General features: G+C 58.9%; 101 protein-coding genes, 1 other RNA gene and 3 pseudogenes (1 of these 105 only partly in view). 52 read left to right on the forward strand and 53 right to left on the reverse strand.

Going from position 1 to position 115,343, the window contains the following annotated elements; translation table 11 throughout:
* Positions 1-438: 438 nt before the first annotated feature.
* From C2U40_RS12480 to C2U40_RS12490, 3 genes are all read right to left on the reverse strand, one after another.
* Positions 439-1,674 carry an FAD-dependent 2-octaprenylphenol hydroxylase gene (locus C2U40_RS12480; RefSeq protein ID WP_181014734.1) on the reverse strand — a complete coding sequence of 412 codons (1,236 nt, stop codon included), beginning with the start codon at positions 1,672-1,674 and terminating at the stop codon, positions 439-441.
* 89 nt (positions 1,675-1,763) lie between these two features.
* Entirely contained in the window at positions 1,764-2,981 is a 1,218-nt protein-coding gene (ubiH, locus tag C2U40_RS12485) for a 2-octaprenyl-6-methoxyphenyl hydroxylase (protein ID WP_103827202.1), read from the reverse strand.
* A gap of 183 nt (positions 2,982-3,164) precedes the next feature.
* The gene (locus C2U40_RS12490; protein ID WP_011705605.1) at positions 3,165-3,734 is read right to left on the reverse strand and encodes a UPF0149 family protein; all 570 of its coding nucleotides are present in this window, start codon (positions 3,732-3,734) and stop codon (positions 3,165-3,167) included.
* A gap of 173 nt (positions 3,735-3,907) precedes the next feature.
* On the opposite strand from C2U40_RS12490, the gene zapA reads away from it, so the two are divergent.
* Complete coding sequence (gene zapA / locus C2U40_RS12495; RefSeq protein ID WP_146054349.1) at positions 3,908-4,240, forward strand: cell division protein ZapA; 333 nt, start codon at positions 3,908-3,910, stop codon at positions 4,238-4,240.
* A gap of 16 nt (positions 4,241-4,256) precedes the next feature.
* Positions 4,257-4,439: non-coding RNA, 6S RNA (gene ssrS / locus C2U40_RS12500), on the forward strand.
* 166 nt (positions 4,440-4,605) lie between these two features.
* Here ssrS and emrD read toward each other — a convergent pair.
* The 5 genes and pseudogenes from emrD to C2U40_RS26065 form a co-directional block, all read right to left on the reverse strand.
* On the reverse strand, positions 4,606-5,805 hold the full coding sequence (gene emrD / locus C2U40_RS12505) for a multidrug efflux MFS transporter EmrD (RefSeq protein ID WP_044799770.1): 1,200 nt from the start codon (positions 5,803-5,805) through the stop codon (positions 4,606-4,608).
* Between the two features lie 250 nt (positions 5,806-6,055).
* Entirely contained in the window at positions 6,056-6,718 is a 663-nt protein-coding gene (locus C2U40_RS12510) for a glutathione S-transferase family protein (RefSeq protein ID WP_029301260.1), read from the reverse strand.
* A 191-nt stretch (positions 6,719-6,909) separates the two neighbouring features.
* Positions 6,910-8,036: pseudogene (locus C2U40_RS12515) on the reverse strand (IS3 family transposase).
* Between the two features lie 716 nt (positions 8,037-8,752).
* Positions 8,753-9,217: a hypothetical protein gene (locus tag C2U40_RS26060; RefSeq protein ID WP_219812534.1), complete on the reverse strand. Its 465-nt coding sequence runs from the start codon at positions 9,215-9,217 to the stop codon at positions 8,753-8,755.
* Between the two features lie 60 nt (positions 9,218-9,277).
* Positions 9,278-10,042 (reverse strand): HEPN/Toprim-associated domain-containing protein, encoded by a 765-nt coding sequence (locus C2U40_RS26065; RefSeq protein ID WP_146054351.1) that lies wholly within the window; start codon positions 10,040-10,042, stop codon positions 9,278-9,280.
* A gap of 92 nt (positions 10,043-10,134) precedes the next feature.
* On the opposite strand from C2U40_RS26065, the gene C2U40_RS12520 reads away from it, so the two are divergent.
* Positions 10,135-10,413 carry a hypothetical protein gene (locus tag C2U40_RS12520; protein ID WP_103827204.1) on the forward strand — a complete coding sequence of 93 codons (279 nt, stop codon included), beginning with the start codon at positions 10,135-10,137 and terminating at the stop codon, positions 10,411-10,413.
* Positions 10,414-10,606: 193 nt separating this feature from the next.
* Here the strand turns inward: C2U40_RS12520 and C2U40_RS27000 are convergent, their stop codons facing one another.
* The gene (locus C2U40_RS27000) at positions 10,607-10,786 is read right to left on the reverse strand and encodes a hypothetical protein (RefSeq protein WP_219812535.1); all 180 of its coding nucleotides are present in this window, start codon (positions 10,784-10,786) and stop codon (positions 10,607-10,609) included.
* Between the two features lie 53 nt (positions 10,787-10,839).
* Between C2U40_RS27000 and C2U40_RS12525 the strand changes: the two genes are divergently transcribed.
* Positions 10,840-11,346, forward strand: a complete 507-nt coding sequence (locus tag C2U40_RS12525; protein ID WP_103827205.1) for a glycoside hydrolase family protein — start codon at positions 10,840-10,842, stop codon at positions 11,344-11,346.
* Between the two features lie 515 nt (positions 11,347-11,861).
* Here the strand turns inward: C2U40_RS12525 and C2U40_RS26070 are convergent.
* The 4 genes and pseudogenes from C2U40_RS26070 to C2U40_RS12545 all read right to left on the reverse strand — a co-directional run bounded on the left by C2U40_RS26070 (position 11,862) and on the right by C2U40_RS12545 (position 14,153).
* The gene (locus C2U40_RS26070) at positions 11,862-12,236 is read right to left on the reverse strand and encodes a hypothetical protein (RefSeq protein ID WP_146054352.1); all 375 of its coding nucleotides are present in this window, start codon (positions 12,234-12,236) and stop codon (positions 11,862-11,864) included.
* Positions 12,233-12,862: a hypothetical protein gene (locus C2U40_RS26525; RefSeq protein WP_181014735.1), complete on the reverse strand. Its 630-nt coding sequence runs from the start codon at positions 12,860-12,862 to the stop codon at positions 12,233-12,235. Before C2U40_RS26525 ends, C2U40_RS26070 begins: the two co-directional genes overlap by 4 nt.
* 260 nt (positions 12,863-13,122) lie before the next feature.
* Positions 13,123-13,395: pseudogene (locus tag C2U40_RS26900) on the reverse strand (type VI secretion system PAAR protein); the annotation flags it as partial.
* Between the two features lie 302 nt (positions 13,396-13,697).
* A complete protein-coding gene (locus C2U40_RS12545; RefSeq protein ID WP_011705601.1) occupies positions 13,698-14,153 on the reverse strand; it encodes a hypothetical protein in 456 nt (151 codons plus the stop codon).
* 201 nt (positions 14,154-14,354) lie between these two features.
* On the opposite strand from C2U40_RS12545, the gene suhB reads away from it, so the two are divergent.
* Positions 14,355-15,158 (forward strand): inositol-1-monophosphatase, encoded by an 804-nt coding sequence (suhB, locus tag C2U40_RS12550; protein ID WP_016350372.1) that lies wholly within the window; start codon positions 14,355-14,357, stop codon positions 15,156-15,158.
* A 458-nt stretch (positions 15,159-15,616) separates the two neighbouring features.
* Here suhB and C2U40_RS12555 read toward each other — a convergent pair whose 3' ends face one another.
* On the reverse strand, positions 15,617-17,248 hold the full coding sequence (locus tag C2U40_RS12555; RefSeq protein ID WP_045790137.1) for a methyl-accepting chemotaxis protein: 1,632 nt from the start codon (positions 17,246-17,248) through the stop codon (positions 15,617-15,619).
* Positions 17,249-17,625: 377 nt separating this feature from the next.
* On the opposite strand from C2U40_RS12555, the gene C2U40_RS12560 reads away from it, so the two are divergent.
* The 5 genes from C2U40_RS12560 (at position 17,626) to C2U40_RS12580 (ending at position 21,972) form a co-directional block, all read left to right on the forward strand.
* Positions 17,626-18,558 carry a ZIP family metal transporter gene (locus C2U40_RS12560; RefSeq protein WP_103827226.1) on the forward strand — a complete coding sequence of 311 codons (933 nt, stop codon included), beginning with the start codon at positions 17,626-17,628 and terminating at the stop codon, positions 18,556-18,558.
* Positions 18,559-18,652: 94 nt separating this feature from the next.
* Positions 18,653-19,411, forward strand: coding sequence for a substrate-binding periplasmic protein (locus C2U40_RS12565; protein WP_103827209.1), 759 nt, complete (start codon positions 18,653-18,655; stop codon positions 19,409-19,411).
* A 107-nt stretch (positions 19,412-19,518) separates the two neighbouring features.
* Positions 19,519-20,211: a 5'-methylthioadenosine/S-adenosylhomocysteine nucleosidase gene (gene mtnN / locus C2U40_RS12570; RefSeq protein ID WP_103827210.1), complete on the forward strand. Its 693-nt coding sequence runs from the start codon at positions 19,519-19,521 to the stop codon at positions 20,209-20,211.
* Positions 20,208-21,158: a cobalamin biosynthesis protein gene (locus tag C2U40_RS12575; protein WP_181014736.1), complete on the forward strand. Its 951-nt coding sequence runs from the start codon at positions 20,208-20,210 to the stop codon at positions 21,156-21,158. Before mtnN ends, C2U40_RS12575 begins: the two co-directional genes overlap by 4 nt.
* The gene (locus tag C2U40_RS12580) at positions 21,151-21,972 is read left to right on the forward strand and encodes a cobalamin-binding protein (protein ID WP_103827211.1); all 822 of its coding nucleotides are present in this window, start codon (positions 21,151-21,153) and stop codon (positions 21,970-21,972) included. Before C2U40_RS12575 ends, C2U40_RS12580 begins: the two co-directional genes overlap by 8 nt.
* Before the next feature lie 87 nt (positions 21,973-22,059).
* On the opposite strand, the gene C2U40_RS12585 is transcribed toward C2U40_RS12580, so the two are convergent.
* The 7 genes from C2U40_RS12585 to flaA form a co-directional block, all read right to left on the reverse strand.
* The gene (locus C2U40_RS12585; RefSeq protein ID WP_181014737.1) at positions 22,060-24,147 is read right to left on the reverse strand and encodes a motility associated factor glycosyltransferase family protein; all 2,088 of its coding nucleotides are present in this window, start codon (positions 24,145-24,147) and stop codon (positions 22,060-22,062) included.
* A gap of 7 nt (positions 24,148-24,154) precedes the next feature.
* Positions 24,155-24,454: a hypothetical protein gene (locus C2U40_RS12590; protein ID WP_103827213.1), complete on the reverse strand. Its 300-nt coding sequence runs from the start codon at positions 24,452-24,454 to the stop codon at positions 24,155-24,157.
* Positions 24,451-24,873 (reverse strand): flagellar export chaperone FliS, encoded by a 423-nt coding sequence (gene fliS / locus C2U40_RS12595; RefSeq protein WP_077096643.1) that lies wholly within the window; start codon positions 24,871-24,873, stop codon positions 24,451-24,453. Before fliS ends, C2U40_RS12590 begins: the two co-directional genes overlap by 4 nt.
* Before the next feature lie 25 nt (positions 24,874-24,898).
* Positions 24,899-26,308: a flagellar filament capping protein FliD gene (fliD, locus tag C2U40_RS12600; RefSeq protein WP_103827214.1), complete on the reverse strand. Its 1,410-nt coding sequence runs from the start codon at positions 26,306-26,308 to the stop codon at positions 24,899-24,901.
* Between the two features lie 26 nt (positions 26,309-26,334).
* On the reverse strand, positions 26,335-26,775 hold the full coding sequence (locus tag C2U40_RS12605) for a flagellar protein FlaG (protein ID WP_103827215.1): 441 nt from the start codon (positions 26,773-26,775) through the stop codon (positions 26,335-26,337).
* A 38-nt stretch (positions 26,776-26,813) separates the two neighbouring features.
* Complete coding sequence (flaB, locus tag C2U40_RS12610; protein WP_017410252.1) at positions 26,814-27,719, reverse strand: flagellin B; 906 nt, start codon at positions 27,717-27,719, stop codon at positions 26,814-26,816.
* 578 nt (positions 27,720-28,297) lie between these two features.
* Positions 28,298-29,209 carry a flagellin A gene (flaA, locus tag C2U40_RS12615; RefSeq protein WP_042065609.1) on the reverse strand — a complete coding sequence of 304 codons (912 nt, stop codon included), beginning with the start codon at positions 29,207-29,209 and terminating at the stop codon, positions 28,298-28,300.
* A 416-nt stretch (positions 29,210-29,625) separates the two neighbouring features.
* Here flaA and C2U40_RS12625 point away from each other — a divergent pair, with 416 nt between their 5' ends.
* Both C2U40_RS12625 and C2U40_RS12630 read left to right on the forward strand, forming a co-directional pair.
* A complete protein-coding gene (locus C2U40_RS12625; protein ID WP_011705587.1) occupies positions 29,626-30,258 on the forward strand; it encodes a trimeric intracellular cation channel family protein in 633 nt (210 codons plus the stop codon).
* 101 nt (positions 30,259-30,359) lie between these two features.
* Positions 30,360-30,752, forward strand: a complete 393-nt coding sequence (locus C2U40_RS12630; RefSeq protein WP_039214967.1) for a hypothetical protein — start codon at positions 30,360-30,362, stop codon at positions 30,750-30,752.
* 77 nt (positions 30,753-30,829) lie between these two features.
* Here C2U40_RS12630 and thiI read toward each other — a convergent pair whose 3' ends face one another.
* Positions 30,830-32,278 carry a tRNA uracil 4-sulfurtransferase ThiI gene (gene thiI, locus C2U40_RS12635; protein ID WP_017410255.1) on the reverse strand — a complete coding sequence of 483 codons (1,449 nt, stop codon included), beginning with the start codon at positions 32,276-32,278 and terminating at the stop codon, positions 30,830-30,832.
* A 46-nt stretch (positions 32,279-32,324) separates the two neighbouring features.
* On the opposite strand from thiI, the gene C2U40_RS12640 reads away from it, so the two are divergent.
* Positions 32,325-32,906 (forward strand): helix-turn-helix domain-containing protein, encoded by a 582-nt coding sequence (locus C2U40_RS12640; protein WP_272499872.1) that lies wholly within the window; start codon positions 32,325-32,327, stop codon positions 32,904-32,906.
* A gap of 290 nt (positions 32,907-33,196) precedes the next feature.
* Here C2U40_RS12640 and C2U40_RS12650 read toward each other — a convergent pair whose 3' ends face one another.
* Both C2U40_RS12650 and C2U40_RS12655 read right to left on the reverse strand, forming a co-directional pair.
* Complete coding sequence (locus C2U40_RS12650) at positions 33,197-33,715, reverse strand: toll/interleukin-1 receptor domain-containing protein (RefSeq protein WP_233768771.1); 519 nt, start codon at positions 33,713-33,715, stop codon at positions 33,197-33,199.
* Between the two features lie 451 nt (positions 33,716-34,166).
* Positions 34,167-34,544, reverse strand: coding sequence for a DUF2513 domain-containing protein (locus C2U40_RS12655; RefSeq protein ID WP_103827221.1), 378 nt, complete (start codon positions 34,542-34,544; stop codon positions 34,167-34,169).
* A 374-nt stretch (positions 34,545-34,918) separates the two neighbouring features.
* Between C2U40_RS12655 and C2U40_RS12660 the strand changes: the two are divergent.
* The 8 genes and pseudogenes from C2U40_RS12660 to C2U40_RS12705 all read left to right on the forward strand — a co-directional run.
* Positions 34,919-36,117, forward strand: a pseudogene (locus tag C2U40_RS12660) (IS3 family transposase); the annotation flags it as partial.
* 623 nt (positions 36,118-36,740) lie between these two features.
* Entirely contained in the window at positions 36,741-36,953 is a 213-nt protein-coding gene (locus tag C2U40_RS12665; RefSeq protein ID WP_010673871.1) for an Hha/YmoA family nucleoid-associated regulatory protein, read from the forward strand.
* Between the two features lie 13 nt (positions 36,954-36,966).
* The gene (locus tag C2U40_RS12670) at positions 36,967-37,539 is read left to right on the forward strand and encodes a recombinase family protein (RefSeq protein ID WP_017779893.1); all 573 of its coding nucleotides are present in this window, start codon (positions 36,967-36,969) and stop codon (positions 37,537-37,539) included.
* 1,246 nt (positions 37,540-38,785) lie between these two features.
* The gene (locus C2U40_RS26530) at positions 38,786-39,871 is read left to right on the forward strand and encodes a hypothetical protein (RefSeq protein WP_103829273.1); all 1,086 of its coding nucleotides are present in this window, start codon (positions 38,786-38,788) and stop codon (positions 39,869-39,871) included.
* Positions 39,872-40,042: 171 nt separating this feature from the next.
* The gene (locus C2U40_RS12680) at positions 40,043-41,047 is read left to right on the forward strand and encodes a tyrosine-type recombinase/integrase (protein ID WP_233768845.1); all 1,005 of its coding nucleotides are present in this window, start codon (positions 40,043-40,045) and stop codon (positions 41,045-41,047) included.
* 665 nt (positions 41,048-41,712) lie between these two features.
* Entirely contained in the window at positions 41,713-41,808 is a 96-nt protein-coding gene (locus tag C2U40_RS26730; RefSeq protein WP_233768772.1) for an RNase H family protein, read from the forward strand.
* Positions 41,809-41,919: 111 nt separating this feature from the next.
* Positions 41,920-43,683, forward strand: coding sequence for a hypothetical protein (locus tag C2U40_RS12700; protein WP_103829271.1), 1,764 nt, complete (start codon positions 41,920-41,922; stop codon positions 43,681-43,683).
* Positions 43,684-43,882: 199 nt separating this feature from the next.
* Positions 43,883-44,608: a KilA-N domain-containing protein gene (locus C2U40_RS12705; RefSeq protein ID WP_103829270.1), complete on the forward strand. Its 726-nt coding sequence runs from the start codon at positions 43,883-43,885 to the stop codon at positions 44,606-44,608.
* Between the two features lie 584 nt (positions 44,609-45,192).
* Here the strand turns inward: C2U40_RS12705 and C2U40_RS12710 are convergent.
* Both C2U40_RS12710 and C2U40_RS12715 read right to left on the reverse strand, forming a co-directional pair.
* Positions 45,193-45,642 (reverse strand): hypothetical protein, encoded by a 450-nt coding sequence (locus C2U40_RS12710; RefSeq protein WP_075115341.1) that lies wholly within the window; start codon positions 45,640-45,642, stop codon positions 45,193-45,195.
* A 733-nt stretch (positions 45,643-46,375) separates the two neighbouring features.
* Entirely contained in the window at positions 46,376-47,734 is a 1,359-nt protein-coding gene (locus C2U40_RS12715; protein WP_104467487.1) for a tyrosine-type recombinase/integrase, read from the reverse strand.
* Between the two features lie 305 nt (positions 47,735-48,039).
* Between C2U40_RS12715 and C2U40_RS12720 the strand changes: the two genes are divergently transcribed.
* Positions 48,040-48,999 (forward strand): hypothetical protein, encoded by a 960-nt coding sequence (locus C2U40_RS12720; RefSeq protein ID WP_103827731.1) that lies wholly within the window; start codon positions 48,040-48,042, stop codon positions 48,997-48,999.
* 101 nt (positions 49,000-49,100) lie between these two features.
* Here the strand turns inward: C2U40_RS12720 and pbpC are convergent, their stop codons facing one another.
* The 3 genes from pbpC to C2U40_RS12735 form a co-directional block, all read right to left on the reverse strand.
* Entirely contained in the window at positions 49,101-51,500 is a 2,400-nt protein-coding gene (gene pbpC, locus C2U40_RS12725; protein ID WP_103827730.1) for a penicillin-binding protein 1C, read from the reverse strand.
* A 10-nt stretch (positions 51,501-51,510) separates the two neighbouring features.
* Positions 51,511-56,400 carry an alpha-2-macroglobulin family protein gene (locus C2U40_RS12730; RefSeq protein WP_103827729.1) on the reverse strand — a complete coding sequence of 1,630 codons (4,890 nt, stop codon included), beginning with the start codon at positions 56,398-56,400 and terminating at the stop codon, positions 51,511-51,513.
* 166 nt (positions 56,401-56,566) lie between these two features.
* Positions 56,567-58,255 carry an FAD-dependent oxidoreductase gene (locus C2U40_RS12735; RefSeq protein WP_103827728.1) on the reverse strand — a complete coding sequence of 563 codons (1,689 nt, stop codon included), beginning with the start codon at positions 58,253-58,255 and terminating at the stop codon, positions 56,567-56,569.
* A gap of 134 nt (positions 58,256-58,389) precedes the next feature.
* On the opposite strand from C2U40_RS12735, the gene C2U40_RS12740 reads away from it, so the two are divergent.
* From C2U40_RS12740 to C2U40_RS12750, 3 genes are all read left to right on the forward strand, one after another.
* Entirely contained in the window at positions 58,390-61,329 is a 2,940-nt protein-coding gene (locus tag C2U40_RS12740; protein ID WP_181014793.1) for a sensor domain-containing phosphodiesterase, read from the forward strand.
* A gap of 65 nt (positions 61,330-61,394) precedes the next feature.
* Positions 61,395-62,213: a pyruvate formate lyase 1-activating protein gene (gene pflA / locus C2U40_RS12745; RefSeq protein WP_011705579.1), complete on the forward strand. Its 819-nt coding sequence runs from the start codon at positions 61,395-61,397 to the stop codon at positions 62,211-62,213.
* Positions 62,214-62,299: 86 nt separating this feature from the next.
* A complete protein-coding gene (locus C2U40_RS12750; protein ID WP_077096628.1) occupies positions 62,300-62,941 on the forward strand; it encodes an energy-coupling factor ABC transporter permease in 642 nt (213 codons plus the stop codon).
* A 51-nt stretch (positions 62,942-62,992) separates the two neighbouring features.
* Here the strand turns inward: C2U40_RS12750 and C2U40_RS12755 are convergent, their stop codons facing one another.
* The 4 genes from C2U40_RS12755 to C2U40_RS12770 form a co-directional block, all read right to left on the reverse strand.
* On the reverse strand, positions 62,993-63,685 hold the full coding sequence (locus C2U40_RS12755) for an ABC transporter permease (protein ID WP_011705577.1): 693 nt from the start codon (positions 63,683-63,685) through the stop codon (positions 62,993-62,995).
* Between the two features lie 3 nt (positions 63,686-63,688).
* A complete protein-coding gene (locus tag C2U40_RS12760) occupies positions 63,689-64,429 on the reverse strand; it encodes an ABC transporter permease (RefSeq protein WP_011705576.1) in 741 nt (246 codons plus the stop codon).
* Positions 64,430-64,633: 204 nt separating this feature from the next.
* Positions 64,634-65,407 carry an ABC transporter substrate-binding protein gene (locus C2U40_RS12765; RefSeq protein ID WP_011705575.1) on the reverse strand — a complete coding sequence of 258 codons (774 nt, stop codon included), beginning with the start codon at positions 65,405-65,407 and terminating at the stop codon, positions 64,634-64,636.
* 65 nt (positions 65,408-65,472) lie between these two features.
* Entirely contained in the window at positions 65,473-66,243 is a 771-nt protein-coding gene (locus C2U40_RS12770; RefSeq protein ID WP_011705574.1) for an ABC transporter ATP-binding protein, read from the reverse strand.
* Positions 66,244-66,776: 533 nt separating this feature from the next.
* Between C2U40_RS12770 and C2U40_RS12775 the strand changes: the two genes are divergently transcribed.
* A complete protein-coding gene (locus C2U40_RS12775) occupies positions 66,777-67,679 on the forward strand; it encodes a lysine exporter LysO family protein (RefSeq protein WP_043119622.1) in 903 nt (300 codons plus the stop codon).
* A 109-nt stretch (positions 67,680-67,788) separates the two neighbouring features.
* Here the strand turns inward: C2U40_RS12775 and iadA are convergent, their stop codons facing one another.
* On the reverse strand, positions 67,789-68,919 hold the full coding sequence (gene iadA, locus C2U40_RS12780) for a beta-aspartyl-peptidase (protein WP_103827726.1): 1,131 nt from the start codon (positions 68,917-68,919) through the stop codon (positions 67,789-67,791).
* 207 nt (positions 68,920-69,126) lie between these two features.
* Here iadA and C2U40_RS12785 point away from each other — a divergent pair, with 207 nt between their 5' ends.
* Positions 69,127-69,747, forward strand: a complete 621-nt coding sequence (locus C2U40_RS12785) for an acyl carrier protein phosphodiesterase (RefSeq protein WP_103827725.1) — start codon at positions 69,127-69,129, stop codon at positions 69,745-69,747.
* A 36-nt stretch (positions 69,748-69,783) separates the two neighbouring features.
* On the opposite strand, the gene C2U40_RS12790 is transcribed toward C2U40_RS12785, so the two are convergent.
* From C2U40_RS12790 to arsC, 3 genes are all read right to left on the reverse strand, one after another.
* Entirely contained in the window at positions 69,784-70,854 is a 1,071-nt protein-coding gene (locus tag C2U40_RS12790) for a linear amide C-N hydrolase (RefSeq protein ID WP_103827724.1), read from the reverse strand.
* A gap of 295 nt (positions 70,855-71,149) precedes the next feature.
* On the reverse strand, positions 71,150-71,545 hold the full coding sequence (locus C2U40_RS12795) for a DUF2069 domain-containing protein (protein ID WP_016350325.1): 396 nt from the start codon (positions 71,543-71,545) through the stop codon (positions 71,150-71,152).
* On the reverse strand, positions 71,542-71,892 hold the full coding sequence (gene arsC / locus C2U40_RS12800) for an arsenate reductase (glutaredoxin) (protein WP_103827723.1): 351 nt from the start codon (positions 71,890-71,892) through the stop codon (positions 71,542-71,544). Before arsC ends, C2U40_RS12795 begins: the two co-directional genes overlap by 4 nt.
* Positions 71,893-71,952: 60 nt before the next feature.
* Here arsC and C2U40_RS12805 point away from each other — a divergent pair, with 60 nt between their 5' ends.
* Complete coding sequence (locus tag C2U40_RS12805) at positions 71,953-72,423, forward strand: TlpA family protein disulfide reductase (RefSeq protein WP_103827722.1); 471 nt, start codon at positions 71,953-71,955, stop codon at positions 72,421-72,423.
* A gap of 131 nt (positions 72,424-72,554) precedes the next feature.
* On the opposite strand, the gene C2U40_RS12810 is transcribed toward C2U40_RS12805, so the two are convergent.
* Positions 72,555-74,009, reverse strand: a complete 1,455-nt coding sequence (locus C2U40_RS12810; protein ID WP_346814697.1) for a beta-barrel assembly-enhancing protease — start codon at positions 74,007-74,009, stop codon at positions 72,555-72,557.
* A 128-nt stretch (positions 74,010-74,137) separates the two neighbouring features.
* On the opposite strand from C2U40_RS12810, the gene C2U40_RS12815 reads away from it, so the two are divergent.
* The 3 genes from C2U40_RS12815 to C2U40_RS12825 are packed head-to-tail and all read left to right on the forward strand — an operon-like array spanning position 74,138 to position 76,305.
* Positions 74,138-74,380 (forward strand): sulfurtransferase TusA family protein, encoded by a 243-nt coding sequence (locus tag C2U40_RS12815; RefSeq protein ID WP_011705565.1) that lies wholly within the window; start codon positions 74,138-74,140, stop codon positions 74,378-74,380.
* Between the two features lie 15 nt (positions 74,381-74,395).
* Positions 74,396-75,463 carry an AI-2E family transporter gene (locus C2U40_RS12820; protein WP_039215776.1) on the forward strand — a complete coding sequence of 356 codons (1,068 nt, stop codon included), beginning with the start codon at positions 74,396-74,398 and terminating at the stop codon, positions 75,461-75,463.
* A 35-nt stretch (positions 75,464-75,498) separates the two neighbouring features.
* Positions 75,499-76,305, forward strand: a complete 807-nt coding sequence (locus C2U40_RS12825) for a MipA/OmpV family protein (protein ID WP_103827721.1) — start codon at positions 75,499-75,501, stop codon at positions 76,303-76,305.
* Between the two features lie 107 nt (positions 76,306-76,412).
* On the opposite strand, the gene C2U40_RS12830 is transcribed toward C2U40_RS12825, so the two are convergent.
* On the reverse strand, positions 76,413-77,213 hold the full coding sequence (locus C2U40_RS12830) for an alpha/beta fold hydrolase (protein WP_103827720.1): 801 nt from the start codon (positions 77,211-77,213) through the stop codon (positions 76,413-76,415).
* 112 nt (positions 77,214-77,325) lie between these two features.
* Here C2U40_RS12830 and ppk2 point away from each other — a divergent pair, with 112 nt between their 5' ends.
* A complete protein-coding gene (gene ppk2, locus C2U40_RS12835; RefSeq protein WP_103827719.1) occupies positions 77,326-78,141 on the forward strand; it encodes a polyphosphate kinase 2 in 816 nt (271 codons plus the stop codon).
* Between the two features lie 115 nt (positions 78,142-78,256).
* Here the strand turns inward: ppk2 and C2U40_RS12840 are convergent, their stop codons facing one another.
* The 5 genes from C2U40_RS12840 to yejK all read right to left on the reverse strand — a co-directional run bounded on the left by C2U40_RS12840 (position 78,257) and on the right by yejK (position 84,719).
* Complete coding sequence (locus C2U40_RS12840; RefSeq protein WP_103827718.1) at positions 78,257-79,393, reverse strand: ABC transporter ATP-binding protein; 1,137 nt, start codon at positions 79,391-79,393, stop codon at positions 78,257-78,259.
* 68 nt (positions 79,394-79,461) lie between these two features.
* Complete coding sequence (gene malG / locus C2U40_RS12845; RefSeq protein WP_005333868.1) at positions 79,462-80,352, reverse strand: maltose ABC transporter permease MalG; 891 nt, start codon at positions 80,350-80,352, stop codon at positions 79,462-79,464.
* A gap of 12 nt (positions 80,353-80,364) precedes the next feature.
* Positions 80,365-82,017, reverse strand: coding sequence for a maltose ABC transporter permease MalF (malF, locus tag C2U40_RS12850; RefSeq protein WP_103827717.1), 1,653 nt, complete (start codon positions 82,015-82,017; stop codon positions 80,365-80,367).
* Between the two features lie 75 nt (positions 82,018-82,092).
* The gene (gene malE / locus C2U40_RS12855) at positions 82,093-83,274 is read right to left on the reverse strand and encodes a maltose/maltodextrin ABC transporter substrate-binding protein MalE (RefSeq protein ID WP_103827716.1); all 1,182 of its coding nucleotides are present in this window, start codon (positions 83,272-83,274) and stop codon (positions 82,093-82,095) included.
* A 395-nt stretch (positions 83,275-83,669) separates the two neighbouring features.
* On the reverse strand, positions 83,670-84,719 hold the full coding sequence (gene yejK, locus C2U40_RS12860; protein WP_016350315.1) for a nucleoid-associated protein YejK: 1,050 nt from the start codon (positions 84,717-84,719) through the stop codon (positions 83,670-83,672).
* Positions 84,720-84,792: 73 nt separating this feature from the next.
* On the opposite strand from yejK, the gene C2U40_RS12865 reads away from it, so the two are divergent.
* From C2U40_RS12865 to hdfR, 10 genes are all read left to right on the forward strand, one after another.
* Positions 84,793-85,020 carry a DUF1414 domain-containing protein gene (locus C2U40_RS12865; RefSeq protein WP_011705556.1) on the forward strand — a complete coding sequence of 76 codons (228 nt, stop codon included), beginning with the start codon at positions 84,793-84,795 and terminating at the stop codon, positions 85,018-85,020.
* A gap of 43 nt (positions 85,021-85,063) precedes the next feature.
* On the forward strand, positions 85,064-86,914 hold the full coding sequence (locus tag C2U40_RS12870) for a DUF3413 domain-containing protein (protein ID WP_017409929.1): 1,851 nt from the start codon (positions 85,064-85,066) through the stop codon (positions 86,912-86,914).
* A gap of 306 nt (positions 86,915-87,220) precedes the next feature.
* Complete coding sequence (locus C2U40_RS12875) at positions 87,221-89,383, forward strand: TonB-dependent hemoglobin/transferrin/lactoferrin family receptor (protein ID WP_065478122.1); 2,163 nt, start codon at positions 87,221-87,223, stop codon at positions 89,381-89,383.
* A complete protein-coding gene (locus C2U40_RS12880) occupies positions 89,383-91,461 on the forward strand; it encodes a prolyl oligopeptidase family serine peptidase (RefSeq protein WP_103827715.1) in 2,079 nt (692 codons plus the stop codon). Before C2U40_RS12875 ends, C2U40_RS12880 begins: the two co-directional genes overlap by 1 nt.
* A gap of 32 nt (positions 91,462-91,493) precedes the next feature.
* Entirely contained in the window at positions 91,494-93,908 is a 2,415-nt protein-coding gene (locus C2U40_RS12885; protein ID WP_103827714.1) for a proprotein convertase P-domain-containing protein, read from the forward strand.
* A gap of 60 nt (positions 93,909-93,968) precedes the next feature.
* Complete coding sequence (locus C2U40_RS12890; RefSeq protein ID WP_024943715.1) at positions 93,969-95,342, forward strand: Lcl C-terminal domain-containing protein; 1,374 nt, start codon at positions 93,969-93,971, stop codon at positions 95,340-95,342.
* Positions 95,339-95,896, forward strand: a complete 558-nt coding sequence (locus tag C2U40_RS12895; protein WP_103827713.1) for an Lcl C-terminal domain-containing protein — start codon at positions 95,339-95,341, stop codon at positions 95,894-95,896. The genes C2U40_RS12890 and C2U40_RS12895 overlap by 4 nt, the downstream gene beginning before the upstream one ends.
* Before the next feature lie 219 nt (positions 95,897-96,115).
* Entirely contained in the window at positions 96,116-96,598 is a 483-nt protein-coding gene (gene eco, locus C2U40_RS12900; protein ID WP_005299572.1) for a serine protease inhibitor ecotin, read from the forward strand.
* Between the two features lie 302 nt (positions 96,599-96,900).
* Complete coding sequence (gene maoP / locus C2U40_RS12905; protein ID WP_016350309.1) at positions 96,901-97,263, forward strand: DUF413 domain-containing protein; 363 nt, start codon at positions 96,901-96,903, stop codon at positions 97,261-97,263.
* Positions 97,263-98,138 carry an HTH-type transcriptional regulator HdfR gene (gene hdfR, locus C2U40_RS12910; RefSeq protein ID WP_005299567.1) on the forward strand — a complete coding sequence of 292 codons (876 nt, stop codon included), beginning with the start codon at positions 97,263-97,265 and terminating at the stop codon, positions 98,136-98,138. Before maoP ends, hdfR begins: the two co-directional genes overlap by 1 nt.
* Before the next feature lie 72 nt (positions 98,139-98,210).
* On the opposite strand, the gene tyrA is transcribed toward hdfR, so the two are convergent.
* The 4 genes from tyrA to glpD all read right to left on the reverse strand — a co-directional run bounded on the left by tyrA (position 98,211) and on the right by glpD (position 103,531).
* The gene (tyrA, locus tag C2U40_RS12915; protein ID WP_103827712.1) at positions 98,211-99,350 is read right to left on the reverse strand and encodes a bifunctional chorismate mutase/prephenate dehydrogenase; all 1,140 of its coding nucleotides are present in this window, start codon (positions 99,348-99,350) and stop codon (positions 98,211-98,213) included.
* A 118-nt stretch (positions 99,351-99,468) separates the two neighbouring features.
* Positions 99,469-100,542: a 3-deoxy-7-phosphoheptulonate synthase gene (locus C2U40_RS12920; protein ID WP_011705545.1), complete on the reverse strand. Its 1,074-nt coding sequence runs from the start codon at positions 100,540-100,542 to the stop codon at positions 99,469-99,471.
* A gap of 319 nt (positions 100,543-100,861) precedes the next feature.
* Complete coding sequence (gene glpQ, locus C2U40_RS12925) at positions 100,862-101,941, reverse strand: glycerophosphodiester phosphodiesterase (RefSeq protein WP_103827711.1); 1,080 nt, start codon at positions 101,939-101,941, stop codon at positions 100,862-100,864.
* Positions 101,942-102,043: 102 nt separating this feature from the next.
* Positions 102,044-103,531: a glycerol-3-phosphate dehydrogenase gene (glpD, locus tag C2U40_RS12930; protein ID WP_103827710.1), complete on the reverse strand. Its 1,488-nt coding sequence runs from the start codon at positions 103,529-103,531 to the stop codon at positions 102,044-102,046.
* A gap of 104 nt (positions 103,532-103,635) precedes the next feature.
* Between glpD and C2U40_RS12935 the strand changes: the two genes are divergently transcribed.
* Complete coding sequence (locus C2U40_RS12935) at positions 103,636-103,845, forward strand: hypothetical protein (protein ID WP_081304644.1); 210 nt, start codon at positions 103,636-103,638, stop codon at positions 103,843-103,845.
* Positions 103,846-103,852: 7 nt separating this feature from the next.
* Here the strand turns inward: C2U40_RS12935 and C2U40_RS12940 are convergent, their stop codons facing one another.
* Both C2U40_RS12940 and glpT read right to left on the reverse strand, forming a co-directional pair.
* Positions 103,853-104,611: a DeoR/GlpR family transcriptional regulator gene (locus C2U40_RS12940; RefSeq protein ID WP_011705542.1), complete on the reverse strand. Its 759-nt coding sequence runs from the start codon at positions 104,609-104,611 to the stop codon at positions 103,853-103,855.
* A gap of 101 nt (positions 104,612-104,712) precedes the next feature.
* Positions 104,713-106,068 (reverse strand): glycerol-3-phosphate transporter, encoded by a 1,356-nt coding sequence (gene glpT / locus C2U40_RS12945; RefSeq protein ID WP_029301313.1) that lies wholly within the window; start codon positions 106,066-106,068, stop codon positions 104,713-104,715.
* Positions 106,069-106,555: 487 nt separating this feature from the next.
* Between glpT and C2U40_RS12950 the strand changes: the two genes are divergently transcribed.
* Positions 106,556-107,404: an MIP/aquaporin family protein gene (locus tag C2U40_RS12950; protein ID WP_029301314.1), complete on the forward strand. Its 849-nt coding sequence runs from the start codon at positions 106,556-106,558 to the stop codon at positions 107,402-107,404.
* 54 nt (positions 107,405-107,458) lie between these two features.
* Positions 107,459-108,961 carry a glycerol kinase GlpK gene (gene glpK / locus C2U40_RS12955; RefSeq protein ID WP_011705539.1) on the forward strand — a complete coding sequence of 501 codons (1,503 nt, stop codon included), beginning with the start codon at positions 107,459-107,461 and terminating at the stop codon, positions 108,959-108,961.
* 166 nt (positions 108,962-109,127) lie between these two features.
* Here the strand turns inward: glpK and C2U40_RS12960 are convergent, their stop codons facing one another.
* Positions 109,128-110,030, reverse strand: coding sequence for a LysR substrate-binding domain-containing protein (locus C2U40_RS12960; RefSeq protein ID WP_029303383.1), 903 nt, complete (start codon positions 110,028-110,030; stop codon positions 109,128-109,130).
* A gap of 190 nt (positions 110,031-110,220) precedes the next feature.
* On the opposite strand from C2U40_RS12960, the gene C2U40_RS12965 reads away from it, so the two are divergent.
* From C2U40_RS12965 to C2U40_RS12990, 7 genes are all read left to right on the forward strand, one after another.
* Complete coding sequence (locus C2U40_RS12965; RefSeq protein ID WP_103827709.1) at positions 110,221-110,607, forward strand: DUF6404 family protein; 387 nt, start codon at positions 110,221-110,223, stop codon at positions 110,605-110,607.
* A gap of 57 nt (positions 110,608-110,664) precedes the next feature.
* Entirely contained in the window at positions 110,665-110,886 is a 222-nt protein-coding gene (locus tag C2U40_RS26080; RefSeq protein WP_158656441.1) for a hypothetical protein, read from the forward strand.
* A 115-nt stretch (positions 110,887-111,001) separates the two neighbouring features.
* Positions 111,002-111,388 carry a DUF6404 family protein gene (locus C2U40_RS12970; RefSeq protein ID WP_103827708.1) on the forward strand — a complete coding sequence of 129 codons (387 nt, stop codon included), beginning with the start codon at positions 111,002-111,004 and terminating at the stop codon, positions 111,386-111,388.
* 20 nt (positions 111,389-111,408) lie between these two features.
* Positions 111,409-111,774 carry a VOC family protein gene (locus tag C2U40_RS12975; RefSeq protein ID WP_103827707.1) on the forward strand — a complete coding sequence of 122 codons (366 nt, stop codon included), beginning with the start codon at positions 111,409-111,411 and terminating at the stop codon, positions 111,772-111,774.
* A 176-nt stretch (positions 111,775-111,950) separates the two neighbouring features.
* Positions 111,951-112,247, forward strand: coding sequence for a putative quinol monooxygenase (locus tag C2U40_RS12980; RefSeq protein WP_103827706.1), 297 nt, complete (start codon positions 111,951-111,953; stop codon positions 112,245-112,247).
* Between the two features lie 47 nt (positions 112,248-112,294).
* Positions 112,295-113,098: a 2,5-didehydrogluconate reductase DkgB gene (gene dkgB / locus C2U40_RS12985; protein ID WP_103827705.1), complete on the forward strand. Its 804-nt coding sequence runs from the start codon at positions 112,295-112,297 to the stop codon at positions 113,096-113,098.
* Between the two features lie 375 nt (positions 113,099-113,473).
* On the forward strand, positions 113,474-114,646 hold the full coding sequence (locus C2U40_RS12990; RefSeq protein WP_103827704.1) for an MFS transporter: 1,173 nt from the start codon (positions 113,474-113,476) through the stop codon (positions 114,644-114,646).
* A 62-nt stretch (positions 114,647-114,708) separates the two neighbouring features.
* Here C2U40_RS12990 and cydX read toward each other — a convergent pair whose 3' ends face one another.
* Positions 114,709-114,822, reverse strand: a complete 114-nt coding sequence (gene cydX / locus C2U40_RS12995) for a cytochrome bd-I oxidase subunit CydX (protein ID WP_005310033.1) — start codon at positions 114,820-114,822, stop codon at positions 114,709-114,711.
* 27 nt (positions 114,823-114,849) lie between these two features.
* A protein-coding gene (gene cydB, locus C2U40_RS13000; RefSeq protein WP_011705533.1) for a cytochrome d ubiquinol oxidase subunit II crosses the window boundary here: on the reverse strand, positions 114,850-115,343 show its final stretch. It continues 634 nt past the right edge of the window; the window shows 494 of its 1,128 coding nt (coding positions 635-1,128); its start codon lies beyond the right edge, outside the window; the stop codon is at positions 114,850-114,852.

The following is a 115,343-nucleotide window of genomic DNA, read 5'->3' on the forward strand; positions in this document are numbered from 1 at the left end:
CGCTCGCCCGGCAGCCACCATCCGGCTATCTACCTGGGTGGCAGCACGCGACGTGCCTGAGTCTGTGCTCGTTCCGGCCCCGCAGGGCAAGAGTGATTCCTTGAACGCAGCGGATTATAAGCCAAGCGGACGCGCATACCGCTCAAAAAAAACTAATCCACCGCCAGTAAACAGACCCCAGACACTAAGGTAAAAACAGCGATAAAAACAGACCAAACCCGGTAATGGCGATATTAAATTTCGATTTTTACCGTTTCGTCACAATTTAGAGAAAAACGTTTCGCCGACCGCCCAGATTAAAGGCTGATGCCCAAACCGGGTCATCAGCCTCATCACATTAGTTTTGTTGTGAAAACAGCCGGGTATTATTAGATTTTTTCACCCTTGGCCAGGGCGGGCAGCTCGCCTTCCAGCCCCATGGCGGTCCGGATCACCCTCTTACTTCGGCCGGGTCGGCAAATTGTTCCCCTTGGCCAAGGCCGGCAACTCACCCTCTAACCCCATGGCGGCCCGGATCACGCTTTGTTTGAGCGGCGTCAGCAGATCGAAGGCGCACAGCCCGGCCCCACGCACCAGCTTCTTGAGCGGATTGGCACCGGCGAACAGCCGCTTGAGCCCCTCCATCGCCGCCAGCATGCTGGCCGCCTCGCTCTTGCGCCAGCGCTCATAGCCGCGCAGGTTGGCGAGCCGGCCGATGTCCTTGCCCGCCGCCTGATTGCGCAGGATCTGCTCGGCCAGCGCGGCGGCATCCAGCAGCCCCAGGTTGACCCCCTGCCCCGCCAGCGGGTGGATGGTGTGGGCGGCATCCCCTACCAGTACCAGCCGCTCGCGGGCAAAGTCGCGGGCATAGCGGGCGGTGAGCGGGATGGCGCTACGCGCCCCTGCCACCTTGCACAGCCCCAGCCGGCCGTCGAACGCGGTGGTGAGCTGGCGGTTGAACTGCTCTTCATCGCACTGACAGAGCGCCTCGGCACGGGCCGCTGGCACCGACCAGACGATGGAGCAGAGATCTGGTTGCCACAGGGGCAGGAAGGCGAGCGGCCCCTCGGGGGTGAAGATCTGACGCGCCACCGCCTCGTGAGGCTCGGCACAGCGCACCGTCGCCACCAGCGCATGGTGGCCGTAATCCCAGCTGGTGAGCGGGATGTCGGCCTGCCGGCGCACCCAGGAGTGGGCGCCATCGGCCGCCACCACCAGCTTGGCCGACAGCGCCCGGCCATCTTCCAGCAGCAGCAGGGAGCCCGCCTCGCCGCTTTGCAGGCTGCTCGCCCGGGCCGGGCTCAGCAGCTGGATGTTGTCACCATCGAGAATCGCCTCCAGCAGCGCCAGCTGGATGACCCGGTTCTCGACGATGTGGCCAAGCTCGGGCTGGCGCAGGCTGGCGGCATCAAAGGCGATCCGGCCAAAGCTGTCCTGCTCCCACACCTCCATCTGCATGTAGGGCTGCAGGCGACGGGCCTCGATCCCGCGCCAGGCGCCTACCTGCTGCAGGATGTGCTGGCTGGCCAGACTCAGGGCACTGACCCGGTTGTCCGGCGCCTCGTCAAGCGCGGGCTCCGGCAGCTGGCCCTCGATCACCGCGACCTTGAGCGCACTTCCCTTGAGCGCGGCGGCGAGCCCCAGGCCCACCATGCCGCCCCCCACAATCACCACATCCACGTTTTGCATCTGCATCGTTCTATATCCTTTCAAGGCTGATCGCCGGGATCAGCGAGGGCACGCACGAAGGCGCACCCGTTCAATACCCATGACGTCACCTCGCCTCAGGGGCGGCACACATCGGCGACAAAGCCCAGAGTGCGGGAGGCCAGCGGCGCCTTGAGGCAGCTCAGCCGCCCCATCAGGGAGAGCGCCAGGTTGCGGCCTGCCACCAGCGGGTCATGATCATTGGAGAAGAGCTGGGCCAGCGAAGAGGTGAGCCAGACCGTCTGGGCCTGATCCCCCTTGCGCTGCTGCCAGTAGCCGCTGAGCACCTCAAAGCTGCCGATATCCTCCCCCGCCGCCAGCGCCTGGCCCACCGCCCGAGTGAGCAGATCCAGATCGCGCATGCCGAGGTTGAACCCCTGACCGGCGATGGGATGCAGCAGATGGGCGGCGTTGCCCACCAGTACGGTGCGCTGGGCCAGCGGGTAGTCGGCCACCGTCAGCACCAGCGGATAGACGTGGCGCTGGCCGGTTTGCAGGAAGCGGCCGAGGCGCCAGCCGAAGGCCTGCTGCAGGCGGGTCAGAAACGCAGCGTCATCGAGCGCCATCAAGGCCGGCGCCTCATCCCGCGCCACGCTCCAGACTAGGGAGGAGAGCCCGCCCTGCATCGGCAGCAGGGCCAGCGGCCCCCCTTGGGTGAAACGCTCGAAAGCCCGCCCGGCCGGGTCTTCGGCCGTCTTGACGGTGGCGATGATGGCACTCTGACCGTAGTCGTGGCGGCTCACCGCCAGCTTGCACTGCTTGCGCACGAAGGAGTTGCCGCCATCGGCCGCCACCAGCAGGCGGGTCTGATAACGCTCGCCACCGGCCAGGGTCAGGTTAACCCCCTCCGCCAATGGCTTCACGCGCTCGAGCTGGGCCGGACACAGCATGCGGATCTGCGGGCAGGCGGCAATCGCCTGCTGCAGCGCAATGCCCGCCGCCGACAGCTCGATCACCTGGCCGAGGGCTGGCAGGCCGTACTCCGCCGCCGTCAAGCCGGCCTGGCCGAAGTGGCCCCGATCCGACACATGAATCTGGCTGATGGGGCTGCAATGGGGAGCAAAACGGGACCAGAGCCCGTGCCGGGCCAGCGCTTCGCAGGTGCCGGCGGAGAGCGCGATGGCGCGGGCATCGAAGCCGGGATGCGCATTGAGCTCGGGGGCGCTCGCCTCCAGCAGCAGGATCTGCAGGGGCTTGGGCCCTGGCAGGGCCGCGAGGGAGAGCGCCAGCACGGCGCCGCTCATTCCACCACCGACGATGGCCACATCGACGTGGTTCAGATCAGATTGAGACATGAGATGAGGGGAAAGACTGAAAACGTGGGGTCATGCTAACACAAAGCGTGGGGTCGGGATGCGAAGCCACGGGCAAAAAAGCGCAGTATCTGTCGTCACTTGCCTCATCACGGCGGGCCGGCGCAGGCAACTTCCAGATGTAAAAAGAGCGCCACCAGGCGCTCTTTATCAAGTTCAACCGACTCAGTGCAGGGTCGGCGGTGTGCTCGGGGCATCCGGCCGCTTGCCGAACTCCTCGAAGCTCATCATCACCCCGAGGCGCACATGCTCGTAGAGCACCAGGAAGGAGGCTTCGTTCTCTTCATCTTCCTGATCGAACTCGGCGGAGACCTGGGTGATGCTGGCGATGTCCTGGATCATCTCCTGCAGCTCTTCGGAAGCCTTGGAGAGCTCCTGCTGCACCACGCCGAAACCGGCCAAGAAGGCCTGGGACCAATCCACCAGCGAGTCGATACGCTCGTCAAGCGGCGCTTCGTCGCTTGGCAGCAGCAGCTCGACCCCTTTCTGGGCCATCAGGCTCTCGATCACCTGGTGATAGAGATCGGTCATCACCTGGCGCACCGGGGCCGGCAGACCGAAACCGTCGTTGACCAGATCATTGAAATGGGGCAGCCAGCTCTTGTCGTCCAGTGCCACACCACCGCACACCAGACCGCAGATCACGCCATGGGCCTCTACAGCCGTCGCCATCAGCTCATGCTGCTCCATCAGGTCGGCCACGGCCGCGTATTTCAGGGGGTTCGTTTTGCTCATCGAAGATCCGCTCAAAGTTCAGGCAAATATGCAGAATTAATGGTCAGGATCCTAGCATTCTCCCCCTTCCAGAGCCAGCAAGGCCTTGAAACTTCTGCATCTGCGCTATATAGTCCCGCCCAGTTGTCCACGTGGATAAAGGCGGAAATCAGCTCCGCCGTATTGAGGAAGGCATGAGCACAGAGGCCGTAGAAATCGTCATTTTGGGACGTCCCTACAAGGTATCCTGTCCCCTGGGACAGCAGGATGCCCTGCGCCAGGCCGCCGACCAGCTGAGTGATAAACTCATCGAGCTGCGTCAACGCTCCAAGGTCTCCAGCAACGAACAGCTGGCGGTGATGGCAGCGCTCAATTTTTGCCATGAGCTCTGCCTTGAAAAAGAGAAAAATCACCAATACTCTGAGACCATGGACAAGCGGATCAAGATGCTGCAGCGCACCATCGAAGCGGCCTTGATCGAGCACGGACAATATGGCGAATCCAGCGACGAAGGCCTGCAGCCCTAATCGTCCACCGTTTTAAAATTCCCTGGGGTGTTTGTCAGCCGGTTCAAGTCCCCGAGCCGATATTCATACCAAACAGGGGATCTGCCTTCTGGCTATTGCGCATGCTCGGCACGACCGAGAAGCCTGCGGTCAGATCCGATCCCCGCCTTGAACCGACGGTTCAAGGGCCCAAACCGGCAACGGCATCTCCGGGGTACCAACAGCAAAAAGCCCGTCACCAACGTGACGGGCTTTTTCTTTATTTCCTGCGCCATCCCTCTCCCCTGCCGCGGCCCCCCCTTCGACACTGCCCGCGGCACCAGTCACACCACAAGCGGCCCATAAAAAACCCGCCGGCTTGGGCGGGTCTTTTTTATGCGCTCGGTTCAGACAGCCATCTGTTGATGGGGTGAACCGTGATGGCGCAGCCAGAGGAAACTCAGCGCCACGATCAGCACCATCAGTGTCATGATGGCCCCCAGAGTCACCTGCCCTTCCATCGGGAAGCAGGCTGCCAGCAGCGTCACGATACCGGCCCCCAGGTTCTGCATGCCGCCGAGGATGGCACCGGCGGTGCCCGCCTGACCCGGGAAGGGTTCGATGGCGCAGGAGGTAGCGGTCGGATAGAGAATGCCGCTGCCGATGAAGTAGACGGCGGCGCCGCCAACCAGGGAGGCCGCACTCACGACCCCGAACAGACCCGGCAACAGGATGATCAACGACCCCAGCGCCAGGAAGACGATGCCAAGGCGCATCAGTTTGCCCTGGCTCAGGCGAAAACTGAGCTTGGCAGAGAGCCAGGCACCGAACAGGTAACCGGGCAGCGGCAGTACGAACAGCACGCTGACGGTGCGGGCACTCAACTTGAGCACATCGCCGAGCAGCACGCCGGCCGCAGCCTCGAACACCGCCAGGCCGGCAAAAGTCGCCATCAGGCAGAGCAGGTTGCCCTGAAAGCGCGGATTGCCGAGCACGTGGCGATAGGCGGCACCGACTCGCAGCGGCTGTTGGCGCGCGGTCGCCGGCAGCGTTTCAGCAAACCAGGCCAGCAGTGCCAGAGTCGTCACCGCACCGAAGCCGAACAGGAACCAGTACCCGGCACGCCAGCTGAACAGCTCGGTCAACCAGCCGCCCAGCACCGGCGCCAGCAGCGGGGAGAAGATCACCCCCATGCTCACCAGGCTGTTGGCCCGGTTGAGCTCAGCGCCGCTGTAGCGATCGCGCATCACGGTCCGGCTCATGGCGCCGCCCGCCCCGGTACCCAGCCCCTGAATGAAGCTGCCCACCAGCAGCGCCATGAAGCTTGGGATCAACTGAATGGTCAGGGTGCCCACCAGAAACACCATCATGCCGATCAGCAGGATGGGGCGACGGCCGATACGATCCGACAGCGGGCCGTAAACAAACTGGGAGAGCCCGTACGGGATCAGGTAACAGGCCATCACCGCCTGCAACTGGCCGGAGGCCACGTTGAAATCCCCCGCCATCATGGGAATGGAGGGCACATACAGGGTCTGGGTCATCTGGCCCACAGCGACCATCAAAATGGTCAGAAAAAACAGCGGATAAAAACTGTGCCGATACATATCTCAGTCCCGAAAATCATCAAAAAGCTGCCGCACCCCTGGCAGAAACCTGCAGAGGGGATCCAAAAACACAGAGTCAATCAAAGGTGAAAATACAAGGCGGAGAACCCGCACCGGCCGGGAGCAGGACACTCCCTAGGCTTGCGGTGATCTTAGTGATTCAGATCACGAAAAACGAACGAATCTTTATAATCAGCTTTCCCTAGTTTTTCTAATGTGACGGGGTTTTTAGCCCCGTCAGCAATAAAAATCAACGTGTTACCATCTGCTGGGCCTGTTTGACCAGATCCTCCGGCTTCTCGTTGCGCGGCGGTATGGTGATCCCTTTCTGGCAGGCGGGCTTCTCTGCCATCCGGTCCATCCAGGCTTGCAGATGGGGCAACCCCTCGATGGAGATGCCGCTCCAGTCATAAATGCGCACCCAGGGCCAGGTGGCGATGTCGGCGATGCTGTATTCGTCGGCCAGATATTCGTGATGAGCCAGGTGGCTGTCGAGCACCTCGAACAGCCGACGCCCCTCCTTCTGGTAGCGCTCGATGGCGGCCGGGATCTTCTCCGGGAAGTAGCGATAGAAGACGTTGGCCTGCCCCATCATGGGACCGACCCCGCCCATCTGGAACATCAGCCACTGGATGGCCTGGGAGCGGCGCTTGGGATCTGCCGGCAGCAACTTGCCCGCCTTCTCCGCCAGATAGAGGAGGATGGCGCCGGACTCGAACACGGCGAAGTCACCATTATCCCGATCGACGATGGCCGGGATACGGCCGTTGGGGTTGATGGCCAGAAACTCGGGCTTCTTCTGATCCAGCGCCGACAGATCGAGCGGGATTACCCGATAGGGTAAGCCCAGCTCTTCCAGGGCAATCGCCACCTTGAAGCCGTTGGGCGTAGCGGCAGTGTAAAAATCGATCATCGTGAACTCCTTGTGATTCACACATTGGTGCAGAGACGGCCACAGCCTCACTCATGCGAGACGACAACGGACACAGAGCGGATGCCGCACCGACATTTGCTCCGATGCCTGCATGGCAAAGCGGCACAATACTGGTCAGTTGTAACTGAATCGCCCCTGCTTCTCTAGACACTTTTGAGCCGTTCGAAATATTACTTTTCACACTCTACTGGCGATAGCCCATTGTTGAAACTGTGCCGACGCTTGGGGTTGTAAAACATTTCAATGTAATCGAACACACCCTACCGGGCCTCCTCGCGATCCGCATAGGTTTTACGTCGGATCCGCTCGCGTTTGAGGAGTTGGAAGAAACTCTCCGCCACCGCGTTATCATGGCAATTACCACGTCCGCTCATGCTGGCCTTGAGCCGGTGCTCCCGCAAAAAATCCTGCCAGTCATAGCTGCTAAACTGGCTCCCTTGGTCAGAATGAACCAGCACTTCCTGTTCGGGTCGCCGTCGCCACACCACCATCAGTAACGCGCTGATGGCCAGCTCTCGGTCGATCAGTGGCCCCATTGACCAACCAATGACTTGTCGTGAAAACAAATCCAATACCGCGGCCAGATAGAGCCAACCTTCATGGGTTCGAATATAAGTGATGTCCGTTACCCAGACCTTATTTGGCTCAGTCACATCGAACTGGCGTTCAAGATGATTCGGTGCAACCACCGTTGGCCAGCCACCATAATGACCGGGACGGCGACGATAACCGGTTTGTGGACGCAAACCTTCATGACGCATTAATCGCGCCACCCGGTGTTTCCCACAGGTCTCGCCCATCTCTCGCAGGTCGTCCCGGATCTTGCGATAACCATAGACGCCACCTCTTTCTAGCCAGCATTGTTTGATCTGGCCCAGGAGGTGTTGGTCTTCAAGTGCTCGGGAAGATAAAAGCTGGTGCTGCCAAGCGTAATAACCGCTCGTGTGGACATTCATCATCCGACACAGTCGGCGGATGGGATGTGTGGACGCGTGCACCCGGATGAAGGCGTACCTTACCCTGACAGCTTGGCAAAGTACGCGGCGGCCTTTTTTAAGATATCTCGCTCATCGGTGACGCGGCGCAGTTCAGCCTTGAGGCGCCGAATCTCGGCTTGCTGGCTGGAGTCATGCTGTTGCTGCACGTCGGGCTGGCTGTAGCGCCTGATCCAGGCGTAAAGACTGTGGCTGGAAACACCAAGTCGCTCAGCGACCTCTGCCACTGGGTAATGGCACTCAGTCACCTGCTTGACGGCGGCCAGTTTGAATTCTTCCGTGTAACGTTGCTGCTTGCTCATAACACCTCTTGAATGACCTCAGTTTGAGGCTCTTGAGGTGTCTAGGAAAGTAGGGGCGATTCACCATGACAAACTGCCATTAAGTTTTTTTCTCTTAGGCTGTACTTCTTATCGTTGCTGTATCTGATTTCATAGATATGGCATGCAATAGTACTTAATTTTTTGGCACTTCTCACAGATAGGATACTTTGCCCGTATCTTTTTTGATAGTGCTTGCCATTTGGTAGTGTTGTAAAACTTGTGTTCTTCTGGCCTGAACTTTTGTACTGTTGCTTGGTTCGTCTGGTGCTCAATACAATATTTAGTCCTATAGGGTACAGTGTTTGTACATGTTGGGTGTTTGCATTTCTGTTTCATTTTATTATTGTGGAGGGAAAAAGCTTTTTAACTTTTTTATTTACTTTTGAATTTACTATTATTGTTGATAGTAGTTATCAAATGGTGAAAAAGTTTGGGGATGGAATTTGCTCACAAAGTGGAGAACATGGGGTATCATTGGTAGGAACTTTTTTTGAAATTAGTCCCCCCCTATCAGTTCTACAGTTCAATTCAGTACTACAGTTCAAACCTTCTCTAACAGCTATGGAAGCATGGCAAAAAAATAGAGGAACACATGGAAGTTAGAGTGTACAAAAAAGCCCTACTGGATCAGTAGGGCCTTTCAGGTTGTTACTTAACATATCTATATTGTTGACAGGTGATATCAGTTATTAGTTCTATTCATTACCAGTACCTAGTAAGCCATCTAAGATCTGCTTATCTATATCTGTTATAAAGTCAATAACAACATCCAATAACCGCTCAATATCTTCAATTGATATATCTACTGCATCCCCATTCCTATCTCTTCCATTTCTGTGAATGATATCATGTCTAGTTGATGCATAACCTCTGATAAGTGCCAAGGTATCCTGTTGTAACTTACAATTAAGAACACCTTCATACAATGTTTTTATATGCTTAGTGTCATGAAATGATATCTCACGATCAAGATAATACCTTATCTTCTTATCAAGACCATCGAGATATTTAAATATGTGATTCTCTGTCAGTTCGTTTGAAGAGAATGACTTGTATGTTTCAACAAACCTACGCTTTATTGCATGACGACTTAGTACATTCCTCTTCATTGTGTCTGAAAGATATGCTTCCATTGCAGTGATAATACTGGAAAATATCATTCGTTGAAGAACTGGTGTAGAACCATCGTACTTTATTGTTTGAATTTCTTTTGTTGAACTTTAAAAAATATCATAGAAATATGTTTCCCCTACCTGTTCTTGCTCTATATCTTCAAAATCATCCACCCAACCACCATGAACTATGTCAGTGATATCTAATTCACATAAGTCATCATCATCACTCATACCAAGTAATAAAAGTGCATATGATTCCATTTGCATACATGGAAACAAAGCCCCAGCAAAACCATGATGAAGATGATTATGAACACCGTCTAGTGGTGAAAGCATAAATGAAAGTAAAGGATCATCAGGAATATCTACTTCAACTTCATTAAAGTTTTCATCATAAGACAAATGCAAACGTTCTAATGCTATAGGGAATTTTTCAATCCAATCATCAACAGTCGTGTTTCGTAACACTTGAATTTTTCCAGGTATTACACGTTTCATGAATAAATCGAATTCACTCTTTATCTTTACTGTATCGTCCTTGTAGCATTTTGAATTTTCAATCAAGTCACGTATCCATAGTTCGCGAGTTTCATTGAAATCACGTTCAAGGGACTTTCGATCATAACCTGCTAAATGTAAGCGGCGGCGTATAGTGGCAACTGTTGTCCGATAGCCTATAAAATCTCGTTCATCATCAGACTTAGCTATTATTCGTTCACGATCAGACTTATCAAAATTCCATTCATAGTATGTGCTTCCCCAATCAATTAGTTGATACCCATTGATTTTTATCTCTGAATAGCTACTCATTCCCGAACCCTCTATATTCCTAAACGCTGCCATCATAGCAGCCTCAACGAGCTGGGGCACCACCCTACCCTTGATGAATGCACTTAACCCAAAGTTTAGACAGTACTGAGAGTGTGATACAATGGGCTCTCATTCAAAAAAAGGAAAATGAAATGTCTATTGAAAAAAGTGCTGAAAGACTAGTCATCAATGATGAAGCTTATCTGTCTGGTTCATTATCAATTAAAGTTGATGGCATAGGGGAACTCGTTTACTTTAACGATTTCGAACATGACAAAGAATCAAACACCTTCTACCAATACGAAGATAATTGTTCGGCTGTTGTCTCTGTACTTACAAACCATCAGACTGTGATTGATCGTATTGAGACGCCAAACAACAAAGCTTATACGATTGCAGAAGACAAGTTAAAGTTTAATCTTTACTTCTAAGTCCTATTGAGTTAGAGCCAAGCATTACATTTAGTGCATTACTATCTCTTAATGCTTGGCACTCTATAAGGCTCTCTATCTCCATGTATGAAAGCTCGTACTTTGACTTGCACAAGTACAGTACTGAATACTCACAATCGCTTATAGCCCATCCCTGAACCTCTGCATTGCTACTCTGGTAATCCTTCCAGTTTTATTCTTTTATAACTCTCTTCCCGTACTTCGGTGAACTCTTCTTTGTCTCTTTCACTCTAGACCAAAATGACTTTTTACCTATGTAGTACTGGCCTGTTCTGGTGTTGTCTATTCTATAAATGAAACCTTCGTAATCTCTTAGTACTGCGTCATCTATCCCCCATTTGTTCGTACTCATCTAATCCATGTTCCTCATAAATATTTCTATACAGATATTTACAGAGGAAACAGATGAAGAATTTAAGCATTGAAGAACAACTAGTGATTGATGAGGGGTACAAGCTAACAGTCTATAGAGATACAGAAGGTTTCTACGCTGTGGGGATTGGTCATCTAATTAAAAGAGACAGTACCATATCAAAACCTCAAGCAATCACATTACTAGAACAGGAATTGAAAACAGTACTTACACAAGGCCGTATAACTCCATCTGAATGTTCCTACCTATTCAGTAAGGACTTGGCATTTGTACAGAAAGGAATTGCATCTAGTTCATTTGATGCAGTGTACAAGGGACTAGATCCAGTTCATCAAAGTGCAATACAGAACATGTGCTTTCAGTTAGGTACTGCGGGTGTATCTGCATTTAAAAAGATGTGGGCTGCAATCTCAAAGAGAGATTATGAACAGGCATACAAGGAGGGATTAAATAGTAAGTGGTTTAGGCAAACTCCGAACAGAAGTAAAAGAGTTATGCAAACACTAAGAACGGGTAGTACTGGGCACTATCCAACATAAAAATAAGAGGTAATAACTATGGGCGTAGGTGCTCTACTTAGAAAAGGTATTGATGCAGTCCTTCAAAGCAAAATGCATCCTGTGGCGAAAGGTTCGATTGTTCTTGTACTGTTTACTGGGGTCGGTGCAGCAACTTACTTTGGGCTGGCTTAAATGAAACTATCATTCAATAGTAAAGATTGGTTAGCGATCATCATTGAGTTGATCCGCAATCTAGGCCACAAAAAGAATTAAGAAAAGGGATAGCGTTGATGCTATCCCTTTTTTCGTTTGTTCATGGCATGTACTTAATCAATGGTACGTAGAAACAGAGAAACCCAACTAGGTTCAACCAGAACAGAACCATTCTCTTGTAGTACCAGAACACACCACCGGCTAAGACAGCAAAGAACCAGAGTACTCTAGGCATCAGTACCACATACAGAGCCGCCCAATCACTTAGATCCGGCATCATGAAAAAGACCGGCATCATGATGTAGTTGATTGCCAATACGATGAACATAAGTAAGATCAATTTATTTTTCCACTAAATTGATGGGAACTTTTAAAACTACTTGCTTTCCATCATATGAAGAAAAATTACTAGATTTTAATGGTGAGACCAAAGGTAAATCGACCCTAAAGATTCCTTCATCAACAACACTAGATTTTTTATGTTTATCTAACTCATAAATCTTCAAGTTGTATGTACCTGGACTAGATTCAGAAACCTGATATCCATGATTCACCCCCTTATATTTCATCCATGTAATGCCATTCCCATCTGTAAATGGTTCATCATCATATACAGGAATGTCTACAGCAAAGATAAATATCAGAACCACACCAAGTAGAGATAAAAATGCACAAATATGGTATAGCTTTTTCAACGTAGCTAGAAGCCCCTTCATTCTGACACCTCTAAGATATCATTCTTAAAATCGTAGTCCAAATCGGTATATTGAAGCTGGAACTGCTCTGCATATAACGTCGGGACGACAATCGGTGGACGCCAATAGGTATCAAGTCCTAAGTGTTCTGCAAGATCAATAACGAACGTCATACAGTTATTTTGGAAAAGCCCATACGCCTCTTTAGTCGGGCTATGGTTTTCACGTCTCTTTTTATTTATCCAATCTAAAGCTTTTTCATAAAAATAGCCTCGCATTACTACACCAGCGATGTTACTAGATTGACCATGGCTTTGTGATATTTCATGTAGTGTAGATTTGAAACTGCTCTCAACTATCATCCCGCTATCAAGCTCAACTGGTTGCTTAATACTACCTCGAACAATACCTGGTTCGAATGCTTTCGGATCGGGGTAACGGCCATACTCATAGTATCGTGTTTGGCCTGTTGTACCATTTACGAGTAGAACACCAGCATGTCCAAGATAATAGAGCCCAAACTGCCCACGAACTGCAATACGATATGAGGTAAAAATCAACGGAATCAAGAAATCTTTATCAGTACTCAGACGAATATCTGTGATGAATAAGTCCTCAATAGGTGTAGTCAGTATACTGTTCATCATCTCCCCTTCACGAGCCAATTTTTATTATTCCCCTCAACAGTGATCTGTTGAGGCTTCTGTGACTTGGCAAGACCACTAGCTACCCCATCAGGCCCTGTCATTGCACTGTGTGTTTTTCCTGCATCATCGGTATAGGTGAACTTGAAATTTGCCAAAGGATCGCCAGTAGAGCTAAGTAGACGAACACAGGTATCAAACCATGATGTGATTAGGGGAATAAAGCTTGATTGTCCTGCTGGTGCTTGATCTCCAACAATGACAGTTCCAGACCCTATGATTACCCCACCGCAATCAACAGCACCACCAGTGATAGCCAAAGGTTTACCATTGACGAAAACAGTAGATGAACCTGAGGCGATTGATCTTGGGTGAGGGGGATTGTTCGGCTTGTCATGAGGGGCCAGGGGATCACCAACACGGGCGGCTGGGATTCCATCTATGAAAACATCAGGAGAACCAGAGATGATTGCCGTGGGATGAAACCCGTCATGGTCTGTCCCAATGTCTCCTACTTTCGCGGCTTTTTTGCTCAAAACTACGCCTCCTTGTGCTTGATGTTAGCCTGACTAAAACAGGCACTTTATCATCAATGCACCAATCGAGACCATGAACAGAGGCTGACCAACGTCAATCTATGACCGATTTTCAAGCAGCGGTTATTGTCATAGAACCATACAAATACAGACCTAACCTGCATCCATATGAATGAAAAATCCCCTGTGAGTTGAGCCCTAACAGGGGATTCAGGATGTCAGCCAGTGTCTTAAAACGCTTCCCTGCTCCTTATGACAAATATTGTGCCGCTTGAACAGCCCGGACGCAGGGAGGAACGCGACTAGTTGCACAGCCCCATGGGTTGGCGCTGGCGCAGCAGGATCAGGCGGGACAAGAGCGGGAAGTAGGACTCCAGTTTGCTCAGCAGCACCCGGCTGCAGGCGGGATCGGCAAGCTCCGACTCTTCCAGCACGATGCCGTTTGAGACGAAGTAGAAGCGCGGGTCACGCACGTCCGGCCCCTGAATGGTGAGAGTCGCATCGCCCTTGCGCATCAGCAGCGGCAACACCGGCAAGCCGAATGTATCGCTGTTGCGCTGCCAGGCAAATTCCGGCCAGGCCGCGTCGCCATCGAGCAGCAAGATCGCCGCCTCTTCCTTGCCTGGCTGCCATTGGCAAGGCTGGGCAATGCTCACTTCGTTGAAGTAGTCGCCATATCCGGTCGATGCGCGCAAGGCAGCCAGCAGCCCCTGAGTAGTGATTGCCGACGGTTTTTGACTGACTAATGACAAATTCATGATCCACGTCCCTATGCTCAATGCAGCCTGTTATTCGGCTGCTGCCCATAAGACTAGACCAAAAGGAGCCTATATTGGAGCCGTCAGATCTGGCAGTCGCCAAGGCTGGGGGGATGGCGTATAACGGTTGCCATTCTCGCGAAGACTGGTATGATACCGCGTCCTTTTATTCCCCGTTCTTTAACATCCAGTGGTGAACCTATGCATCCGATGCTGAATATCGCCGTGCGCGCTGCGCGCAACGCCGGTCAAGTAGTAGTAAAAGCCTTTTCTCAACCCGAGAATATCGAGGTTATCCAGAAAGGCAGCAATGACTTCGTGACCAACGTTGACCGTGAAGCCGAAGCGGCCATCATTCACACCATCAAAAAATCTTACCCGGAACACAGCATCGTGGCTGAAGAGTCTGGTGAGATTACCGGTACCAATCCGGACTACCAATGGATCATTGACCCACTGGATGGCACGACCAACCTGGTCAAAGGCATTCCGCACTTTGCCGTTTCCATCGCCCTGCGCGTGAAGGGCAAGACTGAACAAGCCGTTGTTTACGATCCGATCCGTGACGAGCTGTTTACTGCTACCCGTGGTAGTGGTGCCCAGCTGAACGGCTATCGCATCCGTGTCGGCAAGGCCAAAGAGCTGGCTGGCACCATCCTGGCCACCGGTTTCCCGTTCAAGCAGAAGCACCACATCGAGCCGTACCTGAAGATGTTCCAGAGCATGTTCATCGAGTGTGCCGACATCCGTCGTGCCGGCTCTGCCGCACTGGATCTGGCCTACGTGGCTGCCGGTCGCGTCGACGGTTTCTGGGAAATCGGCTTGAAGCCCTGGGATACCGCAGCCGGTGAGCTGCTGGCCAAAGAGGCCGGCGCCATCGTCACCGACTTCGTGGGTGGTCACAACTACGAAAACTCCGGCAACATCGTGGTTGCCAACCCGCGCGTTCTGAAAGAGATGCTCGGCAAGATCCGTGAGAACCTGCCGGAGTCCCTGGCCAAATAAGCCAGCCTCGCGCAGCACACGTACCACAAACCCGGCCTAGGCCGGGTTTTTTTATGGCCGTCAGCAAGGAAAGCGTACCAGTCTGCGTCATATCCCCACACGTCATTGCCCTACCTATCTCATCGGTAGGACTGCATCCGTTGCCCAACCAAGGCGGCCTTTGTAGATGTCTCGTCAGCGCGGCAAGAGGATGCGCCCCCCTTCGAACCAGAACCAGCTCTGCGCCACAACCCGGCCTCCTCCTTCAGGCTGCTCTCAGACCACCCCGGCTGCTAGCTTCTGCCATCGCAGACTTGCCACGCCGTTCACCGAATCCGTGTTGCTCTCCCTTCCTTGCAAACCACATGACTAATCCAGTAGCCGCCAGCCAATAACAAACAACCCGGCCAGAGCCGGGTTGTTTGGGTGCCTGCCAATGCAGGCAGCGGTTGTGTCGCCCTCCCTGGCGCGCAGCAGCATTATGCCAGACGGAAACGACCGATGGTCTGACGCAGACCGGCGGCCAGCTGGCTCAGCTCCAGGCAGGCGCGGGCGGTATGATCGGCCCCAACGGCGACCTCGTTGGAGGATTCGTTGATCCGCTCCACGTTGCGACCCAGCTCATCGGAGACCGCATCCTGCTCGCCGCAAGCGCTGGCAATCTGAATGGCCATGTCGGCGATCTGGGCCACCGCCTCTTCAATCTGCTGGATGCCGTTGCTGGTCTGCTCGCTCTGCTCCACGCACTGGCGGATCATCTCGCAGCTCTGGCCGGTCACCTCTTTGGCCTGATTGGCACGTGCCTGCAGGGTTTCGATGATGGCAACGATCTCACCGGTGGAAGCCTGAGTGCGACCCGCCAGGGTACGCACCTCATCGGCCACCACCGCGAAGCCGCGGCCCTGCTCGCCGGCGCGGGCAGCCTCGATGGCGGCGTTGAGAGCCAGCAGGTTGGTCTGATCGGCAATGCCGCGGATCACATCCACCACCACGTTGATCTGGGCGGATTCGCGCTCCAGCTCGGTGACCAGGGTGCCCGCCTGTTCAATCTCCTCGGCAACCCGGGTAATGGACATCAGCGAGCTCTGCACATCCTGATTGCCACGGCGTGCCAAGGCATTGGCGGAGCTGGCCGACTCGGATGCGGTCTCGGTGTTGCCTGCCACATCGGCCACGGTGGCCTTCATCTGGGCCATGGCGGTGGCGACCAGCGAGATCTCCTGCTGCTGGCTCTGGATCCCCTGTGCCGACTGCTCGGAGACGGCGCTCACCTCTTCAATGGCGGCCCCCAGCTGAGTCACAGCCGCCACCACTTCTTCAATCAGACCACGCAGGTTGTCCTGCATCTTGAGGGAGGCCTTGGCCAGCATGCCCAGCTCGTCGCGACCGATGTGCTGGCGATCCAGCTGATGGGTCAGATCGCCGGCAGCGATGGCGTTGGCCTGCGCCACCACGGCCTGCAGCGGCAGGCAGATCTGGCGGGTCAGGAACCAGGTCATGGCCACCATGAACAGCAGCAGGCTGCCGATGCTCACCATGGCAAAACTGGTCACCATGTTGACGCTGCCAAGTAGGCTGCCACGGTTCTCTTTCACAAAGCCCAGGTTCACTTCCACCAGACCGTTGACCGCCTGCTCCAGCTCGCCATAAATGGGGTTGGACTGGAACAGCTGATCCTTGGCCTGGGCCAGCTGACCCTGCACCAGCAGTTGATCCACCACATTGACCGAGTTCAGATAGCGTTGCCACTCCTGCTTGGCGCGGTTGAACACCTGGCGCTCATGATCGGCACCGACCGTGGCCTCATAGGCACGAAAGGCCTGCTCGACTTTCTGGACGCTGGCCTGGATCCGGCCGCGACGCGCCTGCAGATCGCTGGCGTCATCCACCATCAACAGGGCAAACTGGGCACGGCGCACGTAGGATACGTCATAGAGCAGGTTCTCGACCGAGAGCACGCTCGGCAGGGTGGAGTCGGTAAAATTCAGCACGCGATCGCGCACGCCGCGCAGCTCGCTGGAGAGAAAAATACCGAATATCACGTTGACGGCGGCAATGACCGCAAAGACCACGGCAATTTTTTTGCCGATAGACAGATTTTTGTAAAACATGGTGGCTGGTGATCCTCGACTGCTGACAAGCAGGTGCACAGTGGCGATCACATCCGTATGAACTGGTAACCCGGGCTTTCCTGGCGGGAGATGGGACGTTGCGAAAGACCAAGGGAAGGGTGGGTTTCGCGAGGGCGGCACTTTACCACAAACCTGCCTACTCCTTCACCAGCTTTCGCCGCAACAAAGCAAGTTGTTTTTCCGTACAACCCGATCTTCATCACAAACTATTCAAAGCGACCAAATCATTTCAAATAGTTAGCCGATGAATGTAATCGATGCACCGGCATGGACAAGTCAGGCCCGGCTCGCTGTAATGCAAGAGTCCCCGGATGGCGCCTCGCCGTCCCCGCCATCAAGCAAGAGAGGTGATCTTCATGGATAACGCGTCGGCCCTGCCCCTTTCCTCCTGGTCTGCCCAGCTGCGCGAGCAACTGCGGGCACGCCCGGTGATCGCCGTCGGCCTGCTCGTTGCACTGACGGCCGTCGTGCTGTTGCTGCTGCAGAGCCTGGTGATGCTGGCCGCCGGCGACATCAGCCCCGGCGTTCGCTACGGCCTGCTCGGCGGCCTGGCCGGCTTTGCCGCCACCGCGCTCGGGGCCTTGCCGGCCCTCTTTCTGCGTTCGGTCCCCCAGCGGGTGGAAGACAGCATGCTGGGCTTTGCCGCCGGCATGATGCTGGCGGCCAGCGCCTTCTCCCTGCTGCTGCCGGGGCTCGAGGCGGCAGAGGGGATCACCGGCAACGGCTTTCTCGCCGCCGCCGTCGTGGTGGCAGGCATGACCCTCGGGGTGCTCCTGATGCTGGGGCTCGATCAATTCACCCCCCATGAGCATGACAAGACCGGCCCCTGTGGTCCCGGTCATGAGAGTTGCTCCCGGGTCTGGCTGTTCGTGTTTGCCATCGCACTGCACAATTTGCCGGAGGGGATGGCCATCGGGGTGAGTTTCTCCCAAGGTGACATGTCGGTGGGTCTGCCGCTCACCACCGCCATCGCGTTGCAGGACATACCGGAAGGGCTGGCGGTGGCACTCGCCATGTGCGCCGCCGGTTTTCGGCCCGGCAAAGCCGTGCTGGTCGCCATCGGCAGCGGTCTGCTTGAGCCGCTCGGAGCCCTGCTCGGTGTCGGCCTCTCCAGCGGGCTGGCCATCGCCTATCCCATCGGCCTCGGCCTGGCCGCCGGTGCCATGCTGTTCGTGGTCTCCCACGAGGTAATCCCCGAGACTCACCGCAACGGTCACCAGACCCACGCCACCCTGGGCCTGATGGCCGGGTTTGCCTTGATGATGACCCTCGATACGGCACTTGGTTGATAAGGTTCTGATATATGGCGTAATGTTTCAGCACTAACACCGTGACATCCGCGGGCAACGTCGCATTTCCCCACACATCGAGGGCCAGCATGACATGATATTCCGGGTGATGGTGCTGGGTTGTCTGCTGGCAGTCGCTCACCGGGCCGTCTCTGCCACCGAAATCTATCGCACGGCGGCACAGCCCGAATCCGCCCCCAAATACTCCCAGATGGCGGATGGCCGCATCGGGGGATTCTGCGTCGAGCTGTTTCGACTGCTGGAGCGCCAGGAGCCCGCCCTGCGCATCCAGGGCGATCAGCGCTTTGTGCCCCTCAAGCGGCTGGAGAAACAGGTGCGTTTCGGCCAGCTCGACTTCATCTGCGGCGTGGGCGACAACCCGGACCGTCGCAACCACTTCCTCTATCTGCAGCCCCCCATCTTCACCGTACGCTACCACCTGGCAGTGCGCAGCGATGATCCGGTCGAGATCCGCCAGTGGGATGACGTCAGGGCCCTTGGCGAAGAGGGCATCATCCTCATCAATCACGGCAGCGGCGCCATCGAACGGCTGCAGGCCCTGCAGGGGCTCATCATCGACAGCGGCGGGATCAGCAGTGCCGCCAATTACGACAAGCTGCTGATGAAACGAGGGCGCTTCGTCTACTACCGTTCACCCGGCTTCGAGGCCGACCTGCTGCGTCACCATCTGAGCGGCCAGATCCGCATCCTCCCCACCGCCATGGAGACCATTCCCTTCTACATCCTGTTTTACCAGCGCACCTCCCCTGCCCGGCTGGCCCTGTTCGCCAATGCCCTGCAACGGCTGGCGGACAGTGGCGAGCTGGCTGATCTCGCCAAGCGCTACCCTTAAGCGCCCCTTCACATCGCGCAGTATCGGAATGCTCGGCGCCATCGCCAACTTTTGTTATGATCCACAACAACTTATTCGGCCGCATGGCCATCAAGACGAGGTGAGTGATGAAAGTAGGTATTATCGGCGCCATGGAACAGGAAGTGGCCCTGCTGCGTAGCCAGATGAACAACCCGACCACCCTGCAACTGGGCGGCTGCGAGTTCTATCAGGGCACCCTGGCAGGCAAAGAAGTGATCCTGACCCGCTCCGGCATCGGTAAAGTCGCCGCCAGCGTCGCCACCAGCCTGCTGCTGGAAAAATTCGCTCCCGACTGCGTCATCAATACCGGCTCTGCCGGCGGCTTTGCCCAAGACCTGCACATCGGTGACGTGGTGATCGCCAGCGAGATGCGCTTCCACGATGTGGATGTCACCGCTTTTGGCTACGAGATGGGCCAGATGGCGCAGCAACCGGCCGCCTTCCCCTGCAACGAGAAGCTCATCGCCGTTGCTCAGGATTGCATCGCCGAACAGGGCAAGCATCAGACCAAAGTCGGCCTCATCTGCACCGGCGATCAGTTCATGTGCAAGCCGGACGCCATCGCCAAAGCCCGTGCCGACTTCCCGCAGATGCTGGCGGTCGAGATGGAAGGGGCTGCCATCGGTCAGGTATGCCACATGTTCAAGGTGCCCTATCTGGTGGTGCGTGCCATGTCCGACATCGCCGGCAAGGAACAGGTTGAATCCTTCGATGCCTTCATCGAGGTGGCCGGCAAGCACTCCGCCGAGGTGATCATCAAGATGCTCGGCAAGCTGTGATCCCACTCACCACGCTGGAACAGATGGCCGCCACTCCGGCGGCCATCTTGCTCGGGGCCGCCCTGCTGGAGGCCATCGTGCCCTGGCCGGCCCACTATCGGCTCTCCGCCGTCGTACCGCTGCTGACCCGGCTGGGTCACAAGGTGTGTCGCCCCGATGGCGCCCCCGGTCAGCAATTGCAGGCCGGTCTGCTGGCCATGCTGATTGTCTGGCTGCCTTGCGCCGCCGGACTCTGGGCGGTGCGCAATCTCTCGCTCTCGGAGCCGCTGTTCGATCTGCTGTTTCTGCTGTTGATGCTGGAGTCGCGTCCGCTGCGGGAGCTGGCCCGTGCCACTCGCTCGCTGACAGACCAGGATACCTTGGTGGTGGCCCGGCTGCAGGCCGCCCCTTGGCTCAGGCGCGATACCGGCAAGCTCTCTCTGATGGGGCTTGCCAAGGCGGTCAGCGAAAGTTGCGCCCTGCGCCTGATAGGACAGTGGGCCGGCCCTCTGCTGGGATTTGCCCTGGCGGGAGTCCAAGGCGCCCTGCTGTGGCGCCTCGCCCAGTTGATGAATCAGGGCTGGAGCCCGAAACAGCCAGCCTTTGCCCACTTTGGCCGGGCCGCCGCCGTGCTCTATCAAGCTCTGTGCACCCCTGCCATCTTGTTGCTGGCACTGCCCTTGTGTCTGACCCAGCTGCGCCAGCTGGCAAGCCGGCTGCGCACGGCGATACGCTGGCCCTACCCCGCGATGGGAATACTGCTGGCGCTGCTGTCCGGCTCGCTGGGCCGCAAGCTCGGTGGCCCCCGCTACTATCAGGGCAGCTTGATCCGTTTCCCCGTGTTTGATGCCGCCGCCGAGCCGGAGGCCGGCACGGCCCTGCGCCTGCTCAATCGCCTGCAGCAAGTAAGTTGGGGCTGGCTGGCGCTGGCATTGCTCCTCACTGTGCTGGAGCAGCTGCATGGCTAGATGGCTCATCCTGCTCTGCCTGTTGTGCATGTCGCCCGCCCTGCTGGCCGGGACGCCTGCACGCATCGTCAGCCTCACTCCTCATCTGACCGAACTGCTGTTTGCCATCGGTGCCGGTGATCGCATCGTGGCCACCGATGATGCCTCCGATTATCCACCCGAGGTCAAACGCCTGCCCCAGGTGGCCAACTACCGCAGCATCAATCTGGAAGCCCTGCTGGCCCAAAAGCCCGACTTGATCGTCGCCTGGCGCTCCGCCCAATCCCGTATGCTGGCCCCTGTCGAGCAACTGGGGATCCCGGTGTTCTATTCAGAACCGACCGACTTTGCCTCCCTCGCCACCGAGATGCGGGCCTTGGGAAAAACATTGGGGGTGGAACAAACCGCCAATGCAGAGGCCGATGTCTATCTCGCCCGCCTGGCCGCACTTGGGCAGCGCTACGGCAAGCCCAAGCATATCAAGGTGTTTTATCAGCTCTGGTATCCACCGCTCACCAGCGTTAGCGGCAATGCCTGGCCCGCCCAGGCCATCGAGCTGTGCGGCGGGGAAAACGTGATGGCAGCTGCCCGCACGCCCTATCCACAGGTCAACCTGGAGCAGGTGATCAAGGCCAATCCGGCACTGATCCTGGCGGGGAGTCAAGATCCCGACGCTCTGCGTCACTGGCAACAGTGGTCCAATCTGGACGCCGTCCGCCATCAGCGCCTGCGCCTCATCAACTCGGACGAACTGCACCGTTTCACCCCAAGAGCACTCAACGCCGTAGAGCAAATATGTCGGGCCATTGAAGAGGCGCAACAGCCGAACCAGTAAGCCGCGTTACGTGGTTATTTTCACAATAAAAAACACCGGCCAACGCCGGTGTTTTTTATTTAGTAGACATGTGATGAGGGATAGCCGTTATTTCTGCTTGAAGATATCCAGCCCGACGAAATAGACGGAATCGTGACGCTGGAAGGCATCGGCATAAATCGGCTTCGCATCATCAAAGAAGCGCTCGAGGATAGTCTCAGCCTCTTTTATCTTGGCTTCGAACTTGTCAGGAGCAGCGTCAAGCAGGGTCATCATCAAACCAATGATGTTGGCGTAGAAATAGTTCATCGAGCCAATCAAAATGCGATAAAGATGACAATCACGGCTCATCAGCAAATACAGCAGATAATCGTGATGACGCTGCATCATGGCCAATATTTCATTGTGCTCGTATTTGACCGTTTGCCAGTCGGTACGCAACTTCTCCAGCAAATCGTCAAACAGCGGTACGTTGAGCGCGGCATTGAAGTCGATACTGGTCATGTCGAACGGCTGGAAGCTGCGCACCATCAGCTCATCAAGCAGAGCTATTTTATCCAGCTCAGGGCCGCTGATTTGCAGAGCATCAACCCGTTGAGGGATGGCACCGTCAATGTAAGCACCATCACTGCAATTCAGGCAGCGTATATCCGGATGGCCAGTCAACACGCGCGTCATATTATGAATGGCCAGACCAAACAGGTGGTTGATCCGCACTTCCCCGCCAAAATTGCCCGGAGCCGGGAAAGTATCCTTCAGACTTTCATTGTATTTGGCTTCTTTCTTCTCGTTGTAATAGAGGCTCAAACTGGAGTGATGCTTGTCTGCATACTTGTAGCCATTGTCTATCCCGAACAGGTATACCTGCTTGAAACCGAGCAGGGCAGCATAGTTGAGACCGGTATTGCCAACGAAGGGGTTGGAAAATTCAATGGACTCATATTCGAAAGCTTGACCCAAACGGCTGGCCAGCATGGCAAACATGGGTTCATTAGGTTTGAAAGTAAGACCTGTTTTACGGAAAAAGGTCTTGCACTCGGGGTGAATCACATCGACGCTGAGGAACACGGCATTCTTGAGGAAATCATCCGCACCGAGAATGCGCAGGAAATCTGCCGAGCTCTTGGTTCGCTCCACCGCCACGTATATGTCAGGCTTGATACCCGCCTTGTGCAGGGCACTGACTGCGGTACCGCAGGCGATGATAATGGCTTGTCCCTGATGCTGCCGGATAAAGTCGATGTTCTGATCCAGCGACGGTCCGTTACCGACCACGAATACCGGTACCTGCTCGGCCAACGAGGTATCCCGCTCCCTTTTCAGGAACGGCGTGCCATCCTGCAGATGGGTGTGACTGTGAGCCAGTGCATAAATATTGTCATCAAAGAAGCCCCAACCCGTCTTGAGCAGATAAAGCTCACCCTCAGCCTTGTCGATCAAGTCATGCAGCTTGGGTGAGTGATAATGACAGAATGAGAAGTAACTCGCCGACCAGAAGGCCCCCTTGCGATGCAAGGCTTCCATCATGTCGGCCACCAGCAGTTGCTCATCTACACCGATGAAAAGATGCAGGCTCAGCGACTCCTGTTCCATATATTCGAGAAGTTGGTGCCAGTCGAAACAATAAAGCGAGGCATAGAACATGTCGAGGTCGGGCTCGAAGGCAAACAGATTCCTGACCCTGCATTTCTCATAAAGATAGCCAAGCTGATAGCCCAGCCCGATCCCGTACATGAATGACAAGGGAATATCCGCACCCAGCGCCTTGCGAAGCGGTAATCCCTCAAGGGAAGCATTCTCTTTGAGCTCTGAAATAGCATTGTTGTAGGCAATATGAATTTGGCCTTCCAGATACCATTGAGGGACAAAATCGATGCATTGCAATACGCTCTGTTCGATCACCTCGGCAATCTGGGCTTGCGCTTCGGCAAAGGGATCGTCCCCATACAGGGAAACCTTGTCATCAAGCCACAATATATTTGGAATGCCATTTTCATTACAGAAAAATCGAAAAGGTCTGGTTGGCTGGTACTCTTTGAAAAAGTCATGGATCCCTGGCATATATTTTTCAAAGGCGGCCATATTAAGCTGATGGCGAACAGGCAACACCGCCAGCATGGCGGCTTCCTGTTCTTTTTGAACTGCAAGACGGGAAAGCTCTTCCTCTGCACTTTCTATGTTTTTATTAAAATCCATTCGATATTTAACCCGCATTCGACTTGTAAAGGCTCGTTGCTCGCCCAGCCTTGGAGAATTGGCGCAATTCATCTTCTGCCAGACTCCTGGCGCTCGCGATTCGTTCATGGATCATTTGAAACTGCAACAGAGCCTGCTGCTGTTCCATATCAAGGTGGCTTTCCACGGGGAACTGCCGAAACACACCATCGAAAGCATCAAGATAGTGATCCATTTGCGCCTCCGCTGCCGACAACTCATTTCTCTCCAGCAGCAGCAACAGCTGGCTGCCGTGAGCCATCACCCCGGACAAAATGGCATCGCTCATTCCGTCCTGCCCGCTTTTTGCTGAGCAATGGCCTTGTCGCGCTCTTCCACCGGAATGGCATCCCAGCCGCTTTTGACGGTCAGCATCAGGGTCATCACCTCATCGATGGCTGCGATGTCCATGTCACGGCTGGCATCCATCATCCGTGCCTTCATATAGTCATACAGAGCAAAAAGATCCTCAGGCACCTTGCCGTAAGAGAGATCCAGCGAGTCCTGCAAACCGTTGATGATGGCCATGGTCTTGGACACAGACTGGGATTTGCCCTCGAAATCACGACGTTCGATGGCGCCACGGGTCTGGGCAAGCCGCTCGAGACAGCCCTGCATCAGCAACTGGATCACCCGGTAGGGATCTGCCACTGCAAGCTCGGACTGCAGATTCTGGGTGGTATACGCCTTGATATTTTTCCGATACATACGAGACACGGCTCCTGACTACGTATTAATTCGATTTGGTATTGAGCAAATTGAGATAAGAGGCCGACTTGTTCATCTTGGCCAGCATGGAGTCCAGGCTGCCATAACGGGCACGCAAGGTCTCCTGATACTTGGTCAGCTGAGAGGCGACATCCGACTCCTTGCGGCTCACCTCACGCAGATCCGAATTCAGCGTATCTTCCCGCTTGGCCAGCAAGCCACCGGTTTTGGAATAGGTTTCCAATTGTCCGGCCAGTTTACCTGCCACCCCATCCTTGCCGCCAAAAACGGCCACCACCTGATCAAAGTTTTTGTCGATGGCCTCGCTGAACTTGGTGTCATCAATGGAGAGAACCCCTTTGTTGTCCATCTTCACACCCATCTGGAAAATCGTTGAATAGGTTGAGGATTTTTGTGAGGGTTCGGTAATGGCACCGTTCATCATGTTGATCACGGCGCGTGTCGTCGCGTCACCAGCCAGCGCTCCGCCATCATTCTGGCTTTTTCCGGCCACGATGGAGTTGCGTTTGCCCAGCTCATTGCTCTTCTTCACCAGGGCGTTGTAGCCATCGACAAAGCTTTTGACCATGTCTTTGATACCGGCCTTGTCGGTGGTCACATCAACCTTGTTCGAGCTGTATGTTTTGACTGGATTGTTACTGGCATCGGTCGTCGTCGTACTATCCGACTCTCTCAGCACAGTCAGTTTGAGACCGACGATGGTGCCATCAAAGGTATTGGTTGCGCTGGTCAGCGTGTTGCCATCCACCTTGATCTTGGCATCCTGAGCATCCTGGCGCTTGGTCAGCTTGGAGACCAGGTTGTCGGTCAATTCAGTGGTGTTGCCGGTGATTTGCAGATCTTTACCACTGCCGCTGACTCCGGAATCGATCATCAGCTTGGATTTGCCATCTGAGGTATTCATGATGTTGACGCTCAGACCGAAGTTGTCTGCGTCATTGTTGATGCGCTTTCGAATGGATTGCAGCGAATCGCCAGCTTTGACATCTACATCAAAGGTCTTGTCGCCAGCCTTGAACGTCAATTTTCCGTCTTGGGTGATAAGAGGAGTGGTCGACGAGTCGAAGGTACCGTCAAATTTGCTAGTTTTTGCCAGCTGTTCGACGCTGATATCATATTGCCCATTGGAGGCCCCTGCCTTGCTCTCCACCTTGAGCACAGGTTTGTCCTTGTCCTGGGTAATGTTGATGGAGCGTTTGTTGAACGCGTCATCTTTCGCCATCGCCTGCAAGGTAGTCACGAAAGAGGCGATGGCAGATTTCAGCTGCCCCACACCGGATAGAGTGATTTGAGTGTTGGTCTTCTTGGTGGTGATGGGCTGCATCAGCTGTGCTTTTTTGGCATCGACGCTGGCAGCAATCACTGACTCCAAATCGAGTCCGGAGCCGGCACCTGCAGACGTAATGGTGGGCATACTCACTCTCCTCTTAAGTTTTCATATCAGATCTCGTTATCGAGCAGCAACCCGACGCGTGAACCTCCTCCGGTCGCATCACTCTCACGCAGATCTTTAATTCGTTTGCTGATAGCCAGCAACTCTTCGCTCGGGATTTGCCGGATCATTGACTTGGTCTCGGCGTCTACCACCTTGATCACCACCTGATCCAGATCCTTTTCAACACTGAAATTGACGGTCCAGCCTTGCAACTTACTGAACTCCTGCAACTTTTGGACCTCATTTTCAATGTCTGCCTGAGGCACATCCTGTTTGGCGCTTTTTTCACCAGGCTGTCCCTCTTGCTGTTTTTTCACATCCTGTGCCGTCACCCGCTGCTCTTCCGTCGTGCCAGATAGCACTTGAGCGGCCGATTGGCCGCTCTTGCTACTTGACTGAAGAGAAGAAGGAGTGACCGATGACGGGATCCCAATTTCATTGGCCATATCGTCGCTCCTCTTTCTATCTCATCACTGCGTTTCTGTTAACCCAGCAGGGACAGAGCAGATTGCGGTCTTTGGTTGGCTTGCGCCAGGATGCTGGACGCCGCCTGTTGCAGAATGTTCTGCTTGGTCAGGTTGGCAGTCTCGGTCGCAAAGTCTGCGTCGCGGATACGAGAGCGTGCTGCGCTCAGGTTCTCGGAAACGTTGGACTGGTTGCGAATGGTCGAGTCGAAGCGGTTCTGCACCGCACCCAGCTCTGCCCGTTTGCTGTCAACTGCCTTGATCATGAAATCAAGGTTCGCCATGGCCAGCTGAGCCGAACTTGCTGCCTTGATGCTGCTCACACTGGTAGAGGTCACCGCTGACGTACCCTTGGTCACGGTGTAAGGCTCGCCAGTGGCGCTGGTTGCAACGGTCGCGCTTCCCTTGGTGGATGATGCAATCCCGCTGATGGTGAACGCAGAGGTCATCTTGAAGGTGATGGTTTGGCTCGCATCGGCACCTACCTGGAACGAACCTTTGTAGTTGCCATCCAACAACTTCTGACCACCAAAGGTGGTGTCGTTAGAGATACGGTTGATCTCGGTCGTCAGCTGGTCAAATTCTTGCTGCAGTGCAGTACGGTCATCGGTGTTGTTGGAGCCGTTGGCGGACTGTTGTGCCAGCGTACGCATGCGTTGCAGCATGCTGGTCACTTCATCCATGGCCCCTTCTGCCGTTTGGGCAACAGAGATACCGTCGTTGGCGTTGCGGTTACCTTGATCCAGGCCGTTGATCTGAGAGGTCAAACGGTTGGAGATCTGCAGACCGGCGGCATCGTCCTTGGCGGTGTTGATACGCAGACCGGAAGCCAGTCTGGTATAGGACGTATCCAGGGACTTGTTGGTGTTCATCAGGTTACGCTGGGCGTTCAGTGATGAAGTATTCGTGTTGATATACATGGCCATAAAATATTCTCCCGAAGAACATGCGACTGCGGGTTGCGCCGCCAAAGCGGCGTCCCACCGTTAGAAGAACAGGTTGAACGAGCCTGATTCTTCTGGCGGGTGTCTGTTTGAACGGACAGGCCACCCGCAGTAGTGCAAACGTTGGATTCCGAACACCCCTCGATTGCTTCACTTTATTTAACGGCTGCACAGCGACAAGCTTTAGGAAAATAATTGCCGAAGGCGGCAAGTTTTATCCGGCAAGCGGCAAACGGCAGGCCCCCCATGTCCTTGGACACGGCACCAGACCTGAAACCAACTTGGAGGGATGAATGCACATATTTGGCACAGTTTGTGCTTTGCTATGGGGGAGTGGCGTCAATTTGACGGCACAATAAAAAGAGGCCGGAAAATCCGGCCTAAAACGAGCATACGCTCAGGAGAATATGACCAAGCGTGACAGAACTGAACAGCTGTACAACACTTGGCTTTACTAGTAGAGAATAGATTCTCTCCCGATAGAACAGAGTGCGAACCGAACACCCCTTTGTTCCATCTCTTGACCAGGGCGGCCTGAACAACCGCCCTGTTTTCTTTTATCAGCCCTGCAGCAGGGAGAGTGCTGACTGCGGACGCTGGTTTGCCTGGGACAGTATGGTCGAGGCAGCCTGTTGCAGAATGTTCTGCTTGGTCAGGTTGGCGGTCTCTGTCGCGAAATCGGCATCGCGGATCCGTGAACGCGCGGCACTGACGTTTTCAGAGACGTTCGCCTGGTTGCGAATGGTCGAATCGAACCGGTTCTGCACCGCACCCAATTCCGCACGCTTGCTGTCCACGACTTTGATCATGTAATCCAAGTTAGCCATGGCCGACTGGGCAGAGCTTGCCGCAGTAATGGTCGACATACTGGTAGAGCTGACCGGAGTCCCTGCCGTCTTGGTGATGGTATAAGGCTCGCCGGTAGTCGTGGTCGTTACCGTTGCACTACCACTGGTCGCAGAGGCCATACCCGAAATACTGAACGCAGTGGTCATCCGGAACGTGATGGTCTGACCGGCATCAGCGCCCACCTGGAAGGAGCCTACATAACCACCCTTGAGCAGGTTCTGGCCACCGAAAGTGGTGTCTTTGGCCACCCGGTCGATTTCTGTCATCAGCTGGGAGTACTCTTGCTGCAACGCGGTACGGTCATCGGTGTTGTTGGAGCCGTTGGCAGACTGTTGTGCCAGAGTACGCATCCGTTGCAGCATGGAGGTGATTTCATCCATGGCGCCTTCGGCAGTCTGGGCGACGGAGATACCGTCGTTGGCGTTGCGGTTGCCCTGATCCAGACCATTGATCTGGGAGGTCAAACGGTTGGAAATCTGCAGGCCGGCGGCATCGTCTTTGGCGCTGTTGATGCGCAGACCAGATGCCAGACGGGTGTAGGATGTATCCAGAGATTTGTTGGTGTTCATCAGGTTACGCTGAGCGTTAAGCGATGAAACGTTCGTATTGATATAAAGACCCATGACCATTCTCCTAAGCTATTAAATTTACTATCTAATTTGCTCGAACTTTATTGTCTTTCCTGTTCGATGCGTCTTATTTAACGGCCTCTTTTTCGATGTCTTTAGCATTATTTTCAACGCTTCATCGCATTAACGCCGCTTACCCTATTTATCGGCATGTTCTCGTTGAACTTGAGGAAAAAAATGCTCTCTTCTTCCCGCTAAGCTCATGAGGTAAACAACAGACGGCGATGGGTGAGGCAGCGTGAGCCTTGCCGGCCATCTGGTACCGCTCAGGCATCATGACGACGACCGGTATCATCACCGCCCGCAAAAACTTGGTCTGGCTCCCACTTCTTGCAGGCAGCCATTGGTCAGACGCCGCAATCCCCCCTAAAATCGCGACCCCATCAACAATTGGACGTGAGTTGTTCTCCATGCAGACACTGGTTGAGCAGATTGTTTACATCAGCGATATGTTTGGTACTGCGGTATTCGCGTTTTCGGGGGTTTTGGTGGCGGGTCGTCTCAGGATGGACGGCTTTGGCGTCATGGTATTGGCGGCAGTCACCGCCATCGGGGGCGGAACCATCCGCGACATGATCCTGGGAGCCACCCCCGTCTTCTGGGTACGCGACCCTCTCTACATCTGGGTGGTGATAGCAACTGCACTCATCGGGATGTGGATGGTCAAGCTGCCCCGCCGCATGCCCTGGTACGTGCTGCCGGTCGCCGACGCCTTCGGGCTGGCACTCTTTACCGTGATCGGGGCGCAAAAAGCCCTCAACTTTGGTACATCGGGGCTGATCGCCGTATTGATGGGCACCATGACAGGGGTGGCTGGCGGCATGATCAGGGACGTGCTGGCCCGGGAAGTGCCCATGGTCTTGCAAAAAGAGATCTATGCCACCGCCTGCATCCTGGGAGGCATCCTCTATACCCTGGCGCTGGAGATAAACGTGGATCGGGTGACCGCCATGCTCATCTGCATGACGGCGGTGTTTGGTTTGCGGGTGGCGGCCATCTATTGGCATTTGTCACTACCCACCTTCTCACTGCAGCGCAATTGATGCCGTGGCCAGGGGTCGAGTCGCACTCCTGGCCAGGTTGCGTTGAACCAAGCAGGCTTTTCTGTTGTCATAAGGTCCAGTGTTGTAAGCCGGAATCCCTCATGCAAAAACTTGGACTCATCACATCACTGCTATTGATGAATGTGGCAACGGCGCAGGCCGAAGCGCAGGTACTGTTTGGACGGCTCGCTTCCACCCCGGTGCAGCAGTTCAACCAGCAGATCCGACAGGCAAGCACTGCCCAGCAGAGCTGGGTCAATGACTATCGTGAAGTGGCATTGCGTTTTGTCGGCCACAGCGACATCCCCAGTCGCATCCAGGCACAACAGCTGGATAACGACTTGGTGCTCTCCGTTGCCCTCGACGGCACCAAGAGCGACATGATCTACATCCTGACCCTGTTTCGCAGCAACAACCTGTGGCAGATGCGCCAGGCGGAGATGGGGTGGCGCTGTCAGGGGCAATCCACCTTTACCCCGGTGCCCTGCCCTTAACGAAAATCTTCTCCCCCGAGTGAAATAAAAAAATCCGGCACATTGGCCGGATTTTTTATGCACGCTTGAACGTCACATTACGGACGGTACACCTTGACGTTGGCAAAGCCCTTCTCTTTCAGATAGAGCGCCTGCAGCTTGCTCATCACGCCGCGATCGCAATAAAGCAGGTAGGTCTTCTCCTTGGGCAGATCGCCAAAGGCGGTGGCCAGCTTGAAGAAGGGGATATGCATGACCTCACGCCCTTCTACCTGCAACGGCTTCTCGTCGTGCTCGTCCATGGAGCGGATATCGAGGATCACCTCGTTGTCGCCGCTCTCGGCGGTGGTCTCCACTTCCTGCACCTCGGCGGCGGTCTCTTCACCGATGCGACGAATGTCGAGGTAACGGGCCTCGGCCACCACCTTGTCCAGAATGGCGAAGTCGAAGTTCTCCTCTTCCGCCTCGATGCGAGAGAGCTCGGCCTTCACGGTCGGCTTCTTGGAAATCACACCGCAATACTCCGGCATGGTCTCGGCGAACTCCAGGGTACCGATGCGGCGGGCTTCACTGATGATGTCCGGCTTGTCCCAGGTGATGAGCGGGCGCAGGATCACCTTGTCGGTCACCCGGTCGATGACGTTCAGGTTGGTGAGGGTCTGGCTGGAGACCTGACCCACGCACTCACCGGTCACCAGCGCCGGGATCTGGAACTCGTCGGCCACCTTGGCGGCGGCACGCATCATCATCCGCTTGAGCACCACGCCCATCTGGCCGTTGTCGATCTTCTCGAGGATCTCGGCCACCACCGGCTCGAAGTCCACCGCGGTGAAACGCACCCGGTGGGAAGAGCCGAAGCGGTTCCACAGGTGATAGGCCACCTGCTTGACGCCGATCTCGTGAGCGGCCCCACCCAGATTGAAGAAGCAGTAGTGCACCCGGCAGCCCCGCTTGATGAACTGGAAGGAGGCCACACCGGAGTCAAAACCACCGGAGATGAGGCTCAGCACATCTTCCTGAGTGGCGATGGGCATGCCGCTCAGGCCCTGATGGATGGCGCTGACGATGAAGAGCTCTTCGCCGTCGATCTCGAGGTTGATCTTCACATCCGGGTTCTTGAGACGCACGCCGTTGCTCACGCAATGCTGGTTCAGGCCACCGCCCACGTAACGCTCCACTTCGAGGGAGGAGAACTCATGTTTGCCGTGGCGTTTGGCGCGCACGCAGAAGGTTTTCCCCTCGAGCTGGTCACCCCACACGGCTTTCACCTGCTCGAAGATGTCGTGCAGGTCGGTAAACTTGCTGGCCTGCACCTCGAGGAAAGCCTGGATGCCGGGAATGCAGGCCAGGGCTTCGATGGCCTGTTCACGGAACTGGTCATTGCGGGAGCTCACGATCAGCTTGTCCCAATCCATCCGCACCCGGGCATCGTCGTCGAAGCGGCGCAGGACATTGCGGATATTGCCCTGCAGGATCTTGATGAAACGCTGGCGAACCGACTTGCTCTTGATGGTGATTTCCGGGAACAGCTTGATAATGAACTTCATGGGGGCTCTTTAAATTTTAAAGTAAATCAATGACTTACGAGTAGCGATGGGAACAAATGTTAGAATAGGAGTTCCCGTGAACAGCTGCACATTATCTCACAGCGACCAGATTGTTGCCACCATTGCCAAACTACCAGCGTCCACCTTCGGGACCCACTACACCAAAGAAGTTGCATTGGTCATAGCCCGTCACATGAACAAAGCTCAGGGCTGGGCTGCCTGTCTCTACCTACGTTCCATCGCTAAAGCTGTCGGCTGCACCACTCGCACAGTCCGCAATGCGCTGCGTCGTCTGGAAGATCTTGGTTTCATCAAGACCGAACACCGTAAGCACGACCAGATAGCCAACTGGAATCTGGCGTCAATTTACCGTCTCGGCTCTGCGATCATGTCAATTTTCCGCACCCCCAGCACCCAGCGTCCGGCTAAGTCTTTGACTTCTTCTAAACAGAAACAAAGTAACAAGGATCACGCTCTCACTTCTTCGCCTGTGGGTAAGTTCGCCATGTTCGACCACAAGCGAGTCATCAAGACACCGGAGGAATGGGAGGCCTGCAAGAAGGCCAGCCAAGAGCACAACAGGAGTGCCCTACATAAGCTCAAGGACATGCTGAGGGCACAACGATGAACGGACAGAAAAAGCTGGTATGCGTAGAAGCTGGACTTGGGATAACCGAGAGCCAGGAATTCCCTGTGCTGGGAGAGAATGGGAGCGCATGGGAGATCCTGCTGGGCGGTGAGTACCGGAAGGTGAACAAGCGGTCTGGCCGTGTGCAGGGCTGGAGGACAGGCCCGAGGTTTAGCTATGTGGACAAGTACGGTAACTGGGCTAACCAGAAGCTGACCCAGTTACCTAATCGCTAAAGCACACTTTTAGAACAACCGCACCTGAATTAGGAACCTGTACGGATCACTAAGTTAAACCGCTACTAATTCTGCAATTTTAGCAGCAACAACCGACATTGTATCTTCCCCTGTGTCCAAGCCGCTGCGTGAAGCAAGCAGAGGGCTGACATTGCGGAGAGCAACATACGTTGTGTTATGCACGATTGGGACAAGCTGGTTGCCAGCCAATAGAGCCGAAAGCTCTTTGTCAGCGACGCCCTCTTTAGGCAATCTTTCCAGCAAAGCAGGTGTCACAAGTACCAGCCCAATTCGGGAGTTTGCCAAACCCTTGTCGATGGCCCGCATCATCGGAACACCGAGACCAAGATCCTTCTCACTGAACCAGACTTTGACACCCGCCGCTTCGAGTAAATCATGTAGCTCTTTGGCTACCCCTTTCCGGTCATCCCACGCATGGCACAAAAATACATCACGAAGATCAGGCTGCTCTGCTGCTCTTGTCTCTACAGTTTGACGGATTGGCGTGAGTGATGTCACTTCGTTGGGTGTGTAGAAAACAACAGAACCAGCTTTTGACCAGCTAGGCTTCACACTTCGGCTGCTACTCCCTGATGAAGATGATGAAGGGGTGTAACCTCCGTAACTACTACCGCCGTAACTACCGCTGTATCCACCACCGTAACTTCGGCTTTTATAACGACAAGCAGGACAGGCGGCCGCTGCCGCAGCTGAACTATGACCCCGAACTGGGGCTGTACATCTAGCCATGTTTCAACTCTCCTCTATAACCTACAAATGTATTAACCACAGAATTAATCAAAATGATTTCAATTGGTTATAACAATCAAAATCGGTCGCTGCATGAGAATACGGTTATAACCCAAATGGGTATTAGAGAACAATTGAATGATCGATCAATAGTCGATGGTGTCACGCGAGGTCAATAGACATTCTTAGCCAAGGCTTTACTGACGCGCTCCTACGTGAAATCTTCAGGTGTATCTGTACCAACATTCAAGCAGGAGCACGGTTAAAGGTGATGTTACGTAGATAACCCAAGCATGGAAGACATTGCAGCAACGGCCACTGTCTTGATTGATTCAAAGGACATGTCGATCCCTTTGGCGGCTAAGGTCTCTTTAGTTTTGTTCCAGATGGTATCGCTACGAATTGCATCCAGGAAATCATGCCCTTTTTCCTTAAGACCTGTTGCGAAAAAATGCTTAGGCGCTGTACTTAGCTCATGTGACAGTTGCCCCTCCACATAGCCTCCATCTATGAGCATTTTCATGTGGTAAGAGATCACGTAAGCATAATCAGTACCTTGCCCTTTAAAGTCAGCAAGAGTGAGGCTACTTGCAGGCGGCAGGTCTTCTAACTTGGTCAAAAGTAGTCTAATAACGTCCCAGTCTCTCTTCATGCGATTTCCTTTATTTGAGGTGATGTTACTAAGAAGCAGTAATCAAACAGCCGCCGACCTTCTTACCTTCATTCGAGCCACGGTGGTTATGGTAGGCTCTGCAGTAATCAATTGCGTCCCCTCGTTTCCCCACCATGTACTGGTCTCTTATTCCGGCGCGGTTGAACACCTTCCGGATTTCTGCCTCTACGTCCTCTCGGGTGCCATGAATTTGCACGACACGATGGGTATTCCCTGACTGGCGATAGAAGGTGAGCTGGAAAGAAGTAACCCCATCAAACTGTAGATTGGCCCCTTGAAGATCCAGACACTTCGCCCCTCTTAACTTAAGAGGTAGTCTTGGAGCTATGTTCAGTACTAGTCACAACGAGAAGATGGTCGAAGTGTTAACAGGGGCCGAGCGCCGTCGACGCCGGACTCCACAAGAAAAGATCGCCATCGTGCAGCAGACCTTTGAGCCCGGGATGACCGTCTCTCATGTTGCTCGCTTGCACGACGTCAACGCAAACCAGCTTTTCAAATGGCGTAAGCAATTCCAAGAAGGGTCTCTCACGGCGATCACCGCCGGTGAGGATGTTGTTCCTGCTTCCGAGTTGGCTGCTGCCATCAAGCAGATCCGAGAGCTACAACGTCTGCTCGGGAAGAAGACCATGGAGAACGAGATCCTCAAAGAAGCCGTGGAGTATGGTCGAGCAAAAAAATGGATTGCGCATGCGCCCTTGTTGCCGGGGGACGACGATTAAGTGCTGTGAGCCAGGCTCTTAATGTATCGCGTGCGCAGCTATCCGTTCGTGTTCATCGAAAACCGGGTTGGCAAGATGGTCGTCATCATCGCCAGCGTGATGATGCAGCCTTACTTGGCCGTATCATGGAGGCGATGGCAGAGCTTCCCTCCTATGGCTATCGCCGGGTCTGGGCGCTGTTACGGCGTCAGTCTGAGGCAACAGAACAACCTGTGGTAAACGCTAAGCGGGTATATCGCGTCATGCGCGAGCATGGCTTGCTGCTGGAAAGAAAACCAGCTGCACCATTGGCCCAGCAGGCACATAAGGGGCGTGTTGCCGTCAAGGAGAGCAATCGACGGTGGTGCTCAGATGGCTTCGAGTTTCGCTGTGATAACGGTGAAAAACTACGTGTCACGTTCGCCATGGATTGCTGCGATAGGGAAGCGTTGGACTGGGCGGCCAGTACTGGGGGTTACGACAGTGACACTGTGCAAGATGTCATGCTGAGGTCTGTCGAACGTCGCTTTGGGGATTCGTTGCCGGCATCACCGGTGGAGTGGCTGACTGATAATGGCTCGGCGTATCGAGCCCATGAGACCCGCGCGTTTGCACGAGAAATCGGGTTGGAGCCCAGAACTACTGCGGTGAGAAGCCCACAGAGTAACGGTATAGCGGAGAGCTTCGTGAAGACGATGAAGCGAGACTATATCGAGATGATGCCAAAACCGGATAGCCGAACAGCGGTAGGCAATTTGGCTATCGCGTTTGAGCATTATAACGAACACCACCCGCACAGCGCCTTGGGATACCGTTCACCCCGGGAATTTCTGCGCAGTCGGGTATCACAATCCTAAGCGGGAAAAAGTGTCTGGACCTATGGGGTCAAATCCAAACTGAGACCAAGCATCATCGGCATCAACCACTTGGGTTTCAACTTTAGAAGATGAAAAGGCCCACCCTAGCAGAGCAATTAGTAGTCCCCCACCAAGGGCTATTAAGGTATTCGTGGCTTGATCCATGTGGGTTCTCAGTCAAATTTGGACAAAATCACATCTTACCCAATAGGGACCCTTCGGTAAATTTTGGAAAAAATCTGAACGGCCTCTTCAGTGATTAAGCGCCCGCCAGTTCCCCCCGTATCCCCTCAGTTCTCCAGCCGGTCGCCTTGCCATCCTCTTTTTCTCACCACCTGAGCACCTGCCCGCTCCTCTTCTTGTCCTTGCCCCAAGCCATCTCATTGCTGACACGTAGGCGCTCCCTTGCTTCTTTCTGCGGCCTCCTGCTGTATCGCTCGGTCCTCCGTCCGCCTCATTGAGGTATACCCTAATGAACTTCTTTCACACGGGGCTATTGACTGTCTCATTTCTGTTTCATAACCTAAGTCCCATCAGATTAAGACCTTAATGTGACAGCGTGACACCGACAAGGACTCCCGTTGAAGCAATAGGAAGAAGATGAAGGAGATTTCCGCATGAATGACTTGGTTATCAGGCTTCGCCGATTCAAGGACAGGAAGTCACTGGATAGAGTTGCCCCAAGGATGCTTGATAAGGCTGCTGCTACGGGCCTCCAAGAGGAGCTGAAGGTCATCGCAGCGATTGACCACCGGCAAGCAGAGATAGCGGCTGGAAGGCATTTTGATGCGGGGAAAGTCCCTATGACAGCTTGGGCATTGGTGGATTGAGTAGGAGAGAGTAATGGGACAGGTTATCGGTTATGCGCGAGTGTCATCTGTCGGTCAATCGCTGGATGTTCAACTGGATAAGCTGACAAAAGCCGGTTGTGAGCGTGTGTACCAAGAGAAGGTATCAGGGACCAGCACAGATGGTCGTGAGCAACTAGCAGAACTCCTGCGGTATGTCCGAGAGGGGGATGATGTGGTGATCACCAAGCTGGACCGTCTGGGCCGTTCTCTCGCTGATCTGCTGGACATTACTGAGCAACTGGAAGCCAAGGGCGTGACCCTGCGTGTACTGGACCAGAACCTAGAGACGACGACAGCCCAAGGGAAGCTGATGTTCACCATGCTGGGCGCCTTTGCTGAGTTCGAGACGGCTCTACGCAAGGAGCGTCAGATGGAAGGGATCGCCAAAGCTAAGGCTGCGGGGAAGTACACAGGCAGGCCCAAGAGTATCGACGAGGATGCAATCAAGGCGACCCTGCTGGAAGGCGGTAAGTCCCTGCGGGAAATCGCTACGCTTCATGGAGTCAGCCGAGCGACTGTCCATCGTCTATCAACAAGGATGCGAGAGGATGGGGAGTTGAGTTGATCGAATGTGTCTATCGGTTGAGCCTGGGACCATCGAAAGAACAGATCACCTGGACTGTCCCAAAGCACATTAGAGAAAGCTAATTTACCCTGACCAATAGAAAGAACTGATCGAGTAACCCACTTTGATCGAATCTTCCAATCGACCCCCGAAGCTGTTCACCGCGACACCTTGGGGGTTTGTCGTTTGGGAGGACTCGACGATGGCCCTGCGCCTGTCCCCCTGGTCCCTTCTCATTACCTCCCTTCGCCCTTCAATCCTTGTCCCTGCTGTCTTCAGGCTTTCTCTGTGGATCTGTGAGATCGTGCAGGGGTGAGCGTGTGGGGTTGTATGGGGGAAGACGTAAGGTGAGCAGAGAGAGCGTCTAAGCGGTTATCTGGAGGGGGCATAAGGGGGCTATGGGGCTGACTCTGGGCTTGTTCGTCTGAGTGCCCCTGTTTGTTGTCTGTGGGTACATCCCGAGGTCTGCACTCCCGACGATTATCCCGAAGACACTACTAAGACACCTTCCAGAGACCTCCAGAGCAGGGGCAATTGGAGCTAGTCACTTTTCCCTGACCATAGGGGGGATACGAAAAGACCAATACTAAAGACTTCTATTAGATACCCTGGATACTATCTCTCTATACACTACTTACTACAGGTATCTTTAAGACTACCCGAGGACGGCCCAAGTGCTGTCCTGTTGTCGCTTCCCCCTGCTCATCCATAGGACCACCGAATTATGACTTCAGGACAGATGACCAGCAAGGAAGACCTATCAACAGTATTCATTGGCTGAACATGTCGAGCTCCCAATGAGGCTCAGTGAGTGGCCTTGTGCAAAACCTTGAACCAGGAACATGCAACACCCTGCGACGGACTGCGGGACTACTTCAGAAATGCCCTTGGGGCAAAAATGGAGTACCCGGCGATGGATCTTGGGACTGTACGAAAACGCCAGACTGGGGAATCTGGACACCACCAACGTTTCCCTCCACCCTCCCCTTCATCACCTATCAACATTGTCCATCAAGTAAGGGCAGGAGAAGGAGTTATCTATACCCCTGTGCTCAGGGAATACAGCGAACCTTGATAAGCATGTCTGTGAGCCCCCTGATTTTCCCCCCGCATAGGTGTCGTTATAATCTCGACCCAATCTGAGTAATCCTGAAGATCCTCGCCCAGACCTACCGCCCGTGGGTTTGGGTTTCTTTTGCCCGAAGAGACCCACAAGTGGCTCGAATGACAATAGGAGAATGACCAAATGACTGTTTCCACCATCGAAATCACCTCCATCATCCGTTCCGCTGGCACCCAGTTCCGCGCCAACATGGACGACGACAACGTACTCGACATGATGGACCTGATCGAACGTGGTGTGTCCTTCAAGACAAAAATCCGTCTGGCTGAACTAGATGGCCACCTCTACCTGACAGACGGCTTCCACCGGATCGAAGCGTACCGCCGCCTGGACATTCTGGAGATCCCTGTTGACCAATGTGTGATTGTCCCTGCGTCCTCCAGAGAAGAGGTCCGTTTGCTGGCAATGGGGGCGAATGTCCAGCACGGTAAAGGCAACACCAACGCCGACTACTACATCATCATCAAGAAAATGATGGAGATTGGCGACGGCAAGTACATGAAGAATGCCTTCGAGCCGGACACCACCAAGATCGCTGAAGCAATCGGAGCTGCACGGACCGCTGTCGTGCGGGGATACAGCAACTACAAGGGGACAAAAGAGCAGCCAATTCCGTCCTTGTCCCAGCAGTGCAAAGAGCGCCGTGACGCTGCAATTTTGGAGAAGCACAAAGAAGGAATGAGCAATCGTGCGATTGCCAAGCTCTTCAAGATGGGCTCCAGCACAGTAGACGAGGTGGTTTCAAAAAAGGCGCCCGAAAATGCCAATTTGGCAAAACCGGGCACCCCCGAGGTCTCCAACTCGGCCATCCCGATGGCATCCACTGAAGACCGCTCTGAAACCCGTGCAACGGCTTCCTTTGTTAATGAACAGCTCGAAGAACTACTCGGGCCTGACGGCCTCGACGTGGACGGTAACGCTGCTTTTTCCCTGAGTGAAGATGAAGCAGACGCTCCTGTCGCCCGTTTCGACGTCCTGGCAGCTACCGGCTTCGGAAAAGACCAATCTCGCTACACCAAGCCCTCCAAGCCCACGACCGAGTATGAGCAGGTAGAAGCCGCCAAGGCCAACCCTGTGAAGCTCCAAGAGGAATGGATGGGGCTGTGCGACGAGGAAGAGATACTGAAAGCTAAGCTCTCTGAGATCACCCAGCGCAAAGCCCAGGTGCAGCGGATTGCAACCCAGAGCGGTATAGCTTTACCTGAATAAAACTACATGTGAGACGGGGGGAGTTTAGAGTCCCCCCTATTTCCAAGACCAAGCCTAAATAAACATTAATACCAACATTGGGATTGCTTGCAATTATTGCCAGTTGAACACACTGCAATAATCCCTCACATTAACAACCCTTTCATGTGTATTTATTTGGAGTTTGTGAAGATGATTAGACAAAGGGGTGGCAGCTGGCAGGTTGATGTGGTCGTCGATGGGAAAAGAGTTAGGAAATCTGTCAGTTCGTACGCTAAAGCAAGAACGTTAGAACTGTTCCTTACCGGTAATAACACAGACAGAATTCCGTCGAGAAATAGAAAAAGTAATCTATACCAAGAAATGCCTAAAATACAGAAGGCCGGTTGTACACCAACTATGAATGACATGTTGGAACTTACATGGCTTCGCTCTTGGCGCCACGCAAAAACGGGGCTTGAGTTAAAGCGACGGGCTCAAAGTGCACTTGTGGAGATGGGGTGGTTAGACTTGGGACCTGAGGTAATCACAACGAGACTCTTTTTTCACCTCTCCGATTTCTATCTGCAGAAGGGCAACAGTTGTGCAACCATAAATAGAAAAACTGTATCTATAACAAAGCTTTTAGGCACCACAGTAGATGAAGGGCTGATCCCCTTTAAGCCTGCTGTTCGACTCTTCCCGGAGAACAATGCCAGAACAAGATTTGTGACTCGTATGGAGGAAGAAGCCCTTCTGTATTGGCTTCGCGAATTAAGCTTTGACGGAGCGTGGCATTTGACTAGATTTCTTGTCGATACTGGATGTCGCTTCGGAGAAGCTATGGCATTACGGCCTCACAGTATAAATCGAAAAAAGAAAAGTGTTCTATTTGAAAATACCAAGAACTCAATGCCTCGTAAAATCCCTCTGACAGAACGAGCATTAGAATCAGCATTAAAATGGGGGGAATTAGATTACCAGCGATTTTATAAACAATTCGTTCTTGCTCGAGAACGTGCAGGACTGGGCGTAGATGTAACCCCTCACACATTGAGACATACTTGTGCAAGCCGTCTGGCACAGTCAGGAGTTTCAATGGCCATAATAAAGGCGTGGCTTGGGCACAAGAGCATGCGGATGACAGATCGTTACACGCATTTAAATGATTCAAGCTTAAGAGTGGCGAGAGATGCTTTGGATGAATTCGACGATTAATAATCGTCGTTCTGATTTTTAATTTTTTCTTTAGATGAGAATGGAGATTCATACCAAAAATAATCTCACATGTGGTTTCAAACCAAATCCTGCATTAATTGGCCCGCATAAAAATAAAGTTCGTGTCTTCCTTATCTATAACCCTGACCTAAAAGCAACCGCCTTGGCCTATAACATGGTGCTTCATACCTGTATCCAGAGCGTTCCGGCTGTTCTGCCGTGATCTTATTCCCCCTCGGCGGTAGAGCCATCTCCCTATCAACAAGGAAAAACAACTATGTCTTCTTATGGCACTTTCCCGACTTTTCAAACCGTCACCCATCCCGGTCAGAGCAGCGACCTGGGAGACCCCCGTGCACTCTTCATGAAGCTATCTGCGAGCGTAACGGTTCTGAGCATGGCAGGGATCATGGCTTCAAGTACCGCGAACCGACTCAGGATGAACTACTGGAGGCACTGAAGGATCTGGAGGAGTGGATCCGCGCGACTGAAGAGCACAACGCCGCTCGCCGCGAACATGCCCAGCAGATCCTTCCGAGGGTCAAGGCCAAGCTGGCCGTCCTGCTGACCGCCTAATGCAATCCATGGGAAAGGTCCTGCATCTCCCCAGCTCAACTGAAGGAACCTACCAGTAGAAGCTAGATCACCTGCTGGATACCCACCAAGTGACCTTCCGGAAAGTTAAGGGTCACAGCGGCCACCCTTTGAATGAACGAGCGGATCAACTGGCCGTGGCCGGTATGAATCGCTCTGGCCTGTAAAACGGATCAACACACTCAACTATTGGCGCTCCTACGTGAAATCTCGGAATGAGTCAGGGTAGTGACCCCAGAAATTTCACGTAGGAGAGCGATGCTAAAGGAGAAATAAACATGACTATTCGTCAAAGTGGCTTTGGCCCCCTTGAGCCCACTCGCCAAATCACTGCCCAGCGTTACAAAGCGTCTGTAGTCCCAGCACCCCGCCAACTGTCTGGCCTTGAGAAGCTGGCAGAGTTCGGGATGCAGTTCCTCCAGTACAAACACCAGATAGACCAAGAGGTACTTCAGGCCGACTTGTCGATTGCCGTTGAGAAGTATGAGGATGCCATCAAAGGCATGGATCCGTCAGACTTCGCCAAGGACCCTGAAGCCGCTCTGAAGGCAGCAGGGATCAACGACCTCTATGGTCTGATTGAGAAGGCCCCCATCGGTCGCCAAAGTGAGATCCGTAAGAAGATTGACTACCTGCGGGACAAGACCACTACCAGCATGACAGCAGCCCACGACACCCGTGAGAAGGTCCGGGCAGCCGTCTACAACACGTCCAACGAGCTGCGAACGTCTGGGGATGTCTCACCGGAACACTGGGAATCCGTCATGGCTCTCAAAGGTGACGCCCAGCAACACGCCATCGCCTCCATGGCCCAGATCGCTATCACAGAGGGACGCATGGAGCTGTTCGACCGGATGGCCCAAGACCAACGCTTGGCCCCTGAGCTGCACGACAACGTAGAGGTCTGGAAGCGTCAGGCCCAGTCCATGATCGACGCTAAGAAGCGCGAGGAAGAGGCAGCAGCACGACGCCGAGCAATCGAGGCCAACAAGGCACACAAGGAAGCACTCAAGGCCCAGCGCCAGATGGCAGTCCTTGGGATGCTCTCACAGGGGACCCCAATGGAGGTCGTAATGTCTCTTGCGCCTATCAACGATGGGGTCAAAAGGGATGAGGTTGAATGGGCTGTCCGGTCTAACCCAGCGCTGCACCGCACAGTGGCCGCAACGTCAGTCCTGAACACAGACAAGCACCTGATGGCAGCCATGTTTGCTAACCCCGTGTCCCCTGACGGTAAGACCCCTTCTCCAACCTTCCAGGCAGCAGCGAATACCCTCCAGATGTACCTAGACGTGCGTGGAGGCGTGGACGCTCTGGAAGGTGTGGGACTGACCAAGACACAACGGCAGGCTGTCCAAGCAGCCCTGATGTTGAGCCGTAAGTCTGGGGAAGATTTCGCTGGGTCTCTGTATCGGTCCCTCACCACCGCAACTCCCTACATGCTTCCGGTCAATTCAGCAGATGAACGGAAGAGGGACAGCGAGGTGATAGCTGGCTTCAACATGACACAGCGGGACGCATACAAGCGTGAGAAGGAGTCCCTGATGCACTTCGGCCTGTCCCCTGCGGAAGCCTCTGAGAAAGCCGCTGAGTACGTGACAGCGGACGCCCACGACGCCAATGGTGTGACCATTACCGGCATTACCGGAGTGCGTAACATGCTGGGGGAAACGCTAGGGGTTCACATCGAGGACAAGGTGCTGAATGAGGTCATTAACACCACCATCGACAAGACCTTGACGAACGCCTCCAATACGTACTTCGGGAGCAACCAGCCGCTGGACAAGTGGCACCAGTTCACCGACATGGACGGGACGCTGATCTTCCAGCACAAGGACCATTTAGGCCTGATGGTGCAAGTCACCCCTGACATGTTCAAGAAGACTGCCAGCGAGTTCAAACAGCAGGACATAGCCTACGGTAAGGACGAACCGTCCCGCCGCACGGAACACGCTGACCAGTACGAACGAGTAGGCGCTGGCTATCCAGTGCGTAAGCTGAAGAACGTATCGAGCAACCCCTTCGAGTCATTCTTCCGCTAATCCAATCGACCCCTAGAAACCTCTGGGGGTCATTCTCCCTGACCTAAGCAATACATCCGGTCACTCCCCGACCGTCAATCAACCAATTGCGTCTTTATGTCGTGCTTCTTCTGCTGCTCCAGCTTGCCTATGGGTTAAGCGATTGGGGGCTTGCTGGAGGGGGAACGGCATGAGAGGCACAACATAAGGAACCCATTCAATGAAACAAGTCGAATCTATCTCCCTGCACTTCATGGGCAACACAGTGACCGTCAACCAGAAGGACGGCCTGTTCTGTCTCAACGACCTGCACCGTGCGTACACTGGTGGTATGAGCCGTAAGCAGAAGCCGCACGACTGGTGCAAAGGGATTCTTAATGGCGAGAAAAGTCGCCATTACAATTTGATCACCTTCAAGGGCAAGCACGGCGGCACCTATGCGAATGAGCAAGGGGTCTATGCCTACGCTTCATGGCTAGACGATGATTTCCACAACGCTGTCCTCCGGACCTTCTCCTCTGCTGCCCGTGGTGATGCTGAAGGGGCGGTGAAGATCGCTCAATCCTCTGTCACTCTGACATGGCGTGAAACCCTTCGTGAAGGCAATAAGGCTTTCTGTCACGCTATCTACACTGCACAAAAAGAAGGGAACGTGAAAGGCAACCTGAACCACGTCATGGCTAACATACAGTCTCTTGTCTGCAAGGCAGTGACTGGTCTGGACGGTACGGCATTCAAGAACCGCTATGGTATGTCCGCGCGTGACTTCTTGGTGTCTCAAGATGATGGCAAGCGGCTTGGAGTGATGGCCCGCATTGAAGGCAAGGTGGAAGCGCTGCTGGACGCGGGGATGGACTACATGATGATCAAAGCAGCCCTTGCTAAAGATGTTATGAAGGCAATCGAAAGCTGGAGGTATGATGATTTTACTGCAAGCAATGGATGATGAGTGGGCAATGCAAGCGATGAGCGTTAATCAGCATGATTAACTCATTCTCGATGAGTGAACCGCGAATATGATTACTCCATTGAATTTTGTCACTCAAGCTATTCATGAAAAAAGGGAACCTTGCGGTTCCCTCTTCGTCATTACTTGCCGCCGATCTTAAACCGGAAACATTCTGCCGTCTTAGGGTATACATACTCACCACTGCGCCAATGTTTGAAGCGTTTGCAGTAGACGTAGCCATCTTCTACGTAAGGGTATGTTTTATCGCTCATTGGAGTATTCCTCATGTCCAGAACTACTCATAGAACACCACAAGCAAAGCTGATGGTTTCTACATTGGCACACAGGGTTAGTTGCGACTTTGTCGAACTTAAACCTGTTTTCTAAAGCACCTGCGTTCAGCATCTTGCCTCCCATAATGCAGGTGAACCAATTGAGTAGGATTGATTTCCAGACGTTGACGGCATACTATCCAAGTCGAGAATGACAGTGGGTTGTAGCCTTCCAGCATTGGCGTGCTGGTCAATTTGGTTCAATCCTACCCTCCTCAGAAGGCATCCTAACGGATGCCTTTTGTCTTTCTAGATCTCATCATCTTCTTCTGAATCAACGAGATCTAATTGAAAGGTTAAGCAACCGTCCTTGAACTCAATCATGTCGTCTTTGTGCAAATACTTGACCCGATTGAAAGTCTTGTTGGTCCCTTTGCTCTCTTGAGCTAAAAAATCAGGTAGTCCGGCGCGAAATGACAGCCGAATGATTGCTGGAGATGTGTCGCTCTTCTTTGTTTGTTGGCTGAGAGTGACACTGCCAGGCTTATCTGATTTCATGATCCGACAGACGGTATTGTCGTTAGCAAAAAGAAGCTGGACTTTGTCCTGATACTGGAAGCCACACCGCTCCATCGCTTCATGGCTGATCCTAAAAAGCAGCTCATTTTTTTTGGTCTTGAAGCTGTGGGTTATGCTGACAAGCTCTGATGATGATTTGCCTGCCGCTGTCACAGCTTTAAAATTGAGATTGTCAAACATTACAGTCCCCTCCAAAGAGTTCATGCGGACAAGTTTACTCCCCTCCCATTCGCCGATCAACGATCTTCATCACCTCCCATTCAATAAATCATTATTGATTTAGTTTCCTTGCATTATAAAACTTCATCCATTGGCGCCTCACCTTCAATTTTTGGCGCCTAATTTTAAGTTATTGGCGCCACATTGCGTCACATTGCGCCACACCGCGCCATTAGTTGCACTCTCAGCGCTACGGTAATGGGCTTTAATCTCCTCACTAGTGCACTCTCAGTGCCACGCTGGTGGATTCTAAATTCCTCGCCTGCGCACTCTCTGTGCCACACCGGTGGATTCCAAGTTCCTCGCCAGCGCACTCTCAGTGCCACACCGGTGGATTCTAAATTCCTCGCCAGCGCACTCTCAGTGCCACACCGGTGGATTCTAAGTTCCTCGCCAGCGCACTCTCTGTGCCACACCGGTGGATTCTAAGTTCCTCGCCAGCGCACTCTCTGTGCCCCACCGGGGGATTTTTAAATCTCATACATCTCACCGCCCATGTTCACTATTCCATAGCTCGGCGAAGATGTGCTGCCCTGCAACTGACACAATGGGTCACTGTAAAAGCGTGAGTGTTCTCTTAGTGTTATTGGGTAGCTGCTAAAGAAGTACAAAACGCTCCGCTCAACGAATAAGCCCCCTTTGCGGACTTCAGGACTACCTGATGTTCACCGAGGGGGCTTTTTGTTTGTGTTGATTACTTGTTGAACAACTTGAGGAACTGGGACATGTAGGCGGACGCAAGCATGGTCTCAACGGCTTCGAGCTGGCGTGAGTAGTCATGACCGGATGAATAGAGACCATAAGACATGGTTAGCCCTTTGGTCCCATGCCCAACTATCGGCGCTGTCACATCCTCTGGAATGCCTGCACGTTGGTACGCGGTGATAGCCATGCCACGCAAGCTATGGAAGCCCTTGGTCCGATTTCTGACGCCTGTGGCTGCCTCTTTCAACTTGCCAAACTTGCTGGACCACCCGTGGGGATTCTTTGACTTAGGGACAGGCCACACGTTACCGACCACGCATTGCCTGAGTTCTTCCCAGAGACCGAGCGGAAGAGGGAAGGCGCGAATGGAGTTTGCTGTCTTGCCAGCCTTGATACGCACCAGCGGAACGCCTTGGCTAACCTCAAAGGAATCAGCCTGAAGACCAATAATCTCGCTTAGGCGGCAACCAGTGATAAGTCCGAACTTCGTCAACATGCGAAGATCATGCGGTGCCTTCTCGACTATTTGGGCCATCTCTTCAAGCGTAAAAGGGGCGTATGACCGGGAGTCGCCTGTGCTCTTGATTCCTGCGCTCTTGAATGGGTTATCCCCTTCCACGCTCCGAGTGAGATAGCAACTTTCCCACACAAGGGACAGAGCCGATAAGTAGCCGACCCGTGTGCTATCGCTCTTGCTACCAGCCAGGGAATCAAGCCACAAAGTCACGTCCCTCCGTTCCACATCCTTCAGTAGAACCGCTGGACGACCAAGGAAGGAGCCAAGGCTTTCTGCTGCGTGTTTGGCGCGACTCAACGTTGCCGGAGCTGCTGCTTTAAGACCTTTTGCGACCTTGGCCTTCTCACTCTCGATGAACGCCGTAGACGCCTCTTTTAGCGTAATGGCGTACTTGTCGATGACATCCTGCTCCCCGTGGATGGCCAACTTTATGGCATCCGCCAGCTCTTCATCCCCCCGAGCTATTGCAGCCTCAACGTCATAGGCATGGTGAAGCCCTTCAGGTTCAACGACAACCTCTTGTCCATCTGGCAACACGACCGCTTCAATGCGTTGCCCTGCTTCCCTAATGGCCTGTTGAATCTCTTCGATGTAAGCGTTAAATCGCAGACGCTTGGGGGCTTCTTCAGCCTGTGCCACCAACCGCTCAAAGTTGGCAATGATGAGGTCACGCTTCCTCTGGGCTTCTTTAAGGTCGCCTGTTTGTAACGTCTTTGTGTAGAGCCTCCGACCGCCAAACATCGGCAATCCACGGATAGCCTTGGGGACATTCCACACCAAGTACCAGCCATTTGCCTTCTGCTGTAAGGCCCAAGTCTCACGCCTTCTCATGCACACCTCACTTATGCTAGTCTTACCACAAAAGTTACCGCCAATGTTTCCATTTTTGTGCTGTAAGTTGTTGATTAGCTATAAATTCAATGCGTTACACATGGAGTCAAAAGATAATGAACTTCATGGTAATGACTCGGGTGACCTTGATTTAAGGGCGCGAATTATATCAGAACTTTGTGGCCAGCGCCTACTGGATGAGCGTTTGCTCACATTCCCCCACGCAATGTTTGCCGCACCGAGGCAATCTTGCGTATATTCCCGAACCTGCGTCCCGGCAACATTCCTGACCACAGACCCATTCGATGAAGACCTATATCTACTACCCCGGCATGGAAGTGCGCGACGAGCTGTGGCTCAAGTTTGCCCTGCTCTATCTGGAGCGGCTCGCCTTCGTCTTCACCGTCAGTGAGAAGAGCGGCCTCACCGCCCTGCTGCAGACGCTCGAACAGGAGACAGATCTGCTGGCCGAACGGCCGGATGCCGCTTTTTTTGCCACCATCACTCCCCAGCTGGAGAGCCAGCTGAGCAGCCTGCTCGCCTCCGACTTCGTGCGTCACAAGGTGTTTGGCAACAAGGAGCTGATCGGTCGCTGGCGCCAGCCTGCCAACCACGACTGCTTCTGCCCGGCCCAGGCAGGGCTGGAGCGGCTGCACGGCTTTTGCCTGACTCACGGTTTTGCCAGCCGGGAGGAGGGCGGGTTCAGGATGGCACGGCGCTTTGCCAACCTGCTCTCCATGCGGCTCGCCCGCGAGTGGGCACTCGCCAATGAGGGAGCCCTCATCACCGATCACGACTATCTCGACCGGCTGCTGCACCTGCTTGAATCCCGCTATCACAACCGCGGTGGTCAGGATTGCTTCCATCTGGAGATCCCGCTGCAAGTGCCCACTCACTTGGCCGACATCCCGTTTGCAGAACTGATCGCCCTGCGCAGTCGCAGCGGCTTTCGCCAGCAGTTGGCCGAGTTTAATCAGGCGCTCGATGCCCTGCTCGCCATGCTGGGCAGCGGCTACGCCGAGCCCGCCGTGCTGACCCGCTTCGAGCAGGCCCAGCAGGGGCTCAACCAGCTGCTGGGGCCGCAGACCCAGAGCCTGCCTCTCACCACCCTCGTCAGTACTGGCCTGCCTGCCATGGCGATGATCCATCGCCTCAAGGCGAGCCATCCGGACAGCAGCCTGGTGTTTCACTCCATCAAGAAGAGCCACTTCCACCAGCGCAAGAGTCAGCACTTCTTCACCCGCTTGGGTCAGGTCAAGCCCTGACTCCGCGACGCCCTGTCGGGAAATCGACAATCCGCTGACGGCATCGGAGCCATCCCCCGATGCCGTCAATATTCTGACACACCAAAGAGAGGCGCCTCCCCTCAGGAGGGATTTTCCAGCCGAAACTCGATGCGATCGCTGTTGCCCGCCTCATCCACCACCACCAGCTGATAACGACCCGCCACGCTCAGCACCTGATCGCCGTCCCAGCGCAGCCGCTGGCCATTGAGAAACCAGGCCGGCTTGCCGACACCACCCAGCACCTTGGGCTGCAACCGATAGCGCTGGCTGCGGATAAGATTGCCCTCCCCCAGCGCCACGATGCGAATCGGGGCCTGCAGCTCGGCGCTCTGCCCCTCCCCCGCGCAGTCGCTGGCCAGCAGCGCCTGACGCCGCTCGCCGGGTGTGCGCCAAGGCTCCAGCGACAGCGGCCAGAGCGCCCGAAAAGCGGATTGCGCCGCATCGTGGCAGCGGGCTAGGGTCGGCTTGCCCTCCTTGGTCAACGCCACTTGGCGCAGCGGCGAGGGCCAATCCATGGGATCCGGCAAGGTGGGAGGATCGCGCCCTTCCAGCAGCCAGGCGCTCTGGCGTTGCAGGCAGGCCTCAGGCAGGGTTGCGCTGGCCTTGCGCCCCAGCGGCCAGCAAACTTCGGCCTCGCTCACCGTGTTGGGCTGTGTCGGTAGGGGGCTGTTGTCGGCCAGTCGCGAGTAAACCGAGAGCAGCAACGGCACTGCCGCGCTCTGGCCGTAAAAACCGGGCATGGGGGTGCCGTCGGGGCGCCCCAGCCAGACGCCGATGGTCCAGCGACCGGAGACTCCCATCGCCCAGCTGTCGCGATAGCCGTAGCTGGTGCCGGTCTTCCAGGCCAGTCGGTTGACCCGGCCGGTCGCCTCACTGGCAAAAGGCTGATCAGCCCGCCCCTGCGCGCTCAATATTTGCCAGATGATCCAGGCCGCCCCCGGGCTCAGCAAGGGGCGTGACACCGCCTGCTGCCCCGCCAGCCAAACCGGCATCGCCACCTGTCCCTCGCGGGTCAGCGCACTGTAGAGCGCCACCAGCTGCTCAAGCCGAATCCCCGCCGCCCCCAGCGCTATGGCCGGATTGGGCTTGTCGGAGAGCGCCAGTCTCACCCCGGCGTTGTCGAGGCGGCTGACCAGCTTGTCGGCCCCAAGCGCCTCCAGCACCTGCACCGCCGGCACGTTGAGGGATTGCTGTAGCGCTTGGGTCAGGGTCACCGGCCCCTGAAAGGCACCGGAGAAGTTGGCGGGGCGATAATCAGATCCCAGTCTCGGCGCATCGGAGAGCAGGGAGGCCGAGTGCACCAATCCTTCGTCCATAGCCAGACCGTAGATGAAGGGCTTGAGCGTAGAGCCGGGGGAGCGGATCGCCTGCACCATGTCGAGGTAACCGTGGCGGCGCAAATTGCCATACTCGGCGCTGCCCACATAGGCGCGCACCGCCATGGTTTTGTTGTCTACCAAGAGCAACGCCGCTGAGGTCTGCTCGGGGAAGCGACGGATATAACTCGCCACCCGCCCCTCCAGCCAGCGCTGCAGATCGCCGTCAATGGTGGTGTGCACCAGCGCTCCCGCCTGATTGTCGGCGGCGAGACGGGCAAACAGCGGAGCCTCCATCGGCGTGAAGTGACCGCGGGCCAGCACCGGCTCGATGCGCCCCTCCAGCCACACCTGTTCGGGCCAGACACCCTGTGCCACCAGCCGCTGCATCACCTTGTCGCGGGCGGTGCGAGCCCGTTCGGGATGCCGGTCCGGCCGGTTGCGGCTGGGAGCCTGCGGCAGCACCGCCAACAGCGCAGCCTCGGCATAAGTCAGCTTGGCCGCGCTCTTGCCGAGATAGGCAAAACTTGCCGCCTGCACCCCCTCTAGGTTGCCGCCAAACGGCGCCCGGTTGAGGTAGACGGTGAGCAGGGCGCGCTTGTCGTAGTGCCACTCCAGCTGCAGCGCGCGCGCCATCTGGCGCAGCTTGCCGGGCACGCTCCTATGGTAGGGCTCGATAAGACGCGCCACCTGCATGGTGAGGGTCGAGCCGCCCGACACGGCGCGCCCGTAACGCAGCCACTGCCAGATCCCGCGCACCATGGCCACCGGATTGACCCCGGGATGACGCCAGAAGTAGCGATCCTCGTAGCCAAGCAGCGCCTCGATATAGCGGGGGGATACCTGCTCCAGGGTCACGGGGTAGCGCCACACCCCGCTGGTATCGGCAAAGGCGCGCAGCGGTCGCCCCTTCATGTCGAGCACCACCCGCGCATAGGCAGGGTCGAGCGGTGGCGGCGGGAAGAGTCTATCCAGCGCTAACAATGACAGGAGCAGTGCTACAACGCCCAGCACCGAGAAACGCAGCCAGCGCGGCAGGCGACCAAGCCAGCGCCAGCCAGCGCGGCCGCTGCGACCCAGGCTCAGCCAGCCACGCTGCCAGAAAGTGAGCGGGCGAACCCGCTCACTGGAAGAAACGTTGCTCAGAGGGCGTCTGCGACTCATCAAGCGCCAGCTACTCAGAGATAGTTACCTCATGGATATCCTCACCCACAGCCCTAAGCTCGGGCCGGTACATATCCTCCACCTGGGTCGGCGGCACCTGATAGCGACCCGGCGTCACCGCCCGCATCAGGTAAATCAGCTGCTGGTTGCTCCCCTCGCTCAGATCCAGCGCCGCCGTGTAGCGGTCGTCGCGAAACTCCTGATGCTTGAGATAGTCGTTCCACTCGCTCTGCCACGCCGGTTTCCCCTCGATGGAGAGCTCTTCGAGCTTGATGCTGTTGCCAAGGGCCGGGTTCTCCAGCTCGAAGCCGGCTGGCACCATCTCCACCAGCAGGGCATCGGGCACCGCCGATTCACTGCTGACGTTGAGCCGCACCACCACCAGATCCCCCACCTTCACCTTGGTCGGGTCAAAACGCTGCCCATCGCTGTTGAACCAGCTGCGGGTCACGCTTATCCCCTGACTCAACCTGGTAGGAGCCTGTTCGGGGTAACCGATCAAGGTGCGCTGCACATAGAGGGATCCCTTGCCCTCGTTGGTGACGGTACTCGCCGCCAGCGCCTCGGGGGCGCTCAGCTGCAGCGGAGCCGAACCGCTCAGGGATCCACTGCCAAGAGAGGAAGTTACCTTGGCCTGCCAATCGACAGCTGGATCGAAGCGGGCGAGTCGCAACAAGGCGAGCCGCTCCTGAGTGCTGAGCCACTGACGATGGGCCAAGCTATCGGCCACCTTGGCACTGAGGGTCGGCCAGCGCTCCGCAGCCAGCTTGTGCTGGCGCAGCAAGGAGAGCTCAAGGGCCTGGTCGCGCAGCGGCGAGCCGTAATCACCCAGATAGTCGTCACCGCGCTCGGTCGCCAATGCCCGGCTGAGGGCCTTGGTGGCGTTCTGCTCATCCCCCATGGCCGAGAGTGCCAGCGAGAGGTGGAGCAGCGGCAAACCGGAGCGGGCGTGATCGGCCTGCTGCTCCCAGACAAGGCGCAGGGTAGCGAGCGGTGCCTTGCCCACCCGGGCCAGCACATAGGCGCTGTAGGCCTGATTGGCAAGACGGCTGTGCTCGGGGGCACTGCTCCAGCGCTCACCGTACTGGCTGTCGGTGAGATAGCTTTGCAGCCGGTTCAGCGCCTGATTGAGCATTGCCTCCGGCACGGCGTCGCCTGCCTCTTTGCGCGCCAGCAGGTAGTCGGCGGCATAGGCGGTGAGCCACTGCTCCTCGTCGGAGCGGCCATCCCAGAGGCCAAACCCGCCGCTGGGCAGTTGCAACCGTTGCAGCCGCTGCAGCAGGGCGCGCTGCACATCCGCCTCGCTCGCCGCCTTCTTGCCCTCTGCGGGTTTGCTCCAGGCGATGCGCTCATCCGCCGTGGTCAGCAAGTAAGGCCAGGCACGGGACAGGGTCTGCTCCAGACAGGCGTAGGGGTAGTCGGCCAGCGCCTGCCACTGGGCTGCCGGATCCCAGGGGGGAGTGCCGGAGAGGCTGAGCAGCCCTTGCAGGTTGGCGCGATCCAGCCCGGCCAACTCGCCTTGCGCAAAGCTCATCTGCTGGCCGGGGGGCAGCATCTGGTAGCGCTGGCGAGTCTCGGCCGGCCAGGGGGATCGCAGCGGCAAAGTCCAGTCGCGGCTGATGGCAAAATCCTTGCCGCTGGCCGCCAACTGCAGGCTCGCCATGCCGCTTGCCCCAGTCACGGTGAGCGGCAGGGCCAGCCACTGCTCCTCCCCATTTTTAAGGGAAAGGGTGCCGGGCAACTCGCCATTTGCCTTGAGCCCGCCGTTGAGGGTCCAGGCAAGGGAGAGGGTCTGATCCTCACCGCTCATGTTGCGCAGCTGCACCAGCGCCCGGGTCTCATCCCCTCTGGCGCCAAAGCGTGGCCAGCCAATTTCGGCCACCAAGGGCGCCACCACCTTGACGGCGCGCTCGGCCTCACCCACTTGCTGTTCGTTCCAGGCCAGCGCCATCAGCGCCAGCTCGCCGTTGAAGTTGGGCAGATCGAGCGGGATCACCGCCTGGCCCTGCTCATCAAAACTCACCTCACCACTCCAGAGCGCTGCGATCTCGACCCGGCTCTCCAGCGCGCCGCCCTTTTTCAGCGGCGCACGGTCGCCCCCATAGTTGAGGCGGGCCAGCTTGCCATCTTGCAGCGGGATCACCTGGCCGTAGTTGTCGAACAAATCTTGGGAGAAGCGCTTGCGACCAAAGAAGATCTCGAACGGGTCGAGAGGCTGGTAGTCGCTGATGTTGAGCACGCCCCGATCCACCGCGGCCAGCACCACGCGGCCCTGACTGTTGGGGGTGGAGGTGGCGGTCACCTCCAGCCGGGTGAGCGGCACCGCTTTATCCGGCGCGCTCAGGGTAAGCGGCAGACGGCGCGCTTCCCTATCCAGCGTGAGCGGCACCAGCCCGACCGAGCGCAGAGTCTGCCCCTGCTGCTTGCCAGCCGGTTTGGAGGCGCTGTCTGGCGCGGCGATCTGGGCCGAGATATGCAGGTCATGACGCTGCCACTCGGGGCTGACCGGGATCTCAAACTCGCCGCGGGCATCCTTGGCATCGCCACCTGCGCCCTTGAGTTCGATACGCTGCCACCAGCGCAGGCCGTCGCCATCTTCCACCATCAGCAAGCCCTTGCCGGGGCGCGGGGCCACCAGCGTCACCTTGGCCTTGTCACCCGCCTGATAGGCGCGCTTGTCGAGGGTGATGGCAATCTTGTCGGGCCGCGCCTGCTCGCCACCACCGCCCCAGGCGTAACTGCCGATCTCCACCCGCAGGCTCGATTGATGGCCCTGACTGTTCTCCACCTCCAATCGATACCAGCCCGCCGCCAGTTGCAGCGTGAGCGGGGTCGGCCCCTTGCCATCCAGCTGCAGGGTCTGCTCCTGCTCCAGATAGGGCTGGCTGTTGAACTCGTACTTCCACCCCTCGCCATCGGCGTAGTGCCAGTAGTAGTCGCGGTACTCGTTGATAAGGCGCACCTTCACAGTCCCCGCCACCGGATGACCCTTGTCATCGAGGTTGAGGATCTGGAAAGGCAGCGGCTTGCCCCCTTCTACCCGATCGACCACGAAGTCGGCCTTGAGCGCGGGCCACTGGCTGCCCGCGGGCCAGCCATACTGGGTGCGGCTGCGATTGACGGCGCGGCCACCGGGCTCGGCGAGCGACACCCGATAGGCCACCTCCAGCGGCCCGAGGGCGCGCACCCCATCGAGCTCATCAGCAAGCGAAAAAGTCCCCTGCCCCTGCGCATCAAGGGTGAGATTGAGGGGTTCAAGATCCTTGGCCTGCTCCGCGAGCAGCGCATCACCCAGAGTGAACTCCTGCCACTGGGTAAAGGGCATAGTAGCGCGGCTGATCTTCACCTCCGCCTTGGCCTTGGTGGCGCTCGCCGGCGCGCCGTAGAGATAGTCCCCTTGCAGCGGCAGAGTGAGGGCGGCGTCCAGACTCGTCACTTCCCCATCCGGCCCCTTGCCAAGCTGCAGTTTCAGCCGTTCCGGCAAGAATTCCTCCACCAGAAAAGGCCACTCGAAGCGGCTACCGGCGGCGGTCTTGAGGTTGATGGTCCAGCGCCCGAGCGGCGCATCGTCCGGCAGACGCAGGCCGTAGTGGGCCGCGCCCAAATTGTCCGGCAGCAGCCGCTTTTGTTCGAGCAGTTGGCCGTCCGGCTGTTTCACCTCCAGCTCCACCGCCATCCCCGGCAGCAGCTGGCCATCCTGCCCCTTGAGCAGGATCTCGCTGTCGAGCCGCTCGCCGGGGCGATAGAGGTCGCGCCCGCTGAACAGATACAACTGTTGGGCCTGCCAGGGCTGGGTGCCGAGATCGAAGGTGGAGAGATCGAGCGCCGCCCCATCGAGGCGCAGCACCGCCAGATGGTTGCCCTGTTCGGCCAGCAGCAGGCGGGCACCCTGCACCTGATCGAAGCGACGATGACCTTGCGGATCGGTGGTTTGCACCTGCAGCCGGTTGCCCTTCTCGTCGAGCAGGGAGAGCTGCACATCCTTGAGCGGGTCGGCGCTGGCCAGGGAACTGACGAACACCTCCAGCTGATCGCGGTAGCGGCGGGCACTGAGCCCCATGTCGCTCACCGCAAAATAGGTGGTCTCCTTGCGCCAGTCGTAGTTGCCAAGGGGCGACATCACCGCAAAGTAGACGCCAGCCTCCGCCAGCTGCGGCTCCTTCACATTGATGAGGCGGGTCTCGCGCCGGTTGGCATCGAGCTCCAGCGCGTAACGGCCGCTGAATACCCGCTTGGCCCGCTTGGTGATCTGCTCAAGCTCCCAGTTGCCCATGCCGGAACCGGGGCGATACTCGGCCAGGAAACGGGGTAGGTATTCGGCATCGACCCGGAAGAAGTCGATATTGACCTCGTCCACGTTGACCGCGCTGATGGGCAAGCGCAGCTCGTCGCGCAGCGGCAACACCATGCCGCTGGCGGTAAACGAAGCCCCCGCCTCCAGCGGCCGGGTCTTGAGGGTCCAACTCTGGGGGGATGGGCCCAGCCCCGACTTGAGGCTCACCTCATAGCTTTTATCGGGCTGAACGTTCGGGAAATAGAGGGTGCGACCATCGTCGGCGAGGATCCACTCCCCCTGCACCTGCTTGCCCCCCTCGCTAACCGAAAGCCAACTCTGCCAGTTTGCCTTGGGCGCCAGGGGACCGGAGAAGACCAGCGCCAGCGCCGGGGCATCGCGATATTGACGGGCATTGGCCTGCACCACGGCGCTTGGTGCGCCCGTTTCCTGCTGCGCAGCAGGTTGCGTGGTCGGCCCATTGGCAACAGGCTTGTCGGGGCCACAGCCGCTCACCAGCAGCGCCGTGAGCCCCAACAATAGCAGGGCCGGCCAGCGGCGCCCGGGGACAACCGTCTGTTGCGGTGAAGAACAAGAGAAGCGAGGGTGAGAGTCGACGCGGCGCATAAAATGTCATCCCTGATTGGCTCGCTGCCAGTGCAGCGCAATAGCCAACAGGATAAGGGATCAGGCTCGCTTGACACAAAACTCATTGCATTTAAAACGCCAGCCGCCCTCGCCAGATGCAACAGCGCCGACCCTGGGGTCGGCGCTCTCTTGTGGCTGTGGCGAGTTACTCCATCACCGCCATCTGCCAGGTCTTGAAGCCGCCGGAGAGGTTCTTGACCTTGAAGCCGTGCTGGCTCAGCAGGCGGCAGGCAACGTGGCCACGCAGCCCGACCTGACAGCTGATGAGCAGCTCTTTATCCCTGGGCAGCTCATGAAGCCGGCCGCGCAGCTCATCGAGGGGGATGTGCAGGGCGCCCGGGATGCGACCCAGCTTGTCGAGTTCGGGGCCATTGCGCACGTCCAGCACCAGCTGATGGGGGTGACGGGCCTCGACCTCGGCGGCGTGGCAGAGCAGGGTATCCCCCTTAAGATGGTTGCTGGCCACGAAGCCGGCCATGTTGATCACGTCCTTGGCCGAGCCGAAGGGCGGCGCGTAAGTCAGCTCCAGATCCTGCAGATCAAACACGGTGAGACCGGCGCGCTGGGCCACCGCCAACACGTCGATGCGCTTGTCGACCCCGTCCTTGCCGATGGCCTGGGCACCGTAAATCTTGCCATCGGGGGCAAACAGCAGCTTGAGACTGACCGGATGAGCACCGGGGTAGTAACCGGCGTGGCTGCCCGGGTGAACATAGGCCTTCTCGAACGGCAGCCCCAACTGTATCAGCCGCTTCTCGCTCAGGCCGGTGCTGGCTACCGCCAGATCGAACAGCTTGCAGATGGCGGTACCCTGGGTCTTCTTGTAGGTTTCGCTGCGGCCCAGCATGTTGTCGGCAGCGATGCGCCCCTGCCGGTTGGCGGGGCCCGCCAGCGGGATCAGCACAGACTCGCCGGTGACGAAGTCGGTCTCCTCCACCGCATCCCCCACCGCATAGATGAAGGGATCCGAGCTGCGCATGCCGGGATCTACCTTGATGCCGCCGCGCGGCCCCAGCTCCAGCCCCGCCTTGGCGGCGAGCAGGGTTTCGGGCTTGACGCCGATGGCGAGGATCAGCAGGCCGGTGTCGAGCCGGGAGCCGTCACTCAGGGTCAGCCGCAGCCCGCCCCGCTGCGCGGTCGCCACCGCCGAGGTTTTCTCAGCAGGCACATCCAGGCTCTCGATGGCCGAGAGGCCGGTGCGCAGGCGCAGCTCGATCCCCTCTTCCCGGATGCGGGCATGGAGCATGTTGGCCATCTCTTTATCCACCGGCGCCATCACCTGATCGGAGAGCTCCAGCAGGGTGACATCCAGCTTGCGCTGGTGCAGCGCCTCCATCATCTCCAGCCCGATGAAGCCGCCCCCCACCACGGTGACATGGCGCGGCTGATCGTGCGCCAGCGCCGCCAGAATGCGATCCATGTCGGGAATATTGCGCAAGGTGTGCACACCCGGGCTGTCGATGCCGGGGAACGGAGGCCGGATGGGAGCCGCGCCCGGGCTCAGCAGCAGCACGTCGTAGGCTTCACGGCGCTCTTCGCCGGTCAGCAGGTTGCGCACCAGCAGACTCTTGCCGGCCTTGTCTATCTCGATGACGTCGTGAAAGACCCGCACATCCACGTTGAAGCGGCGTTTGAAGCTCTGGGGGGTCTGCAACAGCAGGACATCCCGGTTGGGGATGTCGCCACCAATGTGATAAGGCAGCCCGCAGTTGGCGAAGCTGACGAACTCGCCCCGCTCGAACATCACAATTTCCGCTTCTTCGCTCAGACGGCGGGCTCTGGCCGCCGCAGAGGCACCACCGGCCACACCGCCTACAATCAGGATCCGTTTCATCAGCAAGACTCCAGTCAACGACAGATTGCCATTAAATTAGTATCTTCTAATTTAGAATTCAATGAAATTTTGTTTGTACCGATTTTGCAGTATTCTTGCCACCCGGCAGTCGTTCAACAGGATGTTATCAGTTCATGTCGTCAACCGCGCTCAGTCACCTTTCTTCTGCCAGCCAGACACCGCTGTTCTTTCGTCTGGACGTGCGCAGCCAGCGGCTGGTCGCCCTGACCGATGTGATGCAAACCCCGCTCTACTGGCTCGATGAGCCCAGAGGCCCCTGGCCGGCCCAGTTGCCGGATGCGCTGCGCCTGCCCATCGAGCAGGCGCTCACCAGCGGCCAGGGCGGCAAGCTGGTGCTGCGCTTTGCTGGCCAGCAGTGGCACGTCGCCCTCTCCCACGAACAAGATGCCTTCTGGCTCATCTGCCTGCAGACCCTGCGCCAGGAGCCGGTGGCCGATCTGGCGCTGCACCTGCCGCGCCTGAGCCAGATGGCGAGCCAGCAGCAGTTTGCCGCCATGCTGGAGACCCTCAAGGAGAGCCTGGGGGCCGATCGCCTCATCCTCTGGCACTATCAGGCCAACGGCCCCCTCGGCAGCGAACAGCTGACCCCGGTCTTCACCCTGGGGGCCGACGAAGTGGCCGCCATTCGCGGCGACAGCCGCTACATCCGCGCCCTGCGCACCCGCAAGTCCCTGAGCTTTTCGGAGGCGGCGCACCAGCCCATGCTGAGCCAGCACTACTACCTGGCCAATGCGGGGGTGAGCTCGCGCCTGGACGGCGCGTTGCTGGAGCAGGAAAAACTCATCGGCGTGCTGAGCCTCGAATACCTCAACGCCACCCCCCTCAGCGAGGAGATGCTGCAACTGGTGCGGCACAGCGCCCAGCTGCTCGGCCACTGGCAACCCCTCCCCGAACCTGTGCACAACCCAGTGCTGGCCCTGCCGGCCGAGCTCACCCTGCTGACCGGCATCGCCTATTGCCGCGCGCTGGTGCGCTGGGGCATGAGCGTCAGCGGCGCCCGCATCGGCTGGATCGGCGAGTACCAGCCGCGCGGCCAGGAGTTGTGGATGATCCCGCGCTGCGTGCTTGAGGGGGAGACCTTCTCGGTGCTCAAACCCATCCAGATGGACCCGGGCCCCGGCCAGGAGCTGTTCCAGCACGGCCAGGCAGTCTATGTGGAAGACCTGCCCCTGCGCTATCCCCAGGCCAGCCAGCTGCTGGCCCTCAATGCCCCCGTCTATGTCGGCATTCCGCTGCACGGTCAGCACGGTGCCCCCATCGGCCAGCTCACCTTGCTGCTCGACACACCGCTGGCCGACCCCATGCCGCTGCTCGACGCCCTCAGCAGCCAGCACGAGCGGGCCGCCGTCGAACTGCAACGCTTGGCCGCCGACGAAGCCTTGCGGCTGGCCGAGGTGGCCTTCAACACCCACGACGGCCTGCTGGTGATGGATCACAAGGGGATCATCCTCAAGGTCAACAACTCCTTTACCCGCATCACCGGCTTTGCCGACGATGAGATGATCGGCCAGCATATCGTCCGGCTCAGGCCCACCTACTATGGCGATCACCTGAAACAGGATGTGCGCCAGGCGGTGGCGGCCCAGGAGTTCTGGATGGGCGAAGAGCGCTGCCTGCACAAGGATGGCCACCTGTTCCCGGTCCGCTTGATGGTGAGCGGGGTACAGGACGAGCACGGCGAGATCAGCCACTACGTCTGCAGCTTCTACGACATCAGCAAGGAGAAGGAGGCGGCGCGCCACATCGAGCAGCTCGCCTATTACGACGATCTGTGCGGCCTCTACAACCGCCGCAGCCTCAACGACATCATGCAGCGTACCCTGCAGGAGGCCAGCGGCCAGTGGGGCGCCCTGCTGCTGGTGGATCTGGACAACTTCAAGTCGATCAACGACTCCCTCGGTCATGCCTGTGGCGATCTGCTGCTGCAGGCGGTGGTGGAGCGGCTCAAGGGGCTGCCGCAGGACAACCTGGTGCTGGCCCGCATCTCGGGGGACGAATTCGCCCTGCTGTTCACCGCCCTGGGCCAGGGCTATGTCACCGCCAAGATCCTCGCCGAGCACTTCGCCCGCGAGCTGATGGGGCTGTTTCGCATTCCGTTCGACATCGAGGATCACAAGCTGCACTGCAGCGCCTCGGTGGGGATCAGCCTCTTCTCCAGCGAGGACAAGGATCACCTGGTGCTGATGCAGCAGGCCGACACCGCCACCCACATGGCCAAGCGATCCGGCCAGGGCAACTATGTGTTCTTCAGCGAGGCGATGGCGGAGAAGGAGAAGAGCAAGCTGGCGCTCAACAACCAGCTGCGCGACGCCCTGCGCCACCACGAGCTGCAGCTGCACTATCAGCCGCAATACCGGGTCGACAACGGCGCGCTGTCCGGCATCGAGGCGCTGCTGCGCTGGCAGCGCAGCGACGGCAGCATGGTGCCGCCGGCGGAGTTCATTCCCATTGCCGAAGAGACCAGCCTCATCCAGGACATCGGCTACTGGGTGATGAAGACCGCCTGCGCCCAGTACAGCTTCTGGCTCAACCGCGGGCTGGCCATTCCCCACCTGTCGGTCAACGTCAGCGCCCGCCAGTTCCACACCGTCGGCTTCGTGCAGCAGGTGGAATACATACTGCGCGATACCGGGGTGCCCCCCTCCCGCCTGCTGCTGGAGGTGACCGAATCCGTGGTGCTGGAGAACCGGCTGGAGAGCATCGCCAGAATGCGCCAGCTCAAGGAGCTCGGCATCCTGCTCTCCATCGATGATTTCGGCACCGGCTACTCGTCGCTTGCCTATCTGCGCGACCTGCCGGCGGACGAGGTGAAGCTCGACAGAAGCTTCATTCAGACCCTGGTACACAGCGAACAGGACAAGGCCATCGTCAAGGCGATCCTGGAACTGGCCAAGGTTTTTCGTTTTACCGTCACCGCCGAAGGGGTGGAGGATGAAGAGCAGCTCGCCATCCTCAAATCCCTCGGATGCCAGCATTATCAAGGCTTCCTGACCAGCCGGCCGCTCACCGCCAAAGCCCTAGAGAGCCTGCTGGGTGCCGCGGTAGCGGGCTAAACATGTAGGATTTATAGGGCTTTATGTAATAAAATAACGGCCTGCTCGAATCATTGGAGTCGTCTATGTCTGTCATTAATCGGATCCCCGCTGTCGAAGTCAGCGCCACCGCCGCTGAAACCAGTGTGACCGCCGATGCATCCGGGGTCATTGGCCGGATCCATTCCGTTGAAACCTGCGGCACCGTCGATGGCCCCGGAATACGCTTCATCGTGTTCATGCAGGGCTGCCTGATGCGCTGCAAGTACTGCCACAACCGCGACACCTGGGACACCCAGGGCGGCCGCGAGGTGACAGTGCCGGAGTTGATGAGCGACATCACCAGCTATCGTCACTTCATGAATGCCTCGGGCGGCGGCGTCACCGCCTCCGGTGGCGAAGCCATGCTGCAGCAAAATTTCATCGCCGAACTGTTCGCCGCCTGCAAGGAGAAGGGCATCCACACCTGCCTCGACACCAACGGCTTCGTGCGCCACTACGACGAGCAGCTCGACAAGGTGCTCGACAATACCGATCTGGTGCTGCTCGACATCAAGCAGATCAACGACGACAAGCACATTCCGCTGACCCACGTCAGCAACAAGTACACCCTGGAGTTTGCCCGCTATCTGGCCGCCAAGGGCAAGACCATGTGGATCCGCTACGTGGTGGTGCCGACTTGGTCGGACGACGACGAGAGCGCCGAAGGGCTCGGCCAGTTCATTGCCGAACTGGGCGAGTGCGTCGAGAAGGTGGAGCTGCTGCCCTACCACGAACTTGGCAAGCACAAGTGGGACGTACTGGGCGACACCTATGATCTCAACGGGATCAAACCGCCCAGCAAGGAGACCATGGACCGCGTCCAGGGCATCCTCGCCAAGTACCACAACAACGTAAAATACTGATAGCTCAGGGGCTGGCCGGGAAAACGCCAGCCCCTTTCACATCGGGCTTCGCCCATCTGCATGCCGTCACCGGACAAGGATCTGCCATGAGTGAAGGACAAGCCGCCGCCCTGCTGCTCTGGGTACTGCTGCTCATATTCAGCCTGCGCGGCACCTTGCTGCGCACCCTCTATCACCATCCGCTCTATCAGCATCTCTGTCTCGGCGGCGCCATCGTGCTGGTACCGCTCTGGACCCTGCGGGCCGGTCTGCACGAAGGATTGGACGTGCACTTTCTCGGTCTCACCAGCCTGACCCTGCTGCTGGGCTGGCGCCTCGCCCTGCTCGCCCCCTGCCTCACCCTGCTGGTGCTCAGCTATTTTGGCGTCATCCCGCTGGCCGAGATCGGCTGGCAGGCCCTCATCGGCGTGGCCCTGCCGGTCGCCACCACCTGGCTGCTGTTTCTGGCCAGCTGGGCCTGGCTGCCGCGCCATCTGTTCGTCTACCTGTTCGTGGTAGCCTTTCTTGGCGGCGCCCTCTCCATCTCGGTCAAGGTGGTGGCCAGCGCCCTCCTGATGGGTCTCAGCGACACCTACCCCTGGTACACCATCAGCGCCGACTACCTCTCCATCTGGCCGTTGCTGCTCTTCCCCGAAGCCCTGCTCAACGGCATGACCATGACCCTGCTCGCCATCTACCGCCCCCACTGGGTCAACACCTTCTTCGACCGGGAATACCTGGGCCGCTGAGCAACACGCAGCCACAAAAAAGCCCGCAATTGCGGGCTTTTTTTATGGCGTTTACACGGTGCGGGGGCGCAGGTGGGCGTGCCAGCGGGCTTCCCATTTCTTGAACAGCCAGACGATGACGAAAGTCAGCAGCATGTAGAGCAGGCCGGCGGTCAGGAACGCCTCGAACGGGCTGTAGTAGCGGGAGTTGATGATCCGCGCGGCGCCGGTCAGATCGACGATGGTGATGATACCCGCCACCGCCGAGCCCTGCAGCATGAAGATCACCTCGTTGCTGTAGGCCGGCAGTGCCCGGCGAAACGAGTTGGGCAAAATGATCCGGGTCAGGGTCTGCCAGCGGGTCATGCCGAAGGCGTTGGCCGCTTCAATCTGCCCCTTGGGCATGTTGAGCACGGCGCCGCGCACGATCTCGGCGGTGTAGGCCCCGGTGTTCAGGGTGAACGCCAGCAGGGCGCAGAACCAGGCTTCGGCAAACAGATCCCAGGCGACGCTGTTTTTCAGCCACTCCCACTGGGCGGCGCCGTAGTAGATGATGAACAGCTGCACCAGCAGCGGGGTGCCGCGAAAGAAGTAGATATAGGCCCAGATCGGCCCCTTGATCAGCCAGTTGCGGCTGTTGCGCAGGATGCCGAGCGGCACCGCCAGCATCAACCCGAGGATCAGGGAAGCCGCCACCAGCAGTACTGTGGTGTAGAGGCCCTGCCAGTAGGTGGGCCATTCGGTGAGAATGATTGAGAAATCCATGGCTTACCTCGTCTTTATCGCATAGTGACGCTCGGCCCATTTCAGTGCCGAGGTGGAGACCGCAGTGAAGATCAGGAAGATCAGGGCCACCGCCATGTAGAAGGTGAAGGGCAGCTGGGTCGAACCCGCTGCCAGGGACGCTTTGCGCACCATGTCATCGAGCCCGATGATGGAGACCAGAGCCGTGGTTTTCAGCAGTACCAGCCAGTTGTTGCCAAACCCCGGCAGGGCGTGGCGCATCATCTGGGGAAACAGGATCCGCACAAACACCTGGGTTGCCCGCATGCCGAAGGCACGGGCCGCTTCCAGCTCGCCCTTGTCCACCGCCAGGATGGCGCCGCGGAAGGTCTCGGTCATGTAGGCGCCGAAGATGAAGCCGATGGTGGCCACCCCGGCCGCAAACGGGCTGATGTCGATGTAATCGGGCAGCAGGGAGACCCACTCCTGATTGGGATTGCTCGCCAGCAGGTAGTTGTTGTAGCTCTCGTTGACCCAGGTACAGAGGTTGTTGATGAGTACCTGGCCGCCGAAGAACAGCAGCATCATCAGCACCAGATCGGGGATGCCGCGAATGACGGTGGTGTAGGCGGTGGCAAAACCGCGGGCCCATTTGTAGGGGGAGAGCTTGGCCAGCGCCCCCAGCATGCCGAGCACCAGCGCCAGCAGCAGGGAGGCCAGCGCTACTTCCAGGGTGACCCAGGCCCCCTCCAGCAGGGAGGTTTCGTATCCTTTCAAATCAAACATATGCGGCTCCATTGCAACTCATTGAGCGGGATCTCCCGTCCCAATATCCTTTCAAACCAAACACATGCAGCTCCATTGCAACTAAGCGGGCCCATCGCTCCCTTGCGAGAGACAACGGGCCCGATGACTACAGACTAGGGTCAACCTGTCGTGATGATTCGCCGCAATTGCGCCGGCGGCTACCGGGGTAGCGCGCCTTCGGGGTTACTCGCCGTACACGTCGAAGTCGAAGTACTTGTCGTTTATCGCCTTGTACTTGCCGTTGGCACGCAGCGCCAGGATGGCGGCGTTGAATTTCTCTTTCAGATCCTTGTCGGCCTTGCGCACCGCGATGCCGGCACCCTCGCCAAACCACTTGGGATCAGTCAGTTTCGGGCCGATGAACTCAAACGCATCGCCACCCTCTTTCTTGAGCAGGCCGTCGCTGATGGCGGCGGAGTCGGCCATCACGTAGTCAACCCGGCCGGATTTCAGATCGAGATAGGCCTCGTCTGCGGTGCCATAACGCTTGATGGTGGCGTTGGGGAAGTTGTCGGTGATGTAGGTGTCCATGGAGGTGGCGCGCTGCACGGCCACTGTCTTGCCACTCATGAACTCCTTGTCGAGCTTGATCTCGGTGCCCTTCTTGGCGGCGAAGCGAGCCGGAATGTGCTGGTACTTCTGGGTGAAGTCCACCTTCTTCTTGCGCTCTTCGGTGATGTCCATGGTGGCGATGATGGCGTCATACTTGCGCGACAGCAGCGCCGGAATGATGCCGTCCCAGTCCTGTTTGATCAGGGTGCACTTCACTTTCATCTCCTCGCACAGGGCGTTGGCGATGTCGATGTCGAAACCTTTCACCTCGCCGCTCGGTTCGGTCCAGGAGAAGGGGGGATAGGCACCTTCCACCCCGATCCGCACCTCTTTCCACTCCTTGGCCATCAGGCTGCCGGAAGACAGGGCAGTGACTATGGCGGTCGCCAGCATCAGCTTGTTCATGTATCTCTCCTTGATAAAATCATCGACTGTTGCAATTGCAGATTATTGGGGATCAGCCCCGGCCATCAATAGATGGAGGAGATGAATTGCTTGAACCGTTCGGACTTGGGATGGGCGAAGATCTCCTTGGGATTGCCCTCCTCCTCCACACGGCCCTGATGCAAAAACATTACCTTGTTCGACACATCGCGGGCAAACGACATCTCATGGGTCACCACCAGCATGGTGCGCCCCTCTTCGGCCAGCTCGCGCATCAGGCCGAGTACTTCGCCTACCAGCTCGGGATCGAGCGCCGAGGTAGGTTCGTCAAACAGCATCACCTCGGGCTCCACCGCCAGCGCCCGGGCAATGGCCGCCCGCTGCTGCTGACCGCCGGAGAGGTGGCCTGGGTAGTAGTCGCGCCGCTCCCACAGTCCCACCCGGTTGAGCAGGTGTTCCGCCTTGGCCATCGCCTCGGCACGGGGCACCTTGAGCACCTGGATCGGCACCTCGATGATGTTCTGCATGATGGTCATGTGGGACCAGAGATTGAAGCTTTGAAACACCATGGCCAAGCGGCTGCGAATACGCTCCACCTGGCGCACGTCCTCCGGCAACCGTTCACCGGCCCGGTTGGTTTTCATGCGAATAAGTTCGCCATGGAGGGAAACCGTGCCGGAAGAGGGTGTTTCCAGCAAATTGATACAACGAAGAAAGGTCGACTTCCCCGAACCGGAGGAGCCGATAAGGGAGATCACATCCCCCTTGTGGGCGGTCATATCGATGCCCTTGAGCACTTCGTGGGTGCCGAAATACTTGTGCAGATCACGAACTTCCAGTGCGGCAACGTCGCTCATCCATTACAACCTTGTCTGTCCCTAGACGCCGCTGGGGCGTGACTCACGCCATCGTTTATTTAACAAAAAGTTAACCGATGGCAACCTTCAGCGAAAATATCACTCGGATAGTTAAAAAACAATACAGAACCGAGGTCTTTGGTGTTTTGTCTGTATTTTTATTGGTCAAACAGGTATTTTTCAGCACTTTGTCTGCATAAAACGCTAACCCACCCTGCCTGGCGACACCGCCTTTTTATACCCCCAGCGCAAGGCTGGCAAGAAGATTCCTACGTTTTGGCCGCAAGCCACCCGGATTGACTTTATTCAACCATGCAGTACACGCATCCTGTTGAAAAATGGGCCTGTCAGACCCCATTCTGGCTGCACCAGAATGGGCCGGCGCCCCAACAGCGGGCCTCATTTCGCACCAAAAACATAACATATTGATAAAGAAGCTCCAGATGGAGCAGGCAAACACACAAATATGTGACACAGGCCCAATAAGTGATGATAAGGTGTCATTTTTGTCAGTTTTTGTGATCGAGGCCCCGATGTTGCTCAATGTGTTGCTGATCCTGCTGCCGCTGGTAATCGGCTATCTGGTACCCCTCTCCTCTGCCCGTTTGATCAAGCTGGTCAATCAATCGCTGGGCAAGATGGTCTATCTCATTTTGTTCCTGATGGGGCTGGGGCTCGCCTATGTGGAGAACCTGGGCAGCAATCTGGCGGTGATCTTCAAGGTGGCCGGGGTGATGCTCGCCGCCATTACCCTGTGCAACCTGCTGGCCCTCTGGTGGCTGGACAGGCGCTCCCCTCCCACTCATGAGGCCAGCGACGGTCAGATGCCGAGCAAGCTGCACCTGCTGTGGGAGTCGCTGCAGCTCTGTTTCGTGGTGCTGGGCGGCGTCTTGCTGGGGCTGCTGGTCGACCTGCGCGCCCTGCCCATCGACAAATGGAGCGAGTGGGCGCTGATGCTGCTGCTGTTTCTCATCGGGGTGCAGATGCGCAACTCCGGCATGCGGCTGCGCCAGATCCTGCTCAACCCCTGGGGCATGAAGATCGCCGTCACCGTCATCCTCAGCAGCTGGCTGGGTAGCCTGCTGGCCGCTCAACTGCTCGGTATGCCGCTGACCCACGGCTTGGCCCTGAGTTCCAGCTTCGGCTGGTATTCGCTCTCCGGCATCCTGGTGGCCGACAAGCTGGGGCCGGTGCTGGGCTCCGCCGCCTTCATCAACGATCTGGGGCGCGAGCTCATCGCCATCCTGATCATTCCGATGCTGATGCGCCGCCACCCCTCCGCCGCCATCGGCTATGGCGGCGCCACGGCGCTGGACTTCACCCTGCCGGTCATCCAGAAATCCGGCGGCATCCAGGTGGTGCCGGTGGCCATCGTCTCCGGCTTTATCCTGAGCCTGCTCGGCCCCATCCTGATCCTGGGCTTCCTGGCCATCTGATTGCCCCTGAACCACCCACCGCCAACAACGACAAGCCCGGCACTGCTGCCGGGCTTGTCGTTTAAAAGAGGGGAGCGGGCATGACAGGCATCCCGTCAACTAGTGGCCTTCAGGTGCGCCAGCGGCCGCCGCTCATCACCTGCTCGATGGCCAAAGTGGCCGGGTCGATCAGCAGCAGATCCGCATCCTGCCCCACCGCCAGCGTGCCCTTGGTCGCCAGCCCCAACGCCCTGGCCGGATTGGCCGTCACCACCGCCAGCGCCACCTCCAGCGCGACCCCCTTGCCGCAACTCTCCACCAGCGCCTGCCACAGACTGCCTATCTGGCCGCAGCGCAGCTCGATGAGACGCCCCTCGCCATCGAAGCGCGGCAGGCTGGCGTTGGCGTCCGAGCTGAAGCTGATCCGATCGGCGGGCACCCCGACCGCCAGCAGCTCCACCAGGGCGTCGGCCGCCAGCCGCTCGCCATCGTCCAGCAAGTCCGGAAAGCTCGAGGTGGTGAGATCGACCCAGCCACCGGCCCGGCCCCACTCGATGGCCTCGGCAAACAGCCAGGGGTTGCGGTTGCAATGGGTGGGATAGAGCTGGCGCAGCGGGATGTCGGTGCCATCGCGCAGGGCCCGCAGCGGCGCCAGCGCCCCGCGCCCGTCCCCCAGATGAAAGAAGCTGACCCCGCTCTTGCCGGCGAGCAGCCCGGCCACCCGCGCCTCGCTCACCAGGCGGGCCAGCTCGTCGTGGGTCGGCGCGCTGGATCTGTGGTCGCTGATGGCCACCTCCCCCACCCCCAGCACCTCGGGAATCAGCATGATGTCCGACTCCACCGTACCGGTGAGGGTCTTGACCGGCAGATGGTAGGAGCCGGTATACATGAAGGCGCTCACCCCGGCGGCGCGAAACTCGCGCACCTTGCCGAGCACCTGGGCCGGGCTGCGAGTCAGGCTGTCGGTACCGAGCGCCGCCACCAGGGTAGTGACCCCTGCGCTCAGCGCCTCCCTTGCCGCCAGCTCCGGCGTGCGAAAACCAAAGCCCCCCTCACCACCACCGCCGGTAATGTGGGCCAGCGGATCCACCAGCCCGGGCACCAGATAGCGGCCGCGACCATCCACCCGCGTCAGCGGCCAGTCGGCGGGGACTGACAAGCCCCGGCCGAGCCAGGCGATGCGGCCATCGGCCACCAGCAGATCCTGGCGGCCCTGCGCAGTCGGGCCATAGAGTTCGGCGCCCTCGATCAGGGTCAACATGTGCATGCTCCTCGTGATGATGATGGGCGCCACAAAGCGCCAGCCATGCTGCACTCTACCCAGCCGGCGGTCATGGAGGGAAGCACTTCCGCACTTCCGCACTTCCGCACTTCCGCACTTCCGCACGGCCAAGCGCCCGTTCCCGTAGGCAAGGGCCGCCGGATCCGCTAGGCTCAGCGACAATCCCACTGGCTGACGTCACCCTTCATGAACTATCTGGCTCACCTGCATCTGGCAGCCCATACCCACAGCTCCCTCACCGGCAACCTGCTGGGAGATTTCGTCAAGGGCGCCCTGCCGAGCGCGCTCGGCACCGAACTCGACGAGGGGATCTGGCTGCACCGCAAGATAGACGCCTTTACCGACAGTCACCCCGAACACAGGGCGGCAGTGGCCTGCTTCGAGGCCCCCTGGCGCCGCTTTGGCGGCATCCTGGTGGACATGCTCTACGACCACTGGCTCAGCCTGCACTGGCCGCAGTTTCATGACGAAGCCCTGCCCCGTTTCCTGCAGCAGAGTTACCGGCACCTGCTGGTGGATGCAGACAGCCTGCCGGATGGGTTGCCGCTGCCCCTCAGACGGATGGCGGAGCAGGACTGGATCGCCTCCTATCAGCACAAAGAGGGGCTGGCGCAGGCCCTCAACGGCATCGGCCGCCGGCTGCGCCGCCCCCTGCCGCTCGGCGATGCGCTGCTCACCCTCAAGGAGGCGCAATGGCATGGGTGCGAGGCGGGCTTTCTGCGCTTCTACCCCCAGTTGATGAGCCATAGCGTGCAGCAGTTGGCCCACTATCGCGAGACCGGCGGCCACGCCGGCTTGCGGCCATAAAAAAGGCCCCGTGAGGGGCCTTCTACCAACGCTTCATCAGACCCCTGGCGTGGCCGGCAGGAAGGTGAACGCCTTGGCCGGCACAAACTTGTCCGCCGTTTCCCCCGCATAGAGCTGACGCTCGGTCAGCGGGAGTTTCTTGACCGGGGCGCCTGCACTCAAGTCCAGCTGATCCATGCTCACCCAGAAGGTGTTGGGCAGATGGGTCAGCTCGAAGAAGTAGCGGCGATGCTGTTGATCCGACACGCTGCGCCACAGGGTGGTGGAGATGTTGGGTTGATCCGGAGTGCTGATCCCCATGGGCACCGAGACGTTGCGCATCACGCTCATCACACCGGCCACGGCCTCATTGGCCTGATCCGTCTTGGGCAGGGTCTTGATATAAAAAGAGGCCCGGGCGAAACGATCCGCCGACCGGTTGGTGCCCGGCAGCATGGTGAGCCCGCCTATCTCCTCCCAGTACTCGTTGAGTGCCAGCTGCTTGTCGAACACGGGGGAGTTGGTCATCACCTGATAGCTGCGGTCGTGGTGGATCTGCAGCTTGCCATCCACGTACTGGAAAATGGCCGAGTCACCGCTGGCATCCGAGATGGAGAGGTGCAGCTGGCCCGGCTTGCCATCCGGCGTCAGGGTGGTCACCACATAGAACTCGTCCTTCGACAGGGCGGCGACCGCCTCGCTGACGGTGGCAAAATTGTCCAGCACATACTGGGCCCAGAGGGAGATGGAGAGCGTCTTGCGCGGATCCTTGTCACTCGGAGTCACATACTCGGATTCGGTCAGGTAGAGCAGGTTGGCCACCAACCCCTTTTCATTCATGCCATCGGCGGTGCCCGCGTCAAACCCTGCTGCGACCAGGGAGCCATAGCGCGCGTTCCACGTCATGGAGTGCGGCCCGGCCGCCCCGCTCCGCTCGATGCCGCGCGGCAAGGCCCAGAGGTTGGTCGGCATGGCGGCGCGCCAATCCATGGTGCGGCCGGTCACCACCAGACCGCCGTCGCCCTGATAAACGGCGCGGGTGCAGGCATCGGCCAGCGAACTGACCGACAGGGCCATGGTCAAGGCCAACAGGGTTTTCTGGAGCAAGGGTCTGGATTGGCGTTTCATTGGGTGCATCACTCAAGGCTGGTGAAAAGGACAGGCTAACGGCGGCCGCTGTATGGGAGCTTAATGAGGATAGTCAGCTGCCCGCCCCCCTCCCACCTCGCGGCGTCCAAGATGTGATCATGTCGACATAGTGGCTGCAAGATCAGCGAGATACAGCGGACATCTGCACTGCCAGCAAGCCCTTGGCCCACCCGCTGTCACGTCAACCCCGGTCGTGTCATGCCTGGGTAGCGCATCCATAAAAAAACCGGACTCCAGGTCCGGTTTGCACAGAGCAGGCACGCTGACACGGGCCTCAGTGGTCCTGCGCCGAAGGCTCACCCTTCTTCTTGCGAATGCTCAGGCCCAGCTCGCGGCCGCGCAGGCGGGCGTAATAGATGGTGCCGATGAAGGCGAGCACGGTGAACACCAGCTCCACCACCGCCAGCCACCGCTCCCCCTCATCCGTGGTGATCAGGGTCAGGGCGTGCAGGAAGTAGGGCATCAACACGAAGTTGCCCCAGGCGTGGGTGTAGGGGTTGCCCTGCACGATCCCCTTGAGCGGGAACAGCAGCGGCACCGTCCAGATCACCGGCAGCAGCCAGGGGTTGAGATCCGGGTGGGGCGAGAGCCACAGATGCCAGAGGATGACCCAGCCCAGCAGGCCGAAGAAGCCGACCAGGGTCAGCAGGCGGGCGAAGCGGGTGCTCACTTGAGGATCTCCAGCACCTGCTCGGGCGGACGACCGATGCGGGCCTGACCGTTCTTGATCACGATGGGCCGCTCGATGAGCTTGGGATGCTGGTGCATGGCGCGAATGAGGTCATCACCGCTCACCTCGCCAAGCCCAAGCTCCTTGTAGAGATCTTCCTTGGTGCGCATCAGCTGACGCGGATCGCTGAACCCCAGCTGGCTCAGCAGGGTGCGGATCTCTGCCTCGCTCGGAGCCTGCTCCAGATAGAGCACCACATCCGGGGCGATCCCGTGCTGTTCCAGCAAGGCCAGGGTTTCACGGCTCTTGGAGCAGCGCGGATTGTGGTAGATTTGGGTCTCGCTCATGATAACTCCCTGATTAATCGCAAGATGGGACAAGAAACGGCGCTATTGTAGGGGAAACTGATGGTCAGGGTAAGCGCGAGAGTGCAGGAATTGAAACGAATTTGTTGGCTGATTGTGGCCGGCCTGCTGACAGCCTGCAGCCCGCCCCCCCAGTTCACCGACAGCCAGAACCAGCCGGTGGCCCTGGCCGACTTTGCCGGCAAGCCGCTGTTGGTCAACTACTTCGCCCCCTGGTGTGCCCCCTGCCTGCGGGAGATACCGCTGCTGGAGGCGCTGGCTCATGAGGGGCAAACTGCCGTGGTGATGGTCAACTACGACCCGGCAACCCCGGCCGAGCTCGCCAAACTGGCCGGACAGTACCACATCGAGGTGCCGCTGCTCATCGCCCGGCAGGAGGCGAGCCTCCCCTTCCCCCGCCCCGCCGGGCTGCCCACCAGCTATCTGCTTGATGGCGAGGGCAAGCTCCAGCAGACCCTGGTGGGTGAGCTCACCCCATCGCGGGTCGAGGCCCTCAGGGCATCAGTCAAGTAGCTTGACCACTGACGCCAACGCCGCTGGTAGCGGCGCCAGCCGGCTGGCGTTCCCGCCATTCTCTTCGCCATCATAAAACGACAAGGGCGCACCGAGGTGCGCCCTTGTCGTGGGTGAGAGCTGCTGGCCCGTCAGCCCTTGAGGCTGTCGAGATCCTTCTTGGCCCGCTCCAGCTCGGTGATGCGCGCCTCCAGTCTGGCCAGGGTCAACTTGTCGTTGGTGGTGCCGCGCGCCACGATAAGCTCGTCGATGGCTGCCTGGTAGTCACCGCGCAGGGAGAGCATTTCGGCCCGTGCCATGTGCAGATCGGTCATCCTGCCCGCCTTGCGATAGGCATCGGAGAGCAGGCTCCAGGCCAGGTTGTTCTCTTCGTGCTCGCGGGCATAGGGGTCGAGAATGGCGATGGACTTCTTGTAATTGCCCCCTTCCAGATAGGCGTTGCCGAGGTTCACCACCACCACCTCGTTGTCCGGCATGCGGGTGCGGAACTTCTCGAGCCGGGCGATGGCCTGGGCGCTGCGCCCCTTGGCCAGGTCGATGTCGGTGAGGGCATCCACCACGAACAGATCCTCGGGGTGGCGAGTCGCCAGCTCCTGCATCAGGGCATCGGCCTCGTCGGTGCGCTTGAGCTGCAGCAGCGCCAGCGCCTTGCCGTAGGTGGCCGCATCCTTGAGCGGGTAGTCCCCCTTCTGCAGGCGGTTGTCAAAATAGGTGAGCAAGGCCTGCGGGCTCTCGGTGCCGAAACGCACCTGGATACGCACCTTGGCCAGCCAGAAGTCGAGACTCGGCGGCAGATCCCGGCGGCCATAGCTGCCCGCCCGGGCGCGCGCCTCGCTGATCCGGGTCTCCGGCAGCGGGTGCGTCAGCAGCATCTCAGGCGGCTTGCTGGCGTAGCGATATTCGGCCGCCAGCTTCTGGAAGAAGTTGGCCATGCCCATGGGATCGAAGCCGGCGTCGTAGAGGGTCTTCATGCCGATCCGGTCCGCTTCGTATTCGTTGTCGCGGGTGTAGTTGATGGCCGACTGCATGGAGAGACCGAGCGTGGTCTGCAGCGCGGCGATGCCCGCGGTGGGGTTGATCACCGCCAGCGCGATGGAGCCTACCAGCCCGGCCAGGGTCATGGCGGAGCTGCTCGCCTGCGCTTCCATGTAGCGGGCGATGTGGCGCTGAGTCACGTGGGTGATTTCGTGCGCCAGTACCGAGGCGAGTTCGCTCTCGCTGTCGGCATAGAGAAACAGGCCGGTGTGCACCTTGACTCGCCCGCCGAGGAAGGCGGCCGCGTTGATGCTGGGATCGTTGATGAGGAAGAAGGTGAACGGGAAACGCACGCCGTCGGCGTTGGAGAGCAGCCGCTGGCCCAGATCGTCGATGTACTGGCTCAAGACGGGATCATCGATGATCGGCAAGCCGGCCCGGGCAAAGCGCATGAAGGCGTTGCCGTAGCGCACCTCCTGCTCGATGGGCAGGGCGGCCACCCCGGCGGTGCCGATGTCGGGAAGCTGGTTGTTGGCCTGGGCATGGAAAGTGGCACCCATCAGGGAAACCAGCAGGGGGAGCGATGCCATCAGGGGGGAAAAGCGTGCCACGTTATCTCTATCTCCAATCAGACCCTACCGGGACACCGGCAGAATACCCTTGCCCATCAAGGGCTACAAGCGTTGTTTCGCGCTCTCATCACGGCCATAATAGCCGCCTCACGCGCGATGGAGCCTCCATGGAATACCTCGACCTGACCCCCTGGCGCTGCCCCGAGCCGCTGATCCGGCTCAAGCTCTGGCTGCGTCAGGCCAACGCCGGTCAATCCCTGTCCATCCGGCTGGCCGATGCCGGCTCCCGGCAGGACATTCCCGCCTATCTGCAACGCCAGGGTCATGCCTTCACGTTGCAGGAGGCGCCTGACAATACCCTCTCTTTGCAGTTGGTGGTCGGGGCCCAGCACCACGGCAAGCCCCAGTAACCTAAGGATGTCGCCATGTTAGAAGTCATCAAGCGCTGGTATCAGACCCGTTTCTCCGATCCCGATGCCGTCACCCTGTTCCTGCTGCTGGTGGCCTGTTTCGCCGTGCTCTGGCTGTTCGGCGATCTCTTGGCGCCGCTGCTGGTGGCGCTGGTGATGGCCTACCTGCTGGAGTGGCCGGTGAGCCGGCTGCAGCGGGCCGGGCTCTCGCGCACCCTGGCCACCAGTCTCATCCTGCTGTTGTTCATTGCCCTCACCGCCATGGCATTCCTCGGGCTCATCCCGACCCTGGCGAGCCAGGGACTGAACCTCGCCAAGGAGTCGCCGGCCATGCTCTCCCATGCCCAGGACTATGTGCGCACCCTGCCCGAGCAGTACCCCGAGCTCATCAACGTCACCCTGGTGGAGACCATCATCGACAACATCCGCCAGCGCATCCTGACCGGGGGCGAGCAGCTGGTGAGCGCCTCCCTCAGCTCCCTCATCAACGTGGTGGCCATCCTCATCTACGCCATCCTGGTGCCGCTGATGGTGTTCTTCATGCTCAAGGACAAGCAGATTCTGATGGGCGGACTGCGCCGCTTCCTGCCGCGCAACCGCACCCTGGTCAACCGGGTCTGGGTGGAGATGAACGAGCAGATCCTCAACTACATCCGTGGCAAGGTCATCGAGATCCTGATCGTCGGGGTGATCAGCTATGTGGCCTTCGCCATGCTGGGGCTGCGCTACTCGGTGCTGCTGGCGGTGGCGGTCGGCTTCTCGGTGCTGATCCCCTACATCGGCGCCGCGGCGGTCACGGTACCGGTGGCCATGGTGGCCCTGTTCCAGTGGGGACTGACGCCGGAGTTCACCTGGCTGATGGTGGTCTACACCGTGATCCAGGTGCTCACCGGCAACGTGCTGGAGCCCATCCTCTTCTCCGAGGCGCTCAACCTCCATCCGGTGGCCATCATCATCGCCGTGCTGGTGTTCGGCGGCCTGTGGGGATTCTGGGGGGTCTTCTTCGCCATTCCCCTCGCCACCCTGGTCAAAGCGGTGCTCAACGCCTGGCCCAAGCGCGAAGAGCTGCCCGCAGCGAAATAACCCACTTCCCATGCAATCGTGACAACGGAGTGTCCATGACCTTTTCGCGTCAAATCAGAGCAGCAGGGCTGACGGCCCTGCTGCTCGCTGCCGCCATGCCCGCCCGCGCCGATATCGACCTTGGCTCCATGGATCTGCTCACCAGCGACAGTCCCACCAGCCCGGTGCCACAAGGCTTTGTCGCCGGTGCGGCGCTCATCGGGGGACAAGCCCGCTATGAGGCGCAGGATAATGCCACCTACGCCATCCCGGGCTTTATCTACTTCGGCAAGCAGTTCATGTTTCTCGGCGATCGGGCGCGTTACTACTTCCACAAGGATGAACATGTCGCCCTGTATGGCTATGGCCGGGTGCGTTTTGGCAATCTGGATCCCGAGGATTCGCCCGCCTTCACCGGCATGGAACAGCGCAAATGGCAGCTGGAAGGCGGGATCGGTGGCAACATCATCACTCCCTACGCCCTGCTGACCGTGCGGGCCAACAGCGACATCACCGGCCGCAGCAAGGGTCAGGAGCTACTGCTGTGGGCCGACTTCCCAATCCAGCGCGACAACCTGCTGATCATGCCGGGGATGGGGCTGATGCTGCGCAGCGACAAGATGGCCAACTACTACTTCGGCGGCATCTCCGAAAGCGAGGCCACCGCCCAGCGCCCGGCCTGGGATACGGGGTCAACCCTCTCCCCCATGGCGGCGCTCATCACCAGCTATCGCTTCAGCCCCAACTGGATTGGCATGTTTGCCATGAACTACGAATGGTATGATCGGGATATTAAAAACAGCCCCATCGTCCAGCACGATGGTGAACTCTATGCAGGATTTGCCCTCGGCTATATCTGGTAATTGTGATTCGCCGTGAGATACGAACAAACAAAAGGGAGCACTCGGCTCCCTTTTTCACGATCATCGTCAGGCTGATAGTGCAGCCTACTCAGGCTGCCAATTCAGGCTTACAGCGCAGCCAGAAACTCGGTCAGCTGCTGATTGACGAAGGCGGGGTTCTCCAGCGAGGCGATGTGGCCAGCCGCTGGGATCTCCCTGAACGGGCAGCCCAGTACCTCGGCCATCAGATAGCCTTCCAGCACTGGCCGCGCCTTGTCCTGACTGCCGGTCATCACCAGCGCAGGCACGCTGATCGCTTCCAGCCACTCGATGCGATCCTCGCGGGTCACGAAGCTGCGGCCCACCGCCACCATGGCGGCCACCTTGTCGGCCGGCCAGGCGGCGAGGCGCGCCTTGAAACCGCTCATCAGGTCGGCATCCGGCTGATCGGCAAAGAACAGCGGCGCCACCTGCTCGACGATGGGGGCCGGGATGGTGCTAAGCTGCTCGATCATCGCCAGCATGCCGAGGTAGCGCTCGCAGGTGATCTGCGGCTCGAGACCGACGAAGCTGTCCATCAGCACCAGGCCCTTGAGACGCGCGGGTGCCATGCGTGCCAGCTCGACGCCCCACATGCCGCCGATGGAGAGACCCACCAGCACGAACTCATCGATGCCGAGCGCATCGAGCAGCGCCAGATGATCGCGGGCCAGGGTTGCCAGGGTGCAGGCCCCCTCGGGCAGCGCGTCGGAATCGCTGTGGCCCCACAGCTCGGGCACGATGCAGCGATACTGCCCCTTGAGGGCCTCGATTTGCGGCGCCCACATGGCGCTGTCCCACAGGTAGCTGTGACCAAACAACAGTACCGGGCCCTGCCCCTCGTCCAGATAGGCCATCTGGCGGCCCGCGATCTCCATAAATTGCTTCATGTTTTCTCCTGTTTCTGGTGCCGACTATTGACGGGGCGGCAGTGTAGCACGACCCTCTTGGCAGTGACGCCTGCCTGGTGCAATCTGGAAAAGTGTCAATAAGGAGAAGAACATGCCGAAGGACAAGAGCAAGAAACGCCCGCGCCTGGACAAGAAGACCTACGAGCACCACCTGGCCCATCTGCAGGAGGAGCTGGTCAAGCTGCAGGAGTGGGTCAAGCAGGAGGGGCGCAAAGTAGTGGTGCTGTTCGAGGGCCGCGACGCCGCCGGCAAGGGGGGCGTCATCAAGGCGATCACCGAGCCCCTCAACCCCCGGGTCTGCCGGGTCACGGCGCTGCCCGCCCCCTCGGATCGCGAGCGCTCCCAGTGGTACTTTCAGCGCTACGTGGCGCACCTGCCCGCCGCCGGCGAGATGGTGCTGTTCGACCGATCCTGGTACAACCGGGCCGGGGTCGAGCGGGTGATGGGCTTTTGCAGCGACAACGAGTATCGCGAGTTTCTGCGCGCCTGCCCCGAGTTTGAGCGGATGCTGATCCGCGCCGGCATCACGGTGATCAAATACTGGTTCTCGGTTAGCGACGAGGAGCAGGAAAAACGGTTCAAGGAGCGGATCAACACCCCCATCAAGCGCTGGAAGTTCAGCCCGATGGACCTGCAGTCCCGCTCGCGCTGGGTGGAGTACTCCCGCGCCAAGGACGACATGTTCACCTACACCGACACCGAAGATTGCCCCTGGTTCGTGGTGGAGGCAGACGACAAGCGCCGCGCCCGTCTCAACTGCATCTCCCACCTGCTGGGCAAGGTGCCCTATGAGGCGATCCACTACGAGCCCATCACCCTGCCCCCTATCAACACCGAGGGTTACGAGCGCCCGCCGCTGACCAACCAGCACTTCGTGCCCGACATTACCGCCGCACTCGAGGGCTGAGCCCTGCCACCTCGCCTGCCGTTCTCGCCAAACGGCAGGCAATAAAAAGCCGGTCTTGCGACCGGCAAAAAGGCATTGAATCTAAAGAAAGGAAAACCTCGGCAGCCGCCCCTGATCAGGTGCGGATGTATTTGGCCGTGCGCGGGAAGGCTTGCTCCTTGGCATCGAACAGGTAGCAGGCTTCGGCCGGAATGCCGACGCTGTACTGCTGACCGGTGGCCACGTCCACGTCGGAGCTGGCCTTGACGGTGAAGTCGTGCCCTGCCACGTCCATGTAGACGAAGGATTCGGCCCCCAGGTGTTCAGCCACCTGCACCACCCCGCTCACCTTGCTGTGTGCATGGGGGTGATCCAGCGGCATCAGGTGCTCGGGGCGAATACCCAGCTCCACCTTGTCACCCACCGCGCCACTGCGGGCATCGACCCGGGCACGCACGGTATCGCCGGAGGTCAGCTTGACCACACACTCCTGCTCGCCAATCTCCAGCAACTCGCCCGCCAGGAAGTTCATCTTGGGAGAGCCGATAAAGCCTGCCACGAACTTGTTGTCCGGGTTGTGGTAGAGATCCAGCGGTGAACCGAACTGCTCCAGGTTGGTGGCCGCCTCGCCCTTGAGCGGGCTCAGTACCACGATCTTGTCGGCCAGGGTCATGGCTTCCACCTGATCGTGGGTCACGTAGATGATGGTGGAATTGAGCTCTTTGTGCAGCTTGGCGATCTCGATCCGCATCTTGACCCGCAGCGCGGCATCCAGGTTGGAGAGCGGTTCGTCAAACAGGAACACCTGCGGCTGCTGCACGATAGAGCGACCGATGGCAACCCGCTGACGCTGACCACCGGAGAGCGCCTTGGGCTTGCGGTCCAGCAGCGGCTCGAGACCCAGGATCTCGGCGGCGCGCATCACCCGCTTGTGGATGTTCTCTTTATCCATCTTCTTGAGCTTCAAGCCAAAGGCCATGTTCTCGTAGATGTTCATGTGGGGATAGAGGGCGTAGGACTGGAACACCATGCCGACGTTGCGCTCGACTGGCGGCACGTCGTTCATGTAACGACCGCCGATGGTCAGCTCACCGCTGGTGATGTCTTCCAGACCCGCGATCATCCGCAGCAGGGTGGATTTACCGCAGCCGGACGGGCCGACGAAGACGATGAACTCCCCTTCCTTGATGGAGAGGTTGATGTTGCGCAGGGTGTCCTTGTGAACAGCCGGATCGTAATTTTTGCGAACGTTGTTGAGTACTACTTCAGCCATGACGAGCTCCGCTCTTGAATCTTTGCAAATCGTGATAGCGGGGGGAGTCAGCTCCCCCGGCCATAAACTTAACCTTTCACGCCACCAGCGGTGAGGCCACCGACTAACCAGCGCTGTGCAAGCAGGAACACCACTGTGATGGGGAAACCGGAGAGCACTGCGGCCGCCGCGAAATCACCCCACAGATAGTTCTGCGGATAGAGGTACTGCTGGGCCCCGACCGCCAGGGTCAGATTGTTCACATCCTGCAACAGGATGGAGGCCATGGGCACCTCGGTAATGGAACCGATAAAGGCCAGAATAAACACTACCGCCAGGATGGGCACCGACAGAGGCAACAGGATCAGACGGAATGCCTGCCACGGGGTCGCACCGTCGATGGCCGCCGCCTCCTCCAGAGAGGAGTCGATGGTCTCGAAGTAACCCTTGATGGTCCAGACGTGCAGGGCGATACCGCCCATGTACGCCAGGATCAGGCCACCGTGGGTGTTGAGACCGAGCCAGGGGATGTAGTCACCAATCTTGTTAAAGAGCGCGTAGATGGCTACCAACGCCAGTACCGCGGGGAACATCTGGAAAATCAGCATGCCCTGCAGGATGGTGGACTTGCCACGAAAACGCAGGCGGGCAAAGGCGTAGGCACAGGTGGTGGAGAGCGTCACGATCATCAGGGCAGTAATGCCGGCGATCTTGATGGAGTTCCACAACCAGGTCAGCACCGGGAACGGCGGCGGCGTGATGCTGCCGTCGGCGTTGGTGATGGACATGCCCAGCGCCAGCTTCCAGTGATCCAGGGTCGGATTGGAGGGGATGATCTCCCCTACCGCGAAGTTACCGTTACGGAACGAGATGGCGATAACCATGATCAACGGGAAGATGATCAGCGCCAGGAAGCCCCACATGACCAGGTGGGTTGCCCACACCCGGTATTTGACTGATTTGGGTTGTACGATTGCCATGTTGAAGCCTCCTTACAGCTGCTTGTCGGCTTTGGACAATTTCAGGTTGAGCAGCGCCAGCGCACCTACGATGAGGAAGATAGCTGTGGCGATGGCACTGGCCAGACCGTAGTCCTGACCACCCGATCCCTGGAACGCAATCCGGTAGGTATAACTCACCAGCAAGTCGGTGGTACCGGCCGGGGTGCTGGCGCCGATGATGTCGGGCGCACCGTTGGTCAACAACTGGATAAGCACGAAGTTGTTGAAGTTGAAGGCGAACGAGGCAATCAACAGCGGTGTCAGCGGCTTCATCAACAGCGGCACGGTGATCTTGAAGAAGTTCTGCACCGGGCCGGCACCGTCCATGGCGGACGCTTCATAGAGATCTTCCGGAATGGCTTTGAGCAGGCCCATGCAGAGGATCATCATGTAGGGGTAGCCGAGCCAGGTGTTGACGATCAGGATCATCACCTTGGCCAGGAAGGGGTTGGTGTACCAGTCCGGCTTGATGCCAAACGCCGCTTCCAGGAACATGTTGATCTCACCGAAGTTCTGGTTGAACAACCCCTTGAACACCAGGATGGAGATAAACGCCGGAATCGCATAGGGCAGGATCAGCATGACCCGATAGAAACCGCGCCCCTTGAGCGATTCCCACTGCACCAGACAGGCCAGCACCATGCCGATAGCCAGGGTGAAGGCAACGGAACAGCTGGAGAAGATCACTGTCCAGATAAAGATCTGCAGGAACGGTGACTGAATGCCCGGATCGGTGACGATGCGCGCGAAGTTCTTCCAGCCCACGCTGACCACGAAGCCGGGTGCCACGCCCTTGCCGACAAACTGACCCTGTTCGTCGATGTACTGATAGAAGCCGGTGTCACCGTTGGGCAGCATCAGCTGGCCATTCTGGGTATCACGCAGCAGGTTGCTGTCTTTGATCACCACGCCGGACTTGAGCACGGCGCCATCCATCAGACGGGTGTACTGCTGCTTCTGGGCGGCAAACTTGCGCAGGCTGCTCAGGGTCAGGTGGGTACCGCCATCCGGCAGCACCAGATCCAGGTCACTCAGGTGAGTACGATGCTCAACAATGGCGCGGATCGGCGCGGCCTTGCTGGCGGCTTCGCCAGTGAAGGGCTGCAGCTCGACCACTTGCTGGGTGCTCTGCACCCGGCCCTCGCGGGACGCCAGCTCACGGGCCTTGTTGTTCATCAGGGAAACAGGTTGGCTGATAAAGGATTGATCATCCTGTGTCAGCAGCAGCTGGAACTGGCCATTGTCGCCACCCAGCAGGGTAAAATCGAATTCACCGCCCGCCACCTTGTAGGTTTTCTTCAGGTGGTAGTCCCGCGCCTGCTCCACGGAGAGCAAGTTGGACCCCGAATAGTTGGTGAAGGCGATGCCAATCGTGTAGGCAAGAGGGAAGATGATAAACACAACCATGCCCGCAACACCCGGAAAGATGTAGCGATGGGCATAGGTCTTCTTGTTCATGAAGACATACAGACCGACGGAAACCACCACCAGATCCAGCAGCGCGAATACCCACTCGCCACTGGCGTACATCATCACGGCTGCGTAGCCGTTGAGGATGGCGACCAGGGCCGCTATGGTCCACTTAAGCCAGGTGTGCTTATCCTTCGGACCGGCACAGGACTCAACAGAAGGTACTACTTCCATGCCAATTAACCTTTATAACGCCAAGAGAGATTTGAGAGAGTGGGAGGCCATTGCGGCCTCCCGGGTAGTGCGTGCTTACTGAACGATACGCTTGGCAGCGGTATCCAGTGCTTCGTCAACACCCTGACGACCGGAGGTCACGTTCTTGAGGGCAGTTTCGAAGGAAGACCAGAAACGGCTCATCTCAGGCACGGACGGCATCGGCTCGCCAGCCTGGGCGTTCAGCATGGTGGCCTTGATGTGCGGATCGGATTCCAGGGTCTTCTGGAAGGATTTCAGCGCAACGGCACCCAGCGGCTTGTCGGCGTTAACCGGCGCCAGACCGGCATCGGTCAGCAGGTAGTTTTCCAGGAACTCGATGGCCAGATCCTTGTTCGGGCTGGCGGCGTTGATGGTGGCACCCAGCACGCCAACGAAAGCTTTGGCCGGCTTGCCGTTCAGGGTCGGCAGCGGCGCTACGCCGTACTTGATGCCGCTCTTGTCCAGGTTGCTCCAGGCCCAGGGACCGTTGATCATCATGGCCACTTCGCCCTTGTTGAACTTGGCGTCCATCACACCGTAGTCGATGCCTTTTTCCAGGTGACCGGACTTGATCATCTCGGAGATGTAGCCGACACCGGCCTTGGCACCCGCGTTGGCCACGCCGGTGTCTTTCACGTCATAACCGGTAGCGGTTTTCTTGAAGGCATAACCACCGTTGGCAGCCACCAGCGGATAGCTGAAGTACGGGGTGTCATAAGCCCACATGATGGCGCGCTTGCCGTTTTTCTTCAGAGTCTCGTCAATCTTGGCGATCTCTTCGAAGGTTTTCGGCGGCTCGGGCAGCAGGTCTTTGTTATAGATCAGGCTGACCGCTTCCATGGCAACCGGGTAGCCATAGGTTTTGCCATCAACAGTCATGGCATCCCATGCCAGCTGTTCAAATTTGCCTTTGGTGGCAGCGTTCGGCGTTACCGGAACCAGCAAACCGGCTTTGACCCACTCACCGTAACGGTCGTGAGCCCAGAAGAAGATGTCCGGGCCGTTGCCAGTGGCGGCGGCTTGCTGGAATTTCACTTCAACCTGATCCGGGTGAGCCACAGTAACCTTGATGCCGGTTTCTGCTTCAAACTTCTTACCCACTTCAGCCAGACCGTTGTATCCCTTGTCACCGTTGATCCAGATGGTCAGCTGGCCTTCATCGATGGCAGCAGTAGCAGAGCAAGCGACGCCAAGAGTGGCCAGACCGATCAGGGATGACAGCAATTTCTTTTTCATGAGCCTTTCCTTGTATTAGTTCCGCGCTGTAAGAGCATTGTGTGCGAGATGAATATTATCCCAAGCCGTTACCGCCTCACATGACGCAACTCGCATTTTTGAAACGCAATTACGTATTTTCTTCCAGAAAGTTCTGAAAACATTTTCTTATTTCAGGGGGTTATCGCCATTTATTGGCATATTTATCGCCAAATTAAGAAATTAAATTACCAAAGAGAAATAAAAAAACATGAATGAAAGGGTTTTCACCTCACTGAAAACCCTTTCACGGGGATTATTCTGTTTAATTTGTTAACAAAGCACCGAGTTGGTTTCGCTGCTGCCTACCCCGTTAAATAAAAAGACACCGCAGCGAAGTGCGGTGTCTTTTTGCCAAAACTGGAAAGCAGATCACATTACGACTGGCGCAGCAGCTGATCCTTGAGGTTGGGCGGGACCCCCTTGATGGTCAGGGTATCGGTCTGGGGATCGTAGAACACCCGGCTGTTGAGCAGCTTCTGCTCGAAGCTCAAAGTCAGGCCGCCACCGGAGCCGACGAACTTGGTCAAGCCGCGCAGGGTCGAACGGTCGGCCGGGAAGCGATCTTCCAGCTCGTACTCCTGACCGATAAAGCTGTAAAAATCGAGGTCGCCATCGCCCGGCAATTCCGCCGACAGCTCCTTGATCTCGATCTCTTCACCGGCGCTGGCCTGCTCGGTGCAATATTTGAAGACCTGTTTCTTGTAGTCATTGCGCTCGGCCGGCTCGAGCTGACGGCTGTCGCAATAATCGTCCACCGCCTGCAGCAGCCCCTTATTCTGGATCTTGGCATCCATCCCCTCGCGGGCACCCAGCAGATCCATGAAAAAGTCACCCAGCTTACGACCGACCCGACCCTTGCTGAAGGTGATATAACGGCGTGAATCCGGCTGGGTTTTCCATTCGGTCAGATCGATGCGGGCCACCAGATTCAATTTGCCGATATCCAGATACTGGATGTGACGCAGCTCCAGCGCCTCGCTGACGGTGACGCTCTCCTTGCCCTCCAGCAGGGCGATCATCAGATAATCCACCCCCACGTAGTTATATTTGGCAAACAGCAGCACCCCCTGCTCGTCGAGGGCGTGCTCCACCAGCTGCTTGACCAGCAGCTGGGTCATCTCGACCGAGAAGGGGACGAAGTCGGTCTGTTCGCCGAGCAGCCGTTCGAGGGCGATGCGAAAGAGCGGAGAAGGCTGTTTGGGGGCGCTCTCCCCCTCCGCCAGCTCGGCGACGGCGGCCTCGGGGTCGGCAAAGAAGCCGAAGCCCTTGCCCCCCTTGCCGTTGTAAATGCGATGCAGCTCCGCCATCAGCCCCTGTACCGCCTCATCGGCAGGCAGAAGCTGGCTGCGGGTGTCGGCGTGAGGTTGACCATCGCCGCCCTGGCGCAGGGAGTGAAGAATGATCTTGTCGATATCGAGACTCATGTCACAAAGCCATAGTGTTAGCCGAAAGGGTGAAGTATTATAAGGCGCTTTGAACCGAGATGAACCCAAGATTATGCCCATCGTATCAAAGTACAATAACGAGCAGTTTGACGCCCTGATGAACGACCTGATCACCGCCCTGGAGAAGCACAAGGCGCCGGTGGATCTGAGTCTGATGGTGCTCGGCAACCTGACCACCAATATCATCAATGGCATGGCCCCGGCCCAGCGTCAGGCGATCACCGAAAAATACATCCAGGCGCTCACCGCCTCGGTGGATCATCGCCACGATGCTCACTGAGTCTCTTCGCATTCTTTGATGTTTTTCAAGCAGATGGATCACTATGGTCGAAACCGGCAACCCCTATCGTGATAATGTTTCTCGCCTGATCACCTGGGGGCATTGGTTCTCCTTCTTCAACATCATTCTGGCCATGCTGATTGCCACCCGCTACCTGGGGGCGATCAGCTGGCCGTCGACCACGCTCGGCGTGACCTATCTCATCATCAGCTGGATCGGTCACTTCTCGTTTCTGAGCTTTGTCACCTATCTGTTGACGATCTTCCCCCTGAGTTTCGTGCTGCCCAAAGAGAAGCCGCTGCGCTTCATCTCGGCCATCATCGCCACCCTGGCGCTGGTGCTGCTGCTCATCGACACCCAGGTGTTCCAGCTGTTCAAATTCCACCTCAACGGCCAGGTGTGGCAGTTGCTGCTGGATCAGGCCCAGACCGAGGAGGGCTCGATCTGGAGCATCATCTTCGTGGCGGTGCCCACCATCTTCCTGGTGCAGCTGCTGCTGTCGGCCTATGTCTGGCGCAAGATCAACAAGCGCAAGCGCCGTCAGTACGGCAATCAGGTGGGGCTGGCCCTGCTGGTCTGCTTCATCCTGACCCACGTGGTCAACAGCTGGGCCGATGCCACCCTGTATCAGCCCATCACCATGCAGCGCGCCAACTTCCCGCTCTCCTACCCGATGACCGCCAAGAGCTTCCTCGCCAAGCACGGCTGGCTGGATCTGGATCAGTACGAGAAAAAGGCCGAATCACAGGATGGTGACAATGCGAGCCGCTTGCGCTACCCGCTGCGCCCGCTCAGCGTCAACGCTCCGCTGACCCACAAGAACCTGCTGATCGTGGTGGTCGACTCCCTGCGGGCCGACATGCTCAACAATATCAACATGCCCAATCTGCAGCGTTATGCGGATCAGCACCTCAACTTTGCCAACCACATGAGCGGCGGCAACGACGATGTGATGGGGATGTTCAGCCTGTTCTACGGCCTGCCGGGTCACTACTACGACGACATTCGCAACGACAAGACACCGCCGGTGCTGTTCGACGAGATGCTGCGCCAGGACTACCAGTTCGGCCTGTTCGGCGCGCTGGAAGATGCCCAGAAGTACCGCCAGAGCATTCTCTCCGGCCTGCGCAAACAGGTGTTCGTCTCCGAGCAGACCGATGACACCCAGCTCATCGGCGACTGGCAGCAGTGGCTCGCCAAGCGCTCGCCGGACCGGCCCTGGTTCTCGCTGGTCTATCTGTCGAGCCCGGGTGACTACCAGCTGCCGGCCAACGTGAAGGGGCCCTTCCAGCCGGAGCTCACCAAGTTCAACCCGGCCACCGCCTATCAGGCCGAGAATCTGGTGAAGCTGGAGAACCGCTACAAGAATGCGGTCTTCTATACCGACCAGTTGCTGGAACAGATGCTGGCCCAGCTGCAACAGCAGGGGCTCAGTGAGCAAACCATCGTCGTGGTCACCGCCAATCATGGTCAGGAGTTCAACGAGACCCAGAACAACAGCTGGGGCTATGGCACCAACTACTCGCCCTATCAGGTGCAGGTGCCGTTCGTGCTGGCCTGGCCGGGCAATGATACCCTGCCGACGAGCCCGGTGAGCAGCCACCTGGATCTGGTGCCGACCCTGATGCAGAGCATGCTGGGAGTGCGCAATGCGCCACGGGACTACAGCATCGGCCGCAACCTGTTCGACACCAGCCCGCGCAACTGGCTGCTGGCGGGGGATCAGCGCGACTTTGCCATCTATCAGGGCAACACCATCACCCACTTCAACAAGCAGGGTGACTTCGAGCTGCTGGAGCGAAACAGCTACCGTCCCATCAAGCACGGCACTCCCGACATGGGCGTCATGATCCAGGTGATGAACGAGCTGAACCGCTTCTATCGCGCCCCCTGATAGCCGCCTTGTGCCCTTTGAAAACCCGCTCCTGCAGCGGGTTTTTTATTGCCGACATCACCTTGGCATCAGCTGCCAAGCCCTCAGCCAACACCTTGCCACCCTCCCCCGTTTTATCCCCTGTCTGCCCGCCCAGCGCCCTGCAGGCGCAAACGTTGGCCCGCGTTGCTACTGATGCCTTCATCAAAAAATGCAGTCTGATCAGGATCATAAAAACAAAATGATAATGATTATCAATCGTTGATCTGGCTGGACCTCTCTGCAATAATCCGCGGCCTTCAGGCTCAAATAATAATTATTCTCAACATGAAAACACTACTTCACTACTGGCCCATGCTGCTGTCCGGTACAGCGCTGGCCGCCGGCGATCCCGCCGGCATAGACACCTCCGGCACCACCCCGCCCAAGGCGCGCGAGACCATAGTGGTCAAGGGCCAGCGGGTCGAACAGAAACTGTCCGACATCTCGGGTTCCATCACCGTCATCACCGAAGAGGATCTGGAGCGCCAGATCGCCACCGAGCTCACCGACGTGTTCAAGAACGAACCTGGCGTCTCGGTGACCGGCTCGGCGGGCCGGCCGCAAAACATCAGCATCCGCGGCATCGGTGGCAACCGGGTGTTGATCATCAAGGACGGGGTCCGGGTCAGCGACGGCTTCGGCGCCGACGACCTCAACGACAAGGTGGGCCGTTTCAGTTTCGATCTCGATGACGTCAAGCAGATCGAGGTGGCCAAAGGAGCCGGCTCCGCCCTGCACGGCTCGGACGCCATCGGCGGCACCGTGGTCATCACCACCAAGCAGCCGGAAGATTACCTGCAGGGGCAGGATGCCTACCTCAGCAGCAAGGTGCTGCACGACGGCAGCAGCGACAAGCAGAAACTGAGCGCCACCGGCGCCGCCCGCTGGGGCGAGAGCGCCCACCTGCTGCGCCTCTCCGGCTGGCAGGGGCACGAGACCGCCAACTATGACCAGAGCCGTATCCCGGCGGACCTCGATGGCCTCAGCGCCTCCACCAGCTCCAGCCTGACCCTCAATGAGCAGCATCTGCTGCGCCTCGAGCTCGACTACTTCGAAGACAACGCCAAGCGGGATCAGGGGCCGCGCGAAATTCCCCAGCCCGACGGCAAGTGGCAGGTGCGCCAGTATCGCGAGAACGGCACCCAGCGCTCCCAGGGCGGCAAGCTGAGCTGGGAGGCGCAGGATCTCGGCCACCCGCTGGCCGACCGCTTTACCTGGAACCTGCACGGCAACTACGCCAAGAACACCGCCAACAAGCGCAGCCTGCTGCAAAATGACGAGCTGAGCGGCTACCCCCGCTATCGCAGCGAGCGGGAGCTGGCCACCTTCACCGAACAGCTGATCGGCAGCGAGCTGGATATCCGCCGCGATCTGGTCACCGGCCCCATCGAGCACAAGCTGAGCTACGGCATCGAGCTGGCGCGCACCCGGCACGAGCGACCGGTGGAGAAGCTGATGCTGGAAGCCGGCATTCCCCAGCCCACCCAGTCCGCCCCCTTCAGCAGCGCCCGCACCGATCGGGCCGGCATCTGGCTGGGAGACGTGGCGACCCTGGGCCAGTGGCAGTTCACTCCGACCCTGCGCATGGATCAGCAGTGGCTGAGCCCGCAGGATGGCCGGGGCGAGAGCAACCACAGCTGGCATATCTCGCCAAGCCTGGCCACCAGCTACCGCTTCAACGAGCAGTGGCGCAGCTGGCTGAGCTACGCCAACGGCTTCAGCGCCCCCTCCTACGACAAGGTGTACGGCAACATTCCCCACTACTTTGCCCTGCCGCCGTTCGAGATCATCGCCAACCCTAACCTCAAGGAGGAGACCAGCCACAGCTTCGAGTGGGGGGTGAGCGGCGAAGGGGATGAGTGGAGCATCAAGCCGGCGCTCTTTTACAACCGCTACTACAACTTCGTCGACTGGCGTCAGGTGGGCTTTCGTCTGAGCGACGGGGTCATGCTGCGTCAATACCGCAACGTCGCCAAGTCCGAAACCTGGGGCGCCGAGATCGCCGCCAGCTACTGGCTGACCCAGCAGTGGGAGCTGGCCACCAAGCTGGGCTGGGTCGACGGCAAGACCAGTCAGGGCGAATCGCCGCGCAACCTCACGCCGCTCGAGGGCAACACCCGCCTCAGCTATCAGGCCAACGACTGGAGCCTGGGGCTGCAGGCCGACTACGCCGCCGCCATGAGCCGGGTGCCCACCTGTGGCAACAGCCTGACCCAGCAGCAGGGCGAGTGCCTGAAAACCGCCGGCTGGCTCAGCTTCGCCCTGACCGCCGACTGGCAGATCACCGACGCCCTCAAGGCCAACCTCAAGCTCGACAACCTGCTCGACACCCGCTACACCCGCTATCAGGACGTCGCCGGGCTGGAAGCAGGCACGGATGCGGGCCTCTACACCCAGACGGGCCGCTCCCTGAGTGCCAGCCTGCGCTACACCTTCGTGGGGCTCTGATGCACGCACTCCTGATGCTGGCCAGCCTGCTGGCCAATCCGGCGCAGGCTCAGCCTGCCGCCATTGCACCTGTCGATACCCAAAGCCAGGCCGTCGCCACCTCGGCGCCGATCGTGGCCCCGCTTATTCCTCACCGCTCGCTGCCGATGCCGGGGGAGCGGGCCCGGCTCGATCCCTATGGCGGCTGGCGCGACGACAGCCGTCAGGATCCCGCCCTGCTGGCCCTGCTGGGCGAGCAGAACCGCTGGACCGAGCAGCAGCTCGCCGCGCAGCGGCCGCTGGAGCAGGCTCTGCAGGCCGAGTGGCAGGCGCAAGCACGCGGCGAGCCCATGCCGCAAGAGTGGCTACACGAGGCGGGCAGCCAGTGGCGGATGGAAGCCGACGGCAGCCTGTGGCAGCGAGACGGCGAGCAGGCTGAGCCCCACCAACGGCTGGCGCCCCGCCAGCCGGCCAGCGGCTACTACGAGCTCGCCAGCTGGGCCCTGCACCCGAACGGGCGCTGGCTGGCCCTGGCCGAAGATCTGCAGGGCGATCGGGATTACCGCATCACCCTGCTCGACCTGGCCGACGGCAAGCCCCTGGCCACCCTGACCCACCGGGCCAGCGATCTGCTCTGGAGCCTGGACGGCAAGACCCTCTACACCATCGCCAACGAACCTCGCACCCTGCGCCCCTGGCAGCTGTGGGCCTGGCGTGATGGCAAGGAGCAGCAAATCCACCAGGAGGCGGACCCCGCCTGGCTGCTCAGCCTCTATCGCACCACGGATCGGCGCCACCTGCTGCTGCAGAGCAACAACCACGACAGTGCCGAGCAGTACCTGCTGGACGCGGGCACACCGGCTCTGCTCAAGGCCCGTCAGGCAGGCCTTGAGTACTACCTGGATACCCAGGGGGAGCGGGTGCTGCTCAAGAGCAACCGGGACGGTGCCCTCGGCCTCTATCAGGTGGCCGACCTGAGCCAGGTGGCCAAGGGAGAGTGGCAGCCACTCTGGTCTGGCGAGCAGAGGAGTCTCGAGAAGTGGCGCCTGTTTGCCGACTACACGGTGCTGCAGTATCGCCATCACGGGGATGACTGGCTCGACGTGCTGGATGGCCGCGGCCGGCTCAGCCATCGCCTGCTGCTGACCGAGGGGGCCGGCACGGCCTGGATCCAGGGCGCCCACGACCCCGCCAGCGGGCAGATCCTGATCCGCCGCCAGGGCATGGCCGAGCCGCCGCACCAGCGCCTGCTCGATCTCGCCAGCGGCCGCTGGCTGCCGGATTCCCAGGCCGCCCTCCCCTCCCTCTACCAGAGCGAGCGCCGCTGGGTGGTGGGCAAGGATGGCGTCAAGGTGCCGGTCTCCCTGGTGTGGCGCAAGGACATCCGCACCCCCAAGGCGCTGCTGCTGTACGGCTACGGCGCCTATGGCACCCCCATGCGCCCCTACTACCAGCCGCAGGTGCTGAGCCTGCTGGATCGCGGCTTCGTCTACGCCATCGCCCACGTGCGCGGCGGCGGCATGCTGGGGGATGCGTGGTATCTGGCCGGGCGCGGTCGCCACAAGCAGCACAGCGTGGACGACTTCCTGACCGTGGCCGATGCGCTGGCCCGGGATCCCGCCATCGACCCCGCCCGGCTGTTTGCCATGGGCGGCAGCGCCGGCGGCCTGCTGGTGGCGGCGGCCCTCAACCAGGCGCCGACCCGCTTCGCCGGGGCCGTGCTGCAGGTGCCCTTCGTCGATCTCATCGGCACCATGAGCGATCCCGAACTGCCGCTCACCCGTCAGGAGTACGCCGAGTGGGGCAACCCGGCCATTGCCGCCGATTACGCCGCCATGCGCCGCCTGAGCCCTTACGACAACCTGCATGCGGCCCCCTATCCCCCCGTCTATGTGACGGCTGGCTTGCACGACAGTCAGGTGCCCTACTGGGAGCCGCTCAAGTGGGTGGCCCGCCTGCGGGAACACAGCACGGGAGCGGGCCCCTATCTGCTCAGCACGGCCCTCGACGGCGGCCACCGCACCAGACCGGGCAACGCGCGCCAGCAGGAGGCCCGCGAGTACGCCTTCCTGCTCACCCTGGCGGGCGCCCGCCGGTGATCCCTTTTCTCATTTTTGTGTTGGAGTAAACCATGAAACCCTCTTCCCTGGCCCTCTGGCTGGCGGCAACCCTGCTCTCCCAGCCGATGCTGGCGGCCGAGCTGCAGTTTGTCGATGAACAACCGCTGACCACCACGCCGAAGCTCTGGCTCGAACAGCGCCTTGGTGTGAGCCTGGCCCCCGACTACGAGCGGGCCAGTCTGCTCGGCCATCACTACAGCTTCCGCCAGCTGGTCAACGGCCTGCCGGTGGCCACCATCCAGGCCGCCGTCAGCGTCGATCAAACAGGCAAGCCCTGGCGCATCTATCACAACAGCCGGCCGCTGCAGAGCAGCGAACCCGGCTGCGACGCCGCCGGCACTCTGGATCCCCTGCTGGAGCAGCTGCGCGATGGCGGCAGCGACATCGACACCCTTGGTCCGGTCGAAGCCTGGTACTGGCGCGACGGTGACACCCTGGTGCCGGCCCTGCGCCAGCGGGTGCGCGAGCATCAGGCGGGCAACGCCAAGGCCAGCTATGTGCAGCTCTTCGCCAGCTGTGACGGCAGCCGCGAGCTCGGTCGCTGGATGGATGCGGCCACCACTCAGGCCAGCCGCGTCGCCGACGCCGGCGACACCCAGCTGGAGGCTCGGGTATTCGACCCGGATCCCCGTACCCAACTGCGCGACGCCAGCCTGGTCTGGCACGAAGCCCTGCAACTGGCGGACGCCGCCTATCAGGACAAGGTGCCGCTGCCGGTCACCCTGGCGGGTGGACGCTATCTGCTGAGCGGCCCCCACGCCCGGGTGGTGGATGCCATGGAGCCGGACACCGCCCCCTTCAGCGCCGACAACCCGCAGGCGTTTCGCCTCACCCGCGATGATCGCGGCTTTGCCGACATCAACGCCTACTACCACCTGGATCTGGCCCAGCGCCACCTCAAGCGCCTCGGCTTTGTCGATCTCATCCCGGGGGCGCTCGACATCGATACCGAGGCCGGCTATCAGGACAACTCCCTCTACGATCCGTTCGAGCGCCGGTTGGAGCTGGGTCGCAGCGGTGTGCCCGATGCCGAGGATCCCATGGTCATCTGGCACGAGTTCGGCCACGCGGTGCAGCACCACATAGTGCCGGATCTCGGGGACGAGGCGGACTGGGGCGCCATCGGCGAGGGCTTCAGCGACTACCTGGCCGCCAGCCACCGCCAGCGCAGCGAAGCCGGCCGCCAGTTCGAACCTGCCATGGTGTTCAACTGGGATGCCCGCTTCACCGACCGAACCCCGCGTCAGCTGGACGATCTGCGCGCCCGCTACCACCCGGATTACAACTACCCGGCCCACCGCACCATCAACGGCAGCAATGGCGATCAGCTGTGGGGCACCCCGCTGTTCCAGGCGCTGCTGGCCGCGGTCGCCGAGCAGGGCGAAGGGGCGCGGGACGAGTTTGATCGCCTGATCATCGAGTCCCACTTCGGTCTCGGCCCGGCCATCCGCATGCCGCAACTGGCCCGCATCACGGTGGATACCGCCGCCCGGCTCTACCCGGCGCGCCCCTATGCCAGGCTGCTGGAGCAGGCGTTTCGCCAGCACGGCCTGTTGCAGGCTCCGGTCAATGTGGGCCTCAGTGATGGCAGCGTCATCGAGCTGGGGCAGCGCCAGTCGGTGCAGCTGACCCTCACCAACCAGGGCAAGGCACCGGTCACCCTCAATGAGCTGGCTCTCACCCTGCCAACCGGGTTGCAGGCCGATCCTTACAGCTGGCAACCGGCGACCCTCGCGGCGGGTGCCAGCATGACCACCACCCTGCGCCTGCTGGCCCAGAGCCCGCTCGCCTGTGGCGACGAGGTGGTGCTGCCGGTGAGCCTCTCCATGAGCGGCACCAGCCCGACCGAGCGCCAGTGGCAGCAGTCTCTGACCCTGCCCATCGGCGCCCCCATCGTCAGCCGTGCCAGCGGCCAGCCGCTGACCTTGAGCGATGCCGTGAGCGACGAGGTGCGTGGCCTCAGTGAAACCAGCCTGCTGATAGAGAACAGCGAGGCCAGGGTGAGCGATCGGCTGCAGCTGAACCTGGATCTGCAACACCCGGCGCTCGATGAGCTGGAGATCTGGCTCAACTCCCCCTCCGGCACCCGCATCCAGATCTGGAACAAGGGCTACAGCCCATTGCCGCGCCTCAAGGGGGTGTTCCCCACCGAGCTGCTGCCCCTGCAGCCCTTCAGCGCGCTGGAAGGGGAGACGCTGGCCGGCCGCTGGACCCTGGAGATAGTGGACAGCAAGCCCGGCAATCGGGGCCGCATCAACGGCTGGAGCATCAGCCAGCGCACCGGCGCCCAGTGCAGCAAGCCGGTCACTCCGCCTGATGACGGCATCATCCACTTCCAGGTGGACGACGGCAGCGGCGGCGGGTCAGCCAACCTGCTCTGGTTGCTGCCGCTGACGCTCTGGCGCCGCCTGCGCCAGCGCACCTGAATCCACCCCATCCCATATATAAGAAGAGGGGGCCAAGGCCCCCTTGCCCAAGGACAAGAGATGACACCACATTACTCCCGCCTGGCCTGCCTGCTGGCCCCCCTGCTCACCGCCTGTGGCGGTGGCGGCTCGGACGAGGCGCCGCTGGCGGCCCCCGACTACAGCCTGACCGTGACCCTGCCCGAAGCCGGCACCCTCTGCGTCAACCTCAACCAGAATGCATCTTGTGATGCGGGGGAGCCCAGTGTCAGCGGCGCGGCCGGTACTCACCGGTTGAGCGGCAGCGCCCCGGCGCTGTTGACCAGTACCTTGCTGTTCTTGCCAAGCAACCCGGCCGCCCCCGTGCTGCTGCACCCCGCCGCCCGGCTCGACGGCCAGCATCTGACCCCCAGCCCGCTCAGCACCCTGCTGCAATACCGCATCGCCGAGGGGCAGCCCCCGAGGCAAGCCCTCGACCAGCTGCTGAGTGCGCTGGCGCCGCTGCAACCGGACCAGGATCTGGCCGCCCTCTCCCGGCTGAGCGACTTCAACCTGGCGCTGGGCCAGCTGCTGCAGGCAGTCGTCGAGACCGATCTGAAGGCGCAGGAGGGCTTCTCGACCGCCACCCTGCATATGCTGGTGTGGCCTGCCATCGGCAGCCTGCTGCCCGAGCTGGCCAGCCACTTTGCCCTGCACGGCGAGCTGGCCAGCCAGCAGGAGCACGTCAGCGCCCGGCTGCTGCAACAGCACTCCCATCCACTGATCACCGGCAGTGGCGTCACCACCTACACGGACGGGGTCGATTACCTGCTCACCCAGGAGCCCGCCGATCACCCGGGGCAGGAGGCCAGCCTCAACAAGGCGCCGCTGCACTATCGCAAGCTGGATGGCAAGGGCCAGCCGCTGGCTGATGACGCCCCCGTCTGGGAGTGCGTGGAAGATCTCAACACCGGCCTGGTCTGGGAGAAGAAGCTCGATGATCCCGCCAGCCCGCGCGATCTGCACCGTACCTTCGCCTGGGAGCTTGGCGACTATCACCCCACCCAGCAAGAACTGGACTACGCCTGCCCGGATGGCGAAGCCATCTGCACCACGGAGCAGTACCGCCAGTGGCTCAACGCCCAGCAGTTGTGCGGCATTACCAGCTGGCGCATGCCCCACTCGCGCGAGCTGATGAGCCTGCAGCACTACGGCTCCCTCGCCCGCCAGGACGACCAGCCGGTGAGCATGGACGTGCGCTACTTCCCCGATGTCGGCACCACCAGCAAGGATTTCAGCGGCTACTACTGGAGCCAGACCCTGACCCCCTCGCGCCGGCTGGAGAGCGCTCCCATCAGCGCCATTGCCCATATCTTCCTTGGCGATGATGCCGGCACCGACTACGCCACCACAGTTCAAAACAGCGATGATGCCAACGGTCTGCAACTGCGACTGGTGGCGGAGGTAACCCGATGAACCGCTTGATGTTGACCCTGCTGCTGACCCTTGGCAGCCCCCTCGCCCTGGCCACCGCCATCTGTGATGACAACATGCCCAGAACCAGCCCCACCGCCCGCTTCATCGATCGCGGCAACGGCACCGTCACGGATCGCGCCACCGGCCTGACCTGGATGCGCTGCCAACTCGGCCAGACCTGGCGCAACCAGAGCTGCAGCGGCGAACCGACCCGGCTTTACTGGCAGCAGGCCCTGCTGACCGCCGAGCGGATCCGCACCGAGCCGAGCCATGCCCTCTACAACTTCGGCGGCCACGGCGGCTGGCGGCTGCCCACCATCAAGGAGCTGGCCAGCGTGCTGGAGTCCGCCTGCTACAAGCCAGCGCTCAACGAAACCATCTTCCCCCGCGCCATGGCCGGTGAAGGAAAAGAGGTGAACGACGGTTACGTCTACCTGTGGTCCTCGACCCCGGTGCCGGCCAGCAAGGGGGTCGCCTATCTGGATATCACCAGCGGCGCCGTCGGCATGCGGGCGCCCGGCGCCTGGGCCAAGCAGGTGTTGCTGGTGCGCTGATGAAGCCGGGTGGCCAGGGGATCCCGATGAGCACAGGATCCCGGCTGGCCACCCGGCCTGTCGCTTAGCCTTTCCTTCCGTCCTGTCAGAAAATAGCCAGAACACGTCATTGTGTGCCGGATCTGCGTCATTTTACGCAGTTTTTACGTAGCAGATCGCTGGCATGAAACGGGCAGAGCGGTTAGTCTAGCGGCGTTGAACCAACCCCATGAGGTACAGATGAAAACCGTATTGCGTTTTAGCCTGCTGGGCGCCTTGTTGCTGGGCGGCCATGCCTTCGCCGCCGAACCGAAAAAATTTGATATCAGCATGTTCCCGGCCGCCGAAGTGAACCAGGAACGTGTGGTGATCCGCCTGCCGGAAGTCGAGAACGAAGCCGACATGATGGTCGAGCTGCAGGTCGGCAAGAAAATGATGGTCGATTGCAATGTGCCGCGCTTTGCCGGCAACCTGGAACAGCACAGCGTCAAAGGCTGGGGCTACAACTACCTGATGCTCGGCAAGGTGTCCGATCCCATCAGCACCCTGATGGCCTGCCCGGATGGCCAGAAGAAAGAGACCTTCGTCCAGATCTACGGTCAGGGCTTCTTCGTGAACTACAACTCCAAGCTGCCGTTCGTGCTCTACGTACCGCAGGAGTATGAAGTGCGCTACCGTCTGTGGCGTGCCGACACCCTGGCTCAGCCAGCCATGATAGAGTGAGTCTCCATCGAGACCAAACCTCCCGCTTTGGTTCATGAATACAACAAAATAGAGCGCCGAATGGCGCTTTATTTTTAGCCAAATGTCGTCTGACCAGAGGCTCCAACCTTTACAGAACCTGACATAACTCCGCTTTTTTTCTCACTTTTTTGCCCTTCCCCCCGGCTCAGGCCCACTGGATCATGGCTAAACCGCTTTCGATTAAAGATATTTATCCATATAGTGAAAAAATTGATTTTGCACTCTGCGACGGCCTGATGATACTTGCCCGCAAAGGTCAAACTAACCAGAAAAAGAGCACTATGAGCTTCGAATCAGACAAGCGTTTCAACGACTTCAAACATTTTCCCCGTGGCCTGCGTCGCAGTGGCGAATTCACTGTGGCCGAAGCGGACAGTCTGGAAAAATACGGCACCGCCATGCTCGCGCTCTATCAGGGCAACCTGGCCCCGCGCGATGACGTAGAAAGCGCCTTTATCGAACAGGTCAAATCCGGCGCCGCCGGCAGCAACCCCCACGCCAAGGTGTGGTTCAAGTATCTGAAAGTGATCGGTCCCAAGCGCGTGCACCGGCTGTGCACCGTCGCCGGCGGTGCCAACGAGGAGACCGGCGGTGGCGGCTTTGAAGGTGGCAGCGGTGGTGGCAGCGACGAGTCCATCGATTAATGGATACCGAACTGCTTCGGACATTTATCGAGGTCAGCAAGACCCGGCACTTCGGCCGGGCAGCTGAAAATCTCTACCTGACCCAGTCGGCAGTGAGCTTTCGGATCCGCCAGCTCGAACAGCAACTCGGGGTCAGTCTGTTTGCCCGTCATCGCAACAACATCCGCTTGACCGCCTCCGGTGAGCGTCTGCTGCCCTACGCAGACGCCATCTTGCATACCCTGGGCCGCGCCAAGCAGGATGTGGCCCTCTCCCCCGGTTTCAGCCAGCAGCTCGCCATCGGCGCCCCCGCGGTGTTCTGGGAGCTCGACTTCAACGACTGGCTCAACCATGTCTATGCCCTGGCTCCCGGTCTTGCGGTGCGGCTCGAAACCGCCTCCCGCGAACACCTGTGCCGCCAGTTGCTGGAGCGCTCCCTCGATCTCGCCCTGCTCTCCGAGCCGACCAAGATCGACGAGATTGCCCTGCACCCCATCGGCGAGCTGGTGTTCGAGCTGGTGAGCCGGGATGGCGCGGCCAACGCCGACAGCCTGATGCAGATGCCGCACATTCATCTGGATTGGGGCACCAGTTTCGAACCCCAGCCCAGCCGGCTGCAGAGCCTACAAAAAACCCCGGTGCTGCACTCGAGCTCCGCCAACATGGCGCTGCAGTTCGTGCTGGCCAACGGTGGCGCCGCCTACCTGCCGCGGCGCATGGTGAGCCCCTTCCTCGAGCAGGGGCGCCTGCACCTGGTGGAAGGCGCCCAGGCCTTGAGCCGTCCGCTCTACCTCGCCTATCTGGAAAAATCCGATCGGCGGGAGCTGATCGATCAGCTGCTGACCCTGCCGCTGGGCTGGGATGGCGCCGATCTGCGCTTGCCGCAGCCAGAATAGAGGCGGTGCAGCGCACAAGCGGGAGTGCAAAAGCAAAAGGGGCCGACAGGCCCCTTTTGCTTTTGGTTATCGTCAGCCGTGATGGCGACGATCGTTGGCCTGGGCCAGCAGGGTACGGCTTTCGCGCAGGAACTCGTCCGCCCGCTCGCCGAAGAAGCCGGAGACCTGGCTGAAGGCCTCGATGAAGCCCTCCCGGTCCCCCCGCTCCAGCAGACCCAGCGCCTCGCCAAAGTTCTGGTAGTAGCGACGGATCATCGCCAGATTCTGCGGCGACGACAGTATGATGTCGGCGTAGAGGTGGGGATCCTGGGCGAACAGCCGTCCCACCATGGCCAGCTCCAACCGGTAGATGGGGGAGCTCAACGCCAGCAGACGGTCGATGTTGGCCTGCTCGCGGGAGAGGTGCCAGCCGTAAGCAAAGGTGGCAAAGTGGCGCAGCGCCTGGATAAAGGTCATCGCCTCGTCGTGGGCCTTGGCCTCCACCTGCTGCAAACGCGCTCCCCAGATGGTCATCTGCTCCAGCAGCCACTGGCTGGCGGCGGGCTCGCGCCCCTGACAGCAGACGATCACCTGCTTGGCGAGGCTCGCCACATCCGGCCCAAACATGGGGTGCAGCCCCAGCACCGGCCCCTGGTGTACCGCCAGCATATGGGCAAGCGGTTCACTCTTGACGCTGGTCACGTCCACCAGCAGACAGTTCTCAGGCAGATTGCCGAGCCGATCGATCACCTCGCAGGTGACGTCGATGGGCACCGCCACCATCACCAGCCCGGCACCGAGCAGGATCTCGTCGGCGCGCGGCCAGTCGGCCTGACCCAGGGTCTCGACCCGGTAGCCCGAGAGGCTGAACAGGTTGCCGAACAGGCGGCCAAGCTGCCCCTCGCCACCGATGATCACCACCTTGCCGAGCTCAGGCTTCATGCACTTGAAGTGGTGCTCCTTGTCGCTGGCGGATTCCAGAATATAGGATTCGCGCATCACCCGGCGCAGCACGTCTTCGATAAGATCTCCCGGCACCCCCAGTGCCTCGGCCTCGGCGCGGCGGCGGGCCAGCATGCTCGCCTCCCGATCCGGTGCATAGATGGGCAGGCCGTGCCGGCTCTTCACTTCCCCCACTTCCCCTACCAGGGCGAGACGGGCAGCCAGCAGATCGATCAGCTGCTTGTCCACCGCATCGATTTTGTCCCTGAGGGCATTCAACTCTTCAGCCATATCCGGTCCCTGCGGCGCCGCCCACAGCGACGCCCTGTGATTCAAGAGGCAACGAGGTGCCACCGCCTCGGCCGATGACACCTCGATTGTTCAATCAGTGCTGACAAGATACCACGGCTTATGCCTTGGTTCTGGCCAAAAGTGGTGCCGCCAGCTGGCTGTGGCAGCGGGCCAGCAGCGCATCCGTGGTCTCCCAATCGATGCAGGCATCGGTGATGGAGACGCCGTAGCGCATCTCGCACTTGGGCTGCTCGCTGGACTGATTGCCTTCGAACAGGTTGGATTCGAGCATCACCCCGATGATGGAGCGGTTGCCCTCCTGGATCTGGTGGATCACGTTGTCAGCCACCTTGGGCTGCAGCCGGTGATCCTTGCTGGAGTTGCCATGGCTGCAATCCACCACCAAACCGGGCAGCAGGCCCGCCTTCTCCAACGCCTCTTCCGCCAGCGACACATTGACCGAGTCGTAGTTCGGGTGCTTGCCGCCGCGCAGGATCACATGACCATCCGGGTTGCCCTGGGTCTGCAGCAACGCGACCTGGCCCTGCTGGTTGATCCCCATGAAGGCGTGGGGGCTGGAGGCCGCCTGCAGCGCATTGATGGCGGTGCCTAGGTTGCCGTCGGTGCCGTTCTTGAAGCCGACCGGCATGGAGAGGCCGGAGGCCATCTCCCTGTGGGTCTGGGATTCGGTGGTACGGGCACCGATGGCCGACCAGGAGAAGAGCTCCGCCAGGTATTGCGGGCTGATGGGGTCGAGCGCCTCGGTCGCCAGCGGCAACTCCAGCTCGGCCAGCCAGCAGAGCAGCTCGCGGGCGCGGTGCAGCCCCAGCTCCACGTCGAAGGTGCCGTCCAGGTTCGGATCGTTGATAAAGCCCTTCCAGCCGACCGTGGTGCGCGGCTTCTCAAAGTAGACCCGCATGACAATGTAGAGAGAGTCCTGATAGGCGTCATGCAGCGCTTTGAGTCTGGTTGCGTACTCTTTGGCGGCGTCCATGTCGTGGATCGAGCAGGGACCACAGATCACCAGCAAGCGGTGATCGCGACGGTGGATGATGTCGGCGATGGTATTGCGGGCCCCTTGCACGAATGCCAGCGCGCGATCGGAGATGGGCAGTTTCTCCTTGAGCTGGGCAGGCGTGATCATCACTTGTTCGGACTGGATATGGATGTTGTTCAGGGGATCTCTTTGCATGTTCTCATTCTCTCTACTGTTTCAAGCCAATTGCGCCGACCGTTCATTTTTGTTTACACAAGTCAGCACTTTGTTACGCAACCGCCCTCACCTTACCAATTAAAAACAAACAATCAAGTGAAATCAGTGGATTTATTCGCTGACAGATGGATAAATGACCACAAAAGAGAGCTTTTCGGCCTGAAAGTAGCGATCCGCGCATGCTCCACGCATCAAAATCGTAAACATATAATTACACCTCTTTTGTCTTTCCTTGCCCACCGACATAAAAAAGCGGGGCACCTGGCCCCGCTTGCATTCCCGTGTTGCTCTTCTTTTATTATTTGCCGTGAGCCTTGATCACCTCGACCGCCTTGTCGGGGAAGTCGCTGAATACCCCGTCCACATCGGCCTGATAGAGGAAGATGTTGAGCAGATCGGTGAAGTCTTTCGCATAGGCCGGGATCTGGCCCTCATCCTGACGGAAGGTATAAGGATGCACTTTGAGGCCAGCCGCGTGGGCCTCTTTCACCATGCCGGTGAAGGTCGGTTTGCCCAAGGTACCCGGCTCCGGCACTATCATCGGCTTCCAGGGGCCGATCCCCTCGGCATAGCCGGCAATCTCCTTCATGGCGCCCGGCTTGAACATCCAGTCATAGCTGTAGGGGGTCGCCTTGCCCTTGGCGTCATAGACCATGGTCTCATTCCAGTCGGTCTCGGCCATCAGCTGCACCAACTTCAAGTCCATGTCCATGGCAGGCATCAGTTCACTGTTGATGCGCTTGAGCTCGTTGGTATCGAAACACTGCAGATAGACCTTGTCGTTCTTGCTGGTGTAGCCGTACTCCTTCAGCACCTTGAGTACCGCCTTGGAGATGTCCTTGCCCTCGTGGCGGAACAGCCAGGGGGCCTTTATCTCCGGGTAGATACCGATGTTCTTGCCGGTGCTCTTGTTGAGCCCCTGGATCATCTCGATCTCTTCCTGGAAGGTATGGATCTTGAAGCTCGACTTCCACAGCGGGAAGCGGGCCGGATAGACCGGCACCTGCTTGCCGTCCACCAGCTGGAACGGCTCGGTCATGCGCAGGGAGCGCACCTCGTCCAGGGTGAAATCCACCACATAGTAGCGACCATCCGGGCGGGCCCGGCCGGGGAAGCGCTCGGCCACATCGGTGATGCCATCGAGGAAGTGATCGTGCATCACCACCAGTTGGTCATCCTTGGTCATCACCAGATCCTGCTCCAGATAGTCGGCCCCCATGCCATAGGCCAATGCCTTGGACTCCAGGGTGTGCTCGGGCAGGTAGCCGGAAGCCCCCCGGTGAGCGATCACTATCTTGCCTTCATCGGCCGCCAGTGCGGGCAATGCCAGGGCGGCCCCCAGACCAAGGGCAAGCAGGGAGAGAGTGTGTTTTTTCATGCGCGGTGCTCTTTGTTATTGTTTATGGGATGTAGGTTATTGTTATAACAGAGGTTTATTGCATTTTTACGGCGGGCGGCCAGGGCCGCCCACCGGGAGTGATCAGCAGGCTTCGGGCAGGGCGTGGTGGTGTTCGCTGAGCCAGGCAGCCAGTTGCTGCTGCTCGGCGTCGGACAGACGCAGCCCCAGCTTGCTGCGGCGCCACAGAATGTCTTCCAGGCTGCAGGCCCACTCCCGCTCGATAAGGTAGCGCACTTCAGATTCGTATAGTCCGGCCCCAAAGTGCTGGCCACGATCCTGATGCAGCCAGAGACGGGCATGGGCGCCATAGGCCTCGGCAATGCGCAGGGCACTGCGATCATCGAGCCAGTCAAATTCCAGCGCAAAGGCGCGCGCCAGCTCGCGCACCGAGCAGTCGAACTCGCCACCGGGCAGCCGGCTGTTGGCGGTCCAGTCCTCCCCCATCTGGCTGAACCAGGGCTTGAGCTTGTTGCAGGCGGCCTGGGCTAGCTTGCGATAGGTGGTGAGCTTGCCGCCAAACACTGACAACAGCGGCGCACCGTCGGATTCGCCGGACAGTTCGAGGGTGTAGTCGCGGGTCACCGCCTGCGGCGAGTCGGACTCGTCGTCGCACAGCGGGCGCACCCCGGCATAGGTCCAGATCACGTCTTTGGGGGCGATCTGACGGGTGAAGTGGGCGTTGACCACCTTGCACAGGTAGTTGATCTCGGCATCGCTGATCTTGGCTTCGCGCGGGCTGCCCTTGTGCTCCACGTCCGTGGTGCCGATGAGGGAGTAGTCCTGCTGATAAGGGATGACGAAGACGATGCGGTTGTCCTCGTTTTGCAGGATATAGGCCTCTTCGCGCTCATGGATGCGCGGCACTATCATGTGGCTGCCCTTGATGAGGCGAATGCCGCGCGGGGATTTCTCGTGCAGGCTCTCGTCATAGAAGGTCTTGACCCAGGGGCCGGCCGCATTGACCAGACCGCGGCAGGTGACGTTGAACTGCTCGCCCCCTTCCCGCTCCAGGGTCAGGGTCCAGTGTTTGGAGCCGCGCACCGCCTTGACGCAGCGGGTGCGGGTCTGCACGTCGGCGCCCTTGTCGCGCGCCATCATGGCATTGAGCACCACCAAGCGGGCGTCGTCGACCCAGGCGTCCGAATACTCGAACCCCTTGCTGATGCCGGCGGTGAGGCCGTCCTGCGGCAGGAAGCGCACGCCGCAGCTGCCCTTGAGCTTGTCGCGCTTGGCCAGGTTGTCATAGAGGAACAGGCCGGCGCGGATCATCCAGGCCGGGCGCAGGTGCGGGCGATGGGGCAGCCGGAAACGCATGGGACGGGCGATGTGGGGTGCCATGCCGAGCAGCACCTCCCGCTCCGCCAGCGCCTCTTTCACCAGCCGGAATTCGTAGTGTTCGAGGTAGCGCAGGCCGCCGTGGATCAGCTTGCTGGAGTTGGAAGAGGTGGCAGAGGCGAGATCGCGCGCCTCGAACAGGGCAACCTTCAGACCCCGCCCCGCTGCATCAGCCGCAATGCCTACCCCGTTGATGCCGCCGCCGACGACGACCAGATCATAATGTTCGCTCATGTTCACCTACTTTCTTATTTTGACCTTGCGAAACCGTCGCAATGTTTGATTTCGCTCATATTAGAGCATGAAAAAATGATAAACGAACATTTTATGGAGAAAATGTGATCGCGATTGTTTTGGCAATGCTAAAAATGCTGCCGGTCGGTGATAAAGCGGCGCAGCCTGGGGAAAACGGGGGCAAGGCTGTGAGCGAGATCGCGCTTTTGGGGACATCAGCACGACATTGGCGGTGGAATGAAGGCAAGCAGAAGTGCGTAGAGGCTGAAAACGAAGCGGCCGCCCGATGGCGGCCTGGTGCTGGAACGGGTTAACGGCGACTCAGCAGATGTGGCACTCGATCTGGTGCTGGGACATCAGCCGCATCAGCTTCTCCGGCGGCTCCTGATCGGTGAACAGGGCGTGGATCTGGCTGAGGTTGCCGAGGTTGACCATGGCGTTGCGACCGAACTTGGTGTGGTCGGCGGCCAGGAACACCTGGCGGGAGTGGGCGATGATGGCCTGGGCAATCTTCACCTCGTGGTAGTCGAAGTCGAGCAATGAGCCGTCGCTGTCGATGCCCGAGATGCCGATGACACCGTAGTCCATGCGAAACTGGCCGATGAAGTCGCGGGTCGCCTCGCCCACGATGCCGCCGTCCCGGTTGCGAATTTCGCCGCCGGCGATGATGACGGTGAAGTCATCCTTGGCGGTGAGGATGCTGGCCACGTTGAGGTTGTTGGTGACGATGCGCAGCTCGCGGTGATCGAGCAAGGCGCGGGCGATGGCTTCGGTGGTGGTGCCGATGTCGATGAACAGCGACGAGCCGTCGGGAATATTGGCGGCCACCTCACGGGCGATACGCTCTTTCTCCTTGAGCTGCATCACCTTGCGGGCGCTGTAGGCGGTGTTGACGGTGCTCGAATGCAGGGAGGCCCCGCCATGGTGGCGCCGGATCTTGTTCTGCTCGGCGAGATCGTTGAGATCCCGGCGAATGGTCTGGGGGCTGACGTCAAAGTGGGTCACCAGATCCTCGGTCGAGACAAAGCCCTGCCGCGTCAGGACGTCCAGGATCTCCAGATGTCGTTGGGTTTGCTTCACACTTGAACTCCGATGATGAGACGAAAAAAGGCCCCGGCAGATGCGGGGCCTTGGGGAGTTTACCTGATCCCTTTTCCAATCGATAAGGGCAGGATCACGTTTTATGCCTTATGGGCAGCCGCTTTGGCGGCAATCGACAGGTTCTCGTGCTTGAGGGTCATCGCCAGCAGGATGATGGAGAGCACGCAGGAAGCGGTCAGCACCATGAAGCCGCCATCCCAGCCGAAGTGGTCAACGGTGTAGCCCAGCATGGCGTTGGCCGCGACCGCGCCACCCAGATAACCGAACAGACCGGTGAAGCCTGCAGCAGTACCGGCGGCCTTCTTCGGCGCCAGCTCCAGGGCATAGAGGCCGATCAGCATGACGGGGCCGTAGATCAGGAAGCCGATGGCCACCAGCGCCATCATGTCGACGGTCGGGTTGCCGGCCGGGTTGAACCAGTAGACCAGCACGGCCACGGTCACCAGCACCATGAACAGGATGCCGGCCGGCGCACGGCGGCCCTGGAACATCTTGTCAGAGATCCAGCCGCACAGCAGGGTGCCCGGAATACCCGCCCACTCGTACAGGAAGTACGCCCAGGAGGAGTTGTCGACGCTGAAGTCCTTGGCCTCTTTCAGGTAGGTCGGCGCCCAGTCCAGCACACCGTAGCGAATGAGATAAACGAAGGCGTTGGCAATGGCGATGTACCACAGCAGCTTGTTGTGCAGCACGTACTTGACGAAGATCTCCTTGGCGGAAAACTCCTGCTCGTGGCTTTCGTTGTAGTCCTTCGGATAGTCGTTCTTGTGCTCTTCGATGGGAGGCAGACCCACCGATTGCGGGGTGTCACGCATCACGAAGAAGGCGATCACCGCGATGGCAGCGGCGGCGGCAGCCGGCACATAGAAGGCACTGCGCCAGTCGTTGAACCAGCCCATCCCCAGAATGAACAGCGGGCCTATCATGCCGCCACCCACGTTGTGGGCCACGTTCCAGACAGCAACCACTTCGCCGCGCTCTTTCTGTGACCACCAGTGCACCATGGTGCGACCGCAGGGCGGCCAGCCCATGCCCTGTGCCCAGCCGTTCAGGAACAACAGCACGAACATGATGGCGATGCTGGAGGTGGCCCAGTGCATGGTCCCCATCATGAACATGATGCCGGCCGACAGCAGCAGACCGGCGGAGAGGAAGTAGCGGGCGTTGGAGCGGTCCGACACGTTCCCCATCAGGAACTTGGAGAGACCGTAGGCGATGGAGACGCCAGACAGCGCCAGACCCAGATCACCGCGGGAGAAGCCCTGTTCGATCAGATAGGGCATCGCCAGACTGAAGTTTTTCCGTACCAGGTAGTAACCGGCATAACCGAAGAAGATCCCGAAAAACACCTGCCAACGCATGCGTTTGTAGAAGGGGTCGACCTTGTCGGCCGGGAGCCTGTCTATGTGTGGTGCAGGCCTGAAGAGACTAAGCATGTTCTGCTTCCTTATTGTTGTTGTGGGCGGTTGAGGGTGCCCTGTCCATGCTGACCAATCAGATGAGTCCTGATTCGAAAGCGAGCCTATTGTGCTCATATGTGAACATTTAATCTGTGATGGAGGCTGAAATATTGCAGTTTTATTACAAAAGAAAGTGCCAAATGAGCAATCACTCATCAGCCGCAATCCCTTGTGTAGCAAGGCTTTTAGCTACCCACTAAGTGGTATAACCACTGTATCAACTTGCTTTCCGTCACATTTTCTTAGCAATGAGTGGGATCTTGTCCACATTTCCTGCGGGGAGGGAGTGGTGAATGGGCAATTTAGGTTTATTTTCTCTCTCGTCCGAGAACGAGCGCAAACGAGCATAACGTTTGCGTCAGCTCAAAAAACAAGAAGAAACGTTTTCGGACGCAATAATGGGAATGAAAAACAACAAAACGGAACATCAAACCTACTCTGGGTGGATATAAGGAATAACGGTATGAGCATACAAAGACCCAATACCCTGCTTGGCGAATGCATTGCCGAGTTTATCGGAACCGGCCTGCTGATATTTTTCGGCGTCGGCTGCGTGGCTGCACTGGTGCTGGCGGGAGCCAACTTCGGGCAATGGGAAATTTCCATTACCTGGGGTCTGGGCGTCGCCATCGCCATCTATGTCACCGGCGGTATCTCCGGTGCCCACCTCAACCCGGCCGTGACCCTGGCGCTGATGACCTTCTGCGGGTTCGACAAGCGCAAAGTGGTGCCCTACATCATCGCCCAGGTTGCCGGCGCCTTCTGCTTCGCGGCGCTGGTCTACTTCCTCTATGGTAACCTTTTCACCCAGTGGGAAGTGACCCACAACGTGGTGCGCGGCAGCGTCGAGAGCCTCGGCAGCGCCGGCATCTTCTCTACCTACCCCAATGCCCTGCTTTCCAACATGCAGGCCTTTGCGGTCGAGATGGTGATCACCGCCGTGCTGATGCTGGGCATCATGGCACTGGGTGACAACAACAACGGTGCACCCAAAGGCTTCGCCGCCGCTCTGTTGATCGGTATCCTGATCGCGGTGATCGGCGCCTCCCTTGGCCCGTTAACCGGCTTTGCCATGAACCCGGCCCGTGATTTCGGCCCCAAACTGTTCGCCTTCCTGGCTGGCTGGGGTGACGTGGCTATGACCGGTGGTCGTGACAACCCCTACTTCTGGGTTCCCATCCTCGGCCCCATCGTCGGTGCCCAGATCGGTACTGCCCTCTATGTAAAAGTGTTGGCTCCCTGTGTGCCGGGCAACCGTGTTGCCGCCACCGAGCAAGCTGCCCAAACCGCCAAAGAAGAGGCCGCCGCCTAAGAGCGGCCCTCCCCAACGTGTAAAAACGTGGAAAATAAAAACGTGGAGAACATCATGTCTGCTGAAAAGAAATATGTCGTCGCTCTGGACCAGGGTACTACCTCTTCCCGTGCCATCGTGTTTGACCAGGACGCCAACATAGTCGGTACCTCCCAGCGCGAATTCACCCAGCACTACCCGAAAGCGGGCTGGGTGGAGCACGACCCGATGGAGATCTGGGCGACCCAGTCCTCCGTCTTCACCGAAGTGCTGGCCAAGACTGGCCTTCGCAGCGAAGAGATCGCCGCCATCGGCATCACCAACCAGCGTGAAACCACAGTGGTATGGGAAAAAGCCACCGGCAAACCCATCTACAACGCCATCGTCTGGCAGTGCCGCCGCACCGCGGCCATCTGTGAAGAACTGAAAGCCCGCGGCCTGGAAGAGTACGTCCGTGAAAACACCGGTCTGGTGCTGGACGCCTACTTCTCCGGCACCAAGGTGAAGTGGATCCTCGACAACGTCGAAGGGGCCCGCGAGAAGGCGATGAACGGCGAACTGCTGTTCGGCACCATCGACACCTGGCTGGTGTGGAAGATGACCAACGGCGAAGTGCACGTCACCGACCCGACCAACGCCTCCCGCACCATGCTCTACAACATCCGCGACCTGAAGTGGGATCAGAAGATGTTGGACGAGCTGGGCATCCCCATGTCCATGCTGCCACAAGTGAAACCCTCTTCCGAAGTGTACGGCTACACCACCCGTGGCGGCGGCTCCCGCATCCCCATCGCCGGTATCGCCGGTGACCAGCAGTCTGCCCTGTTCGGCCAGCTCTGCTTCGAGAAAGGGATGGCCAAGAACACCTACGGCACCGGCTGCTTCATGCTGATGAACACCGGCACCGAGCCGGTTCGCTCCAACAACGGCCTGCTGACCACGGTCGCCATCGGCCCGAAAGGGGAAGTGAATTATGCCCTCGAGGGTGCGGTATTTATGGGTGGCGCCACCATCCAGTGGCTGCGTGACGAGCTCAAGATCATTCACGATGCCCGCGATACCGACTACTTCGCCTCCAAGGTGGGCGACACCAACGGCGTCTACCTGGTTCCGGCCTTCGTCGGTCTGGGCGCCCCCTACTGGGATCCGTATGCTCGCGGCACCATGGTCGGCCTGACCCGCGGCGCCAACCGCAACCACATCATCCGTGCCGCACTGGAATCCATCGCCTATCAGAGCCGCGATGTGCTGGATGCGATGCAGCAGGACTCCGGCATCAAGCTGGCCGCCCTCAAGGTGGACGGTGGCGCGGTAGCCAACGACTTCCTGATGCAGTTCCAGGCCGACATGATGCACACCCCGGTGGTGCGTCCGACCCGTATCGAGACCACCGCCATGGGCGCCGCCTTCCTGGCCGGCCTCGCCGTCGGCTTCTGGAAGAGTTCGGAGGAGCTGGAAGACAAGTTCAGCGTGGACCGCGAGTTCATCCCGCAGATGGACCGCGACGATCGCGCCAAGCGCTACAACGGCTGGAAGAAGGCGGTGGAACGTTCACGCCGCTGGGCAGAAGAGGAGTGATCGGGCAACCGACACAGCCTTGAGCTGAAAAACGTGAGAGGCCGACAGCAATGTCGGCCTCTCTTTTTTAGCGCCGCCCTGATGATGACGCCCCCTATCCTGCCTCGGCAGGCACCCCAAGCACGGCAGGCCCTTTCTATCGTGTGGCCCGGTCAGAGTAGGGGCGCTAGAGCATCTCGCTGCCGAGCTGCTCTTTGAGGAAATCGAGCCAGACCCGCAGCCGGATGTCGCGCTGGGCATCGGAGTAGAACACCGCATTGATGGGGCGCGAGGCACCGCTGTTGCTGCGGGCCAGCACCTCCACCAAGGCCCCACTCATCCGATCCTGCCCGGTCATGAAATCCGACAGACAGACGATCCCCTGCCCCCGCAGCGCCAGCTGGCGCAAGGTTTCACCGCTGCTGGCACGCAGGGTCGGGGTGATGGGAAAACGGTCCCCCTGCTCCTGGCTCAGCAGCGGCCAGTGGTTGAGGTGATCGGGGTGCAAAAAACCGAGCAGCTCGTGGCCGCTCAGCAGATCCATCGGCTGACGCGGGGTGCCGCGCTCACGCAAATAGTCGGGGGATGCCAGCAGCCGCAGCCGCGAGCGGCCCAGCGGCAGCGCCCGCAGGGAGGAGTCGGTCAGCTCGCCGATGCGAATGGCCATGTCCACCCGCCGCTCCATCAGGTTGATGAAGCCCTCGGAGCTGTGCAGTTGTAGCTCGATGGCGGGATAACGGCGACGAAACTCGCCGATGATGGGCACCAGCCGGTGCAGGATAAAGGGGGTAGCGGCATCCACCCGCAATACCCCCTCCGGCTGCTCGCGGCGCATCAGCAGCAGCCCCTCCGCCTCGCTCATCTCGGTCAGGATCTTCACCGCCCGCTGATAGAACCAGCTGCCCTCCTCGGTCAGGCTGACCCGCCTCGTGGTGCGGTTGAGCAGCACGGTCGAGAGCTTCTCTTCCAGCCGTTTGATGCCGCGGCTCACCACCGAGTTGTCCATGCCGAGGTTTTCCGCCGCCTGGCGAAAACTGCCCGCCTCCACCACCGCCACAAACAGGGTCAGTTCATCAGAATGGGTCTTCATTGCTGCAATCCAGACAAGAGTAATGGGCCTTTATAGGCACGGAGGCCCTGGATTGGCAAGGATGCTCTAGTAGCTGTGCTGGTATTTAGCAGAGAAATAATCTGATATGGCTGCTACCCCTCAGCCTGCCTAATCCGTAGAATGCTGCAAAAAAGCACCATATGACACCGCTGCGATATAAGGTAAATCAATGACATTTGAAGAACGGCTGACCATCGCCCATCAGACTCTGGCTGACCAAGGCATCAAGGAATACGACTACAACCCATGGATGTTCAAGCTGCTGCGCAAACTCGGCTGCACCGTCAAGCCCCCTTATTACACAGGCTGGTTGGTCAATTTTCTTTGTGCCAGCCTCAATATCGCGCCGATCTGGGGTCTGATTATGTGGACGTTCGTTTGGCACCCAGAGGGAAGATCTTTCGTATCATCCTTGTTCAGCACAGCTCTATTCGCTGGCCTGTTTGGCCTCGTTACCTTAATCAGGCTATGGCTGAAGCGTAGGCAGCTTGATTTGACCCCATGGGAACAGTTAGCGCGCCAACCCATCCGTGAAAGCGCGGCAGGAAAAGGCTGAAACCCCGCCGCAAATTGGCACCAGATGTAATACAAGCTACAGACACGGACCCCCACCTTGCCCGATTTCGTTAAATTCATTATCAGTTTTTCAGTTCACTGCGTCATTCCAATGGCCATTGGCTTGTTGGTTCTCACCTACCGGCTTTTCCGCCACCACAATGGCAACTGGCGCAGCTATCAACGCAGCCGTGACCTTCTTCCTCTATTCGCTTCCATTATCCTTGGTATGGTGGTCGCAAGAAGATTTCATCCTGCCATCATGGCGGCCCTGGCGTAATTGGAAAGCGTATAGATAAATAACGTGACCACGAGCCCACATCGCATTGATGGTTTGCCAGTAGAATGCGGCAAGATGGCATCGTATGACACCAAGCACCTCAAGGAAAAACATCATGGAGTTCGAACGCAGGCTGGTGGCCGCCCACCGGGAGCTGGCAGAGAAGGGCGTGCAGACGCTCAACTACAACCCGCCGCTCACTTGGCTGCTGCGAAAGGCTGGGTTCACCATCAGGCCGCCCCACTACGAACGCTTTCTGGTCAATGTCCTTGCTCTGGGGCTTCCCACTGGCGCTATCTGGGGGGTGTTGATGTGGTTCTTCGGCTGGCAACATGAGGTAACACCAGCATTCGCCCTGTGCCAGAGCCTGCTGTTCGGCATAGGGTTCGGTCTGCTGATGGCGACCTGGCTCTGGTTTCGGCGCAAGCAGCTCAAGCTGACCCATTGGGACGCTTTGCCCCACTCCACGAGCCGCACGCAAAAACGCTGGCAACCGAAATAATCATCGACAAGGAGATCCTCATGACCAGGGCCCATGAAAAACTGAACTATGTGGAGTTTGCGGCCAGAGATCTTGCCGCCACCAAGGCCTTCTTTCAGGCCGCTTTCGGCTGGCAATTTGCCGATTATGGCCCCGATTATTGCGCCTTCGAGGGGGAAGGGCTGGATGGCGGCTTCTATCGCGCCGATCTCTGCAGCCAGAGCGCGCAAGGTGGCGCCTTGCTGGTGTTCTACAGCGCCGATATTGAAGCTACCCAGAGCAAGGTAGCCGGCGCCGGGGGCACCATAGTTCGTCCCCTGTTCGATTTTCCCGGTGGCCGCCGCTTTCACTTTGCCGAGCCAAGCGGCAATGAATTTGCAGTCTGGTCCGAACCGGCCAATGCCTGATGGCAAGGGGGCGTCCCGGCGCTCCCTGCTTCTTTTACCTCACTCACTTCCTCATCGCCACCTCGCCCCGGCCCATTCATTGCTGCTCTTGTCTCAATAGTGTTTTGCGACAGCGGCCCTGTTTCGGGCAAGTCGTGGTGGGCATACTGACCCTTCGTTTTTGCAAGGAGGTTCAGATGTCTTCACCCGTGATTGTGATTGCCCAGCTTGAAGCCAAACCCGAATTCGCCCCCCAGTTTCGCGCCGCCCTGGATCCCTTGATCGCAGCCACCTTGCAGGAGGCTGGCTGCCTGCGCTACCAGCTGCATCAGGATCTGGACAATCCCCACAGCTGGATGCTCTACGAGGTGTGGGAGAGCGATGCCGCCCTCACTGCCCATCAGGGCCAGCCCCACTTTACCGAATTTGTCGCCAGGGCCGAGCCCTGGTTCGCCGGCAGCACCATTCGCCGCTATCAACCGCTGGAGGCCTGATTTGCCGCGCCGCCGAGCACCCTTTTGCAACCTATTTGAGGAACAACATGATGAAGATGCCCAACCTGGGTCTGGGAACCTTTCGCCTGACCGGCCAACCCCTGCGCGACTCCTTGCTGCAGGGGCTCGAGCTTGGCTACCGCCATATCGATACCGCCCAGATCTATGACAACGAGGCCGAAGTGGGCCAGCTGATGAGCGAGAGCGACGTACCTCGCCAGGATATCTACCTGACCACCAAGGTGTGGACCAGCGAATTCGGCCCAGGCAAGGTGATCCCGAGCCTGGAGGTGAGCCTGGAAAAACTGGGCACCGACTATCTGGATCTGACGCTTATTCACTGGCCCTCCCCCCAGGATGAGGTGCCGATGGCGGTCTATCTGGAGCAACTGGCCGAGGCCAAGGCCCGGGGCCTGACCCGCGAGATCGGGGTCTCCAACTTCACCGTGGCCCAGCTTAAAGAAGCCATCGATATTCTGGGGCCAGGCGTCATCGCCCATCAGCAGGTGGAGATCCACCCCCTGCTGCAAAACCGCAAGGTGGTGGAATTCTGCCAGGCCCACGGCATCGCCATCACCGCCTATATGCCGCTCGCCTATGGCAAGGTGCTCACCGAGCCGCTGCTGATGGAGATCGGCAAGCGCCACGGCGTCTCGGCGGCCCAGGTGTCGCTGGCCTGGCTGCTGTCCCAGGGCATGGCGGTGATCCCGAGCTCCACCAAGCGGGAGAATCTGGCCGCCAACCTGGCGGCGCTGAAGGTCACGCTCACTGCCGAGGAGATGGCCGCCATCGCGACCCTGGAGCGGGGCGAGCGCTGCGCCAACCCGGACTTTGCGCCGGATTGGGACTAACAAGCAGGTTCAACCGGATTGTTCCCTCTCCCCATGGAAGAGGGCTAGGGTGAGGGTATAGCAGACTACCCTCGGCTAGTTTTGCTGCTTATACAGAATGCCCCCTCATCCCCGATCCTTCTCCCGCCAGGGGAGAAGGGAGGCAATAACAATCCGGGATATTTATCCAACCCCTAGCGGGAGGCACTGTGCCTCCCGCTTTTTTTGGTTTTGTGCGCCACCCATACAATTCCCCGCCCGATAAGACCCGAGCCATCGCGATGATTGCTGCTGATTTGGCAAAAGTAATTTGATGTCACCGTCATTTTTACCAACAAACACCCTCGGCATACTGGCGCCATTCTCCCGTCGGGAGTCCCTATTCAAGGAGTTGTTATGCCACTGGCGTTATTTGCCCTCACCCTGAGTGCCTTTGCGATCGGCACCACCGAATTCGTGATCGTGGGGCTCATCCCCACCATCGCCGAACAGCTGCATGTCTCGCTCCCCTCGGCGGGCCTGTTGGTCAGCCCCTATGCCCTTGGCGTGGCCATCGGCGCACCGATCTTAACGGCGCTGACCGGCAAGGCGCCGCGCAAGTGGCTGCTGGTGGGGCTGATGGCGCTCTTTACCGCCGGCAATCTGCTGGCCTGGCAGGCCCCCGGTTACGAGAGCCTGATCGTGGCCCGCATCCTGACCGGATTGGCACACGGGGTCTTCTTCTCGGTGGGCAGCACCATCGCCACGGGTCTTGTGGCCAAGGAGAAGGCGGCGAGCGCCATCGCCATCATGTTCAGCGGCCTCACCATCGCGCTGGTGACCGGCGTACCGCTTGGCACCTGGATTGGTCAGGTCTTTGGCTGGCGTGAAACCTTTCTGGTGGTGAGCCTGCTGGGCCTCGTCGCCATGGTGGGCAGCCTGCTGCTGATCCCGAGCAACCTGCCCAAGGGGGCGGCCTCGACCCTTCGCGAGCAACTCTCGGTGCTCACCAAAAAGCCGCTACTGCTGGTCTACGCCAAGACAGCGCTCGGTTACGGCGGCGCCTTCACGGCGTTCACCTTCCTCGCCCCCATCCTGCAACAGGTGAGCGGCTTTAGCGCCGGCGCGGTGAGCCTCATTCTGCTGGTGTACGGAGTATCGGTTGCCGTCGGCAATATCTGGGGTGGCAAGCTGGCCGACAAGATGGGCCCGCTGCCTGCGCTGAAGCTGTTGTTTGCCGGTCTCGCATTGGTGCTGCTGGTGCTCACCTTCACCGCGCCGCACCCGGTGCTGGCGGTGCTGACCGTGCTGGTGTGGGGCGCCTTTGCCTTTGGCAACGTGCCGGGTCTGCAGGTGCTGGTGGTGAAGCAGGCCGAGCAGCACACCCCCAGGGCGGTAGACGTGGCATCGGGCCTCAACATCGCCGCCTTCAACGTCGGCATTGCGCTGGGCTCGGTCGTCGGTGGCCTGGTGGTGGAACACCTGGGGTTGATGCACACCCCCTGGATCGGGGCGCTGATCGTGCTGCTGGCCTACGGCCTCACCCATGTCAGCGAGCGGCAGGCCGCCCGGGTCGCCCTCCCCGCCTAAGCGACCCCTCCAGCAAGATGCAAAAAGGCCGACACCTGTGTCGGCCTTTTCATGGCTGCGTCTCAAGACTCCTTGAGATCCTCATCGGCGGCCCAGCGCGCCTCCAGCCAGAGCAGATTGACCAGCCCGCACAACAGGGCGAAGCCCAATCCCAGAATCCAGGTGAAATACCACATATCGCATGATCCTTTGGTTAAAGAGGGTTAGTAGAGGCTGTGGCCGTGCTGGCGGATCTGCTGGGCGCTCATCTTGCCGCGCACCACCCGGTAGACCCAGAGGGTATAACCGATGTTGATGGGCATCAGCACCCCGACAATCCCCAGCATGATGAAGAGGGTGCGCTCGCTGGAGGTGCTGTCCCACAGGGTCAGGCTGCTGGACGGATCCAGCGACGAGGGCAGCACGAACGGGAACAGGGCGATGGCGATGGTCAGCATCATGCTGGCGCAGGCGCCGCCACTGGCGAGCAGGGCCGTGCGCGGCAGCTCGCGGGCGCTGGCCAGGCTGCTCACCATGGGCAGCACCAGCCCGAGGGCCGGCACGCACCAGAGCCAGGGATGGGCGACGAAGTTGGCAAGCCAGCCCTGCTGGGCCACCCCCACCTCCTTCATCAGCGGGGTGAGCGCCCCGTTGATATCCCCTATCTCCAGTACCCGGTAGCCGGCCATCTGGCTGAGCCAGACGCCGCCCAGGGCAA

This window comes from Aeromonas sp. ASNIH4 (genome assembly GCF_002934425.1).
GTDB lineage: Bacteria > Pseudomonadota > Gammaproteobacteria > Enterobacterales > Aeromonadaceae > Aeromonas > Aeromonas hydrophila.

Coding starts and splice junctions, on each gene's coding strand:
- C2U40_RS12625 (WP_011705587.1), top strand. CDS start 29,626: ATGCAGACACTGGTTGAGCAGATTGTTTACATCAGCGATATGTTTGGT.
- C2U40_RS12765 (WP_011705575.1), bottom strand. CDS start 65,407: ATGAACAAGCTGATGCTGGCGACCGCCATAGTCACTGCCCTGTCTTCC.
- glpK (WP_011705539.1), top strand. CDS start 107,459: ATGTCTGCTGAAAAGAAATATGTCGTCGCTCTGGACCAGGGTACTACC.
- mtnN (WP_103827210.1), top strand. CDS start 19,519: ATGAAAGTAGGTATTATCGGCGCCATGGAACAGGAAGTGGCCCTGCTG.
- malG (WP_005333868.1), bottom strand. CDS start 80,352: ATGGCAATCGTACAACCCAAATCAGTCAAATACCGGGTGTGGGCAACC.
- C2U40_RS12825 (WP_103827721.1), top strand. CDS start 75,499: ATGACCTTTTCGCGTCAAATCAGAGCAGCAGGGCTGACGGCCCTGCTG.
- C2U40_RS12705 (WP_103829270.1), top strand. CDS start 43,883: ATGAAACAAGTCGAATCTATCTCCCTGCACTTCATGGGCAACACAGTG.
- C2U40_RS12790 (WP_103827724.1), bottom strand. CDS start 70,854: ATGAAACGCCAATCCAGACCCTTGCTCCAGAAAACCCTGTTGGCCTTG.
- C2U40_RS12525 (WP_103827205.1), top strand. CDS start 10,840: ATGAAGAATTTAAGCATTGAAGAACAACTAGTGATTGATGAGGGGTAC.
- emrD (WP_044799770.1), bottom strand. CDS start 5,805: ATGTATCGGCACAGTTTTTATCCGCTGTTTTTTCTGACCATTTTGATG.
- C2U40_RS12640 (WP_272499872.1), top strand. CDS start 32,325: ATGGGAACAAATGTTAGAATAGGAGTTCCCGTGAACAGCTGCACATTA.
- C2U40_RS12700 (WP_103829271.1), top strand. CDS start 41,920: ATGACTATTCGTCAAAGTGGCTTTGGCCCCCTTGAGCCCACTCGCCAA.
- C2U40_RS12870 (WP_017409929.1), top strand. CDS start 85,064: ATGGTCGAAACCGGCAACCCCTATCGTGATAATGTTTCTCGCCTGATC.
- C2U40_RS12890 (WP_024943715.1), top strand. CDS start 93,969: ATGACACCACATTACTCCCGCCTGGCCTGCCTGCTGGCCCCCCTGCTC.
- C2U40_RS12830 (WP_103827720.1), bottom strand. CDS start 77,213: ATGAAGCAATTTATGGAGATCGCGGGCCGCCAGATGGCCTATCTGGAC.
- pbpC (WP_103827730.1), bottom strand. CDS start 51,500: ATGAGTCGCAGACGCCCTCTGAGCAACGTTTCTTCCAGTGAGCGGGTT.
- C2U40_RS12565 (WP_103827209.1), top strand. CDS start 18,653: ATGATATTCCGGGTGATGGTGCTGGGTTGTCTGCTGGCAGTCGCTCAC.
- C2U40_RS26525 (WP_181014735.1), bottom strand. CDS start 12,862: ATGATGAACAGTATACTGACTACACCTATTGAGGACTTATTCATCACA.
- malE (WP_103827716.1), bottom strand. CDS start 83,274: ATGAAAAAGAAATTGCTGTCATCCCTGATCGGTCTGGCCACTCTTGGC.
- C2U40_RS12820 (WP_039215776.1), top strand. CDS start 74,396: ATGTTAGAAGTCATCAAGCGCTGGTATCAGACCCGTTTCTCCGATCCC.
- tyrA (WP_103827712.1), bottom strand. CDS start 99,350: ATGGCTGAAGAGTTGAATGCCCTCAGGGACAAAATCGATGCGGTGGAC.
- iadA (WP_103827726.1), bottom strand. CDS start 68,919: ATGTTGACCCTGATCGAGGGCGCCGAACTCTATGGCCCGACTGCGCAG.
- C2U40_RS12885 (WP_103827714.1), top strand. CDS start 91,494: ATGAAACCCTCTTCCCTGGCCCTCTGGCTGGCGGCAACCCTGCTCTCC.
- C2U40_RS12960 (WP_029303383.1), bottom strand. CDS start 110,030: ATGAAGACCCATTCTGATGAACTGACCCTGTTTGTGGCGGTGGTGGAG.
- C2U40_RS12720 (WP_103827731.1), top strand. CDS start 48,040: ATGAAGACCTATATCTACTACCCCGGCATGGAAGTGCGCGACGAGCTG.
- ubiH (WP_103827202.1), bottom strand. CDS start 2,981: ATGTCTCAATCTGATCTGAACCACGTCGATGTGGCCATCGTCGGTGGT.
- C2U40_RS12980 (WP_103827706.1), top strand. CDS start 111,951: ATGTCTTCACCCGTGATTGTGATTGCCCAGCTTGAAGCCAAACCCGAA.
- glpD (WP_103827710.1), bottom strand. CDS start 103,531: ATGAGCGAACATTATGATCTGGTCGTCGTCGGCGGCGGCATCAACGGG.
- eco (WP_005299572.1), top strand. CDS start 96,116: ATGAAAACCGTATTGCGTTTTAGCCTGCTGGGCGCCTTGTTGCTGGGC.
- C2U40_RS12990 (WP_103827704.1), top strand. CDS start 113,474: ATGCCACTGGCGTTATTTGCCCTCACCCTGAGTGCCTTTGCGATCGGC.
- C2U40_RS12815 (WP_011705565.1), top strand. CDS start 74,138: ATGGAATACCTCGACCTGACCCCCTGGCGCTGCCCCGAGCCGCTGATC.
- C2U40_RS12580 (WP_103827211.1), top strand. CDS start 21,151: ATGGCTAGATGGCTCATCCTGCTCTGCCTGTTGTGCATGTCGCCCGCC.
- C2U40_RS12975 (WP_103827707.1), top strand. CDS start 111,409: ATGACCAGGGCCCATGAAAAACTGAACTATGTGGAGTTTGCGGCCAGA.
- C2U40_RS12480 (WP_181014734.1), bottom strand. CDS start 1,674: ATGCAGATGCAAAACGTGGATGTGGTGATTGTGGGGGGCGGCATGGTG.
- C2U40_RS12920 (WP_011705545.1), bottom strand. CDS start 100,542: ATGCAAAGAGATCCCCTGAACAACATCCATATCCAGTCCGAACAAGTG.
- hdfR (WP_005299567.1), top strand. CDS start 97,263: ATGGATACCGAACTGCTTCGGACATTTATCGAGGTCAGCAAGACCCGG.
- C2U40_RS12670 (WP_017779893.1), top strand. CDS start 36,967: ATGGGACAGGTTATCGGTTATGCGCGAGTGTCATCTGTCGGTCAATCG.
- suhB (WP_016350372.1), top strand. CDS start 14,355: ATGCATCCGATGCTGAATATCGCCGTGCGCGCTGCGCGCAACGCCGGT.
- C2U40_RS12755 (WP_011705577.1), bottom strand. CDS start 63,685: ATGGATTTCTCAATCATTCTCACCGAATGGCCCACCTACTGGCAGGGC.
- pflA (WP_011705579.1), top strand. CDS start 61,395: ATGTCTGTCATTAATCGGATCCCCGCTGTCGAAGTCAGCGCCACCGCC.
- C2U40_RS12585 (WP_181014737.1), bottom strand. CDS start 24,147: ATGGATTTTAATAAAAACATAGAAAGTGCAGAGGAAGAGCTTTCCCGT.
- C2U40_RS12840 (WP_103827718.1), bottom strand. CDS start 79,393: ATGGCTGAAGTAGTACTCAACAACGTTCGCAAAAATTACGATCCGGCT.
- C2U40_RS12655 (WP_103827221.1), bottom strand. CDS start 34,544: ATGAAGAGAGACTGGGACGTTATTAGACTACTTTTGACCAAGTTAGAA.
- zapA (WP_146054349.1), top strand. CDS start 3,908: ATGAGCACAGAGGCCGTAGAAATCGTCATTTTGGGACGTCCCTACAAG.
- C2U40_RS12680 (WP_233768845.1), top strand. CDS start 40,043: ATGATTAGACAAAGGGGTGGCAGCTGGCAGGTTGATGTGGTCGTCGAT.
- C2U40_RS12880 (WP_103827715.1), top strand. CDS start 89,383: ATGCACGCACTCCTGATGCTGGCCAGCCTGCTGGCCAATCCGGCGCAG.
- C2U40_RS12735 (WP_103827728.1), bottom strand. CDS start 58,255: ATGAAACGGATCCTGATTGTAGGCGGTGTGGCCGGTGGTGCCTCTGCG.
- C2U40_RS12710 (WP_075115341.1), bottom strand. CDS start 45,642: ATGTTTGACAATCTCAATTTTAAAGCTGTGACAGCGGCAGGCAAATCA.
- C2U40_RS12590 (WP_103827213.1), bottom strand. CDS start 24,454: ATGAGCGATGCCATTTTGTCCGGGGTGATGGCTCACGGCAGCCAGCTG.
- C2U40_RS12605 (WP_103827215.1), bottom strand. CDS start 26,775: ATGGCCAATGAAATTGGGATCCCGTCATCGGTCACTCCTTCTTCTCTT.
- C2U40_RS12490 (WP_011705605.1), bottom strand. CDS start 3,734: ATGAGCAAAACGAACCCCCTGAAATACGCGGCCGTGGCCGACCTGATG.
- C2U40_RS12760 (WP_011705576.1), bottom strand. CDS start 64,429: ATGTTTGATTTGAAAGGATACGAAACCTCCCTGCTGGAGGGGGCCTGG.
- C2U40_RS12555 (WP_045790137.1), bottom strand. CDS start 17,248: ATGTTTTACAAAAATCTGTCTATCGGCAAAAAAATTGCCGTGGTCTTT.
- ppk2 (WP_103827719.1), top strand. CDS start 77,326: ATGCCGAAGGACAAGAGCAAGAAACGCCCGCGCCTGGACAAGAAGACC.
- C2U40_RS12730 (WP_103827729.1), bottom strand. CDS start 56,400: ATGCGCCGCGTCGACTCTCACCCTCGCTTCTCTTGTTCTTCACCGCAA.
- glpT (WP_029301313.1), bottom strand. CDS start 106,068: ATGCTTAGTCTCTTCAGGCCTGCACCACACATAGACAGGCTCCCGGCC.
- C2U40_RS12740 (WP_181014793.1), top strand. CDS start 58,390: ATGTCGTCAACCGCGCTCAGTCACCTTTCTTCTGCCAGCCAGACACCG.
- C2U40_RS12750 (WP_077096628.1), top strand. CDS start 62,300: ATGAGTGAAGGACAAGCCGCCGCCCTGCTGCTCTGGGTACTGCTGCTC.
- C2U40_RS12785 (WP_103827725.1), top strand. CDS start 69,127: ATGAACTATCTGGCTCACCTGCATCTGGCAGCCCATACCCACAGCTCC.
- malF (WP_103827717.1), bottom strand. CDS start 82,017: ATGGAAGTAGTACCTTCTGTTGAGTCCTGTGCCGGTCCGAAGGATAAG.
- C2U40_RS12805 (WP_103827722.1), top strand. CDS start 71,953: ATGGTCAGGGTAAGCGCGAGAGTGCAGGAATTGAAACGAATTTGTTGG.
- C2U40_RS12715 (WP_104467487.1), bottom strand. CDS start 47,734: ATGAGAAGGCGTGAGACTTGGGCCTTACAGCAGAAGGCAAATGGCTGG.
- fliS (WP_077096643.1), bottom strand. CDS start 24,873: ATGTATCGGAAAAATATCAAGGCGTATACCACCCAGAATCTGCAGTCC.
- C2U40_RS12510 (WP_029301260.1), bottom strand. CDS start 6,718: ATGATCGATTTTTACACTGCCGCTACGCCCAACGGCTTCAAGGTGGCG.
- flaA (WP_042065609.1), bottom strand. CDS start 29,209: ATGGGTCTTTATATCAATACGAACGTTTCATCGCTTAACGCTCAGCGT.
- maoP (WP_016350309.1), top strand. CDS start 96,901: ATGAGCTTCGAATCAGACAAGCGTTTCAACGACTTCAAACATTTTCCC.
- C2U40_RS12875 (WP_065478122.1), top strand. CDS start 87,221: ATGAAAACACTACTTCACTACTGGCCCATGCTGCTGTCCGGTACAGCG.
- flaB (WP_017410252.1), bottom strand. CDS start 27,719: ATGGCCATGTATATCAACACGAATACTTCATCACTGAACGCCCAGCGT.
- glpQ (WP_103827711.1), bottom strand. CDS start 101,941: ATGAAAAAACACACTCTCTCCCTGCTTGCCCTTGGTCTGGGGGCCGCC.
- C2U40_RS12865 (WP_011705556.1), top strand. CDS start 84,793: ATGCCCATCGTATCAAAGTACAATAACGAGCAGTTTGACGCCCTGATG.
- C2U40_RS26060 (WP_219812534.1), bottom strand. CDS start 9,217: ATGATATTTTCCAGTATTATCACTGCAATGGAAGCATATCTTTCAGAC.
- thiI (WP_017410255.1), bottom strand. CDS start 32,278: ATGAAGTTCATTATCAAGCTGTTCCCGGAAATCACCATCAAGAGCAAG.
- C2U40_RS12770 (WP_011705574.1), bottom strand. CDS start 66,243: ATGAGCGACGTTGCCGCACTGGAAGTTCGTGATCTGCACAAGTATTTC.
- C2U40_RS12950 (WP_029301314.1), top strand. CDS start 106,556: ATGAGCATACAAAGACCCAATACCCTGCTTGGCGAATGCATTGCCGAG.
- C2U40_RS12970 (WP_103827708.1), top strand. CDS start 111,002: ATGGAGTTCGAACGCAGGCTGGTGGCCGCCCACCGGGAGCTGGCAGAG.
- C2U40_RS12545 (WP_011705601.1), bottom strand. CDS start 14,153: ATGAATTTGTCATTAGTCAGTCAAAAACCGTCGGCAATCACTACTCAG.
- cydX (WP_005310033.1), bottom strand. CDS start 114,822: ATGTGGTATTTCACCTGGATTCTGGGATTGGGCTTCGCCCTGTTGTGC.
- dkgB (WP_103827705.1), top strand. CDS start 112,295: ATGATGAAGATGCCCAACCTGGGTCTGGGAACCTTTCGCCTGACCGGC.
- C2U40_RS12560 (WP_103827226.1), top strand. CDS start 17,626: ATGGATAACGCGTCGGCCCTGCCCCTTTCCTCCTGGTCTGCCCAGCTG.
- C2U40_RS12775 (WP_043119622.1), top strand. CDS start 66,777: ATGTTGCTCAATGTGTTGCTGATCCTGCTGCCGCTGGTAATCGGCTAT.
- C2U40_RS26070 (WP_146054352.1), bottom strand. CDS start 12,236: ATGAAGGGGCTTCTAGCTACGTTGAAAAAGCTATACCATATTTGTGCA.
- yejK (WP_016350315.1), bottom strand. CDS start 84,719: ATGAGTCTCGATATCGACAAGATCATTCTTCACTCCCTGCGCCAGGGC.
- C2U40_RS26530 (WP_103829273.1), top strand. CDS start 38,786: ATGACTGTTTCCACCATCGAAATCACCTCCATCATCCGTTCCGCTGGC.
- C2U40_RS12895 (WP_103827713.1), top strand. CDS start 95,339: ATGAACCGCTTGATGTTGACCCTGCTGCTGACCCTTGGCAGCCCCCTC.
- C2U40_RS12665 (WP_010673871.1), top strand. CDS start 36,741: ATGAATGACTTGGTTATCAGGCTTCGCCGATTCAAGGACAGGAAGTCA.
- arsC (WP_103827723.1), bottom strand. CDS start 71,892: ATGAGCGAGACCCAAATCTACCACAATCCGCGCTGCTCCAAGAGCCGT.
- C2U40_RS12630 (WP_039214967.1), top strand. CDS start 30,360: ATGCAAAAACTTGGACTCATCACATCACTGCTATTGATGAATGTGGCA.
- C2U40_RS27000 (WP_219812535.1), bottom strand. CDS start 10,786: ATGAGTACGAACAAATGGGGGATAGATGACGCAGTACTAAGAGATTAC.
- C2U40_RS12520 (WP_103827204.1), top strand. CDS start 10,135: ATGTCTATTGAAAAAAGTGCTGAAAGACTAGTCATCAATGATGAAGCT.
- fliD (WP_103827214.1), bottom strand. CDS start 26,308: ATGCCCACCATTACGTCTGCAGGTGCCGGCTCCGGACTCGATTTGGAG.
- C2U40_RS12965 (WP_103827709.1), top strand. CDS start 110,221: ATGACATTTGAAGAACGGCTGACCATCGCCCATCAGACTCTGGCTGAC.